Annotated in this window: 110 protein-coding genes, 2 pseudogenes and 2 riboswitches (2 of these 114 cut by a window edge); of the genes and pseudogenes, 27 read left to right on the top strand and 85 right to left on the bottom strand. The window is 48.9% G+C overall.

Features of this window, described 5'->3' with window-relative positions; translation table 11 throughout:
- Together B5E53_RS05720 and B5E53_RS05725 are read right to left on the bottom strand one after the other, a co-directional pair.
- On the bottom strand, window positions 1-597 hold the 5' end (the start) of the coding sequence (locus tag B5E53_RS05720; protein WP_087313261.1) for an RsmB/NOP family class I SAM-dependent RNA methyltransferase. 1,161 nt of this gene lie to the left of the window's left edge; the window shows 597 of its 1,758 coding nt (coding positions 1-597); its start codon is at window positions 595-597; its stop codon lies off the left edge, out of view.
- On the bottom strand, window positions 594-1,013 hold the full coding sequence (locus tag B5E53_RS05725; protein WP_162611802.1) for a CBS domain-containing protein: 420 nt from the start codon (window positions 1,011-1,013) through the stop codon (window positions 594-596). The genes B5E53_RS05720 and B5E53_RS05725 overlap by 4 nt, the downstream gene beginning before the upstream one ends.
- A gap of 902 nt (window positions 1,014-1,915) precedes the next feature.
- On the opposite strand from B5E53_RS05725, the gene B5E53_RS05730 reads away from it, so the two are divergent.
- From B5E53_RS05730 to B5E53_RS05740, 3 genes are all read left to right on the top strand, one after another.
- A complete protein-coding gene (locus B5E53_RS05730; protein WP_087313092.1) occupies window positions 1,916-2,350 on the top strand; it encodes a DUF3783 domain-containing protein in 435 nt (144 codons plus the stop codon).
- A 98-nt stretch (window positions 2,351-2,448) separates the two neighbouring features.
- Window positions 2,449-3,372 carry a LysR family transcriptional regulator gene (locus B5E53_RS05735; protein WP_162611803.1) on the top strand — a complete coding sequence of 308 codons (924 nt, stop codon included), beginning with the start codon at window positions 2,449-2,451 and terminating at the stop codon, window positions 3,370-3,372.
- A gap of 123 nt (window positions 3,373-3,495) precedes the next feature.
- The gene (locus tag B5E53_RS05740) at window positions 3,496-4,560 is read left to right on the top strand and encodes a formamidase (protein ID WP_087313094.1); all 1,065 of its coding nucleotides are present in this window, start codon (window positions 3,496-3,498) and stop codon (window positions 4,558-4,560) included.
- Window positions 4,561-4,771: 211 nt separating this feature from the next.
- Here B5E53_RS05740 and B5E53_RS05745 read toward each other — a convergent pair whose 3' ends face one another.
- The 19 genes and pseudogenes from B5E53_RS05745 to B5E53_RS05825 form a co-directional block, all read right to left on the bottom strand.
- Window positions 4,772-6,049 (bottom strand): peptidyl-prolyl cis-trans isomerase, encoded by a 1,278-nt coding sequence (locus tag B5E53_RS05745; protein WP_087313095.1) that lies wholly within the window; start codon window positions 6,047-6,049, stop codon window positions 4,772-4,774.
- Between the two features lie 166 nt (window positions 6,050-6,215).
- Complete coding sequence (gene mfd / locus B5E53_RS05750; protein WP_204245495.1) at window positions 6,216-9,734, bottom strand: transcription-repair coupling factor; 3,519 nt, start codon at window positions 9,732-9,734, stop codon at window positions 6,216-6,218.
- Window positions 9,735-9,737: 3 nt separating this feature from the next.
- Window positions 9,738-10,337: an aminoacyl-tRNA hydrolase gene (gene pth, locus B5E53_RS19685; RefSeq protein ID WP_242963546.1), complete on the bottom strand. Its 600-nt coding sequence runs from the start codon at window positions 10,335-10,337 to the stop codon at window positions 9,738-9,740.
- 108 nt (window positions 10,338-10,445) lie between these two features.
- Window positions 10,446-11,531, bottom strand: a pseudogene (locus B5E53_RS19690) (CDP-glycerol glycerophosphotransferase family protein); the annotation flags it as partial.
- A gap of 113 nt (window positions 11,532-11,644) precedes the next feature.
- A complete protein-coding gene (locus tag B5E53_RS05760; RefSeq protein ID WP_242963536.1) occupies window positions 11,645-11,983 on the bottom strand; it encodes a DUF3784 domain-containing protein in 339 nt (112 codons plus the stop codon).
- 58 nt (window positions 11,984-12,041) lie between these two features.
- Complete coding sequence (locus tag B5E53_RS05765; RefSeq protein WP_087313097.1) at window positions 12,042-12,353, bottom strand: type II toxin-antitoxin system RelE/ParE family toxin; 312 nt, start codon at window positions 12,351-12,353, stop codon at window positions 12,042-12,044.
- Entirely contained in the window at window positions 12,337-12,603 is a 267-nt protein-coding gene (locus tag B5E53_RS05770; protein ID WP_087313098.1) for a type II toxin-antitoxin system prevent-host-death family antitoxin, read from the bottom strand. Before B5E53_RS05770 ends, B5E53_RS05765 begins: the two co-directional genes overlap by 17 nt.
- A gap of 77 nt (window positions 12,604-12,680) precedes the next feature.
- Complete coding sequence (locus B5E53_RS05775) at window positions 12,681-13,160, bottom strand: GNAT family N-acetyltransferase (RefSeq protein WP_087313099.1); 480 nt, start codon at window positions 13,158-13,160, stop codon at window positions 12,681-12,683.
- Between the two features lie 8 nt (window positions 13,161-13,168).
- Window positions 13,169-13,546, bottom strand: a complete 378-nt coding sequence (locus B5E53_RS05780; RefSeq protein WP_087313100.1) for a DUF3795 domain-containing protein — start codon at window positions 13,544-13,546, stop codon at window positions 13,169-13,171.
- Between the two features lie 51 nt (window positions 13,547-13,597).
- A complete protein-coding gene (locus B5E53_RS05785; RefSeq protein WP_087313101.1) occupies window positions 13,598-14,287 on the bottom strand; it encodes a M24 family metallopeptidase in 690 nt (229 codons plus the stop codon).
- 29 nt (window positions 14,288-14,316) lie between these two features.
- Window positions 14,317-14,754 carry a GNAT family N-acetyltransferase gene (locus B5E53_RS05790; protein WP_087313102.1) on the bottom strand — a complete coding sequence of 146 codons (438 nt, stop codon included), beginning with the start codon at window positions 14,752-14,754 and terminating at the stop codon, window positions 14,317-14,319.
- 48 nt (window positions 14,755-14,802) lie between these two features.
- A complete protein-coding gene (locus tag B5E53_RS05795) occupies window positions 14,803-14,964 on the bottom strand; it encodes a DUF6440 family protein (protein ID WP_087313103.1) in 162 nt (53 codons plus the stop codon).
- A 301-nt stretch (window positions 14,965-15,265) separates the two neighbouring features.
- Window positions 15,266-15,634: an ACT domain-containing protein gene (locus tag B5E53_RS05800; protein ID WP_087313104.1), complete on the bottom strand. Its 369-nt coding sequence runs from the start codon at window positions 15,632-15,634 to the stop codon at window positions 15,266-15,268.
- An 83-nt stretch (window positions 15,635-15,717) separates the two neighbouring features.
- On the bottom strand, window positions 15,718-19,113 hold the full coding sequence (locus B5E53_RS05805; protein WP_087313105.1) for an FtsX-like permease family protein: 3,396 nt from the start codon (window positions 19,111-19,113) through the stop codon (window positions 15,718-15,720).
- A gap of 86 nt (window positions 19,114-19,199) precedes the next feature.
- Window positions 19,200-19,904, bottom strand: a complete 705-nt coding sequence (locus tag B5E53_RS05810; RefSeq protein WP_087313106.1) for an ABC transporter ATP-binding protein — start codon at window positions 19,902-19,904, stop codon at window positions 19,200-19,202.
- Window positions 19,905-20,042: 138 nt separating this feature from the next.
- A complete protein-coding gene (locus B5E53_RS19105; protein WP_162611804.1) occupies window positions 20,043-20,219 on the bottom strand; it encodes a hypothetical protein in 177 nt (58 codons plus the stop codon).
- Window positions 20,220-20,362: 143 nt separating this feature from the next.
- Window positions 20,363-20,665, bottom strand: a complete 303-nt coding sequence (gene spoVG, locus B5E53_RS05815) for a septation regulator SpoVG (protein WP_087313107.1) — start codon at window positions 20,663-20,665, stop codon at window positions 20,363-20,365.
- A gap of 29 nt (window positions 20,666-20,694) precedes the next feature.
- On the bottom strand, window positions 20,695-21,819 hold the full coding sequence (glgD, locus tag B5E53_RS05820; protein WP_087313108.1) for a glucose-1-phosphate adenylyltransferase subunit GlgD: 1,125 nt from the start codon (window positions 21,817-21,819) through the stop codon (window positions 20,695-20,697).
- A gap of 16 nt (window positions 21,820-21,835) precedes the next feature.
- The gene (locus B5E53_RS05825) at window positions 21,836-23,098 is read right to left on the bottom strand and encodes a glucose-1-phosphate adenylyltransferase (protein WP_087313109.1); all 1,263 of its coding nucleotides are present in this window, start codon (window positions 23,096-23,098) and stop codon (window positions 21,836-21,838) included.
- A 524-nt stretch (window positions 23,099-23,622) separates the two neighbouring features.
- On the opposite strand from B5E53_RS05825, the gene murC reads away from it, so the two are divergent.
- The 6 genes from murC (at window position 23,623) to B5E53_RS05860 (ending at window position 31,412) form a co-directional block, all read left to right on the top strand.
- A complete protein-coding gene (gene murC / locus B5E53_RS05835) occupies window positions 23,623-25,014 on the top strand; it encodes a UDP-N-acetylmuramate--L-alanine ligase (protein ID WP_087313111.1) in 1,392 nt (463 codons plus the stop codon).
- 13 nt (window positions 25,015-25,027) lie between these two features.
- Window positions 25,028-25,660: a CPBP family intramembrane glutamic endopeptidase gene (locus tag B5E53_RS05840; protein WP_087313112.1), complete on the top strand. Its 633-nt coding sequence runs from the start codon at window positions 25,028-25,030 to the stop codon at window positions 25,658-25,660.
- Between the two features lie 139 nt (window positions 25,661-25,799).
- A complete protein-coding gene (locus B5E53_RS05845) occupies window positions 25,800-26,330 on the top strand; it encodes a hypothetical protein (protein ID WP_087313113.1) in 531 nt (176 codons plus the stop codon).
- Between the two features lie 1,687 nt (window positions 26,331-28,017).
- Window positions 28,018-29,145, top strand: a complete 1,128-nt coding sequence (locus B5E53_RS05850) for a DnaD domain protein (RefSeq protein ID WP_087313114.1) — start codon at window positions 28,018-28,020, stop codon at window positions 29,143-29,145.
- Between the two features lie 3 nt (window positions 29,146-29,148).
- The gene (locus B5E53_RS05855; RefSeq protein WP_087313115.1) at window positions 29,149-30,141 is read left to right on the top strand and encodes an ATP-binding protein; all 993 of its coding nucleotides are present in this window, start codon (window positions 29,149-29,151) and stop codon (window positions 30,139-30,141) included.
- A gap of 74 nt (window positions 30,142-30,215) precedes the next feature.
- On the top strand, window positions 30,216-31,412 hold the full coding sequence (locus tag B5E53_RS05860; protein WP_087313116.1) for a ribose-phosphate pyrophosphokinase: 1,197 nt from the start codon (window positions 30,216-30,218) through the stop codon (window positions 31,410-31,412).
- 169 nt (window positions 31,413-31,581) lie between these two features.
- Here B5E53_RS05860 and B5E53_RS05865 read toward each other — a convergent pair whose 3' ends face one another.
- The 19 genes from B5E53_RS05865 to B5E53_RS19110 form a co-directional block, all read right to left on the bottom strand.
- Entirely contained in the window at window positions 31,582-34,134 is a 2,553-nt protein-coding gene (locus tag B5E53_RS05865; RefSeq protein ID WP_242963537.1) for a PBP1A family penicillin-binding protein, read from the bottom strand.
- A 133-nt stretch (window positions 34,135-34,267) separates the two neighbouring features.
- On the bottom strand, window positions 34,268-36,820 hold the full coding sequence (locus B5E53_RS05870; RefSeq protein WP_087313117.1) for a hypothetical protein: 2,553 nt from the start codon (window positions 36,818-36,820) through the stop codon (window positions 34,268-34,270).
- Window positions 36,821-36,822: 2 nt separating this feature from the next.
- Entirely contained in the window at window positions 36,823-38,049 is a 1,227-nt protein-coding gene (locus B5E53_RS05875; RefSeq protein ID WP_087313118.1) for an SAM-dependent methyltransferase, read from the bottom strand.
- A gap of 118 nt (window positions 38,050-38,167) precedes the next feature.
- Window positions 38,168-38,863: a hypothetical protein gene (locus B5E53_RS05880; RefSeq protein WP_140401443.1), complete on the bottom strand. Its 696-nt coding sequence runs from the start codon at window positions 38,861-38,863 to the stop codon at window positions 38,168-38,170.
- A 102-nt stretch (window positions 38,864-38,965) separates the two neighbouring features.
- On the bottom strand, window positions 38,966-39,622 hold the full coding sequence (locus B5E53_RS05885; RefSeq protein ID WP_087313120.1) for an HAD family phosphatase: 657 nt from the start codon (window positions 39,620-39,622) through the stop codon (window positions 38,966-38,968).
- 121 nt (window positions 39,623-39,743) lie between these two features.
- Window positions 39,744-40,646: a DivIVA domain-containing protein gene (locus tag B5E53_RS05890; protein ID WP_162611805.1), complete on the bottom strand. Its 903-nt coding sequence runs from the start codon at window positions 40,644-40,646 to the stop codon at window positions 39,744-39,746.
- A 283-nt stretch (window positions 40,647-40,929) separates the two neighbouring features.
- On the bottom strand, window positions 40,930-41,340 hold the full coding sequence (gene atpC, locus B5E53_RS05895) for an ATP synthase F1 subunit epsilon (protein ID WP_087313122.1): 411 nt from the start codon (window positions 41,338-41,340) through the stop codon (window positions 40,930-40,932).
- An 8-nt stretch (window positions 41,341-41,348) separates the two neighbouring features.
- On the bottom strand, window positions 41,349-42,743 hold the full coding sequence (gene atpD / locus B5E53_RS05900) for a F0F1 ATP synthase subunit beta (RefSeq protein ID WP_087313123.1): 1,395 nt from the start codon (window positions 42,741-42,743) through the stop codon (window positions 41,349-41,351).
- A gap of 16 nt (window positions 42,744-42,759) precedes the next feature.
- Window positions 42,760-43,689 carry an ATP synthase F1 subunit gamma gene (gene atpG, locus B5E53_RS05905; RefSeq protein ID WP_343215602.1) on the bottom strand — a complete coding sequence of 310 codons (930 nt, stop codon included), beginning with the start codon at window positions 43,687-43,689 and terminating at the stop codon, window positions 42,760-42,762.
- A 121-nt stretch (window positions 43,690-43,810) separates the two neighbouring features.
- Window positions 43,811-45,316, bottom strand: coding sequence for a F0F1 ATP synthase subunit alpha (gene atpA, locus B5E53_RS05910; protein ID WP_087313125.1), 1,506 nt, complete (start codon window positions 45,314-45,316; stop codon window positions 43,811-43,813).
- A gap of 24 nt (window positions 45,317-45,340) precedes the next feature.
- Window positions 45,341-45,889: an ATP synthase F1 subunit delta gene (gene atpH / locus B5E53_RS05915; protein WP_087313126.1), complete on the bottom strand. Its 549-nt coding sequence runs from the start codon at window positions 45,887-45,889 to the stop codon at window positions 45,341-45,343.
- Complete coding sequence (atpF, locus tag B5E53_RS05920) at window positions 45,874-46,407, bottom strand: F0F1 ATP synthase subunit B (protein WP_242963538.1); 534 nt, start codon at window positions 46,405-46,407, stop codon at window positions 45,874-45,876. The genes atpH and atpF overlap by 16 nt, the downstream gene beginning before the upstream one ends.
- A 36-nt stretch (window positions 46,408-46,443) precedes the next feature.
- Window positions 46,444-46,710 carry an ATP synthase F0 subunit C gene (atpE, locus tag B5E53_RS05925; protein WP_087313272.1) on the bottom strand — a complete coding sequence of 89 codons (267 nt, stop codon included), beginning with the start codon at window positions 46,708-46,710 and terminating at the stop codon, window positions 46,444-46,446.
- A 120-nt stretch (window positions 46,711-46,830) separates the two neighbouring features.
- On the bottom strand, window positions 46,831-47,571 hold the full coding sequence (gene atpB, locus B5E53_RS05930; RefSeq protein ID WP_242963539.1) for a F0F1 ATP synthase subunit A: 741 nt from the start codon (window positions 47,569-47,571) through the stop codon (window positions 46,831-46,833).
- 4 nt (window positions 47,572-47,575) lie between these two features.
- Window positions 47,576-47,992, bottom strand: a complete 417-nt coding sequence (locus B5E53_RS05935) for an ATP synthase subunit I (RefSeq protein WP_087313127.1) — start codon at window positions 47,990-47,992, stop codon at window positions 47,576-47,578.
- Window positions 47,958-48,224: an AtpZ/AtpI family protein gene (locus tag B5E53_RS05940; RefSeq protein WP_087313128.1), complete on the bottom strand. Its 267-nt coding sequence runs from the start codon at window positions 48,222-48,224 to the stop codon at window positions 47,958-47,960. Before B5E53_RS05940 ends, B5E53_RS05935 begins: the two co-directional genes overlap by 35 nt.
- Window positions 48,221-48,685: a hypothetical protein gene (locus B5E53_RS05945; protein WP_087313129.1), complete on the bottom strand. Its 465-nt coding sequence runs from the start codon at window positions 48,683-48,685 to the stop codon at window positions 48,221-48,223. The genes B5E53_RS05940 and B5E53_RS05945 overlap by 4 nt, the downstream gene beginning before the upstream one ends.
- A gap of 11 nt (window positions 48,686-48,696) precedes the next feature.
- A complete protein-coding gene (locus B5E53_RS05950; RefSeq protein WP_087313276.1) occupies window positions 48,697-49,731 on the bottom strand; it encodes an L-threonylcarbamoyladenylate synthase in 1,035 nt (344 codons plus the stop codon).
- Window positions 49,732-50,169: 438 nt separating this feature from the next.
- Window positions 50,170-50,328 (bottom strand): hypothetical protein, encoded by a 159-nt coding sequence (locus B5E53_RS19110; RefSeq protein ID WP_162611806.1) that lies wholly within the window; start codon window positions 50,326-50,328, stop codon window positions 50,170-50,172.
- 85 nt (window positions 50,329-50,413) lie between these two features.
- On the opposite strand from B5E53_RS19110, the gene B5E53_RS05960 reads away from it, so the two are divergent.
- The 5 genes from B5E53_RS05960 (at window position 50,414) to B5E53_RS05980 (ending at window position 55,755) form a co-directional block, all read left to right on the top strand.
- A complete protein-coding gene (locus tag B5E53_RS05960; RefSeq protein WP_087313131.1) occupies window positions 50,414-52,018 on the top strand; it encodes a recombinase family protein in 1,605 nt (534 codons plus the stop codon).
- A gap of 259 nt (window positions 52,019-52,277) precedes the next feature.
- Window positions 52,278-53,519, top strand: a complete 1,242-nt coding sequence (locus B5E53_RS05965) for an ammonium transporter (protein ID WP_087313132.1) — start codon at window positions 52,278-52,280, stop codon at window positions 53,517-53,519.
- A 13-nt stretch (window positions 53,520-53,532) separates the two neighbouring features.
- On the top strand, window positions 53,533-53,889 hold the full coding sequence (locus tag B5E53_RS05970; RefSeq protein ID WP_087313133.1) for a P-II family nitrogen regulator: 357 nt from the start codon (window positions 53,533-53,535) through the stop codon (window positions 53,887-53,889).
- Between the two features lie 40 nt (window positions 53,890-53,929).
- Window positions 53,930-54,577, top strand: a complete 648-nt coding sequence (locus B5E53_RS05975) for an N-acetylmuramoyl-L-alanine amidase (RefSeq protein ID WP_087313134.1) — start codon at window positions 53,930-53,932, stop codon at window positions 54,575-54,577.
- A 332-nt stretch (window positions 54,578-54,909) separates the two neighbouring features.
- On the top strand, window positions 54,910-55,755 hold the full coding sequence (locus tag B5E53_RS05980; RefSeq protein WP_087313135.1) for an adaptor protein MecA: 846 nt from the start codon (window positions 54,910-54,912) through the stop codon (window positions 55,753-55,755).
- A gap of 240 nt (window positions 55,756-55,995) precedes the next feature.
- On the opposite strand, the gene B5E53_RS05985 is transcribed toward B5E53_RS05980, so the two are convergent.
- From B5E53_RS05985 to B5E53_RS06030, 10 genes are all read right to left on the bottom strand, one after another.
- On the bottom strand, window positions 55,996-56,211 hold the full coding sequence (locus tag B5E53_RS05985) for a DUF1858 domain-containing protein (protein ID WP_087313136.1): 216 nt from the start codon (window positions 56,209-56,211) through the stop codon (window positions 55,996-55,998).
- A 130-nt stretch (window positions 56,212-56,341) separates the two neighbouring features.
- Window positions 56,342-57,103 (bottom strand): phosphate ABC transporter ATP-binding protein PstB, encoded by a 762-nt coding sequence (gene pstB, locus B5E53_RS05990; RefSeq protein ID WP_087313137.1) that lies wholly within the window; start codon window positions 57,101-57,103, stop codon window positions 56,342-56,344.
- Between the two features lie 54 nt (window positions 57,104-57,157).
- Window positions 57,158-58,036 (bottom strand): phosphate ABC transporter permease PstA, encoded by an 879-nt coding sequence (gene pstA / locus B5E53_RS05995; protein WP_087313138.1) that lies wholly within the window; start codon window positions 58,034-58,036, stop codon window positions 57,158-57,160.
- A 1-nt stretch (window position 58,037) separates the two neighbouring features.
- Window positions 58,038-58,949 (bottom strand): phosphate ABC transporter permease subunit PstC, encoded by a 912-nt coding sequence (gene pstC, locus B5E53_RS06000; protein WP_087313278.1) that lies wholly within the window; start codon window positions 58,947-58,949, stop codon window positions 58,038-58,040.
- Between the two features lie 118 nt (window positions 58,950-59,067).
- Window positions 59,068-60,000: a phosphate ABC transporter substrate-binding protein gene (locus tag B5E53_RS06005; RefSeq protein ID WP_087313139.1), complete on the bottom strand. Its 933-nt coding sequence runs from the start codon at window positions 59,998-60,000 to the stop codon at window positions 59,068-59,070.
- A gap of 242 nt (window positions 60,001-60,242) precedes the next feature.
- On the bottom strand, window positions 60,243-60,716 hold the full coding sequence (gene ribE / locus B5E53_RS06010; protein WP_087313140.1) for a 6,7-dimethyl-8-ribityllumazine synthase: 474 nt from the start codon (window positions 60,714-60,716) through the stop codon (window positions 60,243-60,245).
- Between the two features lie 96 nt (window positions 60,717-60,812).
- Complete coding sequence (gene ribA, locus B5E53_RS06015; protein WP_087313141.1) at window positions 60,813-62,018, bottom strand: GTP cyclohydrolase II; 1,206 nt, start codon at window positions 62,016-62,018, stop codon at window positions 60,813-60,815.
- 93 nt (window positions 62,019-62,111) lie between these two features.
- Entirely contained in the window at window positions 62,112-62,762 is a 651-nt protein-coding gene (gene ribE / locus B5E53_RS06020; RefSeq protein WP_087313280.1) for a riboflavin synthase, read from the bottom strand.
- Window positions 62,763-62,840: 78 nt separating this feature from the next.
- Complete coding sequence (ribD, locus tag B5E53_RS06025; RefSeq protein WP_087313142.1) at window positions 62,841-63,998, bottom strand: bifunctional diaminohydroxyphosphoribosylaminopyrimidine deaminase/5-amino-6-(5-phosphoribosylamino)uracil reductase RibD; 1,158 nt, start codon at window positions 63,996-63,998, stop codon at window positions 62,841-62,843.
- 133 nt (window positions 63,999-64,131) lie between these two features.
- A riboswitch (FMN riboswitch) is annotated at window positions 64,132-64,280 on the bottom strand.
- 90 nt (window positions 64,281-64,370) lie between these two features.
- Entirely contained in the window at window positions 64,371-65,333 is a 963-nt protein-coding gene (locus tag B5E53_RS06030) for a sulfotransferase domain-containing protein (protein ID WP_087313143.1), read from the bottom strand.
- Window positions 65,334-65,602: 269 nt separating this feature from the next.
- On the opposite strand from B5E53_RS06030, the gene B5E53_RS06035 reads away from it, so the two are divergent.
- Entirely contained in the window at window positions 65,603-66,835 is a 1,233-nt protein-coding gene (locus B5E53_RS06035) for a 6-phosphofructokinase (protein ID WP_087313144.1), read from the top strand.
- Between the two features lie 175 nt (window positions 66,836-67,010).
- Here the strand turns inward: B5E53_RS06035 and B5E53_RS06040 are convergent, their stop codons facing one another.
- Window positions 67,011-67,571 carry a hypothetical protein gene (locus tag B5E53_RS06040; protein ID WP_087313145.1) on the bottom strand — a complete coding sequence of 187 codons (561 nt, stop codon included), beginning with the start codon at window positions 67,569-67,571 and terminating at the stop codon, window positions 67,011-67,013.
- A gap of 35 nt (window positions 67,572-67,606) precedes the next feature.
- Window positions 67,607-68,191 (bottom strand): YARHG domain-containing protein, encoded by a 585-nt coding sequence (locus B5E53_RS06045; RefSeq protein WP_087313146.1) that lies wholly within the window; start codon window positions 68,189-68,191, stop codon window positions 67,607-67,609.
- A gap of 343 nt (window positions 68,192-68,534) precedes the next feature.
- Here B5E53_RS06045 and B5E53_RS06050 point away from each other — a divergent pair, with 343 nt between their 5' ends.
- Window positions 68,535-68,705, top strand: coding sequence for a 4Fe-4S binding protein (locus B5E53_RS06050; protein ID WP_087277618.1), 171 nt, complete (start codon window positions 68,535-68,537; stop codon window positions 68,703-68,705).
- Window positions 68,706-68,794: 89 nt separating this feature from the next.
- Here B5E53_RS06050 and B5E53_RS06055 read toward each other — a convergent pair whose 3' ends face one another.
- From B5E53_RS06055 to B5E53_RS06115, 14 genes are all read right to left on the bottom strand, one after another.
- Window positions 68,795-69,667 carry a MerR family transcriptional regulator gene (locus B5E53_RS06055; protein ID WP_087313147.1) on the bottom strand — a complete coding sequence of 291 codons (873 nt, stop codon included), beginning with the start codon at window positions 69,665-69,667 and terminating at the stop codon, window positions 68,795-68,797.
- A gap of 20 nt (window positions 69,668-69,687) precedes the next feature.
- Complete coding sequence (locus tag B5E53_RS19935) at window positions 69,688-69,810, bottom strand: hypothetical protein (RefSeq protein WP_275532668.1); 123 nt, start codon at window positions 69,808-69,810, stop codon at window positions 69,688-69,690.
- Window positions 69,811-69,870: 60 nt separating this feature from the next.
- A complete protein-coding gene (gene dnaB, locus B5E53_RS06060; protein ID WP_087313148.1) occupies window positions 69,871-71,220 on the bottom strand; it encodes a replicative DNA helicase in 1,350 nt (449 codons plus the stop codon).
- Between the two features lie 40 nt (window positions 71,221-71,260).
- Window positions 71,261-71,707 carry a 50S ribosomal protein L9 gene (gene rplI / locus B5E53_RS06065; protein WP_087313282.1) on the bottom strand — a complete coding sequence of 149 codons (447 nt, stop codon included), beginning with the start codon at window positions 71,705-71,707 and terminating at the stop codon, window positions 71,261-71,263.
- Window positions 71,708-71,776: 69 nt separating this feature from the next.
- On the bottom strand, window positions 71,777-73,810 hold the full coding sequence (locus tag B5E53_RS06070) for a DHH family phosphoesterase (RefSeq protein WP_087313149.1): 2,034 nt from the start codon (window positions 73,808-73,810) through the stop codon (window positions 71,777-71,779).
- A 270-nt stretch (window positions 73,811-74,080) separates the two neighbouring features.
- Window positions 74,081-75,139 carry an ABC transporter permease gene (locus B5E53_RS06075; RefSeq protein WP_191531082.1) on the bottom strand — a complete coding sequence of 353 codons (1,059 nt, stop codon included), beginning with the start codon at window positions 75,137-75,139 and terminating at the stop codon, window positions 74,081-74,083.
- 25 nt (window positions 75,140-75,164) lie between these two features.
- The gene (locus B5E53_RS06080) at window positions 75,165-76,694 is read right to left on the bottom strand and encodes a sugar ABC transporter ATP-binding protein (protein ID WP_087313150.1); all 1,530 of its coding nucleotides are present in this window, start codon (window positions 76,692-76,694) and stop codon (window positions 75,165-75,167) included.
- A gap of 39 nt (window positions 76,695-76,733) precedes the next feature.
- A complete protein-coding gene (locus tag B5E53_RS06085; protein ID WP_087313151.1) occupies window positions 76,734-77,375 on the bottom strand; it encodes a DUF2291 domain-containing protein in 642 nt (213 codons plus the stop codon).
- Window positions 77,376-77,583: 208 nt separating this feature from the next.
- Window positions 77,584-78,621, bottom strand: a complete 1,038-nt coding sequence (locus tag B5E53_RS06090) for a D-ribose ABC transporter substrate-binding protein (RefSeq protein WP_087313152.1) — start codon at window positions 78,619-78,621, stop codon at window positions 77,584-77,586.
- A 266-nt stretch (window positions 78,622-78,887) separates the two neighbouring features.
- A complete protein-coding gene (locus B5E53_RS06095; protein WP_087313153.1) occupies window positions 78,888-80,369 on the bottom strand; it encodes a glycerol kinase in 1,482 nt (493 codons plus the stop codon).
- Window positions 80,370-80,454: 85 nt separating this feature from the next.
- Window positions 80,455-81,387, bottom strand: coding sequence for a transketolase C-terminal domain-containing protein (locus B5E53_RS06100; RefSeq protein WP_087313154.1), 933 nt, complete (start codon window positions 81,385-81,387; stop codon window positions 80,455-80,457).
- Window positions 81,380-82,207: a transketolase gene (locus B5E53_RS06105; protein ID WP_087313155.1), complete on the bottom strand. Its 828-nt coding sequence runs from the start codon at window positions 82,205-82,207 to the stop codon at window positions 81,380-81,382. The genes B5E53_RS06100 and B5E53_RS06105 overlap by 8 nt, the downstream gene beginning before the upstream one ends.
- A 116-nt stretch (window positions 82,208-82,323) precedes the next feature.
- Entirely contained in the window at window positions 82,324-83,739 is a 1,416-nt protein-coding gene (locus B5E53_RS06110) for an L-fucose/L-arabinose isomerase family protein (RefSeq protein WP_087313156.1), read from the bottom strand.
- A gap of 2 nt (window positions 83,740-83,741) precedes the next feature.
- Window positions 83,742-84,770, bottom strand: a complete 1,029-nt coding sequence (locus B5E53_RS06115) for a substrate-binding domain-containing protein (RefSeq protein WP_087313157.1) — start codon at window positions 84,768-84,770, stop codon at window positions 83,742-83,744.
- Between the two features lie 357 nt (window positions 84,771-85,127).
- On the opposite strand from B5E53_RS06115, the gene malQ reads away from it, so the two are divergent.
- The 3 genes from malQ to B5E53_RS06130 all read left to right on the top strand — a co-directional run bounded on the left by malQ (window position 85,128) and on the right by B5E53_RS06130 (window position 88,053).
- Window positions 85,128-86,636 (top strand): 4-alpha-glucanotransferase, encoded by a 1,509-nt coding sequence (gene malQ, locus B5E53_RS06120; protein ID WP_204245496.1) that lies wholly within the window; start codon window positions 85,128-85,130, stop codon window positions 86,634-86,636.
- A gap of 9 nt (window positions 86,637-86,645) precedes the next feature.
- Complete coding sequence (locus B5E53_RS06125) at window positions 86,646-87,392, top strand: lysophospholipid acyltransferase family protein (RefSeq protein ID WP_087313158.1); 747 nt, start codon at window positions 86,646-86,648, stop codon at window positions 87,390-87,392.
- Between the two features lie 142 nt (window positions 87,393-87,534).
- Window positions 87,535-88,053, top strand: coding sequence for a hypothetical protein (locus B5E53_RS06130; RefSeq protein ID WP_087313159.1), 519 nt, complete (start codon window positions 87,535-87,537; stop codon window positions 88,051-88,053).
- Between the two features lie 93 nt (window positions 88,054-88,146).
- Here B5E53_RS06130 and B5E53_RS06135 read toward each other — a convergent pair whose 3' ends face one another.
- The 14 genes and pseudogenes from B5E53_RS06135 to B5E53_RS06200 all read right to left on the bottom strand — a co-directional run bounded on the left by B5E53_RS06135 (window position 88,147) and on the right by B5E53_RS06200 (window position 100,940).
- Window positions 88,147-88,584, bottom strand: coding sequence for a DUF1934 domain-containing protein (locus B5E53_RS06135; RefSeq protein ID WP_087313160.1), 438 nt, complete (start codon window positions 88,582-88,584; stop codon window positions 88,147-88,149).
- Between the two features lie 11 nt (window positions 88,585-88,595).
- Entirely contained in the window at window positions 88,596-89,657 is a 1,062-nt protein-coding gene (locus tag B5E53_RS06140; RefSeq protein WP_087313289.1) for a D-alanine--D-alanine ligase family protein, read from the bottom strand.
- 323 nt (window positions 89,658-89,980) lie between these two features.
- Window positions 89,981-90,181, bottom strand: coding sequence for a hypothetical protein (locus tag B5E53_RS06145; RefSeq protein WP_140401444.1), 201 nt, complete (start codon window positions 90,179-90,181; stop codon window positions 89,981-89,983).
- Between the two features lie 277 nt (window positions 90,182-90,458).
- Window positions 90,459-91,517 carry a PilT/PilU family type 4a pilus ATPase gene (locus B5E53_RS06150; RefSeq protein ID WP_087313162.1) on the bottom strand — a complete coding sequence of 353 codons (1,059 nt, stop codon included), beginning with the start codon at window positions 91,515-91,517 and terminating at the stop codon, window positions 90,459-90,461.
- A gap of 24 nt (window positions 91,518-91,541) precedes the next feature.
- Complete coding sequence (locus tag B5E53_RS06155) at window positions 91,542-91,946, bottom strand: hypothetical protein (protein ID WP_087313163.1); 405 nt, start codon at window positions 91,944-91,946, stop codon at window positions 91,542-91,544.
- Complete coding sequence (locus B5E53_RS06160; protein ID WP_087313164.1) at window positions 91,943-92,566, bottom strand: hypothetical protein; 624 nt, start codon at window positions 92,564-92,566, stop codon at window positions 91,943-91,945. The genes B5E53_RS06155 and B5E53_RS06160 overlap by 4 nt, the downstream gene beginning before the upstream one ends.
- Window positions 92,563-93,117 carry a DUF4860 domain-containing protein gene (locus tag B5E53_RS06165; protein WP_087313166.1) on the bottom strand — a complete coding sequence of 185 codons (555 nt, stop codon included), beginning with the start codon at window positions 93,115-93,117 and terminating at the stop codon, window positions 92,563-92,565. Before B5E53_RS06165 ends, B5E53_RS06160 begins: the two co-directional genes overlap by 4 nt.
- Window positions 93,114-93,443 (bottom strand): hypothetical protein, encoded by a 330-nt coding sequence (locus B5E53_RS06170; protein WP_087313168.1) that lies wholly within the window; start codon window positions 93,441-93,443, stop codon window positions 93,114-93,116. Before B5E53_RS06170 ends, B5E53_RS06165 begins: the two co-directional genes overlap by 4 nt.
- A 79-nt stretch (window positions 93,444-93,522) precedes the next feature.
- Entirely contained in the window at window positions 93,523-94,572 is a 1,050-nt protein-coding gene (locus B5E53_RS06175; RefSeq protein ID WP_087313170.1) for a type II secretion system F family protein, read from the bottom strand.
- Between the two features lie 135 nt (window positions 94,573-94,707).
- Window positions 94,708-95,310 carry a stage II sporulation protein R gene (locus tag B5E53_RS19115; protein ID WP_162611798.1) on the bottom strand — a complete coding sequence of 201 codons (603 nt, stop codon included), beginning with the start codon at window positions 95,308-95,310 and terminating at the stop codon, window positions 94,708-94,710.
- Between the two features lie 204 nt (window positions 95,311-95,514).
- A pseudogene (locus tag B5E53_RS06180) lies at window positions 95,515-95,653 on the bottom strand (transposase); the annotation flags it as partial.
- A gap of 476 nt (window positions 95,654-96,129) precedes the next feature.
- On the bottom strand, window positions 96,130-96,363 hold the full coding sequence (locus tag B5E53_RS18855; RefSeq protein WP_140401445.1) for a hypothetical protein: 234 nt from the start codon (window positions 96,361-96,363) through the stop codon (window positions 96,130-96,132).
- 968 nt (window positions 96,364-97,331) lie between these two features.
- Entirely contained in the window at window positions 97,332-99,359 is a 2,028-nt protein-coding gene (locus tag B5E53_RS06195) for a GerAB/ArcD/ProY family transporter (RefSeq protein ID WP_087313174.1), read from the bottom strand.
- 57 nt (window positions 99,360-99,416) lie between these two features.
- Complete coding sequence (locus B5E53_RS06200; protein WP_087313177.1) at window positions 99,417-100,940, bottom strand: spore germination protein; 1,524 nt, start codon at window positions 100,938-100,940, stop codon at window positions 99,417-99,419.
- A gap of 253 nt (window positions 100,941-101,193) precedes the next feature.
- Between B5E53_RS06200 and ispE the strand changes: the two genes are divergently transcribed.
- Together ispE and B5E53_RS06210 are read left to right on the top strand one after the other, a co-directional pair.
- The gene (ispE, locus tag B5E53_RS06205) at window positions 101,194-102,099 is read left to right on the top strand and encodes a 4-(cytidine 5'-diphospho)-2-C-methyl-D-erythritol kinase (protein WP_087313180.1); all 906 of its coding nucleotides are present in this window, start codon (window positions 101,194-101,196) and stop codon (window positions 102,097-102,099) included.
- A gap of 25 nt (window positions 102,100-102,124) precedes the next feature.
- Entirely contained in the window at window positions 102,125-102,802 is a 678-nt protein-coding gene (locus tag B5E53_RS06210) for a GntR family transcriptional regulator (RefSeq protein WP_087313182.1), read from the top strand.
- Window positions 102,803-102,958: 156 nt separating this feature from the next.
- Here the strand turns inward: B5E53_RS06210 and B5E53_RS06215 are convergent, their stop codons facing one another.
- From B5E53_RS06215 to B5E53_RS06225, 3 genes are all read right to left on the bottom strand, one after another.
- Window positions 102,959-103,585, bottom strand: a complete 627-nt coding sequence (locus B5E53_RS06215) for an ECF transporter S component (protein WP_343215603.1) — start codon at window positions 103,583-103,585, stop codon at window positions 102,959-102,961.
- Between the two features lie 261 nt (window positions 103,586-103,846).
- Window positions 103,847-104,070: riboswitch (FMN riboswitch) on the bottom strand.
- Window positions 104,071-104,114: 44 nt separating this feature from the next.
- Window positions 104,115-105,689, bottom strand: coding sequence for an SPOCS domain-containing protein (locus B5E53_RS06220; RefSeq protein WP_087313184.1), 1,575 nt, complete (start codon window positions 105,687-105,689; stop codon window positions 104,115-104,117).
- Between the two features lie 147 nt (window positions 105,690-105,836).
- Complete coding sequence (locus B5E53_RS06225) at window positions 105,837-106,394, bottom strand: protease complex subunit PrcB family protein (protein ID WP_087313186.1); 558 nt, start codon at window positions 106,392-106,394, stop codon at window positions 105,837-105,839.
- Window positions 106,395-106,538: 144 nt separating this feature from the next.
- On the opposite strand from B5E53_RS06225, the gene B5E53_RS06230 reads away from it, so the two are divergent.
- From B5E53_RS06230 to B5E53_RS06255, 6 genes are all read left to right on the top strand, one after another.
- Window positions 106,539-107,891, top strand: a complete 1,353-nt coding sequence (locus tag B5E53_RS06230; RefSeq protein ID WP_087313188.1) for a CCA tRNA nucleotidyltransferase — start codon at window positions 106,539-106,541, stop codon at window positions 107,889-107,891.
- 104 nt (window positions 107,892-107,995) lie between these two features.
- A complete protein-coding gene (locus B5E53_RS06235; RefSeq protein ID WP_162611807.1) occupies window positions 107,996-108,982 on the top strand; it encodes a phosphotransferase in 987 nt (328 codons plus the stop codon).
- A 72-nt stretch (window positions 108,983-109,054) separates the two neighbouring features.
- Window positions 109,055-110,731 carry a DNA polymerase III subunit gamma/tau gene (gene dnaX, locus B5E53_RS06240; protein ID WP_087313192.1) on the top strand — a complete coding sequence of 559 codons (1,677 nt, stop codon included), beginning with the start codon at window positions 109,055-109,057 and terminating at the stop codon, window positions 110,729-110,731.
- A 77-nt stretch (window positions 110,732-110,808) separates the two neighbouring features.
- The gene (locus B5E53_RS06245; RefSeq protein ID WP_087313194.1) at window positions 110,809-111,162 is read left to right on the top strand and encodes a YbaB/EbfC family nucleoid-associated protein; all 354 of its coding nucleotides are present in this window, start codon (window positions 110,809-110,811) and stop codon (window positions 111,160-111,162) included.
- Window positions 111,162-111,761, top strand: a complete 600-nt coding sequence (recR, locus tag B5E53_RS06250) for a recombination mediator RecR (protein WP_087313196.1) — start codon at window positions 111,162-111,164, stop codon at window positions 111,759-111,761. The genes B5E53_RS06245 and recR overlap by 1 nt, the downstream gene beginning before the upstream one ends.
- A gap of 96 nt (window positions 111,762-111,857) precedes the next feature.
- Window positions 111,858-112,931, top strand: coding sequence for an ATP-dependent 6-phosphofructokinase (locus B5E53_RS06255; protein ID WP_087313197.1), 1,074 nt, complete (start codon window positions 111,858-111,860; stop codon window positions 112,929-112,931).
- Window positions 112,932-113,249: 318 nt separating this feature from the next.
- Here B5E53_RS06255 and B5E53_RS19695 read toward each other — a convergent pair whose 3' ends face one another.
- Together B5E53_RS19695 and B5E53_RS06270 are read right to left on the bottom strand one after the other, a co-directional pair.
- A complete protein-coding gene (locus B5E53_RS19695) occupies window positions 113,250-114,281 on the bottom strand; it encodes a rhomboid family intramembrane serine protease (protein WP_242963540.1) in 1,032 nt (343 codons plus the stop codon).
- A gap of 129 nt (window positions 114,282-114,410) precedes the next feature.
- Window positions 114,411-115,343, bottom strand: partial view of a DUF6382 domain-containing protein gene (locus tag B5E53_RS06270; RefSeq protein ID WP_087313201.1) — the 3' portion only. The gene runs 462 nt beyond the window's last position; 933 of the gene's 1,395 nt are visible here — the last part of the coding sequence; the start codon falls outside the window, past its right edge — the gene reads right to left on this strand; the stop codon is at window positions 114,411-114,413.

Consider the following 115,343-nt stretch of genomic DNA (forward strand, 5'->3'; position numbering starts at 1 on the left):
GGCGTCGATGACCGCCGGATTCTTCCGGAACATGCCCTCTCCGGAGCAGGGTGCGTCCACCATGATTTTGTCAAAGTACTCCGGATATTTCTCCGCCAGAACATAGGGCGGCTCATTGGTGACAAAGGCGTTGGATATCCCGAACAGCTCCAGATTGCGCAGAAGGGCCTTCGCCCGGGCGTTGTTGATATCATTGGCCACTAAAAGCCCTTTCCCCCGGAGTTTTGCTCCCAGGGCGGTCGCCTTGCCGCCGGGCGCCGCGCACAGATCCAGTACCCGTTCGCCGGGCTGCACCGGCAACCGGGAGGCCGGAGTCATGGCGCTTGGTTCCTGCAGATAGTAAAGCCCCGCCGCATAAAATGGATGTCTGGCCGGAGCGTCTTCTTCCTCGTAAAAATATCCCTCTGGTATCCACGGGATTTTTCTCAAATGAAAAGGAGCAATTCTTTCGAATTCCTCCAATTCTATCTTTGAAGTATTTACCCGCAGACCAAATTGTCTTTTTCCGTCAAAGCCTCTTAAAAATGCTTCGTATTCTTCCCCGAGAAGCTGCTGCATCATGTTCTGGAAGCTTTCCGGTAACTGCAATTTCGTCATTGATTTTCTCCACATTGATTCTTTTTGCGTATCATCTCACTGATGATCTGTTTTCTTGTGACAATTCCAATGAATACATTTCTCCCATCCACCACGGGAACGAAGTTCTGATTCATAATATACTGGTCCAGCTCCGCCATATTGGCATCAATGCTCACCGCTTTGTAGTCCCATTTTTTCCTTAAAGATGAAACCCGTACCTTCCGCATGGCTTCCATGTCCATGTGGTAATCCTCGATGAGATTCCAGAGGAAATCCCCCTCTGTGACTGTTCCCACATAGTGTCCTTCCTCGTCAATGACCGGCACCGCCTGAAATCCATTCTTATGTATGACCCGCAGCGCCCGGCCGACGGTATCCTCATGCTCAATATAGGTCACTTCACTTTTTGGAAGCAGAAAAAATGAAATATTCATATAACCCTCCCTGTTTCGTCTCACACTACCCGCACCGCACATGAAGCGCGCCCTTCGCGGAGTAAGATTTTATATTTCATGTGCCGTATCCTCTGTATGTGATAATCCCAATAAATTTACGGTACATATGCTCTTGCCTTATCATACCACACCTGCGGTGTTTTAGATATAAAAATACAGAAGCTTCATGAAATCTTCATATTTTTGTAAAATTGGGATTTGTAAAGGTGGTAACATCTATCTGCTCAGACAGACAATGTCGCAAGGGCACATACGGATTCGCCCGTCTCGGCCCTCAGTCGGACGGTCCAGGGATATCTTTATGAAGCTGTCTTCCCCAGTCCTCCTTCACAGCTCGCGGCCGAAAGCCGTATGTGTCCAAAACGCCATCTGCCTGTTGAGAAACCTTTGTTCCACCTTTACAAACATCCTGTGCTACGCTGACAAAACAGCCAGTTATGGCTACAGATGAATCAGCGGATACCAAAATTTACGGCCGCTTCTGTCGGTTTGAATCAGGTATTTTTGTTATCATCGATGGACCGTTTAACAGTCAAAAACTGCCACAATCTGTTGTTTCGCCAGGGTAGCCAGGATTCTTTGTAAATCTCTATGCACGCAGACTACATTTGGAGAAGACGAGGTATTGATATGGTTTGACGACGACTGTGAGCGCAGGCGTCTGATTTATATTGATGAAATACAGCCAGGTACCAGTCTGCCGAAGTGGAGGAGGAGAACTTTTATCAATACCTTGTCTTCGGTAAAGCAGCCTTCTGTGGGCTGCAAAAAGATTTACAAATCCCAATTTGTATCCTCCCCCATCCCATGTTATAATTTTTCAATACGGGGTCTTGTGGCTGGATCCCATCACATTTTCATTGAAAGAAAGGGTACGTTTTATGAGAGAGACATTACTTTTGTATAATATCAATGACAGGAAAACCCGCAGTGTCATTCAGTTGACTGCTGTTCAGATGAAGATACGGGTGCGGATCGTTTCGCCTTCCCAATATCATATGCCGCTGGGACTGCTGGCGTTCGGTAAAGAGGAAGATCAGAAGGAGTATCTGACGGAGGCTCCTGCGGAGTTTGAAGACGCCATGCTGGTATTTGCCGGTCTTTCTGTCGGCAGGCTGAATGCTTTTTTATCGCAGATGGCGAAAAAACGAGTGCCGCAGATCGACCTGAAAGCTTCGCTGACGGAGCACAACGCGGTTTGGGATTCGGTCACCCTGCATGATGAACTGGTAAAGGAGCATGCTTCCATGCACGGCGACGGGCCGGCAGCGTCCGAAGAGGATACGGCCCGGGAAACAGGAACGAATCCCCGGTAAAGAGAAAAGGACGGCGGTTTTGCCGGTTCTTCGTTTCCGGAGCGTTTTGCCGCCATTTTACAATCGCTGACAGGGGCTGACAGACAGGAGGGATGGCTGTGAATATTAATGACATCGAGGGATTTATCAAGACATATGAAGAACAGAGTTTTTCAAAGGCTTCTGAGGAAATGTATACCTCCCCGCAGGGTATCAGCTATATGATACACAAGATGGAAAAGGAACTGAATGTACCTTTGTTTGAGAGAACCGGCGGAGGTGTCTCCCCCACTGTGTACGGAGATATATTTTTTAAATATGCCGTGGCGATCACATCGGCTTTTGACAAAGCCAGACGGGAGATCAATCTGACACAGGCACGGGAAAACGGCATCGTCCGCCTGGCCTGTGCGTATGGCATTGTCCGGTTTTTTTCGCCAGAGTATATTCTGGATTATAACCGGCGGCACAGCGGCAAACATCATCCCCGGATCAATTATATGGAATTTCCGGATAAAGATGTGATCAGTCAGGTTCGTGCGGGCCAGTATGACATCGGCATCTCTCCATATACCGACGGCACAGAGGGCGTGCGCATTGACCCCTTATTTTCCATGGATCTTTATCTTATCGTGTCACCCCAGAGTCGTTTTTACCACAGCCGCGAGGTTTCCCTGAAAGACATTTCCACGGAGCCCATGATTCTGGAAAATGAGCGTTTTGTGATCCATGATCTCTTTCTCACAGCCTGCGGCCGGTATGGCATTGAGCCAAATATATTTTTTACTACCAGCGGTTTCAGCCTGAGCTACAAATTATGCAGGGAGGGACACGGAAATACCCTTTCTATGCATTACATTTTTAAGGATATGAAAAACAGTTCTTTGCGGGCGATTCCCATTAAAGAACGTCTGCGCTGGAACGTGGGATTTATCCGGCCGAAAGACTGCCTGACGACGGAGGCTGTGTCGGATTTCATGGATTATACCAGAGGGTATTGTAAGAATCTTTTGAAATCTCACAAAAATATTTTGTTTGCCTGATTTCATTTCCCATGCTATATTGTGCTCAGTCCCAGACAAAGGCGTTCGGATTTCATTTCCGGACGCCTTTTCTTATTCCGGAATAATTGGGCCAAACATTGTTATAGACAGGAGGAATATATTATGGGAAGTATTGGAAGTATGAACAAACCGAGTAAGGGTTTTTTAGTCGCAGCAGTTCAGATGCCTGTTCCAATTGTTAATTCCAGAAAGGATATCGATAATCAGGTCAAAGAGATCGTCCGTACTCTGCACGCCACCAAGGCCGGATATCCCGGCGCCGAACTGATTGTCTTTCCTGAGTACAGTACCCAGGGATTAAATACGTCAAAATGGCTGACGGAAGAATTCCTTTGCGATATCCCGGGAAAGGAAACCGATGCTTTTGCCAAGGCATGTAAAGAAGAAGGCGTGTACGGCGTATTCTCCATTATGGAAAGGAATCCGGACCCTTCAAAGAATCCTTATAATACTGCAATCATCATTAATCCTGACGGAGAAATTTGTCTGAAATACAGAAAATTGTTTCCATGGAATCCTATCGAACCATGGTATCCCGGAGATCTGGGCATGCCTGTGTGCGACGGACCTGGAGGATCCAAGCTGGCTGTCTGTATCTGTCATGACGGCATGATTCCTGAACTGGCCAGAGAAGCTGCATACAAAGGCTGCAACGTTTATATCCGTATCTCCGGCTACAGCACTCAGGTCAATGATCAGTGGATTCTCACCAATCGTTCCAATGCATGGCATAACCTGATGTACACAGTGTCTGTCAACCTCGCTGGCTATGACGGTGTATTTTATTACTTTGGTGAAGGTCAGATTACCAACTATGATGGTACTGTTCTGGTACAGGGACAGAGAAATCCTTATGAGATCGTCACCGGAGAAATTTTCCCGGAAAATGCGGATGCCGCCCGAAGAGAATGGGGCCTGGAAAATAATATCTACAATCTGGGACACAGAGGATATGTGGCAAAACCAGGCGGCGAATCCGATGCCGGTTTAACATATATTAAAGATCTGGCAGCCGGAAAGTATCACCTTCCGTGGGAAGACGAGATGGAAATCAAAGACGGATCTATCTACGGATATCCTACTACCGGCGGAAGATTTGGTACCGAGCCGGGAGCCGATCCTTATGGCATTCATTCCTATAAAGGTTTAAAATATACAGAAGACTGATAGATTTATAAGAAAATGTACATATGAACTTTCTCACAGGGATACCATTGGTTCTCAGGAATCGATGGTATTCCTGTTTTAATGTTATTTCTGTTTTTTGAAAAAAAGCGGCCGAATGTGACAGCTGTCTCGTGCAGAATGAATCTGCAGCAAGGAAAACCTGTCAAAATCGACCGCTTTTTTCTTTTTTATAATATCTGGCTGTCAGCCCTTACTGTGCTTCCCCGGCTGCCGATGTGGCCGCTGCCGCTTCTGTAGATGCCGCTGTATCCGCTGCACCGGCTGCTGTCGTGGTCTCCGTGGACGCTGCCGTGGTATCGGCTGCTCCGGCCGCTGTCGTAGTTTCCGTGGACGCTGCTGTGGTATCGGCTGCTCCGGCCGCTGTGGCTGTCTGTGCCGGAGCTGTCTCTGTGGCAGCTTCTGTGGCTGTGCTTTCTTCTGTGTGAAGCACCAGCTCTGCCCACAGTTCCTGGTTCACGTCTTCATCGTAATTCCATTCTGCCTCCAGGTCTTTGGTCCATCCGTCATAAACTTCGGAGAACTTCGTCTGCTGACGCTCAGAGATGATGGACTGCCGGTTGCTTTCGGTGGCATCGGCGTCGGTGTACGCATCCAGTCTTGCGATGACATAGCCGTTATCACATTCCTGCACTTCCTGGGTGATGTCGCCGTCTTTCATGGTGGCCAGCAGCTTCTCAAAGGCTTCGCCTTCCTCGGATTCTCCGGCTGCGAAAGTTTCTGAAGTATTGGTGTAGTTCTGCTCTTTGGCAATATCTGCTATATCAGTTCCGGACTGCAGTTTTGCCAGAGCCGCCTGGGCTGTGGATAATACCTGCGCCTTCTCTTCATCGCTCATGTCCACAGTATTTCCCTCATCGTCTGTGGTGGTCGTGGCAAATACCACACGGGAGATGGTAGTCTCTCTTGCCTCATCGTCACTGACGTTCGTGTCGGTATCCTTGACCATATATTCCTGCACCTTGGCCGCCAGCGCATTTTCCTCGTAGATCTCTGTCATATCATCTTTATCGGCGCCGCACTCTGCCAGAATCTCCGCTCCGGATTCATCTTTGGCGAAGGCTTCCGCATATTCTTCACACTGTTTTTCTTCATCCTCACTCAAAGAAGCTCCCGCTTCCTCAGCGTGATTATTCAGAACGATAATCTGTTTGATGCGGGCGATGATCTGTTCTTTGGCGTAGTCTTCAAAAGTCTGCGCATTTCCTTCATCGTCGGTCCCCATATCCATGGTCCAGAAATTATCCCCGAAATAAGAAGAATAAGAAGCCTCGTACTGAGCCGCTGTCATTTTTCCGTAAATCCACGCTTTTTTCAGGGGAACATCCACCCCGTCATAGGTGAACAGCGTCTCATTTCCATTCTGTGTAACTTCCCCTTTTCCGCCGGAATTGCCGCAGCCGGTCATGGTGCCTATGGCAAGAACAAGACCCATGGCCGCAGCCGCCAGGCGTTTTGTACCGTGTTTCATTGCTTACCTCCTGTATTTCCTTTTATTTTGACACGAAATCAAAAATCTGTATTTATAAAACGAATATCTCTGTTCGTTTTATTTCTCCTGTATTGTACAATATTTCTATAATATGGTCAAAAGATATTTGTCCTATGGGACTTTCTGTCCGGCCGCACCGCATCGCTCACCGTTCCAGCAATCCGTCAATGCGGGCGATGATCTCTTTGACTCTCGTCAGAAGATCTTTTTTCGGAATCTCCCCCGGATCATAGACGAAAACCGGATTGGTTTCCGGACGGATCCGCATCCGGCCGCGGAAGGATTTTAAGAAATCGTCGATTTCATCCACCTTGACTTTCGCCCGGGCGTTCATGACAAAGGAAAGCGCCGTGCCTTTCTGCTCGATGGCGAGAATCCACGCCTGATGGGCCTGCTGTTTGACCAGAGCCACATCCATGAGACGCAGCGTCGGCGCCGGCACATCGCCGTAGCGGTCGGTGAGTTCTTCGGTGAGATCCTCGTATTCTTCCTGATTTTCGATGACCGCGATCCGCTTGTACAGCTCCAGTTTCTGACTTTCATTTCCCACATAGGAAGCGGGAATGTAGGCATCGATGGATAAATCCACGGTGGTCTCGAAGGTATCTTCCTCCTGTTTCTCACCTTTCATCTGCATGACGGCATCGTTGAGCATCTTACAATAAAGATCATATCCCACCGCCTCCATGTGTCCGGACTGCTCGGCGCCCAGCAGATTACCCGCGCCCCGGATTTCCAGATCGCGCATGGCGATTTTAAAGCCGCTGCCCAGATCTGTAAACTCCCGGATGGCCTTGAGACGCTTCTCGGCTTCCTCTTTTAAGATGGAGTTTCGCCGGTACATGAGAAACGCATAGGCGGTCCGGTTGGAGCGGCCCACCCGCCCCCGAAGCTGATAGAGCTGGGACAGTCCAAAGTTTTGAGCGTCATGGATGATGATGGTGTTGGCATTGGAAATGTCCAGTCCCGTCTCGATAATGGTGGTGGACACCAGCACATCAATCTCTTTGTTGACAAAGGCAAACATAATCTGTTCCAGCTGACGCTCGCCCATCTGTCCGTGGGCGAATTCCACCACGGCTCCGGGCACCAGTTTCTGGACGTCCGCCGCCACACTGTCAATATTATTGACACGGTTGTAGACATAAAATACCTGTCCGCCCCGGGCAAGCTCTCTCTCGATGGCCTCCCGCACCAGTTCTTCATTGTATTCCAGCACGTAGGTCTGGATGGAGCGCCGGTCCACCGGAGGCATTTCCAGCACGCTCATATCCCGGATGCCCGCCAGACTCATGTGCAATGTTCGCGGAATCGGTGTCGCCGACAGGGCCAGAACATCTACGTTTTTCTTCATCTGTTTGATTTTTTCTTTCTGTTTCACGCCGAAACGCTGCTCCTCATCGATGATAAGCAGGCCCAGATCTTTGTACTGGATACTCTTAGAAAGCACCTTGTGGGTTCCGATGACAATGTCCATGGTACCTTTTTTCAGTGCTTCCTGAATCTGTTTCGTCTCCTTGGGTGTGCAGAAGCGGGAAAGCATGCAGATTTTTACCGGATAATGTTTCATCCGCTCCACGAAGGAATTATAAATCTGCTGAGCCAGAATGGTGGTCGGCACCAGATACACCACCTGTTTACTCTCCATCACCGCCTTAAAGGCCGCCCGGATGGCAATCTCCGTCTTGCCGTAACCCACATCGCCGCAGATTAAGCGATCCATGATCTTGTGACTTTCCATATCCCGTTTGGTATCTTCAATGGCAGAAAGCTGATCTTCCGTCTCCTCATACGGGAAGAGTTCCTCAAATTCCGTCTGCCAGACAGTATCCGGACCGTAAGCGTATCCTTCCCGGGCCTGCCGCTGGGCATAAAGTTCCACCAGATCTTTGGCTGCGATCTGCACCTGGGAGCGGACCCGGGACTTGGTCTTCTCCCACTCATTTCCTCCCAGTTTATTTAACTTCGGTTTCCTGGCCCCGGCTCCGGCGTATTTCTGTATGATATCCAGCTGTGACGCCGGGATAAATAAATTGCTGGAATCCTTATATTCGATGTTAATATAATCTTTCGCCACCCCGTCGGTCTCAATCTGTTCCATTCCCCGGTAAATACCCAGTCCGTATTTCTCGTGAACCACATAATCGCCGATGGAGATATCCGCCAGGGAGCGGATTTTCTGGCCGCTGTACTGACTTTTTTTCTTGCGGCTTTTGTGTCTGCGCTCCTTGAAAATGTCTTTTTCCGACAAAACCACAAACTTGATGGTCGGATATTCAAATCCGCTGTTTAACCGTCCGCAGGTGACCATCACCTCACCCGGATGGATTTCCCGTCCGTAGTCCTCGGCAAAGTAGGCCAGCAGCCCCTCGTCCCGGATATCTTCCGCCAGTCGTCTGGCTCTGGTGGCCGAAGAAGACATGAGCATAATCTGATATTTTTCTCTGGACCAATGCTGCAGATCCTTGATGAGCTGGTCAAAACTGTTATTGTAGGAATAAATAGACCTGGCTTCGATATGCACGGAAACTGCCGGTTTAAAAAGCTCATACTGCTGTATCATGCCGGACAGCAGAAGCGTCGGCCGCTTCAGGATATGAAACACCGTCTCCTCGCAGCCGTACAGCAAATCTGCCTGGGACGGCAGCACATACCCTCCTTCCAGACGACTCTGCATGGACAGAGAGAATTCCTGCTCACTGGTTCTTCCTTTTTCCTCCACCCGGTGGGGCTCGTCGATAAAAATCATCGTATCCTCCGGCAGGTAATCAAGGAGAGAAGCCGTTTTCTCATAAAAATACGACAGCAGAGTTTCACTTCCGGCCGCGGTGCCCAGGGAAGAGAGTTCATCTTCTGTCGCTTCAACCATTTTCCGAAGTCGTTCCTTTTCCTGTCGCTTCTTTTCTTTTTTGAATATTTCCGCCTGATGGACATATTCTTCCTTCATCCGGCGGATGGCCTCCGGCATTTTCTCCTGTTTGAGAATAATCTCCGACGCCGGGTAGATACGTATTTCTTCCAGATTTTCAATGCTTCTCTGGCTCTCCACATCAAAAGAGCGCATGGAGTCGATCTCATCGCCCCAGAGTTCAATACGGACCGGGCTCTCCTCGGTCAGCGGGAACACATCCACAATGTCTCCCCTCACAGAGAATTCTCCCGGTCCCTCCACCAGACCATTACTCTGATATCCCATTTCCACCAGAGTTTTCCGAAGTTCATCGGTTTTCACTATGGAGTCCAGCCCGATGGTCAGAATATTTTCCCGAAAACTTTCCGGCGGAATCATCTTTTCCATGAGAACATCCAGACAGAGCACAATGGTCAGCGGCCGGCCCGATGCCAGCTGCTTTAATACCTTCATACGCTTTGTAGTCGTATGATTGCTGTGCACGTCCGCACTGTAAAACAAAATGTCCTTTGACGGATAGTGCATGGTGTTTCTGTCAAAAAAGCTTAAATCCTCGTAAATCTCCCTGGCCTTTTCCTCTTTCCAGGTGATGACCAGCCGGCAGCCGGCCTTCTCTCCCAGATTGGCAACCAGATGTCCCTTCTGTGAATCCACACAACCGGTGACGCCGATGGGATACCGGCCCTCTTTTATATATGTTTCTATTTCCAGATATTCACTAAGCCGCCGGAGCGGTTCTGCTAATACCCCCACGAATTACACCTCTTCATTTACTTTTGCACGTTTTTTCTTACCCACACTGTAGCGGTTCATGGCTTCGTCAATCTCATCGGCAGCGATGAGCTGTGCCGCTTTCACCGCTTTGTCCAGAGCCTCATCCAGCAGCTCTTTTTCTTCGCCGGAAAAATGTCCCAGCACATAATCTGCCAGATCCTGCCCCGGATGTTTCTCTCCGCCGATACCCACACGGATGCGTGGAAATGTATCACATCCCAGATGTTTGATAATGCTCTTGATACCGTTATGACCGCCGGCACTTCCCTTCTTCCGGATGCGGAGCATTCCCGGCTCCAGGCTGATATCGTCATAAATAATAAGAATATCCTCCGGCTCCACCTTATAAAAATCCGCCGCCGCGCGGATACTCTCTCCGCTTAGATTCATATAAGTCAGCGGTTTCATCAGCAATACCCGCTGCCCCCCGATAAAACCGCTGCCGGTCATGGCCTTGTGCTTATGCTGATTTACGGCGATTCCCTCCGCCTCGCTTAAGCGATCAATGGCCATAAATCCTACGTTGTGTCTTGTTCCTTTATACTGATCGGTTGGGTTCCCCAGACCTGCAATAATCTTCATATTTTGAATCGTTTCCTTTCGTTGATATTTTTCATTGGCAAATGTGCCGGCGTTCTCCGGAGCTGTTTCCGTTCCCAGGCATCCCGGCGGGAAGTAAAACTCCGCCACCCGGCGGGCAGACTGGCTGTCAAAAAAGTCATTGTGCAGCCGGGCAAAAGCTTTCACCTTGTCAATCTCCCAGCCCTGCCTCCGGATACAGCCGCACAGGTCGTCCATGGTTGTAAGGATCGGACCCGGCGCCGTATCTTCATAATCATAATAAAATCCCCGGTCTTTATCAAGATACCATTCTTTATCAAAGGCGTAAAGGAGGATCGGGCGTTCCAGCAGGGAATACTCCACAGCGATGGAGGAGTAATCGGCGATCAGCAGATCTGTCATCAGGAGAAGTTCCCGCACATCGGGATATCCGGTGAGATCCGGCACCTGTTCCGGCACCTTCGAGGACTGTATCTGCGGATGGAGCCGGACTGCCAGGCAGTACTCTTCCCCACACTGCCGGTTGAACTTCTCAAAATCAAAATGCGACAGCAGTTCTCTGTCTTTTTCCGCATCATCCCGGAAGGTCGGCGCATAGAGTGCAAGCTTCTTTCCTTTCATCTGCGGGAACTGCTCCTCCAGCCGTTTCCTGACCTCCCGCACATCATGGTTTCTGAAATAATAATCCGCCTGCGGACAGCCGATAGCAAGAACTTTCCCTTCCGGCACGCAGAACGCTTCCGCATAGTTCTTCCGGATGTGTTCGGAACTGGCAAGGATATGGGTTACATTTTCATTGACCTGTTTTAATTCAGAAAGAAGCTCCGGCTCCAGATCCGTGGAACCGCCAAACTTTTTAAAGGAACCCATGCCGTGCCAGAGCTGCACCACGGTCGTCTCCGGTGCGATGTCCATATAGGCCATGGGCATGAAATTATCATTTAAAAATATATGAGCGGAAGTGGCCATGTAGTATGCCTTTTTGGTAAAAAGCGCAAAAAGGCCCGGCAGATTCCGAAGGCTCACCTCGTAATCTCCATGGCGTATCACATGAAAAGACAGGGGCAGTCCCCGTCTCTCACATTCTTTCTGTATATCAAACAGGCTCCCGACTCCGCCGGTATCCAGTTTCTCAATGAGGGTCACCCGGTTTTCTCTCACCTTCCAGTGGCGGAAGAAATTAAACGCCAGGGCGAATATTTTATTTGTATTCATGATGATTTTCTCTTTTCTTTCTACTTATACGTTGGTATCTGCATTATTATACACTTCCCGGAAGATTCTCACAATGAAAAATTAGGATTTGTGAAGTAAGAACAATAAACCACTCACTTATCTTTGTACCCTTCAGAGCTCTGCTTCTTCTCCATGGATGTTCTTTTTATACACAGCATTACAAAAAGGACGGTCCACACGATCCACGCGGCCGTGCATCCGATGCCTGGTTTAAAAAAGTCAATAGCTGCTCCACATACAAAAGGAACCGCCATCCCCATTATTCTCTTTCCATAAATGCGGCACATGCCATCTTCATCGGACTGTTTCCGTTCATTTCCAGGACGCATATTATATCCTGTCAAAAGATTACTTGCCTTTCCTTCGGAATGATAGAAGTACCTTCCCATAAAAAACATCAATACTGCCATGAATAAATCGAATATAATCACGAGTACCTGAAACACCTTTTTCCTCCCGCTGCCTTCCGTCCTGTGTCATATTATTTTCTTAACTAAATAATTTCGTATACTCCGTCTGTGTATCTGCGATATGATATACATATACCGTATCCTTAATCTGACGATAGATAGATACAAAACGCTGCCATATTACCATTCGGTAGCCCTGTTCATTCAGCCATTTATCCGGGGTCAAAGATCCCGAATCCGGAAATTTCTCCAGTCTTTCAATACTGTTTAAAATCTGGTCTGTCACTTTCATCGCTGATTCTACATCAAATTGAAGCAAATAATAATCCTCAATCCTTTTTAAATCTTCCCATGCTGTCGGAAGAATCTCAACTCTATACAGATGCTGCACGTTCTCTTAATTCCTTTCTCGCCTCTTCAATACTTCTTGTTTTTGCTCCGCTCAGGCGTTCTTCTTCCGCCCGTATAATTTTCGCACGAAGATTTAGCGCCTGTTCCCGCTTTTCGTAAGCCTCCATGCTCATGAAGACGCCATCACCCTCTCCGTTTTTTGTAATATAAATAGGTTCGTTTGTCTCTTTTGCAAGATTAGAAATTGCACTGTAATCATTTCTCAAAGCTGCGGAAGCCTTAATAATCATAGTTGTCACCCTTTCATATCATTTATTTGATATAATTATATCTGTATTTTGATATATCATCAAGTGTTATTTAACAATCATCCGAAAGATTCTGTTTTTTCTCCTTGCTTTTCCATGACATCATAACACAAAAAGTCGTGGTTGCCGGTGGGTATGATATGGAAGGAAACATCTTTGTATCCTCTCCTGAGATATATCTTTTTGGCCGGAAGGGAGGCGTCCAGTATGATGGTTGAGTATCTGGCGGAGATTTCCTGTTCTGCAAACCGGAGCATTTCCGTGCCATATCCCTTTCCCTGACAAGATGGCAGGACAAACAGACGGCAGATTTCATTTCCTTTTATAGTAACAGTTCCGATAGCCTGCTGTGCATCATTCAGGCAGAGAAATACGCGGTTATTTTTGATATCATTTATAATATGCGCTTCGCTGTGGTGCTCCAGGAAAAATTTTACCGCCCCTTCCGGATAATAGTGTGGATAAATCTCAGAGATTGTTCTTTCCGAAATATATCTAATTGCGTCTATATCTACCAAAACAGCTTGTCTTATTTTCATTTTTATCTTTATCCCCTTATCCCTGTTCTTATAAATTCGATCAGTGCCTTTACATCATCAAAGTCATCATAGTCACCGTTTATACCTTCCCGGTGATAGACTACTCCGTTCTTCTCATTTCTTTCCAGGCAATCAAGAAGCTCCTCTTCGCCATATCTTCTGGCAAATTCCGTAAAAGCATAGGGTTTTATCTTACTCAATAAGCCTTTTCTGCATGCTTCATCACATTCATAGCAATGTGCGATATTTTTTGCAATGGAACATTTTCTGTTCTCACACCAGTCTTTGTCCGGACATTGCCCCGAATCGCAGCCCGAGCAGGTCACATTTTCTGAGCACAGGCAGCAGGCCAGGCCGCACCGGGCGATTCCAAGTTCTCTCTTCATGTTCGCACCTCCCAAATCACATTTTCAACTTAATTGCTTATACTATCTTTTTCACAGCATTCTCAATTTGCCGTTCTTGAAATAATAAATATTCTCCCATTTATACCCAAATACAGAACCCGGTCTGGAAATATGAGGTTCAAAAGTAAAATACGAAACATCTTTTAATTTTCTCTGATTCCCCTTTTCAATATAAATGCGGTCTTCACTTTTCTTCTCAATGGAATGTCCTAAATTTCCCAGGAAATCCAAATTGATAAAACCTTTCGAAACAATTCTGTCATTCATATGATAAAACAGCTCTTCAAAAGTTGTTCTTGCATCCACAAAATCCAATAATTCCTGATGAAGTCTTTGTTCCATCAGCAGACCGGCTTTCCATTCCGCATTTTGAATATCATCTATATCATCAACCACATGACCCTCTTCAATGATTATGGTTCTGGCAAAATCGCCCCATATGTGATTACACTGAGGGCTGAGATCAATGGTTACGATATCGTTTTCTTCTATGTATCTATCAGAAGTCTTATACTCTTTTCCTGACACAGACTTTGTTGTCTCATCTCCTGAAAAAATAAATGCGCCGATATCCCAGTACCAGAACGAATCTGCACCCAGTTCCAGCATTTTATCTTCACATAACTTCCTTGCCTGAGTTAATTTCATTCCAGGCATAATCATCTTCCTGATAAAATCCATAGTCTGTTTTGCAATGAGTTGTACCTCTTGATTATCCATATAATTTCTCCAATAGTTTGAGACATCTGTTACTCCAGCCATTGAATAAACGCTGTTTTGTCTGTGCTGTTATATCCGGCCTTCACATAAAAGTTTAGCGTACTTTGTTTTTTGGAACCTGTCAGCAGCATCATTTTATAACAATTGTTTTTTATGGCAATTTCTTTCGCACGGTTGAGACATTCCGTAGCATACCCCCGCCCTCTGTACTTCTCATGTGTGACTACATTTTCTATAAAAGCATATGGCCGGACATTTCTGGTGAGATTGGGGATAATCACGCACACACAGGAGGATACAAGAATTCCATCCACCTCATTTAAAATAATATGATGATTCCTGTCCCCCTGAATCGTCTCCCATGTTTCTCTCAGATTCTGCGAGTCCTGCGGAATCTTATCTTCATGTAGATGCAAATATAACTGAAGTAGATTGTTCAAATCATTTTTCGTTGCTTCCCTTACCATTATGTTTCACCTCTCTAGGTAACGGCTTAATTATTTTGCCGTTCTTCGTTACGGCGTCACTACCGGCTTACCATCTTTATCAAGCAGCGGAGTAAAACCTGCTGCATTTCCGTTCCTATGGAATACATACTGCACTCCGGTTTCGGTGTCCACCCAGATTTCAATCACATCGACGGTTCCCTGCTGATAAATCTTTTTAAAACGTTCCATACTCTTCTTTCTCCTTAATGTATAAATGTAAATATTTTGCATTTTTTCAACATTTCGGTCATCTTTATTTAGAATAGAATACCATAAAAACGTTTGCCTTGGCAATTTCTGCTTTCAGAAGTTTCAGAAACCGCAGGGCCGACTTTTTGCCGTTACATTTTTGCGAAATTTGACTACAACAAAAACCCCAGTGCTGCAACACTGGAGTTTTCTATTCCTATTTTAAACCGGCAGGGCTTAAAGCCGCAGCCTGCTCCGGCCATTAAACAAGGGCTGTCTGCTCTGTGCCGCCGTTATGGAGCTATTCTATGATTTTATAACCTGCCCGACTGAGAGCATCCAGCGCCTTCTGATAATTTTCTTCTTTTGTCAGTATATAATCGGTGCAAAAGGTCGATATGGCAAAAATTCCAATCTTGTTTTCTGCCAGTATGCGGGAAATGTCCGCCAGTATTCCGATAAGTGAAAAATCCAGCATGCCCTGAATCCGAAACATCCTCCATCCGTCTTCCCGGCTCGTCGTGTTGTCCGGCACCTTGTCTGTCGGGCACACCAGCGAATTCTCCTCATCGGTTTTGCCCGTAAAACAAAACTCTGTATGTTGGTCCACAAGTGAGTAATCCTCAACTTTACACACAGAAAAATTACCAGGCAGTTTCCTGATTTCCATGGTCAAACCTCCTCTGTAAATGTACAATATTTTTCTTCGCAGTGCGCGTCTGCGCAAATTCTGTCTTTGCTTTGGCGTCGGTATCACTCCACGCTCTTTAGTGATTCCACCATATCGATCTTCCTGAGCTTGAAGTACATCATTCCGTTGATGATGAGGGAGAACAATATGGTAAACAGCAGGCTGTAAAGGTAACTGGTGCCGTGGATGATTCTTCCGAACATGACAGAATCCACTTCCACCGTCTGGATGATGAACAGGTGAAGGACTTTGCCAAGAATGCAGCCCAGAGCGGCTCCAATGAAGGTCAGGAGGATATTCTCCCTGTATACATACTCGGCCACTTCTATATCATAGAACCCCAGCACCTTCAGGGTAGCCAGCTCCCGTTTCCGCTCAGCGATATTGACGGTGTTCAAGTTATAAAGAACCACGAAGGCCAGCATGCCTGCGGAGATGATGAGAACGATGATGACCAGGTTCAGGCTTCGAAGCATATCGTCCAGCTGCTGTTCCATGTCGCTCATATAGCTTACGTTCAGGACACCGTCTTCTTTCAGGAGGCTTTCGCCCACTGCCTGCAGCTGGTCTTCCGAAGAAGAGTCCGCTCCATCATCCATGATGAAAAGAATGGTATTATTTTCCGGCATCGCACCGTATACGGTCTCATAATAAGCCGGCGTCATGTACATGTAGTGGCCCAGATAATTCTCACAGATATGTTCGATATAGACCGGCTTGTTGCCGTCTTCCTGGTCTTTGATATAAATGGTGTCACCCACCTCAACATCCAGCAGCTTTGCCGTCTTTTCATTGATGATCACCCCGTTATCTGACAGAGTGTATTCCTCTCCCGTTTTCCGGTCATGGAAATCCACGAACCGGGCCACTTCCTCTTTATCATCCGGGAAAACGCACTGGTACACTTCCCGTTCTGTACCTTTCTCATTGACCAGCGTCAGGCTCTGCATATCCACATCCATGTACCGTTCGACACCATTTTCTTCGCTGAGAATCTGATGGAGATTATTTCTCTCATCTTCTGTGATATCCTCGTCCAGATAGACGCTGGCATCGTAAAACTGAATCTCGTCGTACTGCAGGGCAGCGATCTCATAACAGGAGTCTTTCAGGCCGAAGCCCACCAGCATGAGAGCCATACAGCCGCCAATTCCAAAAATAGTCATGAAAAAACGTTTCTTATAGCGCATGAGATTCCGGATGGTGGACTTCCAGGTAAAATTCAGATGTCTCCAGATAACCGGAATCCATTCCAGAAGTACCCGGCGGCCATTTTTCGGCGCCGGCGGCCGCATCAGCACCGACGGCTGCGCATTCAGCTCCCGCCAGCAGGAGAAGAAGGTGGCAAACATGGTGCAGAAAATGGCGATACCTGACGCCATAAAACCGTAGCTCCAGTCATATGGCACCAAAATCTGCGGAAGATGCGGATATAAAATGCTGTAGGCGTAGATGATGATATACGGAAATACTTTTTCCCCAAACAGAACGCCGATCACACTTCCTCCCACAGTGGCGAGGAAAGCGTACCCCAGGTATTTGGAAGCGATGGCCAGCTGGCCGTATCCCAGAGCTTTCATGGTCCCGATGGCCGTTCTCTGCTCTTCCACCATCCGGGTCATGCTGGTCAGACTGATCAGCGCCGCCACCAGGAAAAACAATACCGGGAAGACCTTGCCGATGGCGCCCAGCCTCTCTGCATTTTCTCCGAAACTGCTGTTTTCAATCAGGGTGCTCCGGTCATACACGTACCACTCCGGGTCTTTTAAATCCGCAAGCTCCTGTCTGGCATCCTCGATTTCCTTTTCGCCATCAGCAATCTCCTTTTTGGCATCCTTTTTCCCCTGCTTATATTCTTTTCTGGCATCCTCCAGCTTTTTTTCGTTCTTTTTGATTTCTTCTTCGCCGTCGGCTATCTCTTTTTCTTTATCCTCAAGCTCTGCCCAGGCGTCATCGATCTGTTTCTGACCGGATTCTATCTGCGTCCTGGCCGACGCCAGTTTTTTCTCGGTGGCATTCAGCGTTTTTTCCGTGGAGGCAAGCTCTTTCTCACCGTCAGAAAGTTCTTTTTCGGCATCCGTCAGCTGTTTCTCCGCCTTGGAATACGCGCTTTTCTCCGCCGCAATTTTCTGATTGAGGCCGCCGGCCTGCGTCTTCAGCTGCTCCAGCTGTTTTTGCAAACTGCTTCCATTCTGGCTGCCGGCATCTGCGGAATCTTTTTCCTGACCGGATTCAGCGGTGTGTGTCTCCGAACCTCCTGTTCCGGCACCGGCCTTCGCTGCCTGCTCCAGCGCGTCAATCTGCGACTGCAGCTTCTGATAAAGGGCCTCATCTTCCCTGATCTGATCTTCCAGTGTATCCAGCTGGGCTTTTCCGCTCTCTATCTGCTCCTCAGCATCCGGCTTTTTCTTCTCAAACTTCTTTTTCGCCTTCTCATACTGCTTCCAGCCTTTTTCTAAAGCCTTCTTGCCCTCCTCATACTCTTTTTGGGACTGATCCAGCTTTTTCTGCTGAGCATTGAGAGTATCCTTTGCGTTGGCGATCTGTTCCTTGCCGTCCGCAATCTCCTTTTTGGCATCCGCCAGCTCTTTCCTGCCGTCCTCAATCTCCTTTTTGGCTTTTTTCAGTTCCTTCCTGGCTTTCTTTTTGCCATCCGCCAGTTCCTTTTCCGCGTCGGCAATCTCATCCTCGGCATCCTTCACGATCTCATCTTTGCGGATGACGCCTCTCTCTTCAGCTGCGTCTTCCACCAGATTCTGCACACGGTCGATCTTCTCATCGTAAGCGTCAGTAAAAGCCGTAAGCGTTTTTGCGCCCTCGACCTTGAGGTATACCTCCGTAAATGTATCCAGGGTAAAGGTGTCTTCTGGCACCACCACAAAGGCATAAATATTACCTGTCCCGATGGTGGCGCTGCCCCGGCCAAAGGAGACATAGGCCGCCGTATTGCCCCGGCCCACCACTGTCAGGGTGTCTGTGCTTAGAGTGTCAGATACCGGGTCTTCCGTTCCCGACGTCAGCACGATCTCATCGCCGATCTGATAATCGGAGGCGTCATCCACCAGACACTCGCCCACGGTTTCCGGCATCCTGCCCTCCGAGACGGTGATCTGGTTCATCTCCTTCTGGGCACCCATCACATGGAGCACCCGCTGATCGTCTTCCGTGTTATGGAGAAAATCCGCGCTGTAGGCGCCCTCCGCCAGCTCCACGCCGTCGATATTCTGAAAGGCTTCCACGTCATCCTCCGTCACGCCGTAGGTGCTGAGCGCCTTGATGTCCATAAGATTTTCCGAATCAAAATAAGCGTCGCCGGTGATGCGCATATCCGGCTCCGAAGCCCGGATTCCGGAAAAAAACGCCACCCCCAGCGCCACGATAAATAAAATGGACAGAAAACGCCCCGGGCTCTTGCGAATCTCCATATAAAAATCTTTCCACATTGCTTTCTTTTTCATTGGCCGATTCTGCCCCCTCTGTCGCTGCTATCCACCCGCCTGTCGTGCATCCGTCTTTCCACCTCTGCGATCGGTTTCCCTGTCGTCTACCACTCGATTGTCTCCACTGAAACAGGATGTTCATTTACTGACATATCCGACACCCTTCCGTTCTTAATCTTTATGACCCTGTCCGCCATGGGCGCAATGGCTGAATTATGAGTGATGAGCACCACTGTCATTCCCTTTTCCCGGCAGGTATCCTGAAGAAGTTTCAAAATCGCTTTGCCGGTGTTGTAATCCAGAGCACCTGTAGGCTCGTCGCAGAGCAGAAGCTTCGGATTCTTGGCAAGAGCCCTGGCGATGGATACCCGCTGCTGCTCACCGCCGGAGAGCTGTGCCGGGAAATTATCCATCCGGTCACCAAGTCCCACCTCCCGAAGTACCTCTGCGGCATCCATAGGGTCCTTGCAGATCTGCAGCGCCAGCTCCACATTTTCCAGGGCGGTCAGATTCGGGATCAAGTTATAAAACTGGAACACAAATCCGATATCATCCCGGCGGTAAGCGGTCAGCTTTTTCCGGGAATACCCGGCGATATCCTGCCCATCCACCAGCACCTCGCCCTCCGAGGCCGTGTCCATACCGCCCAGAATATTGAGCACCGTGGTCTTGCCCGCACCGCTGGGACCGACAATGACGGCAAACTCTCCCTTTCCGATCTGAAAATCAATGCCTGCGGCGGCTTCGATGTCCACCTCGCCCATGTGGTATATTTTCTTTACATTTCTTAACTCCACAAATCCGCTCATAGCTCCTCCTGCCTGCGCCAGCGTTCTGGTCATATCTATGCCTGTCTTAGTCATTTTAGATAATTTTCAAGAAAAATTTTCCTTCAACTAAGAAGATTATACCACAGACTGCACAAAATGACTGTGAAAATATGATTATTATTCTGCCATCACACTGGCGGCAAATCCACCTTTTGGATGATCTGTTTTGCTGACAGAAGGCAGTCCTTTGGTATTCCATCGCACAGCGCTTTCATTCCTCTGGCAAAGCCGGAACACTGCGCTTCCCCGTATACGAGGGCACCCCAGGCCGTATTGGCGTTGTTGTACTGCCATCCTATCCGCCGCAGCGCGATCCTTGCGGAGCGTTTTTTATTTCATAGGAATGCAATTTCCCATGAAATAAAAAAAATGACCTTCCATAATTCCTGCAAATATGTCTTACGGAAGGTCATCATCCTTGATTATCTGATATATACTTAAATCACCGCTTCCACAGCCGGCTCTTCGCTCTCTTCCTCCACTTCTTCCATGAGTTCCTCATATTTTTTGAGAACCATGGTCTGGACAATATCACGGGTCTCGGAGTTGATCGGGTGCGCAATGTCGCGATATTCACCATCAGCGGCCTTACGGCTCGGCATAGCGATGAACAGCCCCTTCTCTCCTTCAATGATCTTGATATCGTGCACCACAAATGCGTTGTCAAATGTGATGGATACGACCGCCTTCATTTTGCCCTCTTTTGATATTCTGCGAATGCGTATGTCTGTAATCTGCATGTGTAATCCTCCTGAAGAATGTTCTGAAATTATAAAATATACCGCACATTCTTTTCTACTACTATTTTAATCTCCCCATCGGTTCCAATATAATTCGTACCAGGACGAAGGGTATCGCGGCTCTCCACGATACAATTCTCAATGTAAGAATCATCACCGATGTAAACATCATTTAAAATAATAGAATTCTTGATGGTGCAGTTATTTCCAATATAAACGTCCTTGAACAGCACGGAATTCTCCACCTTGCCGTTGATGATACAGCCGGAAGAAATGATGCTGTTTCTGATATCTGAACCTGCATTATATTTTGCCGGTGGCAGGTCGTCCACCTTGGAATATACATCCGGATATTCTTTAAAGAAGTAATCCCGGACGTCCTTTTTCAGGAAATCCATATTTGTCTTATAGTAAGACTCCACGGTGGCAATGTTGCGCCAGTAAGTGTCCAGCTTGTAGCCGTAGATCTTACGAACATTTTTATAGCGGACAAGGACATCTTTTACAAAGTCATGCCGGTCTTCTTTCGCACAGCGCTCCAGAATCTCGATCAGATGCCGTCTCCGGATAATGTACACGCCGATGGATACGTTGTTGGATTCAGCAACCAGCGGCTTCTCCTCGAAATCTACGATACGCTCGTTCTCATCCAGTTTGAGGATACCAAACCGGGTCAGATCGTCGTCCTTATCGGACATCTTAGTGTACACCACCGTGATATCCGCGTTCTTTTCGATATGTCTGTCCAGTACCTTTCCGTAATCCAGCTTATAAATGCCGTCGCCGGCAGCAATGATCACGTACGGTTCATGACTTTTCTTTAAATAGTCGATGTTCTGATACAGCGCATCTGCCGTGCCCTGATACCAGAAGTTATTGTCTTTGGTCACAGTCGGTGTGAAAACGTAAAGCCCGCCCTGCTTTCTTCCAAAATCCCACCACTTGCTTGAGCTTAAATGCTCGTTGAGGGAACGGGCATTGAACTGTGGAAATACCGCCACTTTATTTACCTTGGAGTTGGTCATATTACTCAGGGCAAAATCGATGGCCCGGTAGCTGCCTGCGATCGGCAGCGCCGCAATGGCCCGCTTGTCGGACAATTTACCAATTCTCTTATTATTACCGCCTGCTAAAATAATACCTATCGCCTTCATCTATGTCACCTGCCCCCTACTGTCTGATAATGGATTCACCGCTTGCCAGAATACCGTCCGGATAATCTTCCGCGGTGGTTGTTCCCACGATGGCAACATTCTTGCCAATCCTTACATTTGCCGGGATAACGGAACCCTCCCCGATGGTTACCAGTCCGCCGTTATAAATGTTCGGCTTGAACTTATTCGGCACTTCCTCGAACGCTCCCAGTTCCGTGTTCTCGCCGATCACTGAATTCTCGGCAATGATAGCCTTCTCGATTCTCGCGCCGGCCTTTATCACAGTGCCGTTCATGATGATGGAATTGGTGATAAACGCTCCCTCTTCCACCGTAACGCCGGAACCGATGACAGAGTTATAAATCTCTCCATAAACCTCTGTGCCTTCACCGACAATACATCCGCTTACCTTTGCATTTTCTGAGAAATACTGCGGAGGGAGTACGGTGTTCTTCGTGTAGATCCTCCAGAATTCTTCATACAGATTAAACTCCGGTATGATATCGATCAGCTCCATGTTGGCTTCCCAGTATGCGGAAAGAGTTCCCACATCCTTCCAGTATCCCTGGTAATTATAAGCCATGATCTTATCGCCTCTCTCATGACAATACGGGATGACATGCATACCAAAATCGCAGCCGGACTGATTCTTCAGGCGCTCCAGTGCATCTTTCAAAACATCCCAGTTAAAAATGTAAATACCCATGGACGCCTTATTGCTTCTCGGTTTCTCCGGTTTCTCTTCAAACTCAATGACCTGATTATTCTCATCAGTGATGACCAGACCGAAACGGCTGGCATCTTCCCACGGAACTTCATAAGTTGCCAGAGTAATCTTGGCATCATTCTTTTTATGAAATTCCAGCATAAGTTCATAATCCATCTTATAAATATGGTCACCGCCAAGGATAATCACGTAGTCCGGATGATAATACTCCATGAACTCCATGTTCTGATAAATCGCATTGGCTGTTCCTGTGTACCAGTCTGTATTCTCGCTTCTCTCATATGGAGGAAGAATGGTCACGCCGCCGATGTTGCGGTCCAGGTCCCACGGAATACCGATTCCTATGTGCTGATTCAATCTGAGTGGCTGATACTGGGTCAGGACTCCGACTGTATCAATACCGGAATTGATACAGTTGCTCAGCGGGAAATCGATAATCTTGTATTTGCCGCCGAAAGCAACCGCCGGTTTTGCCAATTTAGATGTTAAAACACCGAGACGGCTGCCTTGTCCGCCAGCCAGTAACATAGCTATCATTTCTTTTTTTATCATAAAGAATCACCCCTTTGTCACATATATGCTTATTATAGCACTCAACCTTCTAAATTAAAAGTATTTTAGCACAAAAAATTCATCATTTCCTAATTTTTTTTATCTATTTTGTACCATAATTCTCTTTGGATTTTATTTTTTATAGACAAAATGTCATTTTTGTATGCAAATTGCTGGTTTTTTTCATCTACACTTTTCCTCTTTTGTCGAAATGTGGCTGGCAAACGCATTTGCCGCGCCCTTCCATCCCGTCATGACACCGCTTCCGGGCCGAACTTTCTTCCGGATAAAGATCCTCACCGGCCCCAGGCGCCTCCCCGGCGGCATTTTCCCCTCCCAGGGAAAATCCAGGTCCGAAGAAGGACTTGAATCTGCCTTTTTGCTGCGGTATACTAACGTAGAAAAATGAAGAGATATCCGCTGTATCCGCGGCTTTTCCGGACCGTCCGGCAGAGCCTGCGCCCGGGCGGAATCCATGTAAATGATTCTATAAATTTCAAGCAAGAGAAACAGAGGTAAAAAAAATGTACAAAATAGACTTTCAGACACCTATCCACATCCACTTTATCGGCATCGGAGGCATCAGCATGAGCGGTCTCGCAGAGATCCTCATCGACCGGCATTTCCCGGTTTCCGGTTCCGATATGAAATCTTCTGAGATCACAGATCACTTAAAACATATCGGCGCGCGCATCGCCATCGGTCAGCGGGCGGAAAACATCACCGACGACATTGACCTGGTAGTATACACCGCCGCCATTCATGAAAACAACGAAGAATTTGCCGCAGCAAAAGCAAAGGGGATCCCGATGATGACCCGTGCCGCTCTTCTGGGACAGATCATGGATAACTATGCCCGCTCCATCGCCGTGGCCGGCACCCACGGTAAGACAACTACCACTTCCATGCTGGCAGATATTCTGCTTCAGGGAAGTATGGACCCTACCGTCAGTGTCGGCGGAATGCTCGACCAGATTGGCGGCAACATCCGGGTGGGCCAGTCCGACGTATTTCTTACAGAGGCCTGTGAGTATACCAACAGTTTCCTGGAATTCCACCCTCTGTACTCCATCATTTTAAATGTGGAAGAAGATCACATGGATTTCTTCAAAGATATCGATGACATCAAACATTCCTTCCACATTTTCGCTTCCCAGACAGCGCCGGACGGACAGATCATCATCAACGGCGACATGGAACACACCGGCGATATCGTGAAAGGCCTTTCCCAGAAGGTCATTACCTTCGGTATGGGCGCAGAAAACGACTACACCGCGAAGGACATTTCCTATGACCGAGAAGGAAATGGTTCCTATACCCTCGTTGTCCGCGGAGAGGAACTGGGACATATCAGCCTCAAAGTAAAAGGAGCCCACAATGTTATGAATTCCCTGGCAGCCATCGCCTGCTCCCGGGCCATCGGACTGTCCATGGAACAGATCACCAGCGGACTGCTGGCATTTTCCGGCACACACCGCCGCTTTGAGATAAAAGGAAACATCGGAGACGTTATCGTCATCGACGATTACGCACATCATCCAACAGAAATCCAGGCGACCCTGAACGCAGCCCGGGAATATCCGCATGATGAACTGTGGGTGGTCTTCCAGCCGCACACTTACAGCAGAACCAAGGCTTTCCTTCCAAAATTCGCTGAGGTTCTCTCCCAGGCGGACCATGTAATCCTGGCAGATATTTTCGCGGCCAGAGAACCGGACACCGGAATAGTATCTTCCATGGACATCGTCAATCTCATGAAAGACACCAGCTGCGATGTACATTATTTTCCGACCTTCGGAGAAATCGAGGACTACCTGCTCTCCCATGTGAAAGGCCATGACCTTTTGATCACCATGGGCGCCGGAGACGTAGTAAAAATCGGGGAAGAACTGCTGAAGAAAACAGCAGATAAATAGGAGCGCTCTCACCATGGAACTGATTCTATCCAGTATATCGACATCTATTGCCAATCTCATCATATTCTCCCTGATTCCCTTCCTCTGGTGGTTTTTCCGCCACCGGAAGGAAACCGGTTTCTTCCGGTGGACAGGCTTCATCCGTCCGCACTTACGGAGCAAATGGTGGGTTCTGATCGTCTTTGCCGTGGTATACTACTTCTTTTATAATTTTGATTTCACCCGGCTGGTGGACCCGGACACCCTCGCTTACATTGAGAACAGCTCGGCAGTATCCGCCAACGCCTTCGCGGGCATCGGCGCCGCCGCCATCATCCCTGCTCTCATTGAGAACTTCATCGCCAACGGCGTGGCGGAAGAAATCTTGTACCGGGGATTCCTGTGCAAACGTCTCTGCGGAAAGCTGGGAACTATCGGAGGCATCCTGCTGCAGGCAGTCCTCTTCGGGCTGATGCACAATATTTTATACATGATCGCCGGACTGAACGTGGGACTGTGGTATCACACCCTGACTTTCGTATTCACAGGCATGGGCGCCCTGCTTTTAGGCTGGCTCAACGAAAAAATCTTCAACGGTTCCATCATCCCAGGGATTCTGCTCCACGGCGCGGGGAACTTCATCGCCACCATGCTGGTGGCATTCTAAGACCGCGGCCGACCGCAAAGACAAAGTGCCAACGAAATATATAAATTTATCATGACAACAATACATTCCGAAATATGTATTTCCTCCTGTTTTGACAATCAATATATGATATACTGTCAAAAACAGGAGGTATTTTTTTATGAAGCAAAAACATTTCTTACTGACAGCTCTGTTCGCATCCGCCCTCTCCCTGGCCGGCTGCAGCGGTCTCGGCGCCAATGCTTACAATAACGAAAGGAGCATCGCCAGCGACATGAATTCCTATAATCTGAACAATATTACACAGACCAGCGACGACGGTACCTTTTCCGCACAGGTGGGGAATATGGAAGGGATGGACACCATCTGGATTTATGACGCAGAAAATGAAACATCCACAGAACTCTCCTACGACATCACTTTATACAGCGGAAAACTGAAACTAACACTGATCTCACCGGATAAAAAGGTGACCACCCTGGTGGAACTGGATTCCGAAAAAGATGCAGAATACCTCTCCGCTTCTGCACAGGATTCCTCCGCCGGCACTTCCGCATATTCAGCATCCGATACGGTATCCTTCTCCCTGGAACCAGGCGAAAACCGCATCAAGGTCGTCGCCGGCGAAGACACCCGGTTTGATATGAACCTGTCCATGCCGGAAGGGGAATTTGGGGAGCTGGGGTTTTAAATTTGGATTTGTCGCTTTGAATCTACAGGCTTTAAAATTATCCGGGTATAAATAAACAGACGAGATTTGCGGCTTTATATTTATTATAGAAAAGCGAATCAGGGAAGTCTTCTCCTCCACTTCGGCAGGCTGATAACTGGACACCTTTTTATAACAACGAACGACGCCTGCACTCACAGTCGTCGTCGATCTTCCCTGATTCGTTTTTCTATCATTATCACATATGCCGCAAATCCCTGTCTCCTGCATCACCCGGATTATAAACAAAGGCATCTGATTCAAACCGACAGGAAATCTACCTGTATGGCTTGCTCTGCAGGTGCATGCCAGACAGACACGACCGTAAATTTTGATATCCGCTGATTCGTCTGCAGCCATAACCTGCTGTTTTGTCAACGTAGCACAGGATTTTTGCAAAGGTGGAACAGAGGCCTTTCAACAGGTAAATGACGTTTTGGACACATACGGCTTTCGACCGCGAGCTGTGAAGGAGGACTGGGAAAGATATTTCACAAGGATATCCCTGGTCAGTCCGACTGAGGGCCGAGACGGACGAATCCGTATGTGCCCTTACGTCATTGTCTGTCTGAGCAGATAGCTGTTACCACCTTTACAAATCTCAATTTCTGACCTCCCGTTTTATCCACAATATTTCTCATAATTCCAAAATATCTGACACTTTATCCACGGTTTTATTGTGTACAGTCTCTTTCTGTATATAAAATTATCCACTGTTTTTTGGCTTTCAAAAAGTTATCCACATTATCCACAGGAAGGATTTTACAATTTTCGTGTTTTTTCAACATATCCCCACACTGTATACATTTTGTCCACATTCATTTCCTTAAGTTTTACCCCTATATCTTGCAATTTTTACCCGTTTTTTCCCGGTAAACACCCCTAAATGCTGGTCAACCCCCAATTTATCCACAAAGTTATCCACATTATCCACAATTTCCTACTTCTTCACTTACTCACAGGATATCCCCGGGTTATCCACAATTTTATCCACAAAACACGTGTTTTTTCCACCAAAATGGGGAATTTGTAAATCTCTTCGCAGAACACAGACTGTTGCTTTACAGAAGATAAACCATTGATATAAGTTTTCCTCCTCCACTTCGGCAGGCTGGTATGTTGTAATCTTTCAATAAAACAATCAGATGCCTGCGCTCACAGTCGTCGTCAAACTATAGCAATGGCTTATCTTCTCCAAATGTAGTCTATGTGCATAGAGATTTGCAGGAATCCCGGCTACTCTGAAAAAGCCATAGGGTTTTGCGGCAGTTTTTATCTTCTGGCCTGGCAAAGCGCACAGGGTTTTACAAAGATGGAACAGGGTGGCTTTCTAATAGACAAATGGCATTTTAGACACATACGGACTTCGGCCGCGAGCTGTGAGGGAGGACTGACGGAAGAATCTGATACTACTACTCCCCCTGGTCAGTCCGACTGAAGGCCGAGACGGACGAACCCGTATGTGTTCTTACGTCATTGTCTGTTCAATCAGAAAACTGTTTCCATCTTTACAATTCCCCTATTCCTGTGTCTGACCAGACAGCCGCTCACACAAAACTCCTGTATTTTTTCGCCCGAATATGCTATGATTATAATCCATAACAAGTCTGTAAACCACGACGCATAGGAAGTAAATGAATGTGCAACCATATAAAAGAGGGTGAAGACCATGGATAAAATTATACTGAAAAATACACTGCATCACACGACTACCATACTTCCCAACGAATTTATAGACCACTATATGATAAAAGCCGACGGTGAATATGTAAAAATATATCTGCTGATTCTCCGGCTGATGAATCAGAACCTGCCTGTTCAGATCGATCAGCTGGCGGATACGCTGGAACTTACACAGAAGGATATTATCCGGGCGTTAAAGTACTGGGAGAAAGAAGGGCTTCTGGAGCTGGAGGATTCTTCCGCGGCGAAAGCGCAGAATGAACAGCCAGCAGGACAAGAGATGCTGGCCGGGCAGCAGGCAGGGCAGACGGCCGGAGAGGCAGGTCAGGGCAGACAGGCCGGACAGACGGATTCGATGGCGGGCGGCGGTGTTTCCTATCCCACACTGCCGCAGGTGCCGGAAAAGAAGAGCCGCAATATGTCGGAGATGGAGAAGTCCATCAAGGGCACGGATCTGGAGCAGACTCTGTATATGGCAGAGACGTATCTGGGGCGGCCGCTGTCTGCGTCTGAGCTCAACAGTTTCTGCTATATCAATGATTCCCTTCACTTTTCCTCGGATCTGCTGGAGTATCTCATCGAGTACTGTATCAGCCGCGGAAAAAAGAGTGTGCGCTATATGGAAAGCGTAGCCATCAATTGGTTTCAGCAGGGCATTGACACCATCAAAAAGGCTAAGGAAGAGTCCAGTCAGTATACCCAGAACGTTTTCCCGGTCATGAAGGCTTTCGGTATCAACCGGAATCCCGGACCGGCGGAGCTTGATTATATAAAGAAGTGGAACGCGCTGGGATTTGAGACTGATATTATCATTGAGGCCTGCAACCGGACTCTTCTTGCCACCCATCAGGCGAGTTTTCCATATGCCAACCGTATATTAGATGACTGGAAGAAGGCGGGCGTCCGCAACGTGGCCGACATCCGCTCCCTGGATCAGAAGTTCCATGCGGCTGCGCAGACGGACGGCGCTCCGGAGAAGTCTTCCGGCCGCCAGAACCGCCAGGCGCAGCAGAACTACAACCGGAATTCTTCCAACGCTTTTCACAATTTCGAGCAGCGCACCTACGATTACGATGACCTGGAATCCCGCCTGCTGGAGAAAAACAGGAGGTAAACCATGGCACTTTCACAGACACAGTATCAGGAAATTATGGATTCCTACGCACGCATCCGTCACGCCAATCAGATGGAGCATCAGAGGCGCAAAGAAGAGATTTACGATGCTGTCCCGGAAATCCGCATGATTGATGAAAAGATTGCTCATATTTCCATCTCAGCGGCCAAATATCAGCTCTTTCATCCGGATACGGACGGACGTGCTTCTCTTCGGTCTGAAATTTATGAGCTGTCTATGGAAAAAGTGAATCTGCTGGCAGTGCACCATTATCCCACCGACTATCTGGATGATATCTATGACTGTCCTGACTGTCAGGACACCGGCTATGTGGGTTCTGAAAAATGTCACTGCTTTCAGCAGCATATTCTGGATATTCTTTATGACCAGTCCAATCTCCGGGAACTGATCCGCACAGAGAATTTTGACAATTTCCGGCTGGATTATTATTCCGATCGTCCGGGTACGGGCAGCAGCCTGTCACCCCGGGAGAATATGCGGGAAATCCTCGCCCGGTGCCGCCGGTTCACGGACACCTTTGACAGCGTGCCGGGAGATAACCTTCTGATCTCCGGCAATACCGGTGTCGGAAAGACATTTCTTGCCAACTGCATTGCGGCGGAGATCCTCAAAAAAGGCAGAAGCGTCATTTATATGACTGCCCACCAGTTCTTCTCTGAGCTGGCCGACTATACATTTCGCCGGAACCAGGGCAATTCCGACACACTGTCTTTTCTTTTACACTGTGACCTGCTGATTATCGATGATCTGGGAACGGAACTCAATAACGGGTTCATTAATTCACAGCTTTTTCTGTGTATCAATGAACGGATTCTCCATAAAAAATCTACCATAATCAGCACAAATTTATCCCTGAAACAGCTCAGTCAAACTTACACGGAGAGAATTTCTTCCCGATTTATTGAATCTTATGAATATTTTCACATTTACGGGGAGGATATTCGCATCAAAAAGGCTGTTTCTTCTCTTGACTAATCAGCCGGGATAATGTTATAAACGTTATGGCTGTTAATTGCATTTACCAAGATAAGATAAAAAGGAGACTATTTATGAAGCCAGATGATAGCAAGTTTTCAACTGTCCCTGTAGGAAGACTCGGAATTATCGTACATCCAAGCTGTAAAGAGCTTTGCGATAAGATTGACCAGTACATTGTGAATTGGCGCAGAGAGCGCAACCATAACCATAAAGGCAATGTTGTGTTCAAAGATTATGAGAAAGATTCGTTCATTATTCCTTCCACCTGCGCCCGCTTCGGAACAGGCGAGGCCAAAGCTCTGATTTCCGATTCTGTCAGAGGCACCGATTTATATATTATTGCCGATGTGCTGAATTACAGTCTGGAATACACGGTCTGCGGACATAAGAATCATATGTCCCCGGATGACATTTATGCCGATGTAAAGCGTCTCATCGCCGCTGCTTCCGGCAAGCCGAAGAGCATCACCGTTATCCTTCCTTTCCTGTATGAGAGCCGTCAGCATAAGAGAAGCTCCAGAGAGTCTCTGGACTGCGCTTTTGCACTGCAGGAGCTGGCAAGCATGGGCGTGGACAATGTCCTTACTTTCGACGCTCACGACCCTAGAGTGCAGAACGCGATCCCATTAAAAGGTTTTGATAATATCATGCCGACTTATCAGTTTATAAAAGCTCTTCTTCGCTCCACCAACGACCTGGAAATCGATCCGGATCACATGATGATCATCAGCCCGGACGAAGGCGCTATGCAGAGAGCTATGTACTTCGCCAACATGCTTGGAGTTAATATCGGTATGTTCTACAAACGTCGTGATTATTCCGTAGTGATCGACGGACGGAACCCGATCGTCGCCCACGAATATCTGGGAGACTCCGTGGAGGGCAAAGACGTGATGATCATTGACGATATGATTTCATCCGGAGAGAGTATGCTTGACGTGGCACGGGAGCTGAAACGAAGAAATGCAAGAAGAGTTTTCTGTATTTCTACTTTTGGTATGTTCACCAACGGTCTCGCATCCTTCGATAAAGCTTACGAAGAGGGACTGATTTATAAGGTCATCACCACCAACTGCACCTATCAGACACCAGAACTTCTGGAACGTCCATGGTACGTAAGCTGTGATGTAGCCAAATATATCGCTCTGCTCATTGATTCTCTGAATCATGAGGCTTCCATCAGCGCTCTGCTTGATCCGCATGACCGTATCAAGAATCGTCTTGCAGAGTACGAACTGACACACACGATCAAAGAAGATAACAACTGATCACTGTTTTCATTCATCACTGTTTCAGCAGGATAAAAGACGAAAACCGGCACATAAGACCATGTGCCGGTTTTTTGCTGTCTGAATTTTCGATATCTGATATTTAAAACGGTATCGTCAAAACATCCGTATTGATGATTGAACAATCGCGTGGTTGAATGGACTGCGCTTATTCCGCCCCGTCGGCTTCTCCCTGGGCGCTGTCTCCGCCGCCGGAACCGCCGTTATTACTGCTGCCGGAATCATTTCCGGAACCGCTGTCACTGCCGGAACCGCTGCTTCCCTGAGAACTTCCGCCGGAGCTGCTTCCGCTTCCTCCACTGCCGGAACTGCCGCTGCCGGAATTATTTCCGCTTCCCGAGGAGCTGCCACCCGAACTGCTTCCGCTGTTTCCGCTGTCACTGCCGGAACCGCTGCCGCCTCCGGAATTGCTGCTTCCCTGAGAACTTCCGCCGGAGCTGCTTCCGCTTCCTCCGCTTCCGGAACTGCCGCTGCCGGAATTATTTCCGCTTCCCGAAGAGCTGCCTCCTGAACTGTTTCCACTGTTACTGCTGCCGGAATTACTGCTGTTTCCCGGATTACCGCCGGAATCATTTCCGCTGTTCTGATTACCTTCATCGGCCGGGTTATTATTCCTGTCATCCCCTGGCTGCACTTCATCCAGATTCTGATTGCCCTCGTCCATTTTGATATCCTGCTCGGATTCCTCTTCCGTGGTGGCCCGGGTAGTCCGGGTGGCACCCGTGTCATCATCATCACTGAGAGTAGAATCAAAAGTCTTCTCCGGCAGATTCTGGTGTACCTTGTCCATAAAGTTCTTCCAGATATCCTCCGGATAGGAGCTTCCTGTCAATCCCTCCACAGGTTCGTAGACATCCATTCCTACCCATACGGCTGTTGTATAATATGGGGAATATCCGCAGAGCCATCCGTCCACATAGTTGGAGGTGGTTCCCGTCTTGCAGGCCACTGCGGTATCCACATCAAGGGCACAGCCGGAAGCTGTGGCAGAGCTGTCTGTCACGCAGCTTTCCAGAATGTCCGTCATGCTGCGGGCCGCATTGCTGGAGTAGATTTCTTTGCTGTCTTCCTCATTTGGCACAATGACATTGCCGTCCGCATCGGTAACCCGCACAATGCAGGTCGGCGTCCGGTATTTTCCATCGTTGGCAAGGGTCGCATAGCCCGCCGCCATCTCCACGGCGGTGGTTCCCCGGGTAAATCCGCCCAGACAGGTGGTATCATATTTGTAATCTTCCGGTTCCAGTCCCGCAAAGTTCATATTTTCCAGATATTTCAGGCAGTTTTCCGGTCCCAGTTCCTCATAGAGCCGGTATGTGGCCACGTTACTGGACTTCTGCACTGCCTTTCGAAGGGAAATCGGTCCCAGATAGGAATATCCGGAGTTGGACACGGCGTCCTCGCCTGTCATCCTGCTGTCATCCAGGGTACTGTAAGCAGTGTAGCCCTGCTCCAGAGCCGGTGCGTATACCAGAAGCGGTTTGATGGCGCTTCCCGGCTGACGATAGCTCTGGTAAGCACGATTTAATCCGTATCCTTCCTGATCTTCTTCCCGGCCTCCCACAATGGCTGACACCCGTCCGGTGCTGTTGTCTATGCAGACCGCCGCTCCCTGCACTTCATAAATTCCGTCATCTGTTTTATCCGTGAACATGGCCAGCTGAGAAGACACGGATTCCTGCAGCTGACTCTGCATATCCATGTCAATGGACGTGTAAATGCGATATCCGGCCGTATACAGGCTCTGTCTGCACGCATTGTACAGTTCATCGTATTCTTCGTCGTATGCCTCTTCCTCATCGTCATCATCAAAGGTATACTGGAATTCAAATCCCTGTTCCTTCATGAGACTCTCCACGGCGCATTTGATAATGTAAGTCTCCGCATAGTCATTGGACTGTGTCTCCTTTTTCGGGAGAACGGTGATCTTTTCCGCCATGGATTTCTCATACTGGGACTCACTGATATATCCTTCCTCGTACATGCTGCCCAGGATACGGTCCCTTCTTTCCATGGTGGCGTCCGGATCATCATACGGATCATACCGGCTCGGACTGTTCGGAATAGCGCAGAGGAAAGCGATCTGGGATATGGTGAGATCCTTTGCCTGCTTGCCAAAGTAAGCCTCCGACGCCGCTTCAATACCGTAATAACCGTTGGCAAAATATACATTATTGATATAGAATTCCAGGATCTGCTCCTTGGTATATTTCTGCTCCAGCGCAACGGCAATGAACATTTCCTGAATCTTCCGGCTGTAAGTCGTCTCATAACTCAGGAAAACGCCTCTTGCCAGCTGCTGCGTGATGGTACTTCCTCCCTGCGTGATCTCTCCACGGTTCCGGATCAGGGCCACCACTGCCCGGGCGATACCTTCCATATCGATTCCACGGTGTGAAGTAAAGTTCTTATCTTCTATGGAAATGAACGCCAGCTTTGCCGCATCCGGAATATCATCGTATTCCAGATAATTGACATCTTTCTCCCCTTTGAGTTTTTTAATTTCATTTCCATCCACGTCATAGACAAAGGAAGTCTGTTCTGCTTTAAATGTATTCTCATCACTTTCTGCCACGACTTCCACGGCATTCCTGTACATGGATACGACAGGGATTCCCACCCGCACGACGGCAAGCACCGCCAGCGCGGCAAAAGCCACAAGCAGACAAATGGCGAGAATCTTTAAAACTCTCCATGTCATACTGTTCTTCTTCCTTTTCCTGCTTCGGGGCTGCATGCCACCCCCCTGTTGATTCCTGCTCATATCTACCTCCATGATGCTTCTTGTACTTTATCTTTTCCAGTATCTGCCTGAAGCAGACATTTTATACATTTTACTGTTCCAGATAACTGTAGAACACATTTCCCGCTTTCTGGAAATTCTCCGTGATCTGTGTCCGGTCTCCCACGGTGGAAATACCAGTTACCGGATCAAGATACCGGATCTTCGTGGAGTTATAGCTCATAACCACCACATATCTTCCGCCTGTATACTGTGCAAGCACCGGACTTCCCTTACTGATGTAGTACAGCACTTCGTCCAGAGAACAGCCAATGAGATTCAGGGCCTCCTGTCCGCTGTATTCCGACAGCAGTTTCATCACCGAACCGGAATCTGTATCAATGCTGTTTGCCGCCACGCTTTTTCCGTTGACGCGGGCGATCATGGAAAGACATCCTGCCAGCGATTTTCCATCGCCGGACACTTTAGTCACCTCGTCCATGCCCGCCACCATGGCGTAATCCACAAAGGCACATTCCCATACTACATTTTCTGAGCTGTCAATGACACTTCCTCTGGCCTCCGACGCGGCTTTGACCGCTTCCGGCAGATTCGTATACGATGCCAGGGTCTGTCCGTCCGCGTAGACAAAATACTGCTCTGCCGCATCTCCGCTCCGGGTGAGGGTCAGAGAGGCGTCATCCTCGCTGGACAGAATCTTTGCCGGGATCAGATCCGGTTCCACCTGTATATAAATATACTCTGGAAATTTGAAGTAAAGTTGTTCTCCAAAGGTTCCCGAATATTTACTTACCAGAGAGACTCCGTCCTCCTTCTCCGCTTCTTTATAGCGGATATAATCTTTATTGCCGGTGGAGCGGATCTTTCCATTATTTTTCTTTCCAAGAGTCATCTCCAGGACACTTCCGTTGATGCTGGTCTCCATGATATAACGATTTTTCTGCGTGTAATTTCTCACTTCATTTCCATCGATATTCATGATCCGTATCTCGTTCATAGGAAATGTGACGGCGCCGCTTTCCTCTCTGGATACATCCGAGGCGGCTGCAATACCGTAAATGAAATCGTTGGATAAAAATCCCACGGAACGGATTCTTTCATTCCCCTCGCAGGTAAAGGTCTGGGTCTGGCCGCTCTCCAGATCGATCATCTCGATTTCCGTGTTATCCCAGATATCTTTATTCTTCTCGATGGCAATGATACTCTTATCCGCTGAAGCCGTCAGACTCTCGTTGATCATGCCGGACACCAGAATATTGTCGCTTTTCTCATCGAGATCTACCTCGTGCAGGTCGCCGTCCAGCACACAGTAAAATACATTGTCAGAGTTCAGATAGGCAAGCTTTTCGATATCTTCCTGCATACTGCCGTAAGGAACGGAAGACGCCAGAAACGCCAGTTCCTCATTGCAGCTGGTTGCCGCGTCAAAACGCATGATCTGTATGCCGTTGTCCCCCTCATGGCGGCCCCGGCTGATATATCCGTACACCAGATACAAAATGTTTCCATCGTCATCAAAGTCCAGGATCTTGAGACCGTGTTCTTCCTGGTCATTGTGGAGATCCGCCAGATTTTCCGAGGCGAAACTGTAGACCTTCGTCACATCAGACTCGTCATAATTATAGTACCAGAGCTGTCCCATCACGCTGAAGGCCAGCTTATGTCCCTCATCAGAGGAGCGGTACTCCACATTATCCTCGTTCTGGATTCCAAGGCTCAGATAGCTGTTAGAGGCGTCGATGATCTCTTCATTGTAATAAGCGTCCATGGTCCTCTGATAATCCAGCAGATACATCCGCTCCGCGGTATAGCGCATGCGGTAGGTTTCGCTGACATTATAGTACTGGATCACCCCGTCGCTGATCTCACTGGACAGCACGGAGTCCAGCTCCAGGACTGCATAAGTATCATTGAGTTCCCGAACCTTTATGCGGGGATCCGACACCTGTTTTACCTCCATACTTCCAAAGGAAACTGCATCGGTGCTGGAATTTATATTTACGTATTCCAGAGATGAGCTGGAAGCATTGGCCGACGGTTCCAGATAGGTGATATTGTCTTCCATTTTAGTTTTATCAAATAAATTATTGTGGAAATTCAGAGCATATGTAAAATACTCATCAAGATTATACCCGGCTCCATTCTGAACCTTTGTATAAAAATATACTCTTGTACTGTTGTCCAGACGGACTGCCAGCTGTAGATAGTAATTTTTCCCCGGGGTCAGATCATTCTCAAAAGTCAAAGTGCCTGTCCGTACATTTTCTTCTTCATTATCCGTAAGCTGGTTCACAGTTCCCTGTTCCAGAGGATCATCCGGGGTCTTCTCAAATAAAATGTATTGAATTGCGGTAATGTCGTAATCATAATTGTGCAGTTTCAGTTCCAGGGTTTTTGAGTAGTCCACCACTGTAATCTGATTGCGGACCAGCGACAGATCAATATCGCTCCGGTATGCGGACATGATATTATAGTTTGAGACGCTGTTGCCGATCTCCATCACCGGATAGGTGGAATTCTGCAGTTCTGTTACCGGGTTTCCCTTCTCTGCCGAAATTCTGTAATTAAAAAACAGCAGGGCGCCGATAAAGACCAGAACGCCGATCAGGGAATGAATAATCACCATTCTCATTGTTTCTTTCATTTTCACCGACCTCTTTCTTCTTCCAGAAGTGTTTTCAACGTAGGTTTAAATCCAAACGATTCACAAAATTCCAGAGTCTTTTCCCACTTCTCCGCCGAAGCACGTTTTCCCTTCACCGCACGGATGAGGAGATTCTTCGGCGTGTGTTCCATTTCTATAAATTCAAGAATCTGTGTCTCATAGCCCATCCCTTCCAGGAGTCCTCCCCGGATGGCATCGGTGGCCATGGCAGCAAATCTCTCCTTTAAAATCCCGTAATCAGTCACAGGCCGGAGGCTGTCCCCGGACAGCTGCTGATTCAGCTCATGCTGACAGCATGGAACGGACAAAATCACGTCAGCGCCCCAGTGCACCGCCTTATAGAGGGCGTAATCCGTGGCCGTATCACAGGCGTGGAGGGTGATGACCATATCCACATGGCTGACTCCTTCAAATTCTTCAATGGAGCCCTCATAAAACTTCAATTTCTCATATCCGTATTTTTCCGCCAGACGGCTGCATTTTCTGATGACATCCTTTTTCAGATCAAGTCCGATAATGCGCACATCACAGCCTTTGAGTTCTCTCAGATAATAGTAGACCGCAAAGGTCAGGTAGGATTTACCACAGCCAAAATCCAAAATAGTGATTTCTCTGTCTCTCTTAAGATGAGGCAGAACATCTTCAATAAATTCAAGGAAGCGATTGATCTGCCGGAACTTATCATAACGGGTCCTGACAATCTTTCCTTCCGACGTCATGACGCCGAGATCCTGAAGAAACGGAACCGGCTTTCCCTCCTCCAGAATGTAATGCTTCGGACGGTTGTGAAGCAGCCGGATCAAATCCGGCGCGGAACGCTCTCCCGCGAAAGCCGCCGGAGTGATCCGGTCAGACCTTTTGCCGCCGGGAACAATTTTTGCCGCCGGTTTCTTCGCAGCGGTCCGAATGGAGGCCCTGCCTTTTTTGTTGATAAGCGCAGTCACTTCCTCGTCGACGGTCTGTATCTGCACCTGCTTATACAAAGGCAGGATCTCTCTCAGTTTCTCCAGCGTTCCGTTCTTTTCCAGATTCTCATGGAAAACCTGCGTTTTAGTATGGCTTTCCACCTGAAAAGCCAGGCGGTTCCGGAGAAGCACCGGGCGGATATTGTATTTTTTTATCTCCTCTGCCCTGCGGGGATTACTCACAGTGATCTTGAGGAGCTTCTCATTTAAACATTCTTCCAGTTTCTTTATCAAATGATCCATCAGGGTAGTCCTTCTTCTAAAATAAAAATTTCTGTGACCGATTTTAGCATGTTTCCACACTCCACGCAACACAGGCGCATCAAACCGGCCACAACTGTCGTCAAATCTTTATATTTTTTTAAGAAAGCGGAAATATCTTTTTTCTCCGGCGATAGCGCTGCCGGCGGTATGCCATATTCCAGCAGACAATGACCAGTATCAGATGCCGGAACGGCGTCTGAACGCCTCTCTCTTCCGGCGGCAGATAATAGCTGTTCTTCCCGCGGGTGCCGTCCACCTTATTTTCCGTCTGCTCTGACTCATAATATTTCAGTTTCTCATAAATCGCGTCGACGATCTTTAACACCGCATTTTTGTCGGGATACTCCGCATACATGGAGCTGCCCTCAAATTCAAATCTGTCCAGAAGCGCGTCTGCCACGGCCCAGACTTCCCTGGCCGCCGCCGGCAGCATCCGGATCATGTACTCAAAATCATTCCAGTTGATTTGTTCTTCCTGCTGCAGCTCTTCCGGCGGAAGCATCTGCGGCTGTGCAGCTCCTTCAGAAACAGTGCGGCCATCCGGAGGCACGGCTCTGCCGGCAAAAGCACCGGTATCCGGCTGTGCCATCTCCCCGGTGAGAACGCCGGCGTCCGGCTGTGCCATTTCCCTGGCAGGAGCGCCAATGTCCGGCTGCGGCTCTGCGGCGCCGTCCATGGTATCACCTTCCATCCGTTTTCTTTCTGTCATCTCTGATTCCTTTTCCTGGCATGCCATCATTTCCCTGAATCCCGGCAGCCAGTCAAAATCATATCTGTCATCCAATCGACTCACAGCAATTCCTGCTTTCCCATGACTTCTCTTTACTTTATGCCGGGTGCGAAGTATGTGTGTTTGTCCCGTTTCAGTTTTCTTTTGAGACGGGAACAGAAAATCTTACGCTTCCTTTTCGATGTATGGAATCACATCGCAGAGTGACTCTTCCACAGAGACGCACTGTCCGGCCAGTTCCTCCGGCAGCGGCAGCATATCCGGCACATTGATCACCCGGATGCCGGCCGCCAGAGCGGCGCGGACACCATTCTCAGCGTCTTCCAGCACCAGTGCGTCGGACGGTTCTATGTTCAGTTTATCACAGATGGCAAGGAATACATCCGGAAATGGCTTGCCTCTTTTTACCCATTCCGTGGTCATCAGCAGATCAAATCTGCCGGTCAGCCCGGCGGCCGCGATATTCTGCTTGATAGATTCAAAGGAACTGCCGCTGGCTACTGCCTTTTTGATCCCTTTTTGATCCAGCACGTCCAGCAGTCCCACAAGACCTTTTTTGACCGGCATGCCTTCCGTGCTGAGGATCTGCGCTTTGCGCTCTCCCACCTGTCTGTATAATTCCGGAGCGTCGAGCTCTTCATCATGAAAGAACTCATGATATTTTGCCAGGATCGCCTGCGCGTTGAGTCCCAGCAGCTGCAGATACTGTGCTTCGGTCGGCTCGTAACCCCACTGCGCTGCCTTCTCCATGAAGGCACGGCAAGTTGCTCTCTCCGTGTCAAACATCAGACCGTCCATATCAAAAATTACCAGTTTAATCATTATTTTTCCTCTGTCTTTTCTATTTTTATTTATGTCCTTTTTTCTGTTCCCTTATGTTGAAGAAAGCGCACCGTTCCTTCCGGAACGATACGCTCCCTGCCTTTTTGCCGTAACTGTTTCGTTATGCCTGTACCTTTTCCAGAAGACCGCTGACATCTTCTGCCATCTCTTTCAAGGAAGAAAGCATCTTCTGTTTCTGAGCCAGGAGCTCATCGTATTTCTTCTGCTCTTCTGCGCGCCGGCTCTGTATGCCTGCCAGAATCTCGTTGGCCTGCACCTGAGCTTCCTCCACGATCTTTGCCGCTTTTGCTTCTGCCTCTTTCAGACTCTCCGCGGCTTTCTCCTCGGCTTCTTTTATGCTTTTCGCTGCTTTTTCTTCTGCTTCTTTTATGATGGAATCCTGCTTGCTCTGAATATCGGAAAGCTGTCTGCAGAGCAGATCGGCATTTCTTATGTACTGCTCATAAGCTTCATCGCGGTTCTTCGGCGCGTTCTGTGCCTCTGTACTCTCCTCAGCCTGCGGTTGTCTGGTCTCTTCCGGCGCTGACTGTCCGGCTGATGGTGCTGTCTCTGCCTTTGCGGCCGCTTCGGCCATGGCTTTGGTTCTTGCTACAGCGGCACGTCCCTCGGCTGCGGCTGCTTTCTTTTCCGCTGTGGCGGCACGCTCTTCCGCTTCTTCCGCCTGTTTCTCCGCCGCCTCCGCCTGGGCCTGCGCTTCCTGCAGTCTCTTCCGCAGAGTCTCTATCTGTTTCTTTAATTCGCCAACCTCTGTTTCCTCATCCATCTCCGGCTGCGCTTCTGCGGACGGTTCCTCATCTTTTTTTAATCTGACGGAATCATCAGAAATGATGATCGTCTGTCCTTTTTTCAGCGCTTCAATTTCCTTATCCTTTTCCTTTACGATGGCCTCAATCTCATCACAGATCTTATCCAGCTGGACATCCACCTCATCTTTGTCATAGCCAAACATGGATGTTTTAAAAACCAGTTCTTCCACGTATGTCAGTAATTCCTGTGCTTTCATTCTGGCTCCCCCTTTTTTTACATTTACAGCGGCTGTTTGTTTCATGCATGATTATCCCTCCGCACAGCGTGCGGATGCTCTGCCGCCGTCTTCTGCCCCGGGAGCGGATGCTCCTATGGCAGGCGTATATATTTAATTATAAGGATTCTGACGACTTTGTCCAGAAATATTATGGAAATTCAGGTGAGTTTCCGGCAGCCTTACCAAAGCAGCCGGAATTCTCCTGTATTGTACATAAAAAGAGAAAACGGCTCAACCCGGAAGGTTTCTGCCGTTTTCCCCATTACTCATTCATTTCCACGGTGTCCAGCCGCACCAGAGCTCTCGCAAGGGCTGCCTCCGCCAGTGCGGTCTCCCGCTCATCCGTTTCTTGTTCCAGAATCTGCTGTGCCCGCTGGCGGGCTCTCCGGGCCCGGGCCACATCGATATTCTGCGGCCATTCCACCGCTTCCGCCAGGATGGTCACCTTCTCCGGGGTGATCTCCACGAAACCCGAGAGCAGCGCGGCCGTCTTCTGTCCGTTTTCCTCGGTGATGGTGAGACGACCTGGCGCGATGATCTGGGTCATGGGAATATGTTCCGCATAGACTCCCACCTCGCCGTCCACCGTATTATACTCGACCATCGTGACATTATTGGTATAGAAAATCCGGTCCGGTGAGATAATTTCCAGTCTGAAGCTTTTCTCTGCCATTTCATCACCTACCTGCGCGTCCTGGCCAGGACATCATCCATACTGCCCGCATTTAAGAACAGACCCTCCGGAATATCATCGTATTTACCTGCCAGCAGTTCCTGAAATCCCTGAATAGTATCAGAAAGCGGCACATAACGGCCTTTGGTTCCGGTAAACTGTTCGGCCACAAAGAATGGCTGCGACAGGAATCTCTGGATCTTCCGGGCACGGGATACCAGAAGTTTATCTTCTTCTGATAATTCGTCCATGCCGAGGATGGCGATAATATCCTGCAGCTCCTTATATCTTTGCAGGATCTCCTGTACGCCCCTGGCCACCTGATAATGCTCCTCTCCCACGATACGCGGATCAAGGATTCTTGAAGTGGATTCCAGAGGATCCACCGCAGGGTAAATTCCCTGCTCCACAATGGCACGGGAAAGTACCGTGGTAGCGTCCAGATGGGCAAATGTGGTGGCCGGCGCCGGGTCTGTCAGGTCATCGGCCGGCACATAAACCGCCTGCACTGAGGTGATAGAACCGTTCCTGGTGGAAGTGATCCTTTCCTGCAGCGCTCCCATCTCCGTCTGCAGCGTCGGCTGATAACCTACGGCACTCGGCACCCGGCCCAGAAGGGCGGACACCTCAGAACCTGCCTGAGTGAAACGGAAAATGTTATCAATGAATAATAAAACATCCTTTCCGCCCCGGTCCCGGAAATCCTCCGCGATGGTAAGACCGCTCAGCCCCACCCGCATGCGGGCTCCCGGCGGTTCGTTCATCTGTCCAAACACCATGGCCGTCTTGTCAATAACGCCGGACTCGCTCATCTCCCGGTAGAGATCATTGCCTTCCCGGGTCCGCTCTCCCACGCCGGTAAAAACGGAATAACCGCCGTGCTCTGTGGCAATATTGCGGATCAGCTCCTGAATGAGCACCGTTTTTCCCACGCCGGCACCGCCGAACAGACCGATCTTACCGCCTTTCTGGTACGGGCAGAGCAAATCCACCACCTTGATGCCGGTCTCCAGCACTTCCGTCTTTGTCGACTGCTCTGAAAAGGCCGGCGCTTTCCGGTGAATGGGACTCCGTCTCACATCCTCCGGCAGAGGTTTGTTATCAATGGGTTCCCCCAGGACATTGAAGATCCGTCCCAGAGTAATCTCGCCCACCGGCACGGTAATCGGCCCTCCGGATGCGACGGCTTCCATCCCCCGGACCAGTCCGTCCGTGGGTCCCATGGCAATGCACCTGACCACATCATCTCCAAGATGCTGCGCCACCTCCGCTGTCAGCCGGCCGCCGTCTTTCTTTTCGATGGTAACTGCATCGTTGATTTCCGGCAGAACGCCTTTGCTGAATCTGATATCCAGGACAGCGCCGATCACCTGGGTAATGGTACCTGTGTTTTGTGCTGTCATCTTTTTACTCCTTCTCCTATCCATCGAGCGCTTCCGCGCCTGAAATAATTTCTGTCAGTTCCTGTGTGATGGCCCCCTGCCTTGCCCGGTTATAAACCAGGGACAGAGTGGCGATCATATCGTCGGCGTTACTGGTCGCCGCATCCATGGCCTGCATTCTCGCGCCGTTCTCACTGGCGGCGGCTTCGATGAAGGCCCCGAAAATCGTGCTGTTTATATACTTCGGAATGAGCAGGTTCAAAGCTTCTTCCGGCCCCGGCTCATAATTCATCAGCAGTCGTTTTCTCTGCTGACCGGCCGGAGCTGCCGGATGGCTGCCGGATAACGTCTGCCCGTCCTCGCCCGCAAAATTACCGTCTTTCACCTGGCCGTCCGCAGCCCCCGGCTCCACATCCACCGGGAGAAGCTTCATGAGCACCGGCACATGAACCACCGTATTTTTAAATCTGGTGTAGGCCAGATAAATTTCTCCGATTTCTCCCGCCGCGAAGGCGTCCAGCACACGCTCTCCCAGGGACGCCGCGTCGGCAAAAGAGGGAGCATTGATCATATCCGAGTCGTCCGCGACGATAGAATAGCCTCTTCTGGAAAGGATTTCCACTCCCTTCCGCCCGACTCCGTAGATATCCACATCTTCCTTTCGCCAGCCGCTGTCCGTAATGAGGCGGGTGACATTATTATTATAACCTCCGGCCAGTCCCCGGTTGGAAGTAACCACGATGACCGCCTTCCTCGCCGAATTTCCGGCAGACAGGTACGGATGGTCCAGCTTTTCCGATGTGGACAAAATGGATTGAATCGTCTCATACATTTTGTCAAAATATGGCCGGGCGTTATCTGCCCTGGCTCTCGCCCGCTGCAGCTTTACGGTGGATACCAGCTTCATGGCTTTTGTAATCTGCTGCGTACTCTGTATGCTGTCCTTGCGCCTCTTAATATCTCTCATGGACGCCATCTTATATCACCACCTTATTTCTGCCGCATCCTGCTATACCGTATAGATTTATCTCCACGGCATTTCCGTATTCATGCGGCAGTCTGACAGCGCATGCGCTCAGCGCTGTTTATTAAAATGTCTCCTTAAATTCCGCAATCGCCTTCTGCATAAGCAGTTCTGTCTCTTTGCTCATATCTTTTGTCTTCCGGATCGCCCTGTAAATTTCCGGGTATTTCGTGTCCACAAATTCCAGAAGTTCTTCTTCAAACTCCAATACCCGCTCCACCGGAATATCCAGCAGATATTTCTGAGTGACCGCATAGATGATCAGAACCTGCTGTTCCACCGGCAGCGTTTTATACTGCGGCTGTTTCAGGCTTTCTCTGATGCGCTCGCCCTGGGCCAGACGTTCTCTGGTATCCTCGTCAAGTTCAGACCCGAACTGGGCAAAAGCCGCCAGCTCCCGGTACTGGGCCAGCTCAGTACGAATCGGCCCGGCAATCTTTTTCATGGCTTTAATCTGCGCTGCTCCACCCACACGGGATACGGAGAGACCGGCGTTGATCGCCGGACGGAATCCCGCGTTAAACATCTCCGTCTCCAGATAAATCTGTCCGTCTGTAATAGAAATCACATTCGTCGGAATATAGGCGGATACATCCCCCGCCTGGGTCTCAATGATCGGAATGGCTGTGAGCGACCCGCCGCCCAGCTCTTCGGACAATCTTGACGCTCTCTCCAGAAGACGCGAATGCAGATAGAACACATCGCCCGGATAAGCCTCTCTTCCCGGCGGCCGCCGCAAAAGCAGAGACAGGGTACGATAGGCTGCTGCATGTTTACTTAAATCATCATAAATGACCAGCACATCTTCGCCCCGCTCCATCCATTCTTCTCCCATGGCGCAGCCGGCGTAAGGCGCGATATACTGAAGGGGCGCCAGCTCGCTGGCAGTGGAGGCCACCACCGTAGTGTAGTCCATGGCTCCATATTCTTCCAAAGTCTTTACGATGCCTGCCACTGTGGATGCTTTCTGTCCGACAGCCACATAGATGCAGTGCATATTCTGCCCCTTCTGGTTAATGATCGTATCCACAGCGATCGCTGTTTTTCCCGTCTGACGATCCCCGATGATCAGTTCCCGCTGGCCCCTTCCGATGGGCACCATGGAATCAATGGCCTTGATGCCGGTCTGCACCGGCGTATCCACCGGCTGACGGTCGATGACGCCGTGGGCCACTCTTTCCACCGGGCGGAACGTTTTCGTCTCCACCGGTCCCCGGCCGTCAATAGGCTGTCCCAGCGCATTGACCACGCGGCCGGTCAGGGCGTCTCCCACCGGCACCTCGATGACACGTCCGGTGGTTTTTACGGTATCTCCCTCGCTGACATTTCTGTTATCTCCCAGAAGAACCGCTCCCACATTATCTTCTTCCAGATTCATCACCATTCCGTATACTTCCCCGGGGAATTCCAGCAGCTCACCCTGCATGGCTTTTTCCAATCCGTAAATACGGGCCACCCCGTCGGCCACCTGGATGACGGTTCCCACATCGGCGGTCTCCAGTTTCGTCACATAATTTTTGATCTGCTCCCGGATGACGGAACTGATTTCCTCCGGTCTGATTTTTACCAAAACTTCCCACACCTTCTTTCTGTTTTATGACAGCTGAATCTTCGACAGCTGCCGGCTCAGAGTATCAATCTGTGTTTTCAGGCTGCTGTCCACCACCCGGTTATCCAGGCGGATGATAAGGCCGCCGATAATCTCCGGCTTTACAATGTACGCAATCTCCAGGGAACGGTAATCGGTCACCTCCAGAAGGCGTTTCTCCACTGCTTTCTTCTGCTCCTGCGTAAGTTCCACCGCGGAAGTCACACTGGCAGAACCAATCTTTCTGTATTGTCTGACTTTTTTAAGAAAATGCTCAAAAATCGGCAGCATCTCCTTCTGCCGGTCCTTTTCTATGATCACATGAAAAAATCCCAGCACCTCATCGGAAACTTTTCCACGAAACGAATCTTCCACCAGCGCCTGCTTGTCTTCCTTCACGATCTCCGGATGATTCAGCAGACTCATGAGTTCACCGTTCGCAAGGAAAACTTCTCTTGCCAGACCGATCTCTTCCTCCAGTCTGTCCACGGCGTTTTCCTCCAGAGCCAGGGAAAACAGCGCGTCACCGTAAATGCTGCTTATCTGTTTTGCCATGTGTCATCCCCTATCTCTTTCAGCGTCTGCTCAATGAGCGCGTTCTGTTTCTCCTCATCCAGCGACGATGCCACCAGCTTTTCCGACAAAAGAGCGGCCACGGAAATAATTTCCTGTTTGACCTGGTCATTGACCCTCTTCTGCTCAAGTTCCGCCTCCTGGCGGGCACCGGCCACAATTCTCCCGGCCTCCTCCTTGGCGTTCATGATGATCTCATTCTCTCTCTGCATCGCCTTTTTTCGTGAGTCGCTCAGAATCTGCTCCGCAACTTTATCAATCTCTTTTAATTTACCGTCGTATTCTTCCCGCATGCGCAAAGCGGCCTCCCGGTTTTCCAGGGCCTCTCTCTGCTCCCGCATCACTCTTTCCTTCCGGTCATTTAAAATCTTTCTCACCGGGTCCAGCAGCAGATAGCTGGCTGCCATGAATAAGAGAAAGATGGCTATGCCCATAAAGAGGAGCTGAAATACCAGCTGCGCGTCGAGGCCGAATATACGGTCATCCAATGATAATAGCACCTCATGCCTCCTTTCCGCTGTTTCCCCCAGGCATTTTTATAATTTGCCAATCAGCGGGTTTGCGTACAGCAGGATGAGACCGATGACCAGACCGTAAAGACCTGTCGTCTCGGCAACTGCCTGTCCCAGGAGCATGGTGGACATGATATCTCCCTTGGCGCCCGGATTGCGGCCTACAGCGGACGCTCCGTATCCGGCGGCAATTCCCTGTCCTATACCTGGTCCGATACCGGCGATCAGCGCAAGACCGGCTCCGATGGCAGAACATGCTAACACTAAACCTTCGTTTGTAATCTGTGACATCATAGTAAAATCCTCCTTTTGAAATTCTTTCACATACCGCAGTACCACCTGTACTGCTTCTTTCCTGCTATCCGGCCGTTTTTTCAAAGCCGGTTCGCTGCTTTAAAACTCCCGTCTCTCTCAGTCCGCATATTTGTCCGTGATAAATGTCATGGTCAGCATTCCGAATACATAAGTCTGAATCGCTCCGGAAAACAAATCAAAATACACATGCAGAAATGACGGAATCCCCAGTTTAACGAACCACGGCAGAAGGCTGTACCAGAGACTGATCATGATCGTTCCGGCCAGCACATTTCCAAAAAGACGCAGGGACATGGATACCGGAGTCGCAAACTCACTGATGACATTCACCGGGAAAAAGATCGGAAACGGTTCAAATAAATCCTTTACGAACCGAATGCCATTGCTCTTGATCCAGGCGTATTCAATCATCACAAAGGTAATAAGCGCCAGGGCAAAGGTTGTACCAAAGTCTGCTGTTGGCGCCCGCAGGCCAAAAACGCCTGATATGTTGGACAGGAAAATAAACGCCATGAGCGTGATGATATAATTCCTGTACTTTGGCGCATGGGAACCCATGCTGGTCTCCACCATGCCGTCCATGGTCTCCACAAGCATTTCCACCGCATTCTGTACGGCATTGGGCTCGTCATAATCTTTCATGATCTCATGCCTCGCAAAGAGGATCAGCCCGAACAATATCAGGCAGACAATGACCGTGGAGATCATCGTGGTGTTGATGGAGAGCGTCTGTCCAAAAAGCTCAAACTCGTAGTAACTGTGGATAAAAAAATCCACGTCGGCGCCGCCGCTTAAGAGCATCGCTCCCGCCGGCAGGCCGGCTGCTGCACCTCCCATTGATTCACCTTCCTTCTTTTCTTAACTTTTTTGTCACGTATGTGTTTGTGTACATATGCAGAAGCGCTGCGATCTTCAGTCCGATAATACCGAGAAGCACTCCCGGGAAACTGATGGCGTCAAAACGCAGCCCTGCCCAGACCACTGCCAGCATGATCAGCCAGCGGAAAATGCTCCTCACTGTCATGCCCCACTGTCCTTTGACCCTGCTCATGTGGAGACATTTTTCCAGTCCCTTCTCCATACTGATACTCATTCCCACAGCGACCACGGTCCCAAGCACAATGCCTATGGTATAGCTGAGGCGGTCGCTGACGATGAGCAGTCCTATGATCTCCGCCAGCGTACTCCAGATCAGACATCCAAAAATCAAATCCAGCAGCGTCTCATTGGTTTCCCTTATCCATTTTATCCGTTTCATGATAATCTGATTCCTTTTCTCCCATAAATACTTGTATCATTTTGTAACAGGAACGCATCCCCGCCAGAATACCGATCACCAGCATCAGGGGAAAGAGCAGCTCCTGGTGGAACTTCCGGACAAGAACGTCGCCCAGAAACACACAGATGAAAATACACGTGAGCATACAGATTCCCAGCTGACTTATGAGCGCCAGCATCCGCAGGGCGCTGCGGTTCTTTCGCCTTTTCATGGAAGCAGTTCTCCGATGATCCGGTCCGCCACCGCCTCCATCCAGGACTCAATGGACTGAAAACATTTCTCAAAGGCCTCCGGCGTATCTTCGGTCACTTCCGGCACTTCCTCCTCAATGTCGATGAAAGTCCCCACGGACATGCAGGTGGTCTGTGCCTTAAAATTGGTCCGCACCTGTTCCGCCTGCTCTTTCGTCATGGTCAGCGCCAGATCCGAAGATTCCAGATCCTCCTCCGTCAGCTGAGAAGAACGGAACTCGGCAATCTCGTAGCCATGCCGGTTCAGAATGGAAACCGCCATGGGTGAAACCGGTTCGGAAAACAGTACCACCAGTCCTCTGGATATCACTTCGATATCCGAAACATTTCTTCTCTTTATCAGTCCCCGCAGAATCACTTCCGCCATAAAGCTGCGGCAGAGATTATTTTCTCCTATAATTACAATCTTACGATATCCCAAACCAGCACCTCCTATACTGTAATCAGATGATAACCAGCTGCTTTGAGCATCCGATTCATGATCGCATTACCCAGCCCTTTCTCAAAAAAGCTTTCTGAATAAATGTAATCCAGCCCCAGTGCGTCACATTCCCGGAGTATACTGTATAAATTGGCTGCCACGGAGTCAGGATGTTCTCTGCTTCCGATACTTCTCCGGATTCCCGTATGGTACTCTCCGATGGTCTCATCCGTTCCGATGATCCCCACGCGGAATCCGTCTTTTTCTTTTTCCTGCGCCAGCTGATTGATCTTCTCTATCACCTTTCCGGCGTCGCCTTCCACCAGAGTCAGCTGTCCCTTCGGCGCATAATGCCGGTACTTCATGCCCGGAGCCTTCGCCACCACATTTTTCGGCATCTGCCGTCCGGCCACCGCCGGATCCACCTGCACAGTGCCGACCACCGACTCAAGCATCGCTTTGGTGATATAACCAGGGCGCAGAATCATGGGCACCTCGCCGGTCATATCGACAATCGTGGACTCAATGCCAATGCCCACCGGACCTCCGTCCAGGATCATCGGAATCTTCCCGTCCATGTCCTCCAGCACGTGAAGCGCTGTGGTCGGACTCGGTCGTCCGGAAGTATTGGCGCTGGGTGCCGCGATCATACGTCCGCTTTCCCGGATCAGCGCTCTGGCATCCGGATGAGATGGCATACGCACCGCCACAGTTTTCAGTCCCCCGGTGGTGCCGTCCGGCACCGTCTCCTTTTTATTGAGAATCACCGTCAGCGGCCCCGGCCAGAAGGCTTCCATGATCTTTCTTGCCTGTTCCGGTACATTTTCAGCCAGCTGGTCCACCTGTTCCATATCTGCAATATGAACGATCAGCGGATTATCTGACGGTCTTCCCTTTGCTGCGTAAATCTTTGCCGCCGCCTCGCTGTTCATGGCGTCCGCCCCGAGACCGTACACCGTCTCTGTGGGAAAAGCCACCAGCCCTCCGGCACGGATAATCTCACCTGCTTCCTTCAATGCGTCCATTTTTACCAGTTTCGTTTTCATTGCAGTCACCTCTGTCATTCAGCCTTCTATCAGCTTTTGCTAGTGTAACATGCTTTATGCATAAAGTCAAAAAAACATGTCCTATTTTTTGTTACAATTGTTAGATTATTTTTATCTTTTCATTTATGCTTCTTCTTTTCTTTGTAGAAGCATACTAATAAAAGTATCCCGTTTCAGGTTCTCTTTTATGAAAAAATCATATTTTCGCCGACCCACTCTCCGGGCCGTCTCTCTGGTCTCTCTTTTTCTGTTTCTGGCCGCACTGGTCCTTTCCGACATGACCAGAACATTTCCTATTTTTAATACTTCCGGAAACTTCACCGTCGTCCTGGACCCGGGGCACGCCGGATATCTGCTGCGCGTATCCGTTCATAAAAGACAGGCCGGAAGCGTATATTTAAGTACATACATGAAACGCAGCGTCTGATAGTTCTGCGTTCATCCCGCCACAAGGAGTTTTTCCATGAAAGAAACCTCTTCTTTATCTTCTGAGACATCCCGCCTTCCGAACAGCAGAAAAAAGGCGGAAAAAACCTTTGCTGTCCAGAGAGAGTTTCTCTCTTCCGTCACCGCGGAAGAGCTTCTCTGCCGTCTCATCCGGGCACATCTTCTGGACGTATCCTCCAGACCGCCATAACAGCGGCACCGTATCCCCGTTATATAAGGAAAAGAAGGTGAAAATATGCCGGATTATTTTTATACTGGCGCTTATATCCGCCTGTCCCGGGAGGACGGCGACCGGGAAGAGAGCGACAGTGTTGCCAATCAGAAAAAACTTCTGACAGATTACATAAAGAAACACAAAGAGCTTCTTCTATATAATATGTACGTTGACGACGGATATTCGGGTATCACTTTTCAGCGTCCGGGATTTCAGCAAATGATCGCTGATATTGAAAATAAAAAAATCTCCTGCGTCATCGTCAAAGACTTATCCCGCTTCGGCAGAGACTATATCGAGACCGGACGATTCCTGGAGCGGTATTTCCCCCAGCGGGGCATCCGCTTTATCTCTGTCTCCGATCACATCGACAGCACACGGCAGTCTTACGACATGCTTCTCCCCATCAAAAATATATTCAATGAACAATACGCCCGGGACATCTCTGGAAAAGTCCGCGCCGCCCTGCGGACCAAACAACACCGCGGGGAATTCATCGGCGCCTTTGCCAGCTATGGCTACCGGAAATCTCCGTCCGATAAAAACAGATTGATCATCGACCCTTACGCTGCCTCCATTATCCGCAGAATCTTCTCCCTGTATCTGCAGGGTTTTGGCAAACAACAGATTGCCCGGATGCTCAATGCGGAAGGAACTCTCTGTCCCTCGGAATACAAAAAAGTCTCCGGACTGCGCTATACCAATCCCGGATCGCGGAACCATTCTTCCCTTTGGTCTTATTCTACCATTAATCACATTTTACATAAAGAAATATATGCGGGAAATATGGTACAAGGTACCAGGGAGCAGCACATGCGCAGCCGCCAGCAGACACTCGGCCGGGAAAAATGGATCGTCGTGCCGGGCACCCATGAACCCATCATAGACGGGGATACCTGGCGCCGGACCCAGGAGCTTCTGAAGATACGCAGCCGCCCGTCAGAAAATCACCGGCCGCCCGCCCGCCCCGCACGGCATCCTCTCTCCGGTCTTCTGATCTGCGGCGGATGCGGCAAAACCATGGTCAAAACCTGCTGGCATCATGCCAACGGCCGCCCGGAGTACGCTTTCACCTGCGGCACCTGCAAAAGACACGGAAAATCATTCTGTTCTCCCCATACCATCGCCGCCAGAGATCTGGAATCGGTTCTGCTTCAGGATTTCAACCGCATCATAAACTGCATGCCAAATCTTTCTTCCCTTGTGCAGCAGCAGGTGCAGTCCTTTCTATCTGAACAGACCGGCAAAAGCCCGGAGCTGAAACTGGCGGAAACTGAGCGGGGCCGCGCCAGACGATTCTTCCTGTCCGCCTATTCCGATTATAAAGAGGGCATTCTCTCTGCGGACGAATTCTTTTCCTGCCGGGAAGAATACAGACAGAAAGAACAGCTTTACAAAGAAAAATGCCGGTTATTTTCTGAATCTTCCGCCGCTCTCTCCCGGAGGATCCGGCAGTCTCCCTTTCTGACTGCGCTCTCGGAGCAAAAAGAGCTGGCTTCTCTTGATTTTTTCCCCCTTTCGGAGATGATCGAGCACATCAGCGTATATGAAAACCGGAAAATCTGTATCTGTTACCGGCTGACTCCGAAACACTTTTTCAGTTTACCCGGTCAGTATACTGTATAAAATTAAGGGAATTATTATAAATACAATAATAAATTAAGTATGTTTTTTTAATATCCCGTTAACTTTGTTTAATTCAGCGAAATTTTTTCAAAAATCATTCAATTTTTTTACTTGTCGAAATAATTAAACTGTGTTAGACTGCATTACAAGACAAAGGCGTTTGTAGTATTGCTGATACTGCAGGCGCCTTTTTTCATGAAATCAGTCTGAAACAAGCATTTACAGCCGGCATGTTGAAAAGGAAAGGATGAGATAAGATATGAATTCAGGAGATACAGCTTTTGTAATTATCTGTGCAGCTTTTGTATTTTTAATGACTCCGGGGCTGGCGTTTTTCTACGGCGGTCTGGTACGGAGAAAAAATGTCGTCAATACAATGATGGCCTGTGTTGCCATCATGGGACTGTCCGTCGTCATGTGGATGCTCTTTGGCTACTCACTGGCGTTCGGCGGAAATCATGCCGGAATCATCGGAGACTTCCGCTGGTTCGGATTAAACGGCGTTGGAATGGATGTGGGCCCTTATTCCGATTCTATTCCACATCTGGTATTTTGTATGTTCCAGATGATGTTCGCCATGATCACCCCGGCCCTTATTACCGGTTCTCTGGTAGGCCGTATGAAATTTAAAGCATTGTTTATTTTTATCGCCCTTTGGTCCATCATCGTTTACTATCCGATGGCTCATATGGTATGGGGATCCGGCGGATTCCTGGCTTCCATCGGTTCCGTGGACTTTGCAGGCGGTAACGTAGTACATATCAGTTCCGGTGTCAGCGCCCTTGTTCTCGCCATTATCCTTGGCAGAAGAAGAGGCTATGAACATACCACATACCGGATTCATAATATACCTTTTGTTGTACTGGGTGCTTCCCTCCTCTGGTTCGGATGGTTTGGTTTCAACGCAGGAAGCGCATTAAAAGCCGACGGACTGGCAGCTCACGCATTTATGACTTCCGCCATTTCCGCCGCAGCCGCTCTTCTTTCCTGGATGGCCATCGATGTCATCAAGACAGGAAAACCTACGCTGGTCGGTTCTTCCACCGGTCTGGTTGTCGGTCTGGTCGCCATCACTCCTGGCGCCGGTTTCGTTCCGATCTGGGCTTCCCTCATCATTGGTATCCTGGTAAGCCCGATCTGCTACTTTGGCGTAGCTCTTGTTAAGAAGAAACTGAAAATCGATGACGCTCTGGATGCCTTCGGATGCCACGGTATCGGCGGTATCTGGGGAGGTATCGCGACAGGTCTGTTTGGCCAGTCCTCCATCAACAGTGTCGCTCAGTGGAACGGCCTGGTGTTTGGTGACTTCCATCTTTTTGCCGCTCAGATCATCGGTATCATTGTCACCATCGCTGTTGCCGTTGTGGGCACACTGATCTGCGTGGCAATCGTGAAAGTATTTACTCCTCTTCGTGTCACTGTCAAAGAAGAGCAGATTGGACTTGATATTACGCAGCATGGAGAAAGCGCATATCCAAGCTTCAACGGATTAGATCAGTAAGGTGGGAAAGAATATGATGTATAAAATCGAAGCATATGTAAGAGAAGAAAAATTTGAAGATGTAAAAAAAGCTCTGGACGACCTCAACGTCAACGGTCTGACCGTATACCAGGTCATGGGCTGTGGTATCCAGAGAGGATATAAAGAAATCGTGCGAGGCATGGAAGTGGACATGCAGATGCAGCCGAAGGTTAAGTTCGAGATTGCCGTGTCATCGGAAGACTGGGCGGAAAAGACTGTGGACGCCATCCAGAAGGCCGCCTACACCGGTGAAGTCGGAGACGGAAAGATCTTCACTTATGAGATCCGCTCCGCATTAAAAATCCGTACAAAAGAAACCGGCTACGACGCCATTCAGGAATCAGAATAATAAATGTGAGGACGGGAGGCCGCAAAGCCTCCCGTTTTTTATGTATGGAGATGACAGACAGACGCACATTCAGGACAGCGGTCCACCTTCCGGCAGTGATACACATTCCGGCGGTGACCGGCGCTTTCCACACCCGCCCCACGGCGGGGATGACCCCGGAAAGGTCAGCGCCTCCGGAATCAAAGAAAAAGAAATCAATCTGGCGATCGCTCTCAAGTGCCGCACGGTTCTGGAACAAAACGGCATCCGGGTGCTGATGACCCGGGAAACCGACTGCAGTCTGGAAGATTCCGGCGTCTCCAATAAAAAAGCCAGCGATTTAAGGAACCGGAAAGCTTCCATCACAGGGGCAGCGCCAAACTGTGCGGTGAGCATCCATCAAAACAGCTTTCCGGACAGCTCCCAGCACGGTGCGCAGGTCTTTTATCAGGCAGGCAACGAAAACAGCCAGCGGCTGGCCTCTCTCATCCAGGCACAAACCGTATATCTGACCGGTGAGGAAAATAAGAGAGAAATCAAACCCAACTCTGATTACTACCTTCTCAGGGACAACGCAGTCCCCACGGTCATCGCCGAGGTCTGCTTTCTCTCTAATCCTTCCGAAGCCGAGATGATTACGGATGAAAATATGCAGGAAAAGGCTGCCTTCGCGATTGCAATGGGGATCATGCAGTACCTTTATTCCTGATAATCTCCCTTCCCGCGGCGCTCTCCTGTCCGCCGGCGAAATCTTTCTACGGAGGACGGCGCTCCACGGGACGGCCTGATATCTGCTTCTGGTTCATGATTTCCGGCTTCACATATTATATTACTATATATATTATTGATTTACAATATATTTTGTGAATTCCTTGTGAAAACGTACTTATTTACAGATATGTGGGTGATTTTAACACTTTACAGTTTTCAGAATAATGTTTATACTATACACACCACATATTCTTGTCCTGTCATCCGGACGGGACAACAATCTCCATATACGATATCCTGATATGACTTTATCAAAAAGGAAGTGAATTCATGAAATTAGAGAAATTAAATGACAATCAGATACGATGTACATTAAATAAATCTGACTTAGATAAACGGGAACTGCGGCTCTCTGAGCTGGCTTACGGTTCCGCCAAGGCACGGGCTCTCTTCCGTGACATGATTCAGCAGGCCTCCATCGAACTGGGATTTGAGGCGGATAACATTCCGCTGATGATCGAAGCCATTCCGATTTCCAATGAGTGTCTGGTACTCGTTGTCACCAAAGTGGAAGACCCGGACGAACTGGATACCCGATTCTCCCGCTTCTCCACTCCTTTTGACGATGAGGATGCGGATGATGACTATTCTTCGGATGTGATCGACGCGGAGATTTCCGATGCCGATGCTTTCGATGAAGAACCTCTCTCCTTTGGCGACAGCCTGGAAGAGGATCTCACTTTCGACAGCTCTTCCGATAAGGACACCGGCAGGCAGGCAGCAGACGACGCCCTCGATCTGATCGCGCCGTTCACCCAGGCTATTGCCCAGGCTAAAAAAGAAGTTCTCAGGAAGAAGCAGGAAGCCTCCAAAAAGAAACACAATCTGCAGATTTATACGTTTTCCAGTCTGGACACCATCACACAGCTGAGCGCCTTCCTCACTCCGTTTTATACCGGAGGAAGCCGCCTGTACAAAGATGTTTCCGGCAAAACCTATTATCTGCTTTTAATGAAAGAGCAGTGTGAGCGCGAGATTTTCAAGAGAGCCTGCATTATCGCTTCCGATTACGGAACCTCCATGAATGCCTCCTACTCCACACTCTCATATTTCGATGAACATTTTCAGCCGGTGTTCCGGGAAAATGCACTGGAGACATTGAATCAGCTCAATTAAATACCGTTTTGAACGGATTTTTCTCAAAGAAATGTATTCTTTTCAGAAAGATTTTTCAGATACGTGGATGCACAGTCTTGTTTCAGACAGGGCTGTGCATGTTTTTTATGGGAATTCCATAGGAATACAATCTCCTATGAAATAAAAAAGCTGCCGTCCGGCGGGTACCGGCTATACCGATTCCGCCTTCCTGCAGCGTCTCTCAGCTATTTCGCTGTTCTTTCCATGAAAGAAATCATATTATTTATTTTTATTCGCCAGATAGTCATTAATGCGGACAAGCACCTGGTCTGCGTCCATGCCGTGAACCATGCATGCTTCTTCCAGACTCTCCATGGCGGAGGATGGGCATCCTACGCAGTGCATTCCTGCTGCCATTAAGATGGCGGCGATTCCCATATCCATCTGAAGCATTTCTCCGATCAATGTATCCTTTGTAACAACCTGAGCTGCCATATCTATTCCTCCTGTTATTGTTTGCAAATTCTGCTTGTTTATGGGGTACTTTACACAGTATAATACACCCGCCAGAAAAATTCAATAGGGCAGAAAAAATTCATAGATTTTTACTATGATAATTCCGACATCATCCGAATCTTCCGGTAATATAACTCTCGGTCCTCGGATCTTTCGGTCTGGCAAACAGCTCCTGCGTCTCCCCGTACTCAATCATCTCGCCCAGCAGGAAAAATGCCGTGCGGTCTGAGATTCTTGAGGCCTGCTGCATGTTGTGGGTGACGATCACAATGGTATAATCCTTTTTCAGATTCATGGCCAGCTCTTCGATCTTCGATGTGGAAATGGGATCCAGCGCCGAGGTGGGCTCATCCATCAGGATGACTTCCGGATTCACCGCCAGCGTTCTCGCAATACAGAGACGCTGCTGCTGCCCGCCGGACAGATCCAGCGCGCTTTTCTTCAGTCTGTCTTTCAGTTCATCCCAGATCGCCGCCTGGCGGAGGCTCCTCTCCACAATATCGTCCAGCTGCGCTTTTTTCCGGATTCCAAATATCCTCGGCCCGTACGCCACATTATCATAGACGCTCTTTGGGAACGGATTGGGCTGCTGAAATACCATTCCCACCTTATAGCGGAGTTCGATACCGTCCATGTCCCGGTAAATATCTTTTCCATCCATGTGAATGGCTCCGTCGATCTTTACATTATTTACAAAATCATTCATCCGGTTCAACGTCTTCAAAAATGTGGATTTGCCGCAGCCGGACGGCCCGATCAGCGCCGTAATCTCATGTTCATATATTTTCATATTGACATCTTTCAGGGCATGAAACGCTCCATAATGAAGATTAATGTCCCGGACGTCAAACTTTACATTTCCTTCGCTCATTCTTCTGTCTCCTTTTCTCCCGGTATTTGTTCTTCCATTTTCCAGCAGCCGCCATCACACTTTTTCTCCGGCGTTGCGGACTTCAATCCGTCTGCTCCAGGCGTTGGCCGCCACGTTGAAGACGAGTACGAGAAGCAGCAGAATCGCCGCAGCCAGATCAGCCAGAGCCGGATCCTGCCCGTTAATCTGCAGGTTCCAGATCTGTGTGGACAGTGTTTCCGCCGGCCGCAGAAGATTCAGCGGACTGGTTGGTGAAGTGATATCCCAGTTTCCCCACCGGAGGGTGCTCCCCGATCCGGTCGTGTAAAGGAGCGCCGCTGCCTCTCCAAAGCCTCTTCCTGCCGCCAGGATCACTCCCGTCATGATCCTCGGAATACAGGCCGGAAGGACCACATGGAACACCGACTGCCATTTGGTCGCTCCCAGTCCCAGACTGCCCTGGAAATATCCCTCCGGCAGACCGCGGATGGCATCCTCTGTGGTGGTGGTCAACAGAGGGATGGTAAGGATTGACACTGACAGCGCTCCTGCCAGCAGGCTTTTTCCCATACCGATGAATACCAGGAAGACCAGATATCCGAACAGGCCCACCACGATGGACGGAAGCGAGGATAAAGTTTCAATACAGATTCTTAAAAATTTAGTCAGAGGACCATCCTTGGCATAGACGGCCAGATAGATACCGGCGAAGACTCCCACCGGCACCGAACACAGCAGAGAAATGAATACCAGGTAGATGGTGTTAAACAGCTGATTTCCGATGGTCCCCTGCCGCTCAAAACCGAACATCTCCGGCTTTGCCTCCAGAAATCCGCCGATGATGACTTTTCCCGCAAAGGCTGCCAGCAATACAAGAAAGAATACGGCAACCGCATAAAATACAACCGTCATAATCCGGTCTGTTCTTTTCGCCCATCTCATTCGTTCCTTCATCTTACTTCTCTCCTTTCCTGCCGCTTCCGGATAAACGATGGATCAATGTGATGCAGATCAGAGAGATCAAAAACAGCAGAAGCGCCATGGTCCACAGGGCCGCTTTCAGTTCTCCTCCCTCCATGGCATTTCCCATCTGAGCCGCGATCTCAGTCGTTAATGTCTTTGTGGTGGAAAAAATACTGGTTGGAAGCGCCGTGGTCTGTCCGATGACCATGGCCACCGCCAGCGCCTCACCGAAAGCCCTGGCCAGTCCCAGGATCACTCCCGTTATAATGCCTGAGGATGCCGCCGGCACCATCACCCGCCAGATGGCCTGCCACCGGGTGGAGCCGAGTCCATAGGCGGCATTTCTGCATTCGTCCGGCACCGCAGCCATGGCATCGGCGGATACACTGGTGATCGTAGGGAAGATCATGACCGCCAGCACCAGCCCGGCAGCAAGAACAGAATGTCCCACCTGCCGGTGAAATACCGTCTTGATGGCCGGGACTAAAACAGTCAGTCCCACCCATCCGTATACCACGGACGGAATCCCGGCAAATATTTCCACAATAGGACGGTAAAATTTCTCACCGATCCCCGGCGCGATTTCTGTCATAAAGATTGCGGAACCCAGAGCAAAAGGGGTCGCAATGAGCAGAGCCAGACCGCAGGTTACCACGGAACCCACAATAAAAATCAGCGCTCCGGTCTGTCCGCCGCCTTCCGCGCTGTCCGCCGGATTCCACTGGGCAGAACCCAGGAACCCCCAGATGGTGTGTCCGAATTTGAGAAATGTATCGGAACCTTTATAGATCAGAAATGCACCGATGATCATTGTCAGCGCGATGACAAAAAGTCCAAAGAAAATTGTAACGCCCCGCCATACATATTCTTTGTAAAACATCCCCTGCTTCTTCTTTTCAATCATATGTATCCCCTTTCCTCCTGATTTTGCCACCCGGATGTCCTGTCCCGTCCAAAAGAGAAACGGGCTCATCGCTCGATAAGCCCGCTCCCTTTGATATCCTTTTCCGGGATAATCATTTTTAATGTTCGGTTACTGTCATTTTAGAAGATACGCCATATCCCAGCTGTTCCATATTTGTGCCGTATTCATCAGACATGATGTATTTGATAAATGCATCGCAGACCTCATTAGGCTCGCCTTTTGTATACATATGCTCAAACGTCCATACCGGATAAGCACCTGAATATGTATTTTCCAGTGTCGGCTCTACACCATCGATGGAGACAGTGGATACACCCGGGTCACCAGTCAGATAAGACAGTGCCACATAACCGATAGCACCTTTTGTATCTTTAACATTCTGAAGAAGTACTCCGGAATCATCCGTTTCCATAGATGCATTGGATGCCTCTTCATTTCCATCAAGGGCATATTTTTCAAAAGTTGCACGGGTTCCGGAAGAAGTCGGTCTTGTTACTAATACGATATCCTCATCTGGACCGCCCACATCTTTCCAGTTGGTGGTCTTTCCTGTAAAGATGGAAATTAACTGATCTTTGCTCAGGTTTGTCACGCCGCCTTCTTTTACATCGTTGTTAACGATTGGCGCCATGGTGATAACACATACCTGATGATCCACCAGTTCGCCTGCCTGTGTGGCATCCAGTTTCTCATCCGCTGCTACGTCAGAGTTTCCGATATCAACTGTTCCCTCAGCTACCTGTTTTAAACCTTCACCTGAACCGCCGGCATCCACTGTGATCGCCACATCCGGGTACTGTTCACTGAAAGAGTTTGCTGCGTCATCTACAAGAGGTTTTAAAGCGGAAGAACCGGCTGCTGTGATAGTGCCGCTTAAATCCTGGTCTGCTGCGTTTCCTCCGGTTTCTGAGCTGGCTTCTGTGGTAGCGGCAGCCTGTGTCGATGTATCAGAGTTTCCGCTTCCACATCCTGCAAGAAGTCCTGAAGCCATAAATACTGCCATACAAATTGCCAACATCTGTTTCTTCATTTGAATGATCCTCCTTTTGTCTTTCTTTGCTCAATAAAGTATTTAAATCTTTATTTGTTCTGAATTATAGAGCTCTCATGTAAAAAACGACATCTCGGACCTGTAAAAATCAAGTAAAAAGTCAGATAACTTTCTATTTTTATTATTACATATCTGTAAATAATGTAATAAAGTCAGAAAATATTGGCAATATATTCTTTATATAACACAATACACTTAAAGATGAAAAGTCAACCAGCCGCTTATTTTTCAATTTCTTTGATGAGGTTGATCATCTCAATGGCACTCAGCGCACAGTCATATCCTTTGTTTCCCGCTTTGGTTCCGGCCCGCTCGATGGCCTGCTCAATGTTCTCCGTGGTCACAATACCGAACAATACCGGAATGCCGGATTTCAGACCAACCTGAGCCACTCCCTTGGAAACTTCATTGCATACATAATCATAATGGCTGGTTGCTCCGCGGATCACCGTTCCCAGCGCGATGACTGCGTCATATTTTCCGGACTGCGCCATCTTCTCACAGATCAGCGGGATTTCAAAGGCTCCCGGAACCCATGCCACGTCAATGTTCTCCTCTTTCATTCCGTGACGAACGAGGCCGTCAATGGCTCCGCTCAGAAGTTTGGAAACAATGAACTCGTTAAATCTCGCACACACGATACCTACTCTCTCTTCTCCGCCTACTACTTTTCCTTCAAATATTTTTACTCCCATGATTCATTCCTCCTGATATTTTTATGGTTATTCTTATGGTAATTTTCAAATGATTTCTCTTTTCACAAAAAGATCCTGAAGTTCTTTTCTGTTCTCTTAATATTTCGTGTAATGCCCCATCTTTTCCTGTTTGGTTTTCAGGTAGAAAAAGTCATCCTCGTTGGCCTCGATGATGATCGGCACCCGCTCCACAATTTCGATGCCATATCCGGACAATCCTACCACTTTGGCCGGATTGTTGGTCATCAGGCGCAATTTTTTGATTCCAAGATCCGCCAGAATCTGCGCGCCGATACCGTAATCCCGCAGATCTTCCGGAAATCCCAGAGCCAGGTTGGCTTCCACCGTATCCATGCCCTGATCCTGCAGCTCATAGGCTTTCAGCTTGTTAATGAGACCGATTCCCCGGCCTTCCTGGCGCATATAAAGCAGTACGCCCCGGCCTTCTTTTTCTATCATCCGCATGGCCGCCGCATACTGCTGACCGCAGTCACAGCGCCTTGATCCCAGGGCATCGCCGGTGAGGCATTCCGAATGTACCCGGCACAATACCGGCTCACCGTCTGCCACATCTCCTTTTACAATGGCGACATGATGCTCGCCATTTAACTTATTCACATAGCCGTAAATACGAAAATGTCCGTAATGGGTCGGAAAGTCTGCCTGTGCCTCGCAGCTTACAAAACTTTCCGTGCGGCGGCGGTACTGGATCAGATCCGCAATGGTAATGATTTTCAGATGATGCTCAGCCGCAAACTTCATGAGCGCAGGCACCCGCGCCACCGATCCTTCCTCATCGAGAATGCCGCAGCGCAGTCCCACCGGCCGCAGTCCCGCCATCACCGCCAGATCCACCGATGCTTCCGTAAATCCGGTCCGCTTCAAAACGCCTCCCTGCAGTGCCACCTTAGGCACCATAGTTCCCGGCCTCTTAAAATTATCCGGGGCGGCGTTTTCCGCCGCAGCCGCCATCACTGTCCGGGAGCGGTCTGCCGCCGACACGCCATCGGTCACATCGACGCTGTCAATGGTCACCGTGGATGTGGAACGGGACAGTTCCCGGTTCTCCCAGATCAATTCCTCCACGCCGATCTTTCTGGCCACATCCTCGGAAACCGGCATGGTCATCATACCTTTTCCGTAGGTGAGCATAAAGTTCACAGCTTCCGGCGCAGCAAACTGTCCGGCTATGATCAGGGCTCCGTCATTTTCCACGTCGCCGTCGTCCACCACAATGATCATCTTCCCCTGTTTGAAATCTTCCAGGGCCTCCTCTATGGTATTGAATTGAAATGTATCCATTTTGTCTGTCCTCCTTGTTGCTTATGTTTTTATTGTTTCTCTTATTGTCGTCTGTTTTTGTCTGTTCTGCGGTTTGCCCTTTCCCGCAGTTGATCAGAATCCATGGCTTTTCAGGAAATCCATGGTAATACCTGACTGTGGTTTCTCCTTACTTTCCTCATACCGAAGGAGCTTTTCCACATATTTGCCAACCATATCTGTCTCCAGATTGACCGTATCCCCCGGTTTTTTCTCCAGCAGCGTAGTGTTCGCTCCCGTGTGAGGGATCACTGAGACCGCAAAACTCTTATCGTCCACCCGCGCCACTGTAAGGCTGATGCCGTCGATGGCGATGGAACCTTTCTCCACAATATATTTCAGTACCGCCGGTGTCGTCCGGATCGTGATCCAGATGGCGTTATCGTCTTTTTCCATGGATGTGATCGTTCCCGGATCATCCACATGTCCCGCCACGATATGACCGCCGAAACGGCCGTCGGCCGCCATGGCTCTTTCCAGATTCACCCGGCTGCCGCTTTTGAGCGTTCCCAGATTAGTCCGGCGCAGGGTCTCATGCATGACATCCACGCTGTAACTGTTTTTGTCAAAGGAAGTCACCGTGAGACACACACCGTTGGTGGCAATACTGTCTCCCACATGAATATCTTCCATCACTTTTTCTGCCTGAATAGTGATGACGGCCGACTGCGCACCCATTCTGATGCTTTTCACCACGCCGACTTCCTCTATGATGCCTGTAAACACCGCTGTCCTCTCTCCTTTCTCCATGTGCTGCTTCAGCCATGTCACATTTCTCTGACTGCGTCATTTTTTCTGATGTACTCATGCTTCTCCGGTTATGTCGTATTCCAGAAGAATATCCTTGCCGAACCGGCGCATATGGATCTCCTGCAGCTGCCAGGCTTCCGACGCCAGACTGACGCCCCGGCCTTCCACCGGCGTCCTGGCCTCTGCCCCGCCGAATATCTTCGGCGCCAGATAACAATATACCCTGGAGACAATTCCTGCCTGCAGCGCACTCTCGTTGAGGGTTCCGCCACCCTCCAGCAAAATGCCATCAATCTTATTCTCGCCCAGCTTCTCCATCAGACAGCTCAAATCGATCCGGCCGTTCTTCTCCGGTATCTCCCAGATTATCACTCCCTTTTCTTCCAGAAGCTTCATCGTTTCCCGGTCCGCCCCCGGCAGACAGGCCGTGATGAGCGGCTGATCTTTGGCCGTCTGCACCAGTCTCGATGCGGCCGGGATCCGCAGATAGTCGTCGCAGACAATCCTCACCGGATTCCTCCCTCCTTCCATGCGGCAGTTGAGCATGGGATCATCCGCCAGCACCGTTCCGATACCGACCATGATACCTTTATAATGATTGCGCAGAATCTGCACATGTCCCCGGGCCTCTTCCCCGGTCACCCACCGGGAATCTCCCGTATGGCAGGCAATCTTTCCATCCAGAGTCATGGCATATTTCATAGCCACAAAAGGGCGCCCGGTGCGTATGTAATGAAAAAACACTTGATTGATGGCGTCACACTCTTCCTTGAGGACATGAGTGACCACCGAAATGCCATGCTCTCTTAAGATCTGAAAACCTTTGCCCGAGACCAGCGGATTCGGATCGTCGGAACCGACCACCACTCTGGTGATGCCCTCTCCGATGATGGCCTCCGTACACGGCGGCGTCTTTCCATAATGACAGCAGGGCTCCAGGGTCACATAAATGGTGCTCCCCTCCAGGCTGTATCCGGCTTCTTTGGCGTGGGCAATGGCATTTCTCTCTGCATGAAGCTTCCCATATTCCTCATGCCAGCCTTCCCCGAGAACTTTTCCATCCCGGACGATCACCGCCCCCACCAGGGGATTGGGATTCACATGACCGCTGCCCCGCATGGCCAGTTCTATCGCTCTTCTCATATACTGCTCATCGGTCCGGCCGGCCGCATGCAGTTCTTCTTTATGACTCGTATCGTTCTTATGCTCCATATTGTCACATGCTCCTTCCCTGTCGCACAAATAAAAAAGGCCCTGAAACCAATCGCTTCACGCGACTAATTTCAGGGCCTGTCACTGCCATCTGCACACACAGATCATTACATCTGCATGCATAAATAAATAGAAACATCTTCTACCATCCGGACTATACCGTCGGCTCCGGAATCTCACCGGAATCCTGCCTTTCGGCTCGCGGGCTCGCACAGACACCGCACATGGTGCTGCTCTGTGATTACCGCCGGTGGGGACTTGCACCCCGCCCTGAAGACCGTTTTCATTTCTTTGGTTATTATAACTCTTTATTCATGTGTTTTCAAGAGTTTTTCTGTGAATTTATACAAACGCTGTCTGCAGCCCATCTTCTCACGCCGTCCGCCCCCAGCTCTCCGGAACCTTTCGCCCGATCAGCTCTTCCAGCCGTGCAGTCTCCTCCTTATAGTATCTGTTCAGAAACTGGCGGGTGCGGGGAAACATTTTTGATCTATCCGTTTCCGGCGCAATGCAGAAGGTGAGAATATGCCGGAATCCTCTGCGGAACGCCCGCGTAGCTGCAGGGCAGCGCCCCAGATGAAGGAAATCCATAAACAAGTGATAGATTCCCTGAGCACCATACATGATCTTGCTGCGCAGAGGAGATACCGCGCAGAAAATGCTCTCATTGCTTTTGACGTTATAATTGACTTCCGGGTCTTTTTCCACCCGGATAAACTCCAGAATATCTTCCACGGATTCCTGCTGGTTCTGAACCATCTCCTCAAAAAATACAAACTTCATGTTTTCTTTCGGAAAATACCGCAGGTATTCTTCTATACAGCGGGCATAATTGCCCTGGGAAAAGCACAGATATTTCAGCCGCCGGCGCATGATCTGTCTGCGTTTCACCGGACTTTCCAGAACACGGTGCACATATCTGTCAAAGGCCGCCGCATGCCCCCTCTTCTGATCATCCTTCACCGTCCGGCAGGGAAGGAATCCCAGCGGCAGGAAATACTTATATGCCGAATAGCACCGGTCCGCCGGATCGCGCATGAGAAAAATGAGACGGGTCTCTTTCGGAAAATCCCGGCCGATCTTGTCTGCGCATCCCCGAAAGGACAGACCGGCATTGATCTCTCCCGGCGTCTGTCCGCTTTCCGGGCGGAAACGTCCAAAATATCGCTTTTCATACCATTTTTTGCCAAGGCAGGGCCGAAGCAGCGGAACTCTGTAAAACATAGGTTCCTTAACCCCTTCTGTCAGGTAAATTTTTTTATGCTGCCGTAAAATATCATACAAAGAAGTGGTTCCACATTTCTGGAATCCGATACACATAAAAGCAGGTTTCATTTTGTCATCATCAGGGGCTCTCTCCCCGCCTTTCTTTCGTATTTTTACCTTGATTTATCATTCCTGAAACCAATATTGATTTTCAGCTAAAATATTTTACAAAAAAACTGTGTCGGCTCTGTGGATAAATTGAAAAAAATTTGAAAAAATTTTGCAAATAAATGCTTTTATTTATAAAAAAAATATTTTAAAACCAGAAAATGGACAGTTTTCTATTCGTATTGTATAATAAACTCAGCTTAATAGTTCATAATTACAGGAGGTATACTATGTCAGGAAAAATTCTTATTGTCGGACAGTCCGGCGGTCCCACGGCGGTTATCAACAGCAGTCTCTACGGAGTTGTGTCGGAAGCCCGCCGTCATCCCGAAGAAATCAGCCATGTTTACGGTATGGTCAATGGTATCGAAGGCTTTTTAAATGATACCATCCTTGATTTCGACGAGGCTCTTCCGGGAGACAAGCTGGACGCTCTTTTATACACACCGGGCGCTTATCTTGGTTCCTGCCGTTACAAGCTTCCGGAATCTCTGGACGATCCGGTTTATCCGAAGCTTTTTGAGAAGTTTAAAGAAATGAATATCGGTTATTTTCAGTACATCGGCGGAAACGATTCCATGGATACAGTGAGCAAGCTCTCCCGCTACGCCGCTTCCACAGGCAGTGACATCCGCATCATCGGACAGCCAAAGACCATTGACAACGATCTGGTGCAGACCGACCACACCCCAGGATACGGCAGCGCCGCCAAATATGTGGCGTCCACTGTCCGGGAAATCGTTCTGGATGCCAATGTCTACGAGAAAGAATCTGTCACCATCATCGAGATCATGGGCCGTCATGCCGGCTGGCTCACAGCCGCCTCTGCTCTGGCCCGGAAATATACCGGAGATAACCCGATGCTCATCTACCTGCCAGAGACCTCCTTTGACACTGAAGATTTCCTGGCAAAGATCAGCCAGTGTCTGAAAAAGAACTGCAATGTCATCGTCTGCGTATCTGAGGGCATTCACGATAAAGAAGGCACTTTTATCTGCGAATATGATAATTCCGTCGGAACAGATACCTTCGGTCACAAGATGCTTGCGGGCTGCGGCAAATATCTGGAAAATCTTGTCCGCTCCCGTCTGGGCGTGAAGGCCCGCTCTGTGGAGTTCAACGTCAGCCAGCGCTGCTCTGCTTCCATGCTTTCCGCCACAGACCAGCAGGAGGCTGCTGCTGCCGGATCTTTCGGCGTAAAAGCCGCTCTGCAGGGAGAAACCGGAAAGATGGTTTCCTTCCAGCGCCAGACTACGTCCGACGGCTCCTACCGGATGGACTGCGGCCTCACCGATGTCAACGAGGTATGCAACAAGGAAAAGACGGTGCCGCTGTCCTGGATTTCCGCTGACGGCACCGACGTGACGGAAGAATTCATCGCCTACGCCCGCCCACTGATCCAGGGCAGGGTGGACGTACCTCTCGGAGAGGACGGCCTTCCGGCTTTCGTTTCCCGGAAATAATTCCGTCTGAACGGTCATCATCTCCCGGAAATATTTTCGCCCGATGGGCATAAAAATCCCCTCCCGGTACAGGACATCTTCTCGTTCTGTTCCCGGGAGGGTTCTTTTTCTGCGCTGACTGCGCAGTGTTTCTTCGGTTTGTTTTGCAGCCTTCATGCGGCATTCTTCTGCCTGCTTATAATATCCCCGCGATATATCTTTCCGTCTGCCTCATGATCTCTGCCAGATTCTTAAGGTCTTTTTGTACATTTCCTGTCTCCAGGGAATGGTTGGCTCCGGCCGTCTCATAAAGAGGCAGATGCCTCTTCCGGCATTCTTCCTCAATGATCTCCGTCCTCGCCCACGGGTCACTGGTTCCGTGAAACACGATTCCTTCTTCTCCGATGGCCATAAAAGATTCTTCCACCGGCGTATAATATACCTGACGCGCAGAGATGTGATTGTGCAGGGCAAAGGCTGCCGCCACAGCGGTTCCGATGCTCTTGGAAATAAACAGCACATCTTCACAGCCGGCAAAGTCCACCTGGCAAAGCTGGCCGGCGACACAATCGCTGGCCGCCTCAAAGGCTTCCAGCATTTTCTCTCTGCTGCCCTTGATGCCGGATGGCAGTTCTCCGTAGCTTACCTCAAGAATCTCATAGCCCCGGGCTGCCGCCAGCTTCTTCCCGTAGTAGAGAAGAGGCTTGTCCGTGTGATAGCCGACTCCCGGAAATATCACCGCTAGTTTTTTGTCCATGTTCTCTTCCTCCTGCTTTAAGCCAGACCCTCTGGTCAGTATCCCTGTTGCAGCTCATAAGAATGAATCAATTCCACATTATACTGTTCCACATCATTTAAAACAGAATCGTCAAAGGCCGCGGCCGCCGTCTGCGCCACATACCAGTCCTGTTTGTTAAAATAATTCTGGATATCCTGATCTGTGAACATTCTGCCATGGCGGGCGTAAATTTCATTTCTTGTGATACACAGACCGTAGGAATCCAGACAGGACAGTTCATCCCAGGTATAGCGCACACTGTTTGTGTAGGCCAGATGATCCGCCTTCTCATAAGGATTGGAACCGGTATCGTTTCCCTTGACCAGATACACGTTTTCGCTTTCCCCTTCGCTGTCTTCACTTCCTTCTCCGTATCCGTCCTCTGTGTCTTCACCGGCATCTTCATCTTTCCTGGCCTGTCCGATCGCAATGGTAATCTCTGTATTTCCTTCTGTGTCCGTGGCCGCAGAGATGATCTCCTCATGCTTTTTCTGCAGTACAGAAAATCCGAGAATCACCGCTGTCAGCGTCAGCGCGACAATGATCACGGCACTGATCATCATTCTTCCTGTTTTTCCGTCGCCTTCAGGGTTCCACATCAAACTCCCCCTTTACAAAAATAAAAAATGTGTTTTATTGTCTAATAACACATTTTTTCTCCTGTTTTTATTATAATGGATAATACTGGTTCTATCAACCCTTTATGATAATTGTTCATTATAATTTAATACAAATGTAATTAATAATTATTCTCAACAAGAAACAGATACTTAGACAGATATCGATATGAAACGAAAAACATGGTTTTTGGTTTGAAAATAATACAATTTTACCAGTATTTTTCTTGGAATTCCGCTTGATATTGGCGGAAATCTAGTATAAAATAAGGAATACAGAACAAGAGAGTTTTGTAATAATCTAAACCTAAAGGAGGATATACTAATGGCATACGTAATTTCTGATGAATGTATCAACTGTGGAACTTGTGAAGGTGAATGTCCAGTAGGCGCTATCAGCGCAGGCGACGGCAAATACGAAATCGACGCTGATTCCTGCATCGATTGCGGAACATGCGCAGGTGCATGCCCATCCGGCGCTATCAGCCAGGAATAATCCGGATTTTCAGAAGAATTTCCGTTACGCAAAAAAGAGTGTCTGTCTCGGCAGACACTCTTTTTTTGTGCGATAAGCTTTTCTAGTCACTATATTTTCCTCTTGTTTTTCCGGAAAAAGCGGCTTTTCTTCCGGCCGCCTTCCTCTTTGGATACGGCGATTTCCTGTCTTGCCTTTTGATGGCTGCGGATGGCCTCATCCAGTTTCTTATACCGGGCTTCCTCCCGCTCTTCTCTTTCTTCCATGACGTCATCGATTTCCCTGATCACTCTGTTGCTGATCCGGTCTCCCATGACATCTCCCATATTTTCTGCCTGTTCTCTCAGAGCTTTTCCTATGATACGGCCCATGATAGATTCAAATTCCCGCATTTTTTCCTCATTGCTGCGAAGAGACGGGGCTGTGTTTTCTCTCGGAGCCGGATGACGCTCGGCATGTCCTCCTCCTTTCCTCAGGGTGACTACTTTTCCGCCCTGCCCGTTTTCCCTGAAATCGCTCTCTTCCCCGTCTTCTTCCTCTGCCGGTCTCAGTTCGGTATCTCTGCCGGTTTCAGCATGATTCTCATGACCTGCGTATATATCTTCGCTGTCGTCTTCCCGGAATCTTCCATCCTCTCCGGATTTACCACTTTCCCGGGTCCTGTCCTCCTCCCGGGAACTCTCCTCCTCTTCGATCCCCATATTTTCCAGCTCCACCTGCGTAGCCAGCAATTTATGTACATCAATGAGTTTCTTCTGTTCCAGATCCGGCAGCACCTCTTTTACCGCCTTTAACTGAAATCCTTTATTCTTTAATTCTTTGATACAGTTTAACAGCTGTATTTCCTCTTCTCTGTAATAACGGTGTCCCAGTTCATTTCTCGGAATGGTGAGCCCCAGCTCTTCTTCCCAGTACCGCAGCACATGATTCTCCACCTCCAGCAGCCGGGCAGCTTCTGAGATGGAATATCTTTTTTCCTTCATATTTTCTCGCTCCTGTCATACTATATTTTACTGCGAAAGCCCCGGACAGCAGCTAAAATCCAGCGCATCCGGCTTTCATAACTGATAATGGCGGCATAAGCAGTCATGCCTGTCTGCATATCGGCATATTCATAGTATAACAAGATTCCGGTTCCATTCTCAATGATATTCGTCTTCTAAAAACAGACAAAAGGAGCGGAATTCTACTGAATCCGCTCCTTGTTGGCAAATTTCGTGTACTGTCCCAGCCAGACAAGCTCAATGCTTCCGGTGGCACCGTTTCTCTGCTTGGCCACGATGACCTCTGCTATATTCTTTTTCTCTGTATCCGGATTATAATATTCATCCCTGTACAGGAACATAACCACGTCGGCGTCCTGCTCGATGGCTCCGGATTCACGAAGATCCGAGAGCATCGGCCGGTGGTCCTGTCTTGCCTCCACGGCACGGGAGAGCTGTGACAGGGCAATGATCGGGATATTTAACTCTCTGGCAAGAACCTTCAGGGCACGGGATATCTCTGAAATCTCCTGCTGTCTTGATTCATTTCTGCGGGTATTGCTGCCGCTCATCAGCTGCAGATAATCGATCACAACCATCTCGATGTCATACGTCTGTTTATATTTTCTGCACTTGGAACGGATCTCCGCCAGAGAAGATGCGGTATCGTCAATGATCAATTTGGAATTGCCGATGAGGGCCGCCCCTTCCAGAAGCTTCTCCCAGTCGGAATCCCTCAGATCACCGGTACGGATCTGCTGAGAATCCACCATGGACTCTGACGCCATCAATCTGGTAACCAGCTGTTCCTTCGACATCTCCAGACTGAACATGGCCACCGCATGGTTATCTTTGAACGCCGCATACTGGGCAATATTCAGGACAAAGGCCGTCTTACCCATGGCAGGTCTTGCCGCCACTAAAATAAGCTCCGCCGGGTGAAGCCCCGTAAGCTTATAATCAAGCTCGGTAAAACCGGTGGCAATGCCGGTGACTCTTCCTCTTGTCTTTGCCGCCTCCTCGATGGCGTTCAGCGAATTCAGAACAATCTCCTGAATCGGCACAAAGTCGGACATCCGGTTCCGGTTCTGCAGCAGGCCGAAGATCTCTTTCTCGGTTTTCTCCAGAATAGCCGGCGTCTCCTCCTTGCCCAGATAACAGGCATTACCGATGTCCTCGGTCACCTTGATGAGCGCCCGGAGCGTTGCCTTGTCATGAACGATCTGAGCATACTGCCGGACATTGGTGGAAGTGGGAACGATATCCACCAGTTCCCGGAAAAAATCCAGACTGGAAAGTGCTTCCGGCACATCCTTCTCCTTCAGCTTATCCTGAAGAGTGATAAGATCCACCGGCTTTCCTTCCTGGTAAAGCTCCACCATGGCTTCAAACAGGATTCCATACTGACGCTGATAGAAATCCTCCTTGACAAGGATATCCTCCGCCTCCACAATGGCGTCTCTGTCCATGAGCATGGAACCCAGCACCGACTTTTCCGCCTCCTCGCTGTGCGGCTGTATTCGTTTGATAAAATTCTCGTCTACTGTCGGCATATCATCACATCTCTATATATCTCATTACAACTCTGTATGTTTACATTTCTGATACTTTTACCTTGAGAGTCGCTGTTACCTTCGGATGAAGCTTGATCTTCACATTGTGTACACCCAGACTCCTGATCGGTTCGTCCACGGAAATCTTCTTCTTATCCAGTTCCATATCCAGCTGTTCTTTGGCCGCTGCCGCGATCTCCTTGGTGGAGATGGCGCCGAAGGTCTTGCCGCCCTCGCCCACTTTCATCTTTACTTCCACAGACTTCTCGGAAAGGTCTGCCGCCAGGGCCTGCGCCGCTGCCAGCTGCTCTGCAGCCACCTTATCCTGATGCGCTTTCTGCAGTTTCAGGTCATTGATATTCTTGCCGGTGGCCTCCACACCCAGCTTCTTTGGCAGGATAAAGTTCCTTGCATAGCCGTTGTTGACTTCCACCATATCTCCTTTTTTACCTAAAGCCTTTACATCTTCTAATAAAATTACTTTCATAATCTGTCCTCCTGTTTTATCTGTTTTCTTTTCCTGTTCGCTGTCTTCCATGGCATTGAAAAGAATCCGTCAGATATCTCCTTCCTTCTTCATCGAAGCCAGCAGATTCTTCAAATCATTGACCACTTCTCCCATGGTTCTATCCTTAAGCTGTGCTGCTGCCACCGTGAGATGGCCGCCGCCGCCAAATTTCTCCATTATAATCTGTACATTTAAGTCATCGATAGAACGGGCGCTCACATAAATGCAGCTGGAAAGCTGTGTGATCACAAAACTTCCCCGGATTCCCTGAACATCCAGCAGGGCATTGGCCGCCTTCGCTCCGATGACCGTCGCTCCGTCAATATTTCTTCCGTCAAAAGTTGAAATCGCAAATTCATCGTAAAACAGTTCTGCACGGTTGATGATCTCCGCGCGGATCTTGCAGTTCTCCATATCTTCCCGGAACATTTTCCGGACTCTCGTCACATCCGCTCCGGCACGGCGGAGATAAGCCGCCGCCTCAAATGTCCGGACTCCCGCTTTCACAACAAAATTATCCGTGTCCACCAGAATACCCGAGTACAGGGCATCGGCCTCGATGGCCCGCAGCTTCGGCTTATCCGGAATATACTGTAAAATCTCCGCCACCATCTCACAGGATGAGGAGGCGTAAGGTTCCACATAGGAAACCACCGCATTTTTGATCGTCTCGTTATTCTGCCGGTGATGATCCAGCACCACGATGGTCTCAATCTGTTTGATCAGTTCCGGACACTCTGTCATGGCCGGAAGATTGACGTCCACGATCACCAGCATGGAGGAGGCGTCCTTCAATGACAGCGCCTGCTCATTGCTGATAAACGGAAAATCTTCCGCCCCGGTGTCATTGATCATTCCTTCTATGATCGGCCGTATGGCCGCGCAGTCCTTATCCATGACAATATAGGTCTTCTTGTCAAAGGTTCTCGCCAGTCGGTAAATACCGAGAGCCGCTCCCACGGCATCCGCATCCGGAAGCTTATGTCCCATAATGAAAATCTTGTCATGGGTCATGATGATCTCTCTCAGGGCGTGGGCCTTCACCCTCGCCTTGACCCTGGTGCTCTTTTCCACCTTCTGGGTCTTGCCGCCGTAATAGGAAATGGAATCTCCATCCTTGACCACCGCCTGATCACCGCCCCGGCCCAGAGCCAGATCCATGGCGATACGGGCGCTGTCATAGGTCTCCACGTAACTCGGCGCATTGACGCCCACACTGATACTCAATGTCATGGATAATTCATTACCGATATTGATCATCCGGACTTCATCCAGCAGGGAGAACTTGGACTCCATGAGCTTCTGCAGGTTCTTTTCCTCGAACACAAAAAGGAACTTATCCTTCTCGAACTTCTTCACAATGGCATCCAGCCCCTGCATGTAACGGATGACCTTCCGCTCCACCAATGCCAGCAGAAGGGACTGCCGCACCTCTTCCATGTTCTCAAGGACTTCCTCATAATTATCAATGTAGATGAGACCGGCGACCATTCGCTTGCTCTGCGACTCTTCCCGGTACTCCATGAGCTGAGTCTCATCAAAAAAATAGAAGGCAAGCAGTATGCTGTCAGGACTGGCCTCTTCGCCGCTCTTTTCTTCTTCTGTCAGACAGACACTCTTGCACTCCACCCGGTACTTTTTCTCATCCAGGGTAATACAGAACTCTTTCGTGTTCCCGGGCTTCGGAAATACCTTTTTGTAAAGAGAAGCAAACATCTGCGTGATGTTCTTCTTCCCCGTCTTTTCTCCGGCCATCTCAGCGAAACTGCTGTTAAACCAGATGACCATTCCATCGTCGTCCGTTAAAATATAGGGGATGGGCAGTTCTTTTAACAGATCCTTCTGTATCTGTCCCTGCTCAAATCCCGCAGAGAGAAGCTCCGCCGCCGCCAGTTTTTCAAAATATTCATAATGAACAACTGCGACCACCAAAAAAATAAAAGCCCCCGTTATGATCAGGTACCCGTAAACCGGACGAATGGACATGATAGAAAATCCGACCATAAGAAAGGCTGCTACCATAATAATAGACAGCCATAAATTGAACTTAATCTGTTTTGAGACTTTTTTATTTTGTTTCATTTCCTTCACCAGATAAATTATTAAACATATGGCTTCTCAGCCAAACTTCATAAAACCTGCGAATATATTGTGTTATTATAGCACTATTTCCTGGTTTTTAAAAGGAAATCTTTTTTGAAAAAGGGGATAATGAAAAAAATAACCCGGATACTGTTCCCAATCTCCCGGGAACCGGCCCTTCCTTCAGAATCGAAGAAGCCTCCCGCAGCAGCTGTAACTGTCCACTGCGGAAGGCTCCTTATTATAAATTTTAAGAGGAAGAATATTTCATTATTTGCTTTCGTTTCTGGCCTGCAGCGCCATCTTAGCCTGCAGATTTCTCTGGAACTGGTCGATCAGCACCGCCAGGATAATAACAAGTCCACGGATTACCTTTTGCCAGAACTCGGATACACCACACATGGTCATACCGTCATTGATGATACCGATGACAAAGGCACCGATGACTGTTCCGCCGATGGTTCCGACACCGCCGGCCATGGAAGTTCCGCCGAGAACTACCGCCGCGATGGCGTTCATTTCCCAGGAATCACCGGTGTTTGGATGAGAAGCCGCGATCTGCGCCATGGTGACAAGACCGATCAATGCGGAGCAGGCACCGGAAATAGCGTAAACCATAATGGTATTTTTCTCAACTTTGATACCGGAAAGACGGGCTGCCTTCTCGTTACCGCCGATGGCCAGGATATGCCATCCAAACGGAGTCTTCTTTAATACAAATGCCGCGATGGCCGCCAGGATCAGGAACAGAACTGCCGCGATCGGAATGCCCGGGAAATCTCCCACTGCAAAGATACGGCTGTCAAAGTTCATGATACCCACATTTCCGAGGGCTTCATTTCCTCTGATATTGGAAAATGTATTTCCGCCGGAACGGATATTTGCAAGGCCACGGCCGATATACATGGTACCCAGTGTTACGATGAACGGCGCCAGCTTACATTTGGCAACCAGCCATCCATTGATAACACCCACCAGAATACCCAGAAGGATACAGATCACAGTGATCACCGGCACACTGAAATACAGCGTCACTCCGGCGAACTTCAGGGTAAGACCTTCCTGAATCAGGCCGCCGGCGACCATACCTACCAGACCGACGACAGAACCAACGGAAAGGTCGATACCGCCGGTGATGATAACGTAGGTCATACCAATACCAAGAATACCATACTGCGCCACGTGCTTGCACACCAGCAGCAGTGAATTTACTGTACAGAATGAATCTGCCACCACAGAGAAGAATATAAACAATATAATAAGTACGAAAAGTGTTCTTCCCTTTAAGAGCGTCATGGCAAGATTTGAATTACCTTTTTTCTTATTCATCTTGATTTCTCCTTTTCTCCCATATCTAATTCTTATGATGACCCTTATAGGATGCCAGAACCAGGTTGTCTTCCGTGATATCATCGCCGGTAAACTCTGCGGTCTTGATTCCGTTGGAAAGAACGATCACTCTCGTGGCAATGGACAGCATCTCTTTTAACTCGGAACTTACGCACATGATGGAAAGTCCTCTGTCCGCATACTGATTGATGATATCGAACACCTCCGTCTTGGCTCCGATATCAATACCACGGCTTGGTTCATCCATCAGCAGAATCTTCGGGTCTGTCAGAACGCCCTTGCCGATTACACATTTCTGCTGATTACCGCCGGACAGGGATAAAATCGGAAGGTGTTTATCTGCCACTTTAATATGAATATCTTTAATCTGTGCGTCCACACATTCATCTTCCGCTTTTTTGGAAAGAATAAAGCCTTTCGCATAGGTTCCCAGACTGGAAAGGGAAATATTTTTCTCTATATCCAATGTCTGGACAAGACCTTCCGCCTGCCGGTCTTCCGGCACCAGCGCAAACCCGTTCTCAATCTGTTTGGAAATGTTCTTGATCTTCATTTTTTTGCCTTCCAGGTAGACCTCTCCGGTGTGTTCCGGATGAAGTCCCATGAGACATTCAAAAATCTCCGTACGTCCGGCTCCCATCAGGCCGTAGATACCGAGGATTTCCCCTCTCTTCAGGTTAAAGCTCACATGATCAAGGAGCCATCCGCCGCCCTTCTTCGGAAGACATAAGTCTTTGACTTCGAGAACCGTTTCCTGTTTCTCCCAGTCGATATTTCTCTCTTTCTTCGGATAGGACTTGTCGCTTCCGGTCATTTTCTCCACGATCCATGGCACATCAATATCTTTGACATCGGCGTCATCCACATATTTTCCATCTCTTAAGATGGTTACGTGGTCGCCGATTTCCATGATTTCTTCCAGACGATGGGAAATGTATACGATGGAGATTCCCTGGGCGTTGAGCTCTCTCATGATCTTGAAAAGTACCTGTACCTCTGACTGGGACAGGGAAGAAGTCGGCTCGTCCATAATCAGTATCTTAAGATTCTCCTGGGTAAGATTCCGGGCGATCTCGATCATCTGCTGCTGACCTACACGCAGGTTGCCGACCAGCGCCTCCGGGTCAATGGGATATTCCAGACGATTCAGAATCTCCTCTGTTTTCTTTTTATGTTCTGCATTGTTGACAACGACGCCCTTTTTCTGCTCGTTGTTCATAAAAATATTCTGATATACATTGAGGTTCGGAAAGAGGCTTAATTCCTGATGGATAATGCCGATTCCCTTTGCTTTTGCTTCCGTTGTGTTCTTGAAGCTTACCTCTTCCCCTTCCAGATACATGGTTCCGGAAGAAGGCTGTTCAATACCGGCAATCTGTTTCATAAGGGTGGACTTTCCGGCTCCGTTCTCACCGATCAGGACATTGACCTTGCCGCGGTACACATCAAAATCAACGTCATCCAGAGCCTTTGTTCCGGGATACACCTTTTCCATATGCCGACATTTCATTACAATATCTTTGTTTTCTGCCATCCGTGAATCCTCCTTTATAAAATATGACAACCGTTCTTCCTACTGAACTGTAAGAACGACAGGAGTGATTACCATTTCCTTTGCAGAATCCGCTGTGAAGCATCCGACCAGATCGACGGTCGCTCCCTCGGTGAGCTGATCGTAGACCGGCTGAACAACGGTTTCATCCACCTTCTGTAACATACTTGTGTTAATCTGGTTCCATTCCGTCTGGTTGGTAAAGTCTGCGAAATTGATGAAGGACATATCATCACGAATGGAACTGTTCTTATACTGACCAATCTGGCAGGTGATCACCGTATCTCCCTCATATCCCGGAACAGACAATGTGATCGTTCCGTAGAAGGAATCCTTATCCACCGCGGTGATGGTTGCTCCCTCTGCCTTTACACTGTAATTATAATAGGTAGCGGATGCCGTCTTGACACCGTCAAATTCCTCGCCAAGGCTGGTCAGGTCTCCGCCTGCCTTATTCAGGACTTCAGTGATATCCGCTGCCTTTGACTCACATTCCGGAATAACCTGTGAATCCCAGATACTCTCTACGCTGTCACCAGGGTTGAACTCCACCTGTCCCGTCAGTGTGCCCTCTTCTCCGATCTTTACCACTTTCACACATCCGGTAAACAGCGTGGCCGCCATCGTTGCAGCTACAGCCGCGCATACAATACGTTTTACCATGGTTTACTTCCTTTCTTCCTAAAGAATCATTTACCTGTTTTTTACTTTCTTTTGTCCAGTATGTGCGAAGGGTGCCGGATGGCACCCTCCACACCCGGAAAAATCCGGACCTAACAGATTATAAAACAACATTTCAGAACACCCTTGTTCTCTACATAAACACACTTAGATTGTGATTATATTAGTGTATACAAAGTTATCCCCCTGATTATTCTGTGTATACAAAGTTATCCAGCTTATCTGCGTTGTCTGCATTGATCAGTACACAGTCAACCAGCTGTTTTTCTTCCATGCCGGTGGAACCTGTGGTCAGATAATCGTTAGCCTGATTTACAGCGTTTCTTGTGATAAGATCGATCTGCTGAAGACCTGTTGCCAGACATTTGCCTTCTTTGATGTTATCTCTCATATCGTTGGAACCGTCCACACCAATGATGTATACTTCATGGTCAAGGTTTGCGGATTCCACTGCTGCTGCTGCGCCGCAGGCCATGGTATCATTACCACAAACGATAGCTACGATGTCCGGATACTGCTGTAAGATGGTCTCTGCCTTCTGCTGACCTTCTGTCTGATCCCAGTTAGCGGACTGCTGTGCAACCATTTCCATGTTGGTCTGGTCGATAACTGCGTGGAACGCATCGGAACGTACCTGGCAGTTGGTATCAGATTCAAGACCAAGCAACTCTGCGTACTGGCCTTCACCGCCTGTTGCCTCAACGAGCGCCTGTGCTGCTGCGGTAGCACCCTGGCTGTTATTGGCTACGATCTGAGCGACTGCAATACCTTCCTGGTTAATTTCACGGTCTACCAGGAATGTAGGGATTCCGGCATCTCTTGCTTTCTGAACAGCTTCGATGGAGGCATCAGCTCCGGCGTTATCGCAGACGATTGCGGAAGCGCCTTCGGAAATCGCTGTATCAAACAGTTCGGACTGTTTGGTTGCGTCATCATCATGAGATACACATTTTACTGTGTAACCTAATTTTTCTCCTTCTTCCTGACATGCTGTCTGAACAACACCGAAATAAGGATTGGATGTAGATGGTGTGATACAGTAAATCAACTTGTTGTCCGCATTGGCATTGAGAACTTCATCGGAAGCTGCCGCTTCTGTGGAAGCCTCTGTTGCTGCAGGTTCTGCTGCGTCATCTGCTGCAGGTTCTGTGGAGTTGCCACATCCTGCCATTGCTGCCACCATCGCTGCTGTCATAAAGCCAGCCATCAATTTTTTGTAGAATTTCATTTTTCTTTCCTCCTCATCTTGAAAAATTTATGTTGTTTATGAGACATCACGAAAGCTGTTAGCCCTTTCGTGTGAATATCTGATCACATCGAAACATTCCTAATCTTTTCCGATATTCCGGTGCACTTTAATGAATAAAGTACTCCGCAGGATTTAATTAAGTGTACTGTAAATCCTTTGTAAAATCAATATATTTTTTTGATGATTTTGACATCTTTTTTGTCAATAACGACAGTTAAATTTTCTTTTTTTATCTGTAATCGAGCTTATTTAGATAAAACTTTTTGTACACTTTCTTTCCAGCCTGTGTATTTTGCACAACGTTCTTCTTCGCCCATAGCCGGCGTGAACTTCGTGCGTTTCAGTCCTGCGAACAGGCGCTCTTCCTCATAGAAGCCCATGGCGATCCCCGCCGCATAGGCAGGTCCCATGGCGGACAGTTCCTCCGCGTCCGGTACCTGCACCGGGATATTTAAAATATCACTCTGGAACTGCATGAGATAACTATTTTTGGTCGGTCCTCCGTCCACGCGAAGCTCCTCCACAGGAATACCAGAATCCTCAGCCATGACATTGACCACATCGCTGATCTGATACACAATGCAGTCAAGGGCCGCCCGCACCAGCTCTGCTTTTCCCGTTGTCCGGGTGATGCCGCAGACAATGGCCTTTGCTTCACTGTCCCAATACGGAGCGCCAAGTCCGGTAAAGGCCGGAACCAGGTAAGTGGTATCCCCCGGATTGGCGGACTGCGCCAGTTCCTGCGTCTCCCCGGCGCTTGCGATGAGTCCCAGATCTTTCTGCAGCCAGGTGATGACTGCACCGGTGTAATTGATGTTCCCTTCCAGAACATAATTGACCTTTCCCCTCAGGGACCACGCCAATGAAGAAACCACGCCTTTATCACTGTAGATCGGCTTTTCCCCCACGTTCATCATGATGGAAGAACCGGTTCCATAGGTTGCTTTGATCATGCCCGGCTTCACACAGCCCTGTCCGTACAGCGCTCCGTGGGAATCTCCCATGACTCCGTGAATCGGAATCGGTTCATCCAGCCATCCGTCAAAATCCGTATAGCCGTAGAGCGCATCGGAATCACAGATCTCAGCCAGCATCTCTCTCTTTATTCCGAAAAGAGCGTTGACCTCGTCATCCCAGTCCAGCGTTCTGATATTAAACATCTGCGTCCGGGATGCATTGGAATAATCGGTTTTAAAAACATGTTCTTTTGTCAGATGATACAACAGGTAGCTGTCCATGGTTCCCACCGCCAGCTCACCCTGCTCTGCCGCTCTGCCGGCTTCCTCCACATTCCGAAGGACCCAGGCGATCTTCGCGGCTGAATAATAAGGAGACAGAGGAATTCCCGTGTGCTCCTGTATCATGGCTGCATGGCCGCCCGCGGCAATCTCTTTACAGATGGATTCCCCTCTGGCGCACTGCCAGACGATGGCGTTATAAACAGGCTCCCCTGTTCTTTTATTCCAGCAGACGGCTGTCTCTCTCTGATTGCTGATGCCCAGACCCAGGATATCTTTTTTGTCGATCCCGGCCTTTTCCACAGCATTTTTCACAACCTGGATAACATTTTTCATAATCTGCGAAGGATTATGTTCCACCCAGCCTTTTTCATTTATAATCTGATCATGCGGCAGGTCCGTCCGGGCCACGATTTTTCCGTCCCCGTCAAATACGATGCCTTTGGTGCCCTGCGTGCTCTGATCAATTCCCAACATATATTTTTTCATTATCAAATACCTGTATAAACCCCATATTTTCGTTCCCGGCAGATATTTCCCTGGCTCCGCCTGAAAACGATATGATTTCCCGCTGTTATTTCAGCGCTTCTTTTGCCTTCCCGGCAATGCCTTCCGCAGTCATTCCGTAGTAGTCATAGACCTCTTTGGACGTTCCTGTGATAACAGGAGCATCCGGCAGAGCTACGTTGATGACTTTCTTCGGGCAGTTGGCGCTGACTGTCTGAGCGACCATGGAGCCCAGTCCTCCAAACGGCGCGTGCTCTTCTGCTGTCACGACTGCCTTTGCCTGCGCCGCATACTTCAAAACAGCTTCTGTATCCAGCGGTTTTACGCAGTACATATCAAGAACAGTTGCGCTGATGCCTTCTTTTTCCAGAAGTTTTGCGGCGTCATAACATGGTTTTACCATCTCGCCGCAGCCAATCAGCAGAACGTCGGAACCTTCGCAGAGAACTGTCGCCTTATCCATCTCAAACGGGCAGTTACCTTCTTCATAGATATCTTCCACGGCATTTCTTCCCACCCGGATGTAGGCCGGTTTCTCATCCTCAAGAAGCGCTTCAATGAGGCATTTGGTCTGGAAACGATCGCTCGGAAGATACACTCTCATATTCGGGATCGCACTCATAGCCGCGATATCCTGCGCAGAATGATGACTCATTCCCAGAGCTCCGTAGCTGATGCCGCCGCTGATACCGACGATGGTCACATTGGTGTTGGAGTAGGCCACATCCACCTTCGCCTGCTCGTAACTTCTTGTGGAAACGAAGCTGGCCGGCGAGAAACAGAACGGTTTCTTTCCGCACTTTGCCATACCGGCGGAAATACTTACCAGATCCTGCTCCGCAATTCCTGTCTCCACGCAATTTTCAGGAAATGCGTCAAAAAACGGAGTCATGGATGCAGAACCACGGGAATCACTGCACAGTGCGATAATACTTTTGTCTTCTTTTACTTTTTCCATCAGGGTCTCACAGATTGCCTGACGATTTGGAATCTTATTCATTGACTGCTTCCCTCCTCTTTTCAAGCTCTGCCTTGATGATCTGATACTCTTCATCGGTCGGCACTTTATGATGCCATCCGGCTTTGTTCTCTATCAGTTCGCCGCCGCCAAAACCTTTGGTGGTGTTGGCAATGATGACCGTCGGACGACCTTTGCATTTCTTCGCTTCCTCAAAAGCCTCATTGAGAGCGTCAATATCATTGCCCTCCGCCTGGATCACATTCCATCCGAAGGCTTCGAAACGGGTTTGCAGATCATCCTGTCCCATCACGTCTTCTGTATTGCCGGAAATCTGCAGGCGGTTGCGGTCCACAACAGCGCAGAGATTATCAAGCTTGTACTGGGATGCGGCCATAACGCCTTCCCATACGGAACCTTCTGCCAGTTCACCGTCTCCCATAACGGTGTAAACACGATTGCTCTTACCATCCATCCGGCAGGCCAGGGCCATACCCACACAGACCGGAAGTCCGTGACCCAGGGAACCGGAATTCATCTCAATACCCGGAAGCTTGTTATTCGGATGTCCGATGTAAGGAGAACCAAATCTGGAAAACTTCGCGATGACCTCTTTGATATCCAGAAATCCTTTGGCTGCCAGAACGGAGTAGTAGGCTTCCACAGAATGTCCCTTGCTCATGACAAACAGATCACGATTCGGATCATCCGCCGTTTCCGGAGTGATGTTCATCTGTTTAAAATAAAGAGTGATCAGAATGTCCATGACACTGAAGTCTCCGCCGATATGTCCGGTGCCCGCTCCCTTGATCATATCAAGGACATTTAACCTGCACTCGTAAGATAATGCTTTCAAGTTCACGTTATGCGCCTCCTAAAATCATTTAAAAAATGTTATCAGTATATTTTATGGTTTTACTTTCTGGCGGGGAATCCGCCGGGATCCCCCTGTGCCAATTATTTATCTTCTTTTTTTTATCAGTCTACTTTTTCTCCACGGATAATCGCCTTTACCCTCTCTTCCACCGGGTCATATAAATCCGGTTTGATTCCCAGGTATTTACATGCCTCATAGAGCACCGGCACGATATCCATATGAATACCCACGCAGTGGTGAATGTACGGTCCCTGGACGATCTTATCTTCCAGACGATCCAGATTATCCACTTCCACCCACATGTAGGTTCCCTTGGTATATGGTCCGTCCACGGTCTTTGCGTTGCCCATCAGCATGGAATATTCGCCGTTATCGCCGTCAAAACGGGCCAGAGTGAGATGTTCGCCGTCCTTTGCCCGTGCCATGAGAGACCCGGAGTGGTCAAAGGCAACCGGGGTGTCAATGGATGGCTTCTCGGCCGCGATGGATACCGGCCACGGTCCGCAGTGCTGCAGCAATTCGGCATTGTCGTTGAACGGATGACGCACAGTCCAGTCTGCGAAGAAAGAACGTGTCTGTCCTCTTCCGGCTGCTTCCACCATCACCGAAGTGATCGTTCCGTGGATGTCTGTCTCACAGGCAATCGGGAATCCTTCATCATTACAGAGCGCATTGGCTGCACAAGGCATAATGCCGATCTCATCCTGCAGGGCATCCCAGCACTGGATCGCGCCGCAGTTGCAGCCATATTTCTTTCCAAGCTTCGTCATGGCAACTTTGAGAGCCGCCACATTTTCCAGCTGTTCCGGAGTCACCTTCACGCACATATTGTCACAGCAGTATGTGGTCACTTCTTTGATCGCTTCCGGTTCATTTTCTTTGACTTCTTTCATGGTCTTCGTCAGTTCCGGCATCGGAATCGGAGAAAGCTGGATGCCAAATTTCTCTAAAAGTTCTCCTTCGTTGCACATGGTGGACCAGAAATCAAATGGTCTTGTGGAAATCTGCAGCACTCTCGTATTTCTGAATGCCTTTACCACGTTACAGACTCTTAAGAACCGGTCGATGCCTTCTGCGAAGCACTCATCCTCCAGGTTGCAGTTCTTCAAATATGTAAACGGAATCCGGAATCTTCGGAGTACTTTTCCTGTGGCAAACAATCCACACTGGCTGTCACGAAGACGCATACCGTTTTCATCCGGACATTCATCCCTCGGTCCCCAGAGCAGCACCGGCACATCGAGCTTTTTGGCCAGACGGCAGACTTCATATTCTGTACCGAAGTTGCAGTGCGGAACAAAGAGTCCGTCCACATGAGCATGTTTAAACTTCTTGTAAATCTTCTCCATGCCTTCATCATCATAGAGCAGACCTTCCTCATTGATATCATCGATATCCACGAAATCCACATTCAGTTCTTTCAGTCTCTTTGCGGTCAGTCCGCGGTATTCCACTGCGGCAGGCGCTGAAAAAATCGCTCTTCTTGTCGGCGCAAAACCAAGTACTACCTTATCCATAATCATTTACCTCCTTTTTTTACGACGAAGCGTAAATCGGCAACACTGTCCCGTTCCACAAACTCCGTGCACACCTGTGTTTTTGTATTTATTTTACTGTTTCCATCTTTCATCAATTCAATAAGCCTCCGGACTGCCAGCTGTCCCATTTCATATTTATATACCTTGATGGTGGTCAGCCGGGGCGTCGAAATCTCACAAAATGGCAGATCATCAAATCCGATGACAGAAATATCTTCCGGAACCCGGTAGCCGTACTCTTCAAATGCCTTGATACACCCCAGAGCAATCATATCATTGTCGGCAAAGAACGCTGTCGGCATCTTCGGTCTTTTCTCCAGATATTCCCGCATATCCTTATAGGCGCCATCCATGGTGGTGCTCACCGTAAAAATGTATTCGTTATTCAGCGGAATATTATTCTTGGCAAGCGCTCTGCTGTATCCCGCGGATCGGGATGTGAACGCCTTGATCCTAAACCTTCCTCTGAGATATCCGATCTCCCGGTGTCCCCGCTTTATCAGGTACTGGACCGCATTCACCGCCGAATCTGCATTGTTGATCAGAACCGCATTCATCGGAAAATTAGAACTCCAGCAGTCCAGCAGTACAATCGGGCAGTGCCCGTTCATGAAAAGTGGAAATTCGTCATCCAGAAGCTCCGTTCCCAGAAGGATCACCGCTGTGGATGTGTCATTTAAAATCGCATTTACCTGCTCCTCAAAATCAGGAGCCGTTCTGTCCAGATTACACATGACCATCTCATAGCCGGAAGCCCTGCACTCATTTTCCACACCTTTCAGCAGTACAGAAAAGAAGGGAGAATCATCAATAATCAGGCCATTTCTCTTATAGATCACAAGCTTGATTTTGGAAATCTTATTCTCGGAAATATAACCAATCTCTTTTGCGACCTGAAATATGGTGTTGGCAGTTTTACGGTTAACCCCCTTCTTATGATTCAGAGCGTTGGAAATTGTAGCCGGTGAATAACCTGTTATTTCACTGATCTGTTTGATACTGGCTTTCATTTCTTACCCTCCTTTTTGTACGTTAATTATAAAATTTTTACATAATCTTTTCAATTAATTTTTTTCAAAAACGCCATTTCAAAATCAAATCTGTTAAATATTTATATTTTTTCATCTATTTTTTGTGCATATTTACGTGAAATATCTTGTGATTCCCATGTTTTATTAAAAAACGTCGTTTTTGTCATATAAAATTTTATATAAATATTTTGCAGGCTTCTTTATGTGATTTTTTTATGTTACGCTTTTGATTGCGATTTTTCAGAAAATTCTGTATAATAAACGGAGCATGTGATATCCAGACCAGCGTTTTCAGAACAGATATCACGGAATATCAGAAAATAAAAGGAGGAAAGTATGCGTGAGCAATTAGACACGATAAAACATTTATACCGTCTCTCGGGCATATTGGTTCACCCCACTTCTCTTCCCGGGGAATATGGCATCGGAGATTTAGGTCCGGAGGCGTACCGTTTTGCAGATTTTCTCAGAGACGCCGGCCAGCATCTCTGGCAAACGCTGCCTCTCGGTCCCACTGGCGATACAAACTGTCCGTATCAGTGCTATTCATCTTTCGCCGGTCAGCCTCTGCTGATCAGCCCGGAACTTCTCAGGGATGACAGTCTTTTATCCGGGGAAGATCTGAGGGACAAACCGGAGTTTCCGGAAGAAAAGGTGGATTATGAGCTGGTAAAAGAATACAAAGACACTTTATTTCACAGAGCTTTCGAACGATTTCAGGCGGAAGACTTTCCTGAACTGAAAAAAGAATTTGAAGAGTTTTGCCTGAATACAGACTGGCTTCCTGATTATGCTATGTTTATGGCCATCAAAAAGAGTAAAAATGGCGCGCACTGGCTGAACTGGGAGAAAAAATACAGAAAACCGACCAAATCACAGAAAACAGTGATCGAAAGAGAACTGCATGAGGAGATCACTTACGAGAAGTTTCTCCAATGGCTGTTTTTCCGCCAGTGGGAAGCGCTGAAACAATATGCCAACGAACAGGGGATTCTTTTGATCGGCGACATCCCGATCTTTGTGGCTGGAGACAGCGCCGACGTTTGGGCTCAGCCTAAATTATTCCAGCTGGATAAAGACGGATTTCCGACAGTGGTCGCCGGCGTGCCGCCGGATTATTTCAGCGCCACCGGTCAGCTGTGGGGCAATCCTCTCTACGACTGGAAATATCACAAAAAGACCGATTTTGCATGGTGGATGAAACGAATTGAAACACAGCTGACCATGAGCGATATCGTCCGCATTGACCATTTCCGCGGACTGGAAAGCTACTGGGAAGTTCCCGCCGATGCGGAAAACGCACTGGCCGGTAAATGGGCGGAAGGTCCCCGGGATGCTTTCTTTGAACAGATTGAACAGATTTTCGGAACTGACTTACCAATTATTGCAGAGGATCTGGGCGTTATCACCGATGAAGTCCGGGCTCTTCGGGACCGCTATCATCTGCCGGGCATGAAGATTCTGCAGTTTGCTTTCGAGGATGACAACAGCAGCTATCTTCCGTATAACCAGCCGTATAACTGTATCTGTTATTCCGGTACCCATGATAACGACACCAGCACCGGCTGGTATGACCACGCGCCGGAACATATCCGGGATAAGGTCCGCCGTTACATGAACACAGACGGTTCCCAGATCAGCTGGGATTTCATCCGCACCTGTTTCGGTTCCCCTGCCAGAATCGCCATTGTTCCGGTTCAGGATCTGCTGTGCCAGGGCAGTGAATACCGCATGAACGTACCAGGTGTTGCCGACGGCAACTGGGCTTACCGGATCAAGGACGGCCTGCTGACCTCCGATATCGCCAAGCGTCTCCGTGACATCACCCGACTTTATGGCAGATAGGAGAATATTATGAATTTACGGGCATTTTGCATTTTAGTTTATGTAATCTATTATATTATCGTGACCACTCCGCAAAGACGACGTCTGCGGGAGATGGCAGAGACGGACCCGGCGGAAAGCTCCCGCCTCTCTCATCTGTCGGTAAAAAAGGCCTTCCGCATGATCCTTCGGATTGCCGGAGTGAAGATTGAAGTGAGTGGACTGGACAATATTCCTGACGAGGCCTGTCTGTATGTGGGAAACCACAACAGTTATTTTGATATCCTCGTCACGGAAACTGTCATTCCTTCAGGTACAGGCTTCGTCTCCAAGGACAGCCTGCAGAAGATTCCGGGACTGTCCTCCTGGATGAATCTTATTCATTGTCTGTTTTTAAACAGAACCGATGTCCGGGAAGGTCTGAAAATGATCCTGACCGGCGCCGATTATCTGAAAGAGGGATATTCCATGTTTATTTTCCCGGAAGGCACCCGAAGCCGGGACGGACATATCGGCGAATTCAAGGGCGGAAGCCTGAAAATGGCACAGAAAGCCGGCGCTCCCATTGTTCCGGTTGCCATTTCCGGTTCCAGTAAAATATTTGAAAAAAACGAGGGGCTCCGTGTGACCCCCGGCCATGTCAAGGTTTCCTTCGGAACTCCGTTCAAGTTCTCAGATCTGACAAAGGAGCAGAAGAAAACCATCAGTGATCATACAAGAGCAGCAATCCAGGTTATGCTGGATCATCACTCAGAAAATATCTGGGCAGATGACTAAGAAGATTCATGCTAATTTTTTCAGGATTGTTCTTTTCATAATGAAAAAAAAATGTTACAATATCTGTTTGTAATGATGAACTGCCCAGGCTGACGGATCCGCTTCCGCCGGTTTGGACGTATATAACTTAGGAGGATGAGACATGAATGTGAATCCATGGATTATTACGGCTGTCATTCTGGTCATCGCCATCGCCGTTCTCGCATTCCTTTATTACAAAGGCTCCAAAATGCAAAAACAGCAGGCAGAGCAGAAAACCAAACTTTTTGAGGCAGCACAGCAGGCTACCATTCTTGTAATTGACAAAAAAAGAATGCCTCTGATTGATTCCGGACTCCCGCAGGCCGTTCTCGACCAGACTCCGAAGAGAGCTCGCCGGGCGAAGGTTCCTGTGGTCAAGGCAAAGATCGGGCCCCGGGTTATGTCCCTCATTGCCGACGAGGACGTATATGATCTGATTCCTGTGAAAGCAGAAGTCAAAGCTATGATCAGCGGCATCTATATCACCAGCATCAATAACTTCCGCAAGGCTCCGGTGCCTGCTCCGGAAAAGAAAGGCTTCATCGCCAAGATCCGCAGGAACGCCGACAAGGCGCAGGAAAATATTGACGCTGCCAAGGCAAAACAGGAAAAGGCCAAAAAAGACCGAAAGAAAAAATAAAGACGGCGCTCTGACCGGAAAGATCCGCCGTTACACAAAAACCCCGTATTATCTCCGCTTTTCATAAAAAGCTTTGATAATACGGGGTATTTTTTATTCCTCGGGCAGGGGCCGTACTTCCACCGTCAGATGGTACTCAGACACCAGCATCCCGGACATATAAAACGCATACTCCAGAGTGAGCCTGAACAGATCGTCCTTTGCATGTATCTTCACTCTCTTGGTATCGGATACCATCTCCATCGGTCCCGCCGGCGACTGATACACACAGGCTTCCGAATGTCCTTCCCGAAACCGCAGCAGCGAATCTCCTCCACCACTCTTTTTCAATTCCACCACATCCGGCGAGATTGTCAGACGGTTCCTGAACGTCTGTCCTTCCTCCGTGGTCTCTGAATAAAAAATATAATGCTTTCCATTTTTTGTAAAATAATCAGCGAAAGTGACGATCTCCGACGTCTCTTCCTGACCAAATCCCCGCTGCACGCCTCTGACCGTCAGGTGCAGCTTCTTTTTCTTATCGTTTGCCATGCTCTATCCTTCTATCCCTCATAGCGGACCATTGCCAGATCAATTAATTTCTGCACCAGTGCTTTCTTGTCAAGTCCTCTTGCTTCCCAGAGCATCGGGTACATGCTGATGGCTGTAAAGCCCGGCAGGGTGTTGATCTCATTGAACACCACTTCGTTGGTGTCCTCTTTTAAGAAGAAATCCACTCTGGATAAGCCATAACAATCCAGAGCCTTAAAAATCGCCTCGGCATCTCTGCGGATCTCCTCCGCCTTACCTTCCGGCAATTCCGGATCCACAACGGTCTTTGACTCGGCATTATTATACTTGGCCTCGTAAGTATAGAAGGTGTCCGCCGCCAGAATCTCACCCACGCCGGAAGCCTTGGCGTCCGCGCCGCCCAGCACCGCGCACTCCAGTTCTCTTCCCACGATATTCTCTTCCACAAGGATCTTTGTATCATGCTTCGCCGCCAGCTCCAATGCGGCAATCAGCTCTTCCCGGCACTCTGCCTTTCCCACTCCCTGGGAAGATCCCGCCTTGGACGGCTTCACAAACACCGGATACGGAAGACTTTTTTCCACTCTGGAAACCACGGCATCCATCTCTTTTAATTCTGAACGGTGTACGCCCACAAACTTCGCCTGGCGAATACCGATCGAATCCACGATGATCTTCGTGTAGAACTTATCCATGGAGCAGGCTGACGCCAGCACGCCGCAGCCCACATATGGGATCTGCGCCAGTTCCAGCAGTCCCTGCAGGGTGCCGTCCTCCCCGTTCATTCCGTGAAGCACCGGAAATACCACATCCACATGAAGTCTTTCCACCTTGTCTCCCTGGATCAGACACAGTTCATTCCTGCCGGTCTCCGGTGAGATCATTGCCTGTGTATGCCCCTTCACCCAGGAGCCGTCTCTGATCTTATCCACAGACTCCACCAGCTTCCACTGGCCTTCTTTCGTGATGCCAACCATGATCACGTTATAAATATCTGTATTAATATTCTCAATCACTGTAGCGGCAGACATGAGGGACACCTCATGTTCCGAAGATCTGCCTCCCATAACCACAACGATGTTTTTCTCCGCCATTTCTTTCATTCCTTTCCTGTATTGCCCGGGCAGCCCCGGGATACAAACCTGCTGTTCTCCGCAGGCACTCACCGGCACAAAACCCCTTTTATTATATTATCTTTTTCTTGTTCTGCAATACTATATCATATTCTTATGCATTTGAACACTTTACATTATTCTTTCTCTTTTCGTATCTGAGAAATTTCAGAAAGGAACATCCCCACCGGGAAGGCTTTTCGCTTGATCATGGACATCCCGGCTGTCTGCGGTGAAAAAGAAAAAAGCCAAAGATTCCGGATTCATCCGGTCTCTTCAGCTTCCCGATTCACAGTGCGCGTATCCTACAGCGGCACTTCCTCGTCCATCACGATGTCGATATTTCCGTCTTCCGGTCCCTGCTCATCCCAGTAGGTCTCAAAAAACTTGTCAAAAATACTTGCTGTCGCTGTGGCCTTCACTCCTGTAGCTGCCACAGTACCCCCGATGATACCCAATGCCATTACCAGACAAATTGCAGGCGCCATTAATTTTTTACGTAACATTTTTCAACTCTCCCTTCCGGATCAGAATATCCGCTGTCCGGCATAAAACCATCCCTGGCTTCCTCCCGTACTCTGTTCTTCTGAATCACAGATATCCCTCTTCCTGAACCCTTATATGTGTCTTCTCAAAATCATTATCAACTGCAAATTGTAACAGATTCTGAGTTTGTTTGATAATAAAAATACTAGCACAGCCAACCTGCTCTGTCAATAAATCCCATTACATTTTCCGATTTTTATCAAATTTTTACACCCTTTTAACATGAAAATGTAATATCTAACCGAGCTTTTTCTTAAGCATTCCCGGATTCATCGCATTGGCCAGGGCCGTCTCCTTGTCTATCTTTCCCTCCGCACACAATTTTGCCAGATAATGATCCAGGGAAAACAGGCTGTCCGCAACGGAAGAATAGATCATTCCATCAATCTGGTGGACCTTACCGTCCCGAATCATATTTTTGATAGCTGTGTTCACCGTCATCAGCTCAAAAGCCGGAACCCGTCTGCCGCCGGCTCCGCCCACCAGCTGCTGGGACACCACCGCATTGAGTACAGAAGCCAGCTGCACAGTGATCTGTCTCTGCTGATTTGGAGGAAAAACATCAATAATACGATCTACCGCATTGGCTGCTCCCACTGTGTGAAGCGTGGAAAATACCAGATGTCCGGTCTCCGCCGCCGTCATGGCGATCTGAATGGTCTCATAATCCCGCATCTCCCCCAGAAGAATCACATCGGGACTCTGCCGCAGCGCCGCCCGCAGTGCAGTTTGATAACTTTCCGTGTCGGAACTGACCTCCCGCTGACTTACAATGCTTTTCTTGTGCCGGTGCAGAAATTCCAGCGGATCTTCCAGTGTGATAATATGGCTCTCTCTGGTACTGTTGATTCTGTCGATAAGACACGCCAGAGTGGTGGACTTGCCGCTTCCGGCCGGCCCTGTCACCAGCACCAGCCCCTTTCTGTACTCTGCCAGATTGAGAATGGAATCCGGAATCTCCAGTTCTCCCGGATCCGGAAGCTGAAAGGCGATGAGTCGGATCACCGCCGCCAGAGATCCTCTCTGCTTATAAATACTGGCACGGAACCGGGCCAGGTTGGCAATGGAAAAAGAAAAATCATCGTCTCCCTTTTCTTCCATTTTCTCTATACTATGATTGGGCACAAGGGCATAAATATCCCGGATCAGCCGTTCCGTTTCCTCCGGCATGACTCTTTCCTCACTCATATGTACCATCTTTCCATTGACTTTGCAGGTCAGCGGAAGTCCGGCAACGATAAATAAATCCGACGCCCCCTGCGCCACCGCCTTTTCCAGATACTCCCGTAATTCCACGATATCTTCTCCCTCTCTTTCCTGTCATTCTCCCTGATATACATCCAGAGACCGGTCTGCCTCCCATTCGTCGGAAGAACGGAGCTGCCACCGGGTCACATCAAAACCCTTCTCTCCGTCCACCTCCGTCAGCACCACAGAAACAGTGAGCATCTGGCCATCGGCCACTTCTTCCTCAAAAGAAAACTGCGTACCCGCCGCCAGATCCTGCTCCTCTGCCTCCTGCATACGGTCCGCGATCTGCTCCTGTATCCGGTCTGCCGCCGCATAGTAGGCCGTCGTGTGATCCGCCGCCTTCTGGGACAGCCGCTTGTCCGCCACCGCATTTTCCAGTGCCAGTACAGAAAATGTCAGAAGCGCCAGTGTCATAAAAACCAGAATCAGCAGTGATATACCCACATTCATCACCGGCATTCCCTTTTTTCTCATAAACTGCCTCCCTCCGCGTCCGGATCATATAGCTTCAGTGTGAGCTGATAAATGGGACTGTCGCCAGCCGCTGATCCGGCATCCGGCTGCCGGCTGCCGACCGCCGTCCAGCCGGAATTTTTCTCCTGGCCATCCACATCGTTCTCGCCAGCATTTTCTCCCTGACCGGCGTTTTTATCCGCCGCGATGGTCACATCCCACATCTGCCCGTCCCGCTGCCAGACAACGGACATCACATAAACCCCATCAGCACTCCCGCAGACTTCCCAGTCCTCATCGTAATACATACACGCGCCGTCCCCGGTACTTTCCATCTGAGGAAAATATTTCTGCAGCTTCTGAAAAAAATGCCTGCCTTCTGACGGACTGCCTGTCCCGGCATCCGTCCCGCTTTCTTCCTGGCCTGTCGTTAAAACAGACGCGCTCCCGGCACCTTCCAGAATCTCCGCCACGGAAGAGACCTGCTTCTGCGCCTGAAACAGATCTTCCGCCTGCCGGCTGATGGAATCTGCCCTGGCAAAGGCCTGCAGAAACACCGCCGCAGTCACAGCAAAAAACGCGATGGCTATCATCAATTCAATTAAAAATAATCCTGCTCTGGAATGTTTGCGTGTTCTCATCCTTCTGTCCTTCCGGCCAATGTGTCGTAGCTTTCATCAACATTTTCTGTATTTCCGTCTCCGGCAGCTGTTCCATCCACTGCCATTCTGATAAAAAACGTTTCCTCCTGCCCGTCCGCCGACACATCAAACTGCAGCAGATTTTCCTCCGGTCTTTCCACTGCAAATGTGTCCAGCTCCACCAGTTCCTGCCCTCCCGCAAGTCCGGTGAAGTCTTCTTTTCTGGTGAAAAGCTCTTTCAGCCTCCCCTCTTCCTGATAAATATAGGTGGCATAGAGTTCTCCTTCCACACGGCTGTCAATGACCAGCACCTGCCGGCCGCCAATCTCTTCTATGGCAATCTGTGAGGCGTCTCCGCACTCCCGGACTTTCTCCTGAAGATAAGATACCGCCGTCCGGACTGTATAATTCTCCTGCAGTCCTTCCGCCGTCCTCTCGTAAATTCTCGCCCCCTGCAGCACCACCAGCAGAGCGCAGAAACAGAACAGCAGGATAAAAAGTAAAGGAAATAAAATATCTATGGTATGTATGTTTCCGCCGCTCTTTCTCATTCTTCCTCCCGGGACAGCCGCAGCACCCGGACCTGAGGCCGGATATTTTTTGCGACAATTTCGTAATCCACAATATATTTTTCTTCATTGTAGCGCAGACCATAATGCTCTTTGAGATAATCAAGGCTCTCCGGATAGGCTCCCTCGGTGCCATAACAGAGCACCGCCGACTGCACCACCGCATTTTCAATATTTTCCATCTCCGTCTCTTGCGTCACAGAAGAGACCGACTGAATGCCCGACCAGAATACAGCCATAAAAATAAAAAAGATACACAGGGACAGCAAAATCTGCCCGTATCTGTTCTTCCGAATATGCTTTTCCATCTGCGCCTCCTCTATGTTCCGTCACCCTGCTGCGCGGCCTGACATAACCCACTTTAGATCATTAACGTCGATCATACTATTATCCTATGCTGGACAAAATTCCCATGAGCGGCACCATCACTGACAGCAGAATACTTCCCACCAGCACGGACAGCACCGCCACCAGGGTCGGTTCCAGCACCGATATAAAATTCTGGATCCGCGCCGTCACCTCGCTGTCCGCCTGCAGAGCAATCTTCTTCAACGCTCCGTCGGTATCTCCCGTCCTTTCCGCTATGTAGAGCATCCTGCCGTAAAGCCCCGTCAGAAGTCCCGCCTGCACTGCGGCAGCGGAGAAAGATTCCCCGTCTTCTACCTTTTCCCGGCAGGAGTCAAGCTTCCGCTTCACCGACTGATCCGCCGACAGAAGGGATTCCACCATCTGAAATGCCCCGTCATAATCCATACCGCTGCGAAGGGCCATGGACATCCCCGACGCGAACCTTGCCGTCTGCATTCTGGTCATAATCTGTCTGGTCCCAAAGAAACGGCCTGCCATGTTCCGGAAACAGTCCTTTCCTTTTGCCGTCCCAAACAGCCAGATCCCTCCTGCCGCCAAAAGGGCGATCACCAGCAGAATCCATCCATAATACTGACGTATTCCTGCTCCCGCCCGCAGAAGCACCGCCGCCATGCCGGTCATCTGTCCGCCCAGCTGTTCGTAAACCTGCGCAAACACCGGCAGCACCTTGACGATCATCACCAGAAAAATGACCACCATCATGCCCAGCATGAGCAGGGGATAGGTCACAGCGTTTTTGATATCCTGCACCATATTTTCCTCCCGCTCATAATAAGCCGCCAGCCCCTCCATGACTTCGTCCAGATTTCCCGTCTGTTCGCCGATACGGGTCATCTGAATCATATAATCCGGAAAGGCTCCAGTCTCTTCCAGCGCATCATAGAAAATGCCGGTCTCTTCCAGATTGCTCTGTATCTCCCCATAAAGCTCCCGGAGTGAACTCTCCTCCTCTCCGGCGTCTTCCTTCATGATCATAATGCCCTCCGCCGCGGAGATGCCCGATTTAAAAATCATTCCCATCTGCTCACAGAACAGAATCCTCTCATTATTTGATAATACTTTCCCCATCACTTATCCTCAAAGCGGCGAAACCGCATAATTGTGCTGACACATCCTCGCTCTGTCCGACAGGATATTCCGCGGCCTTGTGCCTCCCCGCGGAGCGTTTATCTGCCGCCAGTCGACGTCCCGTCCGGATCACCGTCAGAAATCCAGTTCTGAAAACCACTCCAGTATCTTTATCCGAAAACGTCCCCGCTCCCCGAAAAGCACCTGCTTCTCTTCGCCGGAAACGTCCCTTTCCACGTCCTTTTTCCCCTTCTCTGAAAGGGAAGATGATTCCTCTGCATTATAGCATAGTTCCGGGTAAATTGCACACCACCAGTTATGCCCTTCCGCCGGGCCGATGTCCACCCGCAGAGCCTCGTAAACTCCCGCCGGAAAGATCATATTTCCATACCGGCGCACCGGAAACCTCTCCCTGGAAACCGATACCCTCACACTGTCCTCACTGCCATTTTCCCGCAGGGTTGCCGCAGCTGTCCTGGCAAGATCCGGCAGCATCGCCTCCACCTCCGTCTTAAGCTCCCCGGCGCTCTCCGCCCGGTCAGCGGCCGGCTTCAGAGCCGCCAGCATCTCGTCCCTCACCTTAAGCTTCAGCTGCTGCTCCGCCGGCAGATCCGAGGCGGCCCGCACATGGAACCGCAGCGCCGCGTCATAAATCTGAAAATGCGTCTCCATATAAACCTGGTACAGCAGCCCTGCCGAGAGCAGCAAAAGAACCGCCACCGCTACACGGACCGCCATGCAGGACGCTGCCGCCCGCAGACAGACACTGTCTGCGCAGCTCGTTTTTCCTTTGATCCGTCTTATTTTTGTATTCCATTTTGTCTTTATATTTAATTTTGATTCTGTATTGAATTTTGTTTTTGTATCCATAGGAAAAGGATAGACAGAAAACGGGGGATTTAAACGCGGGGTGGAAAAGCGGAACAAAACGGCAAGGCAGGAAATCATCAGCGCCGATTTTCCTTTCAAATATCCCACAAATTGGGCCACGCTGTATTTTGGCAGTATACTTTACCAACATATGTACATGGTCCGGCTTCAGATACCCTTCTATGATTTCTACTCCTTTGTATTTGCATAGCAGGTGGTTTTTTGTTTCGCATGGCTCATTTCTCCTTTATGAGAAACTCGCTTCATGCTCAACAGGCTAAAGCCCATAAAACAAAAAATACCGTACAGGCTTCACCCCATACGGTATCATAAATACATTTTTTCATTTTATCTTGTGACATATATTTTAATATCACAATACGCCTTTCAATCGCAGATATTCCAAAATATACTGGTGAAATATCTCTTCTTCACTTGTTCTTCTGCGTCCTGGCGGGACGCTGCAAAAAAAATCCTCGTAATCCGCATGTTCTCGCATTTCAGACGTTGTGCGGATAATCTTAGAAGTTTCTTTGGAGAAATCACCGATTTTAACATGATATTGATTAAAATGCGCAATCACACCGCTATACTTACTGCTGAACAAACTCATCCAATACATTTACTGCGCGCATACCATGGAAAATAAAATCTATATTCTTTATCCGGGTATCACTCTCAAGGGATTCAGGTAAGCCATTCTTTCACCTGAGAGACATCCACTTTTAACACACCGGCAATCACGTCTTCTTCTATTCCAATTCTGGCCATCTCCACCGCAGTCTCTCTGGCCTTACGCATCTCACCCTCTGCTCTTCCAGCCTTTCTGCCTCTGGCCTCGCCTCTTGCTTCACCCGCCGCAAAGGCTTCCTCCTGCTGTTTTCTTCTGTGAATCGTATCGTCAAAAATCACATCCAGCATACTTGTCACCTCCTCCTGTCTGCTGAGAAGATACTCCTTTAAAATATTATGATCTATACAGTATCTGAATAATTCTTCTGCCGCCTTACTTGTTCTTCCATACTTTTGAAAAAAATATTTTACCTGTTTTGTAAAAGAAATATACTGGCTTAAAATATCCTTTTCTTTTTTCCCATTATATATCATGTGCACGGTCAGTTCAACATCTTTGCAAGCGCCGTGGAATATGTGTTCAGAGAGTTTTAGCACCGCCGGTCTGCTTTTGTGCTCCCCTGTATAAACTACATATAACTCCGGTATTGGCAAATTCAAATTCCTTGACGAAAACACATCCAGACCATTCTGAACAATGTAATTCTTCCAGATCTCCGCCAGGTATATGAATATCCGAATTACAATATTCTCGCTCCACGTCGTCTGTGCCTCTATCATAATAAGAAACTTACCGCCTATGTACATGCCCAGATCGTTTCTGATGCCATTCGTTATCTCTTTTGTGATAGTCAGATATGAAATATCCGCTTCTGTTGCCGTTGTATCCTCCGGATGCAATATTCGGTATAACTGCAGCGCATATTCGGGCTCAAGGAACAGGTGTCTGAATATACTGTCTTTTATTTTACGCTTTGGTATCTTGTCATTATCATCATTTATCGATGCGGTACTTTGTGGATTATTTTTCTTTTTGCTTAAAAATGAATCTGCATAATCCAAAACTTCACCCCGCATTTTCTATTTACAATTGCAATTGTATTTTTATTATATAATAAATATCATATTTATCAATACTTTTTTTATAAAAATATTTATTATTGTATATATTCGAGGCTCGCACATTTTTTTATAAAATGCACATCAGCATATCTATTTTTAAATCGGACAGGAGAAGCTCCTTCCCCTTCCGATTAACGCGATCCGCCCGGCTCATGCCGAAGCCGCTCGCTGTCCGTTGCCCGTCGGGTATCCTCTCACTCCGGCAGCCGATATCCCCGCTTCAGCACCAGCCGTTTCCACTGGATCTTGGTCTGGTACAGGTAAATGTCTTTTTCGCCTTCGGATTTTGCTTTGAGGACTTCGATGGGCGTGCGGCAGTAGATGCCTCCTTCGGCGGAGTCGTTCCAGCCAAAGATGTGGCGTCCTTCCTGCTCGGTCTGTTCCATGAGGCGGCTGACTTCCTGGCCGGCGGCGCCTTCAGGAATATTTTTGATGTCAAGGAGTTCTTCCGGGGTCTGGAGGCAGACGGAGAGCAGAACGTTTGGCGACTTCTGCCAGGAGGCTTCCCATTCTTTTAAAAATGTGTCGAGACGCTCCGGGTTCTCCGCCAGTTTCGGTCCCAGGAAAATGGTGTCGATATGGTTCCATTCCAGGATGCCGGCCTGGGTTTTGGCGAATTTTTCTTCCATCACTTCCATGTTTTCCGCGGTAAAATGAATGGTAATGCAGGGAATACTGTCCTCCTGGGCTTTCATGGAAGGCAGGTCCGCGGTGGACACCCAGTATTCATAGTTTTCTCCACCGTCCTCCACATAGAGGGAAAGAACATAACTTTTTTCTTCCACATCGGCCTGCCGGCCGCAGCCGGACAGGGCAAACATTACCACTAACACGGCGGTTGCCGCCACTGCTCGCCGGGGCAGACGCCGGCAAGGTTTTCGAAACAATGCCCGCAACGGCAGCAGCACAAGTAGCGGAAAATCCACCCATTTCTTATAAAGGACAAACCAGTGAAGAAGCAGCGTCTCTTCCTGGCCCGCCAGAAGGCAGGAAATGAGAAGCAGAAGTGCCGCCACTCCGGCGGTAATAACAGATACCCGAAAGCGCAGGGTCCTGCCATCAAAGATTTTGCCGCCGAAGATTTCTTCGCCGATTTTTCTGCCATAATACAGATAGCCGCTCAATACCCCCACCAGGCAGAGAATCCAGAAGACCGCCAGCAGGATATCAAAACGCTCCAGAAAACCGCCCGGCAGCCGGATCAGCTGCATCACTTTGATGACCGGCCACGGGGAGGAGGCCGTGATTTCTCCACCCAGATTTTCAATGGTCACAAACCAGAGAAGAACATTCCAGACGAGGACGCCTGCCACAGCCCGCCAGACAAGGGCTCTTCTTTTCTTCCACCATGCATCGGCTGCATCAGCGGAATCCGCCACATCTTTTGCCCCTGAAACTTTTTGTTCGGGATCTCCATCCTCTGGCACATCTGTCCCTACATGGACATCTGCCCCAGCGCTTCCACCTGCCGCTGGACTTCCCTGCTGTTTTTCCTGAAACTGTTTCTGTATTTTTTCCTGCGTCTTTTTCTGCAGCTTTTCCTGTATTTTTTCCTGCGTCTCTTCCTGCGTCGACCGCGGGCTTGAAGTTTTCCAGAGATTCCCGGTCACCGCAGGGACCAGGAACAGGAGAAATTCCAGCGGAGTGGAGCACAGCAGAAGAAGATATCCGTTGCCAAACACTGTGGCAACGTTATCTGTCAGTTCCGGCAGATGAAATTTTCCTTCCAGTCCCAGAATGGCAAAGAATACCAGAATCACAAAGAGCGCCATTATCCACGGAAAGAGAAGTTCCAGGAACCGGGCCCGCTTCTGCAGGGTAGTCTGTGTGCAGTACCAAAGCAGCAGGGCAAAGGGCAGGAGAATCATGAATAATCCCGTATCCGGCATGTAAATCTTCTGAATAGACAAACCAAAAAAATAAAACAGCGCCAGGGCGTTGACAAACAGGCGGAGCATGTACAAAACTCCCATCCACTTGCTCAGGACAAATCCGTAACCGGCGGACATTCCGGCGGGATTTCTTCTTTCCAGCCGCCGGATCAGAAACAGCAGCCACACTGCAAATAACAGCAGGAATCCTGCATAAGCCACAAGGGGCAAAAGGCCCTCCGAGCGGCTGCAGAGCGCCGCTGCCGCCGGAAAGGTGAGCCCTGACGCCCCGACGCCTTCGATATAAATCATTCTTGTCAGCTGCCGCTGTGAGATTTTACTTTCGTTCAATGGTTCTCTTCTCCTTTCTCCGGGTCCTTCACCCGCCGCTCTGCCATGGCGGCAGATTTACGATCTCTGATTCTCCTCGCTTCGTTTTCTCCGGATTCTCCGTCCCTCCCTCGTGAACAGAGGCCGTTTTCTCATACAGCGCAGAGGATAGCGCACGTACTCGTCCTTTCTTCCATCGTAACCAAGATGTCCGCCGCAGACGGACGGCAGCATATACGGAACGCCGAAGGATTCCAGCTGCGCCAGGTGGAACAAAAGCGCCGCAAACAAAAGCAGATACCCGTAAATCCCCCACAGCGCCGCCGCAAAGATAAAGAGGAACTTCAACAGACGGAATACGGCGCCGAAGGATTCATTAGGCACAATAAATGAGGCAATGGCCGTAAAAGACACCACGATGACCACGATGGTGCTGACAAGCCCGGCGTCCACCGCCGCCTGTCCCACGATGAGACCGCCAACGATCCCTATGGTTCCGCCCAGCTGGCCGGGGATATGGATACCGGCCTCCCGGAGCAGCTCAAACTGAAACTCCATCAACAGCACTTCCAAAACCACGGGGATAACGATACCTGTTCTTGCCTGTGCCACCGATAACAGAAAAGCTGTGGGAAGCATTTCTGTATGAAAGCCGGCAATAGCCACGTAGAGTCCCGGAAATCCGATGGCAAATATTGCCGCCGCAAACCGGAGAAGGCGGGCAAAGGACGCCACCTCAAAGCGGGTATAATAATCATCTCCGGACTGAAAAAACATGCCATAAGTGACCGGCAGCAGCAAAACTCCCGGCGAATTATCCACTACCAGGACAATCCGTCCTTCCAGCAGCCCGCTGGCCGCCTTGTCCGGACGTTCGGTGTGCTGAAACTGCGGAAACGGCGTCCACGGATTTTTTTCCATGAGCTGCTCTACCATTCCTCCGTCAAAAATACCGTCCAGACTGATTTCCTGCACTTTTTTCCTGACTTTATCAAGGAGCGCCGGCTCCACCAGATCTTCCATATAACAGATGGCGAGATCCGTCTTGGACCGCTCCCCCACTTTTGTATGTTCCATTTTCAATCTGGGGTCCCGGATACGGCGGCGGATCAGCGCCGTATTTGTCCGGAAATTCTCCGTGAAACTGTCCTTCGGCCCCCGCATGACCATTTCCTGCTGGGTTTCTCCCACACCCCGGCCGGGGAAATTTTTTGTAGACAGGGACACCGCTTTTTCGCATCCCTCCACCAGCAGCAGAGAGTTTCCCGACAAAATATCCGTCAGCGCATCTTCATAAGTCTCCACAGCTTTCCAGTCCACAGTCTCCAGCACATGGTTTTCCACGAAAGACAAGCGATTTTCCTTGTCCGCCAGCACATTTTCCTGCAGCGGCCGGATGACGAAATCCTGAAGGGTCTGAGAATCTGTCAGGCCATCCACGTAAATCACCACCGCCCGCGTCTTTCCGTCTCCTGCATAGAACATGTTTTTTACCATATCCCCGCAGTTTTTCAAGGCATTTTCAAAAAATGCATAGTCCAGATCAAAATTGTTTAAAAGTTTTCCTTTGATTTTCTGATCCCTTCCGTATATTGCGTCCATGTCCCCTCCTGTCCCCGGCAGCGCGGCGCCTGCCGGCCCGTTCTCTGATCCACACCTGTTTTATCTGTCCCCTCCGCCGTTTTTGACGGCGTCCGAAGCCAAAAATTATCACAAAAAATGGTTTTCCTGTAGTATCCGGCAATAATGAAAAATTATGCCTGTAATTTTTTGTACTTCTTATGCTTCTTTTCTTGATTTTTGTCTGAAATAAGATATAATTCATGTATACAAGATACACGGGAGGAACAATTTTATGGGACAACCCTTACATTTGAAAGCCTATGGAAAGGTGAATCTTGGGCTGGACGTTATCCGAAGACGGGAAGATGGATATCACGAAGTGCGGATGATCATGCAGACGGTCAAGCTTTATGACCGGATCATTCTGGAACGGAACCATTCCGGCAGAATTTCTCTGCGGACGAATCTGCCTTATCTTCCTGTCAATGAAAAGAATCTTGTTTATCGCGCCATTGATATCATACGGCGGGAGTATGGTATCAAAGACGGGGTCAGCGCAAATATTATAAAACGGATTCCCGTGGCTGCCGGCATGGCAGGAGGCAGCACCGATGCCGCCGCCGCCTTTGTGGGAATGAACCAGCTTTTTTCTCTGAATATCACTCAGGAAAAGCTTATGGAATACGGCGTCTCTCTGGGAGCCGACATTCCTTACTGTATCATGCGGGGTACCGCGCTCTCAGAAGGTATCGGAGAGATCCTCACTCCCCTGCCTCCGGTTCCCGGCTGTTGGTTTCTTATTGTGAAACCAGGTTTTTCCATGTCCACAAAGTTTGTGTACGAACATCTGACGCTCGATGAACACACCGTGCATCCGGACATTGACGGAATGGTGGACGCCCTGGGGCGCCGCGATCTGGACGGCGTGGCCGGCCGTCTGGGAAATGTACTGGAGCAGGTGACAAAGCAGCACTATCCCGCCATCGATGAGCTGAAAACTATCATGAATAAAAACGGAGCGTTAAATTCTCTGATGAGTGGCAGCGGCCCGACAGTCTTCGGCATTTTCACATCCCGGGAGAAGGCCGAAAATGCGGCGAGAGCATGCCGCCGGCACCCGGCAGTACGGCAGACCGCAGTCGTCCGGCCGTTTAATAAATCGCTGCACGCCAAACCGTCCGTGCACACGAACAGATAAATCACACAATGACAGGAGACTTCATATGAATCAGAATCAGGACCATTTAAAAGATACTATGAATGAATATCTTCCTCTCCGGGATGTGGTTTTCAATACCCTTCGCCGCGCCATTATCACCGGCGAATTTGCACCCGGAGAGCGTTTGATGGAGATTTCCCTGGCCAACCGTCTGGGCGTCAGTCGTACCCCCGTGCGGGAAGCCATCCGGAAACTGGAACTGGAGGGCCTTGTGATCATGATCCCAAGGAAGGGAGCGCAGGTGGCAAAGATCACCGAAAAAAGCCTCCGGGACGTTATTGAGATTCGCTGCGTGCTGGAAGAGTTCGCCGCTTCTCTGGCCTGCGAACGGATCACGGAAGAGGGAAAAGAGAAATTAAAAGAAGCGCATCAGCAGTTTGTGGACGCCGTGCAGAGCCGCGATATCCTCGATATCGTGGAAAAAGACGAAAAGTTTCACGACGCCATCTTCCAGGCCACCAGCAACGATAAGCTGATTACCATTATCAATAATCTGCGGGAACAGTTTTACCGCTACCGCATGGAATATGTCCGGGATATCGAACAGCATTCTGTACTGGTCACAGAACACGAAAATCTTCTCCACGCCATATTTAACCATGACAGTGAGACGGCCAAACAGATCATGCGGACCCATCTGAAGAATCAGCAGGAGGGCGTTATTCAGGCCATTAAAGAATAGCAATACGACAAAAGACAAGCAATACAAACTCTCAGGAGGCATTTCCATGAAATGTCCCTTAAGACAAAAAGGCATCCGTTTCCGGAAGGTTCAGAATACATTTTCTGAAATATCCGGATAACGGATGCCTTTTTATGGTTTAAATACATTTTTCTATTATCTGCTCAGAAAACTGTGCAGGAAATTGGAAATTCTCTTGTAAATATAAAAAGTTACGATACCGTTGATTCCCGCTTTGATAATGTTGAATGCGATGATAAACGGCATCAGGCTCCATACAGTTCCTGTCGGAACTCCCATGAACGCCGGGGTGATGATCATATTGGCCGGTATCATGACAAGCGCCATCACCGCCATTCCCGCGAGAAGTCCGATGAGTGCGGTACGTCTTGTCTTTCTGCTGTAATAAACGGTTCCTGCCACCAGAACCAGCGCGCTTGTGGCGATGATGTGCATCAGAATGCCGTAAAATCCACTTCCCGCACTGACTGTCACACCCTGTACAATGGCAGTCACAAATGTGAGCATCAAACCAGCCGCCGGGCCGAAGGCAAAGGTGCCGATAAGAATCGGGATATCTGCCGGGTCATATTCCAGAAACGGAACCATCGGCATAATCGGAAAATGAATCAGATAGACCAGTGCAACGGAAATTGCCACCATCATGGCCATGGTAACCATCTTCTTGGTCCTGCCGATCCCCTCCAGTGTACCGGCTCCTGTCTGCGGGTGTGCTTTTGCTTTCGCGCGTGCCTGATGGCGGCGCATTACTTCGTCTGACATGCAAATTCCTCCTCAAAAATAATATTTTCGAAGAATCTGCCAGGTATTGTGCTGAGCTGATATTCACGAAATTGTCTGTGGAACAGGAAAGAATCCTACAAGGCAGGATTCTCCGCCTGCGGCGGGTCGCAAAAGCGACATCTTCCTATCCGCCGCAGTGCGATCCTCGCGGAGCGTTTTTTATTTCACAGGAATGCCATTTCCTGCGAAATAAAAAAGTCCTGAAATATAAATTTCAGGACCACAAAAAACATTGATCAGCCATCGTTTCTTTCATCCGGACTATACCGTTGGTATGGGATTCCAACCCATTCAACCTCCGTGTACACTGCATCTTCATGAAATGCATTCAAAAGCATCGATATATTTCGAACTCTCTTTGATTCCATTTGCGTGAAAATGTATCTGTACCCTTCTGGCTCGTGGACTTAAGGTCTTGGCCTGTCACCACCAGTGAGGAATTACACCTCGCCCTGAAACAGATTTTTCTGATTTTTATCATAGCACTGTTCCAGGGTTTCGTCAAGATTCATTCTCCGATAACCGCGTCCATGGCTTTGATAAGAAACAGTTTCCGCCCGCTTTCCAACGGTTCCTCCACATTTTCATTATATTGTTTGATCTTATCGATGGTCGTTCCGTACCGCTTGGCGATGTTCCAGAGAGTATCACCTTTTTTGACAATATAACCGGTAATGGAAGGTATCCTGGCAATCTCTTCCTCGTCAAACGGCAGATCTTCTACTTCATCGATCATATCCATCTTTACCTGGGCAAATCCGGTCACGTAGATTCCTGCCACCGCACGGATTTCCAGCTGATTTCCGTCCACCACATAACCGCCGATCTGTTCCAGAACTCCCCGGATCTCACACCGGTCAGACGGACTTACCGACTGGGTCTCCACCAGATATTCAAAGGGAATGACCACTTCCTTTGACTGGATCGGCGCGCCATCGTCCCCGGCAATATAAAGTACCTTACAGAAAATCAGCCCTTCTGTGGCAATCCCTTCCTCTTCCAGTCTGAAATCTTCAATTTTTACCGTTCCTTCCACATTTAATACCTGCAGCAGCTGATGAGGATCTCCCTCAGAGTTCACCCGGTAATTTATTTTTGTTTTAGCATTATTCTGGAAAATCAGATTCTCAAACTTCACAGGCCGGGTTTTCAATTTCAGTTTCCGGTTATTGGCATACATATCTTTGAGCACCGGCATCTGAAATTCCCGGTAGGCCTTCAGATCCAGCTCCAAAACGGCATCCACTTCCACACTGCGCGGTTCCCCGTCTTCGTCGGGTTTAATAACAGACTGATGGCTGCCCAGAGCCACCGCTATATTGCCGATGAGATTCTCCTGACTGTCGGAACATTCCAGCTCGTTGGTAAAGGGAATCTCCCAGTCATAATACTGCACCGGCTCCTGTTCTTCCTCACTGCGGTATAAGATAAACAAAAACAGTTCTCCACGAATCGAAAGCTTTCCCTCCATCATCCGGACATCCACATCCCGGAGCTGCATGGAATTCCACAAAATCTCCCGGATGTTCGGCTTGCCGGCCGGCAGCGATACATCGGCGCGAATCCTCTGGATATCTTTTTTGTAGAGCATAATCTCTGTCATGGGAGCGGACTCATACAGACACTGTACATTGTCCTTTTTCTCCACACCGACGCTGCATTCCACAAACTTCGTTTCCGATATATGTATGTGGAAAAATAAAACGGAGCGGACGCCGCATTTTCTGGAATTGATGACCGAAACCGTCAGATCCTCCAGATCTACCGTTACTTTCGCTGTATCCGTAGTCTGAGCTCCTTCCACATTCATAAACTCTTCCAGAGAAAATTCATGCTCCATACAGGAAATTCTCTGTTCTTTTTCCGCACTCAGATACAGAATCTGTACCAGAAACATCCCGCGGATACGGATGCGGTCGGTCAGAATTTCAATTTCATCGATATGAACCTCGCCCCGGCTCTCCACGATTTTTTCCACGTCCGGCTTTGTATCCGGCACATTCATATCCTGATCTATGGTAATCTGTACATTTTTTTCCAGCTTTAAAATACCGGACTGCACCGTTTTCTTCTCAACCTTCATAAAATCCTCCCTCACACCATTGCCCTGCACACACTGCCAGACGGCAATTTCTCCTGATTTCTATGCATTATATGCTCCTCCTTTTCATTATATGCATGGCTATCTTTCGCCAGCGTACCACAGCCCATCTCATGTGTACAGAATACATCAGGAATCAATGACACAGAACACATCCATCTGCGGGCAGCGTACCACAATATATGGATATGTCTCCGTCTCTATACTGTCTTCCCCGGCGGCCGGTCCCATGAGCTGCGTTCGCAGAAAGAGGGTTTCCCCGCTGCGCCAGCACTCCTCGATCCTTACGCTGTACCCACTGAAATCCTTTTTCCCGTAACACACGACCAGATAAATGTACATAGAGTTCCTGTACGTGAAGGTGACGGGCTTTTTCTTTTTCTCTTTCAGAAGAGTTTGCAATTGTTCCGGAAGACTGGTATCTTTGCAGATCACATACTCCACCGGTTCTTTTTTCCCGCTGAAATTCAGATTCTTCACGCAGCCTGTCACAGACAGGCAGAAGACGGCCAACAGACATAAAAGCACCGCCCGACATACCGGCCCCCTCTGTGCAGCCCCGGATTCCGTCAACTTTCTGTGGATCATGGGAATCCTCCCGTTTTCTATTGATTTTGACAGATAAGATTCTTCCTTTATGTATATGCGCTGATCTTCCGTTTTCTTCATGAAATTTTTTGTTTTCATACATTTCTCCGGAAATATACCGCCAGAATCTATCGGAAACCATCTAAAATCCCCTCTTAGCAAATATGCGAAAATATGATATGATTGTTGTCAAAGTGCTGACATTTCTTTGATCATTTTATAATGTAAGGAGGGTTTTCCCATATGAAATTATATATTCCAAAACAGGCTGCCAGCATCATACAGACCCTCTCTTCCCACGGATATGAAGCGTATGTGGTGGGAGGCTGTGTCCGGGATTCCATCCTCGGCAAAACGCCTTCCGACTGGGACATCACCACCTCCGCCAGACCGGAGCAGGTGAAAGCGCTGTTTTCCAAGACCATCGATACGGGAATCAAACATGGTACGGTCACAGTGATGATGGATAAGACCGGTTATGAGGTGACCACCTACCGCATCGACGGTGAATACGAAGATCACCGCCGTCCCAATGATGTGACCTTCACCACCAGCCTCCGGGAAGATCTGATGCGCAGAGACTTTACCATCAATGCCATGGCTTACAATGACACCGATGGTCTCATTGATCTCTTCGGCGGTATGGAAGATCTGGAGCACAAGGTGATCCGTTGTGTGGGGCAGGCCAAAGACCGCTTTGAGGAGGACGCCCTGCGGATGCTGCGGGCCGTCCGCTTTGCCGGGCAGCTGAACTTCCGTATCGAACATTCCACCCGGGAGGCCATTGCTGAATGCCATGAAAATCTCCGGGACGTGAGCGCCGAACGAATTCAGATGGAACTGCTGAAGCTTCTCATCTCCGATCATCCGGAGATTCTGAAAGAAGCCTATGCCACTGGTCTCACCGGCATATTCTTTCCGGAGTTTGACCGGATGATGGAAACAGAACAGAAGAATCCCCACCATTGTTATTCGGTGGGCGAACACACTCTTCATGCCGTGCGCACCATCGAGCCGAACCCTGTGCTTCGTCTGACCATGCTTCTTCATGATGTGGGCAAGCCGGTCACAAAGACCACCGATGAATACGGTATCGATCATTTTTATAATCACTACAAAGTGGGGGCAGACATGAGCAAGGAGATTCTGAAACGTCTCAAGTTTGACAATAAGACCATTCAGATCGTCTACCAGCTCATCTCTCACCATGATATCCGTTTTAAAGATCCGAAAACCAACGGACGCCGCCATGTCCGCAAAGTGATGCATTCCATCGGGCCGACCTTGTTTCCTTATCTTCTTAAAGTTATGGAAGCAGATGTCCGCTCGCAGAGTGAGTATTATCAGGCCGAAAAGCTTTCCATTCTGAAAGAGACCTGGGAAGCCTATGAAGAGATTCTGGAAGAAAAGGACTGCCTCTCCTTAAAGGATTTAAAAATCAACGGCAACCAGCTGAAGGCGCTGGGTATCCGGGAGGGAAAGGTCATCGGCGCTATTCTTAATACCCTGCTTTCCATGGTTCTGGAACACCCGGAATTAAACGAATATTCGTATCTTAAGGAACTTGCCCTTAAGATTTATAAGCAGCTCCGCTAACGCGGGGCTGTTTTCCTTTCTTACTTTCTGTCATAACCTTCCGGTGCCGGTCATAGGATAGACCATGCTACCGGAAACCTGCTTTTTTGTTTGGAGGGATTGTTGTGAACGATAAGTACCGTGAATTATTGGAGCAGTATGATGTGAAGGTCCTTTCCACCTTTCGGAGCCGGGGGACTTTTCAGTGCGAGACAGACCAGGGGCTTGCCCTTTTGAAGGAATATCACAGTTCCCTCCGAAAGCTGGCCATCGAATACGAATGGAAAGAAAAGCTGGCCGAAGCCGGTTTTCTGCTGACAGACCGGTATTTTATTTCTAAAGAAGACAGTCTGGTGGTTTATGACCGCTACCATACTCCTTTTGTCTTAAAACATTATTTTTCCGGACGGGAATGCGATCTGCACAGCGAGTCGGATGTATACGCCGCCTGCCGGAACCTGGCCCGGCTGCACAAAATCTCTGCCGGCATCTCTGACATTCCCTTTGAAAACCCCCGCACCGAGTCCATCGCCGTTCTTTTTGCCCGACGGAATCAGGAACTGCGGACGATCCGGCGTTATGTTGGCCGGCTCAATAAGAAGAAGTCTTTTGAGCTCCTCTACATGAAATATTTCCATGCCTTTTATGAGGAAGCCGTTCACGCTCTTGATACATTGCAGCAGATGGATATACAGGATGACTCTCCTGCCTGCGGCGTCTGCCACGGCGCCTATCATCATCATAATATCCTGATCCTCCCGGACGGTTCTGTGGCAACAGTAGGTTTTGAATCCATCTGTTATCAGCCTTATCTTATGGATCTCTATCTGTTCCTGCGGAAAACCATGGAAAAAAATCACTATGACCGCAGGCTTTTTGAGCGGGGAATTGCCGGATATTCTGAATATCTTCCCCTGGACGGCAGCAGTCTGCGCTTTCTCTATCTTCTCTTTTTATATCCGGAGAAATTCTGGAAAATTTCCAATCAATACTACAACCGAAGGAAAAGCTGGATCTCCCCAAAAATGCTGGAAAAACTGGAGAAAATCCCTGAGCAGAATCAGGAACGGAAGAATTTTTTACAGTATTTTTCCCGGTATTTGTTGAAATGAAAATTGTCATTCTTATGTAAATATGCTAAAATGTTCGGGTATAGATACTATTTACAAGGGAGAGTGATTTTCATGGCTTACATGGCTTTATATCGAAAATGGCGCCCGAACGATTTTGATGAGGTACAGGGTCAGGATGCCATCGTGCAGACCCTGCGCAATGAGATCATTTACGACAGAATCGGTCACGCATACCTTTTCTGCGGCACAAGGGGAACCGGAAAGACATCCATTGCGAAGCTTTTTGCCAAGGCGGTGAACTGCCAGCATCCGGTGGACGGCAATCCGTGCAACCAGTGTCCGTCCTGCCAGGCCATTAACAATCAAAGTTCCCTGGACGTTCTGGAAATTGACGCCGCCTCCAACAACGGCGTGGATCACATCCGGGAAATACGGGAACAGGTACAGTACTCTCCAGTTGAGGGTAAATATAAAGTATATATCATCGACGAGGTACACATGCTTTCCTCCGGCGCTTTCAACGCACTTTTGAAGACACTGGAAGAACCGCCGTCCTACGTCATATTTATCCTCGCCACCACAGAGAAATACAAGATTCCGGTGACGATCCTGTCCCGGTGTCAGAAATATGATTTCAAGCGGATTTCCATCGATACCATCACCAATCATCTGGTGCATCTGATGGAAAAGGAAGGGATTCCGGCGGAGGAAAAGGCGCTTCGATACATTGCCCGGGCTGCTGACGGCTCCATGCGTGACGCATTAAGTCTGCTGGATCAGTGTATTGCCTTCTATTTGAATCAGACTCTTACCTATGATAATGTTCTTGAAGTGCTTGGCACGGTAGACACTGCAGTTTTCAGTCAGCTTCTCCGAAACATTCTGGCGCAGGATACCATTGCCGTTCTGCATACTGTGGATCAGATGATCACGGAAGGAAGGGAGTTATCCCAATTCCTGGCAGATTTTCTCTGGTATCTGCGTAATCTTCTGATCATCAAAGATCAAAACGGCATGGAAGACACTCTTGATCTGTCCACAGAATCCATCGCCGCCCTTCAGGAAGAAGCATCTCTGATCGAAACCAGCACTTTGCTCCGCTTTATCCGGGTTCTGTCTGATCTGTCCGGTCAGCTTCGGAATGCCACCCAGAAGCGGATTCTTCTGGAAGTGGGATTTATCCGCCTGTGCACTCCACAGATGGAAACAGATTCCGGAAGCCTTCTGGAACGGGTACACATGCTGGAAAAGAAAATGGCTGAGGGTATTCCGGTCCAGGCAGCCGGTCCGGGAGGATACGGTGCGGCAGGCATTCCGGGAACCGGCGGCATGGGCACAGCTTTTGGCCCGGGAGGTTCCGCTGGTTTAGGTGATGGCACCCCGGGAGGTCCGGGCGGCAGCTCTGCAGTCGCTTCTGAGAACGCCGCGGCAGCTCTGGAGGAGCGCTTTTCTCCGGCCGAGGCCGCTGATTTAAAGGCCATCGCTTCCAGCTGGAATACCATTGTGGGACAAACTGCTATGCCAATGCAGAAGTTTCTTCAGGCAGCGCGTATCGCTGTTTCAGAAGACAGCAGTATCATTCAGCTGATTTTTGAGCGTGACGATATCGAAAAGAATTATTTCGAGAGAAATCACCAGCATAACCTGGGCATTTTGTCCGATATTGTCGCTGAACAGACCGGAAAACGGGTGAAATTTGAATGTTCCGTCCGCAGTCATGATACCGGCGGACATCCATCTAATTTTATCGATTTGAGCAAAATCCATCAACAGGTAATTTTTGAATAATTACCTCAGATTTATTTTATAACCAGCTGTTACAACCAGCTGCTACTTTATTATATTATTTATGGAGGTTTTTTATTATGGCAAGACGAGGAGGTTTTCCAGGCGGAATGCCGGGAAACATGAATAATCTTATGAAACAGGCACAGAAGATGCAGAAACAGATGGCAGAGACCCAGCAGGCTCTGGAAGAGAAGACCTATGAGGCTTCTGCCGGCGGCGGCGTTGTTTCCGTCACCGTTTCCGGCAAAAGAGAAGTCACCGCTGTCAAAATCGCAGAAGAAGTCGTTGACCCTGACGATATCGAGATGCTGGAAGATCTGATCATGGCCGCCACCAATGAGGCTCTTCGTGCCATGGAAACAGATTCCCAGAATCAGATGGCCAAATTTACCGGCGGTCTTGGCGGCCTGGGCGGAGGTCTTGGCTTCTGATGAATTATTACGGAACTCAGGTTACCAATCTGATCGAAGAACTGCGTCGTCTGCCGGGTATCGGCAGCAAATCCGCGCAGCGTCTCGCATTTCATATTATCAACATGCCGGAAGAGCATGTGGAACATTTGGCTGAGGTTCTCGTCAGCGCAAGGAAAAATATCCGCTACTGTAAATGCTGCTGCACACTGACAGACCGGGAGATCTGTCCGATCTGCGCCAGTGACAAACGGGATCACAGCACCATCATGGTGGTAGAACACACTCAGGATCTGGCCGCCTATGAGAAAACCGGACAATATAACGGTGTCTATCATGTCCTGCAGGGCACCCTTGTTCCAAGTCTCGGAAAAGGCCCGGACGACATCCGATTTAAAGAACTTGAAGAGCGCCTGGACAAGACTCCGGTCAAGGAATTGATCCTGGCAACCAACTCCAGTCTGGACGGCGAGGCAACCGCCATGTATATCACAAAGAAGGTCAAGCCAAGGGGTATCCGGATTACGCGAATCGCCAGCGGCGTCCCAATCGGCGGCGAACTGGAATACATCGATGAAGTGACTCTCTCGCGGGCTCTGGATGGACGAATTGAGCTATAACTAACCTTTAATATTTCACTTATCAACCACGGGATCGTGGCCTGTCCACATCCCGGACTTTACTGATTACTCACGTAAAAGAAAGGAAATGGTACAATGAAGAGAATTGGTATGTTAACAAGCGGGGGAGACTGTCAGAGCTTAAATGCCACCATGCGTGGCGTTGTAAAAGGCCTGTCACATCTGGAAGGCAATGTGGAATTCTACGGTTTTGAAGACGGTTACAAAGGTCTGATCTATGGTAACTACAAACGTCTGACTCCTAAAGATTTTTCCGGTATTCTGACACGGGGCGGTACCATTCTCGGAACTTCCAGACAGCCATTTAAATTAATGCGCGTTCCTGATGAGAACGGCGTTGACAAAGTGGAAGCCATGAAATCCACTTATAGATATCTGGATCTTGACTGTCTGGTAGTTCTGGGCGGAAACGGAAGCCAGAAATCTGCCAACATGTTAAGCCAGGAGGGCTTAAATGTGGTATCCCTTCCAAAAACTATTGATAATGATCTCTGGGGAACAGATATGACCTTCGGTTTCCAGAGTGCCGTTGATATCGCAACCAACGCCATCGACTGCATCCACACAACCGCTGCTTCCCACGACCGTGTATTCATCGTGGAACTGATGGGCCATAAAGTCGGATGGGTAACTTTGCACGCCGGCATCGCAGGTGGTGCGGACGTTATCCTGATTCCTGAGATTCCTTACAACTTAAATCACGTCATCGAAGCCATCAAACGCCGTTCTGAACAGGGTAAAGGCTTCACAATCCTGGCTGTGGCAGAGGGCGCCATCTCCAAAGAAGATGCCAAATTATCAAAGAAACAGTACAAAGAGAGACTGGCACAGCGTCAGCATTCCACCGTGGGCTATGAACTGGCCGCACAGATTGAGGAAGCAACCGGCCAGGAAGTACGTGTCACCATCCCTGGTCACATGCAGAGAGGCGGAAGCCCGGTTCCTTTTGACCGTGTGATCTCCAGCCGTCTGGGTGCCGCTGCCGCTGAATTAATCCACAATGAAGATTACGGCAAGATGGTTATCATGAAAGGTTATGATATATCTTCCATCCCTCTGAAAGAGACTGCCGGCAAACTGAAATACGTTTCCCCGGACGACCAGATCGTAAAACAGGCCAAAATTCTTGGTATTTCTTTCGGAGACTGATATTTATGCAAAATAGCTGCCGCCGCATACCGTCGGCATGCATATTTCCGATTCGACACCGGCACAGACCAGTGTTTTGGATAGCAATATTAAAAAATCCTGGCGGAGATTTCTCTGTCAGGATTTTTTGTCGAAGAAAGAAAGTTCCTTTTCCTTTCTTCGGATTTATCGCACAAAAAGAACGACAGGCTGCCGAAGCAGCCTGCCAAAATCCATTATGAGGGGAGAGGATTTTTATAAGAATTAATCTTACGTGTTATAGTATAAAGAAAACTTGTGAACGTTGTGTGTTTGAAAACTTACTAAGTTCTGACAAAATCATTTCCGAATCGACAATATTCCTGTCAGAATAAATCCGAATACAAGGCCTCCCACATGGGCTGCGTTATCAACTCCTGTAGTCGTAAACCCATAGGACAGCGCCGATACGATGACGAAAATCATTCCGCTCAGGCCAATCTCTTCCATCCGCCGGCGTTTCTTCTGAAAAATATCCTTAAGCACCAAAAACAGCAAACCGCCCATGACTCCAAAAATTGCACCGGACGCTCCTGCGGATACCGTGTAAGGATCTCTTGCCAGTGTAAAAAACAGGGAAGCTGCCGAAGCGGCAATACCGGAGCCAAGATATACTGCCAGATATCGGACACTGCCAAGAATTCTCTCCAGTCTGGAGCCAATCAATAATAAAATAAGCATATTCTGTGCCAGATGATCCACGCCAAAATGCATAAAAGTGGATGTAAACAGTCGGTAAAACTCTCCCTTATCAACCACATCCGCCCACACCATAGCGCCATGCTCCGCCATGAAAGACGCATCTGTGACATTGCCCATCAGACTTAATATCAGAAATACTATAATATTCGCGGCAACCAGCGCTGTATTTACCGGGCGAAACATCCGGCGCAGCTCTTTCCTTCCTATGGATTGTTCCGTCGTCCGGTATGCATCCATGAACTGCTCCAGCCTGGCTTTCATTCCATAGAAATCACCTCTCTGATTCTCATAAATCAGCACCCTTGCGCCACTCTGATCCAGACACCATATATTGGGATACGGCGTAATCTCCTCCACCGTGCGTTCATCGGGCAGTCCCCGAAACAGCATCAATGTCAGCCGTTCCGTCTTCTTTCCAAACCGTATCATCAACTGATTCTCCAACTTCTGAATTCTCTCTTCCTGACGGCTTACTGGCATCCGGTTCTGTCCCGGCAGCATCTCAGGTATAATCTCAATCAATTCTATTCTCTTCTCTTTATCTTTTATCCACAGCAGGCCGCCGTCCACCTGCAGTCTCTTAAATCCCTGTCCGGCAAGAAACCGCTGCAGCTCATTTATAAAATCCATGTTACCTCCAATATAAGCATTACCACAGTATCATGAAAATGATTATAGCCGGATTTTATAAAAAAGCAAATTAAAAATCTGTAAACTGATCCGTTCTCTGATTCCATATTGTTTCCGGAGCCTGTTTTTCTAATGCTGCATCACTGACACAAAATCCTCTGATATCTCAAATCGGTACGCATGTACCGCGAATTGCACCACATCCCCCTCCCTAAGTTCCACCGCATCCCCTTCTACCCTGATATGATTGACCCAGGTTCCGTTGGTGGACTGCAGATCTTTTAACAGGTACATGCCGGGTATCGCTCCTCTGTCAATGACCGCATGTTTCCGACTCACCGTCTCATCATAGATTGTCAGCTGGTTAAGCCCCTTTTCATTGCCGATATAAAACGGAAAACTTTGCAAAGGAAACAATTCCCCTGACTCCTCACTTTTTAATACCGCCTGTCTTCTCAACCGTCCGGCATCCAGACGGACGGTTCCCTCTTCCGTTTCTGCCACATCCCGGGATAATGGCGGATTCGAAGAATTCCATGACGGCTCCATCGTATCATATATCCTTTTCCTCCCGTCAGGCTTCTCCCCATGCCGATCTTTCTTCCCATTTCTTCTCCGGTGTATCTGAAAGACTCCCTCTGCCAGCAGTACAACTATAATAATTGTTCCAATCCAATACCGATTCCTGAAAGGCAATTGCCCCTGCCCGAACAGGTAAACACCCATCATCACAGTTGTCACTCCCGCTAAAGCCATGGCAATTATCAGCACAATCTCCATTGCCAGAAACAGTTTACTTTTCTGCCGGCCATCCCATTGTTCTGCCGGCTTCTTTTCCCCCTTTCCGACTGCCTGTCCTTGTCCATCAGAGCTTCTGTCCGTCTTTCTCTCATCTGTGGAAACTTCCGCGGCAGAATTCTCCCGGGCAATCTCCTGAGCGAAGAAACTTTCATAAGAAGTAATCTCCGGGGCATCGTCCTCATAATCCAGACATTCCCGGATAAGTTTCTCCGAAAAACTCCGGTTTCTCATGAGCCAGTAGACATGGTAAATATACCGCAC

This window comes from Eubacterium sp. An11 (genome assembly GCF_002161065.1).
Classification (GTDB): Bacteria; Bacillota; Clostridia; order Lachnospirales; family Lachnospiraceae; genus Anaerobutyricum; species Anaerobutyricum faecale.

What these genes read in the sequence shown, in the direction of transcription:
- B5E53_RS05725 (WP_162611802.1), bottom strand. Translation starts at nt 1,013, where the DNA reads ATGAATATTTCATTTTTTCTGCTTCCAAAAAGTGAAGTGACCTATATT.
- B5E53_RS05730 (WP_087313092.1), top strand. Translation starts at nt 1,916, where the DNA reads ATGAGAGAGACATTACTTTTGTATAATATCAATGACAGGAAAACCCGC.
- B5E53_RS05740 (WP_087313094.1), top strand. Translation starts at nt 3,496, where the DNA reads ATGGGAAGTATTGGAAGTATGAACAAACCGAGTAAGGGTTTTTTAGTC.
- B5E53_RS05745 (WP_087313095.1), bottom strand. Translation starts at nt 6,049, where the DNA reads ATGAAACACGGTACAAAACGCCTGGCGGCTGCGGCCATGGGTCTTGTT.
- pth (WP_242963546.1), bottom strand. Translation starts at nt 10,337, where the DNA reads ATGAAGATTATTGCAGGTCTGGGGAACCCAACCGATCAGTATAAAGGA.
- B5E53_RS05770 (WP_087313098.1), bottom strand. Translation starts at nt 12,603, where the DNA reads ATGATTATTAAGGCTTCCGCAGCTTTGAGAAATGATTACAGTGCAATT.
- B5E53_RS05775 (WP_087313099.1), bottom strand. Translation starts at nt 13,160, where the DNA reads ATGAAAATAAGACAAGCTGTTTTGGTAGATATAGACGCAATTAGATAT.
- B5E53_RS05780 (WP_087313100.1), bottom strand. Translation starts at nt 13,546, where the DNA reads ATGAAGAGAGAACTTGGAATCGCCCGGTGCGGCCTGGCCTGCTGCCTG.
- B5E53_RS05785 (WP_087313101.1), bottom strand. Translation starts at nt 14,287, where the DNA reads ATGGATAATCAAGAGGTACAACTCATTGCAAAACAGACTATGGATTTT.
- B5E53_RS05790 (WP_087313102.1), bottom strand. Translation starts at nt 14,754, where the DNA reads ATGGTAAGGGAAGCAACGAAAAATGATTTGAACAATCTACTTCAGTTA.
- B5E53_RS05795 (WP_087313103.1), bottom strand. Translation starts at nt 14,964, where the DNA reads ATGGAACGTTTTAAAAAGATTTATCAGCAGGGAACCGTCGATGTGATT.
- B5E53_RS05800 (WP_087313104.1), bottom strand. Translation starts at nt 15,634, where the DNA reads ATGGAAATCAGGAAACTGCCTGGTAATTTTTCTGTGTGTAAAGTTGAG.
- B5E53_RS05805 (WP_087313105.1), bottom strand. Translation starts at nt 19,113, where the DNA reads ATGAAAAAGAAAGCAATGTGGAAAGATTTTTATATGGAGATTCGCAAG.
- B5E53_RS05810 (WP_087313106.1), bottom strand. Translation starts at nt 19,904, where the DNA reads ATGAGCGGATTTGTGGAGTTAAGAAATGTAAAGAAAATATACCACATG.
- B5E53_RS19105 (WP_162611804.1), bottom strand. Translation starts at nt 20,219, where the DNA reads ATGGCAGTACAACAACGCCAATACGGCCTGGGGTGCCCTCGTATACGG.
- spoVG (WP_087313107.1), bottom strand. Translation starts at nt 20,665, where the DNA reads ATGCAGATTACAGACATACGCATTCGCAGAATATCAAAAGAGGGCAAA.
- glgD (WP_087313108.1), bottom strand. Translation starts at nt 21,819, where the DNA reads ATGAAGGCGATAGGTATTATTTTAGCAGGCGGTAATAATAAGAGAATT.
- B5E53_RS05825 (WP_087313109.1), bottom strand. Translation starts at nt 23,098, where the DNA reads ATGATAAAAAAAGAAATGATAGCTATGTTACTGGCTGGCGGACAAGGC.
- murC (WP_087313111.1), top strand. Translation starts at nt 23,623, where the DNA reads ATGTACAAAATAGACTTTCAGACACCTATCCACATCCACTTTATCGGC.
- B5E53_RS05840 (WP_087313112.1), top strand. Translation starts at nt 25,028, where the DNA reads ATGGAACTGATTCTATCCAGTATATCGACATCTATTGCCAATCTCATC.
- B5E53_RS05845 (WP_087313113.1), top strand. Translation starts at nt 25,800, where the DNA reads ATGAAGCAAAAACATTTCTTACTGACAGCTCTGTTCGCATCCGCCCTC.
- B5E53_RS05850 (WP_087313114.1), top strand. Translation starts at nt 28,018, where the DNA reads ATGGATAAAATTATACTGAAAAATACACTGCATCACACGACTACCATA.
- B5E53_RS05855 (WP_087313115.1), top strand. Translation starts at nt 29,149, where the DNA reads ATGGCACTTTCACAGACACAGTATCAGGAAATTATGGATTCCTACGCA.
- B5E53_RS05860 (WP_087313116.1), top strand. Translation starts at nt 30,216, where the DNA reads ATGAAGCCAGATGATAGCAAGTTTTCAACTGTCCCTGTAGGAAGACTC.
- B5E53_RS05865 (WP_242963537.1), bottom strand. Translation starts at nt 34,134, where the DNA reads ATGACATGGAGAGTTTTAAAGATTCTCGCCATTTGTCTGCTTGTGGCT.
- B5E53_RS05870 (WP_087313117.1), bottom strand. Translation starts at nt 36,820, where the DNA reads ATGAAAGAAACAATGAGAATGGTGATTATTCATTCCCTGATCGGCGTT.
- B5E53_RS05875 (WP_087313118.1), bottom strand. Translation starts at nt 38,049, where the DNA reads ATGGATCATTTGATAAAGAAACTGGAAGAATGTTTAAATGAGAAGCTC.
- B5E53_RS05885 (WP_087313120.1), bottom strand. Translation starts at nt 39,622, where the DNA reads ATGATTAAACTGGTAATTTTTGATATGGACGGTCTGATGTTTGACACG.
- B5E53_RS05890 (WP_162611805.1), bottom strand. Translation starts at nt 40,646, where the DNA reads ATGAAAGCACAGGAATTACTGACATACGTGGAAGAACTGGTTTTTAAA.
- atpC (WP_087313122.1), bottom strand. Translation starts at nt 41,340, where the DNA reads ATGGCAGAGAAAAGCTTCAGACTGGAAATTATCTCACCGGACCGGATT.
- atpD (WP_087313123.1), bottom strand. Translation starts at nt 42,743, where the DNA reads ATGACAGCACAAAACACAGGTACCATTACCCAGGTGATCGGCGCTGTC.
- atpG (WP_343215602.1), bottom strand. Translation starts at nt 43,689, where the DNA reads ATGAGAGATATTAAGAGGCGCAAGGACAGCATACAGAGTACGCAGCAG.
- atpH (WP_087313126.1), bottom strand. Translation starts at nt 45,889, where the DNA reads ATGGCAAAACAGATAAGCAGCATTTACGGTGACGCGCTGTTTTCCCTG.
- atpE (WP_087313272.1), bottom strand. Translation starts at nt 46,710, where the DNA reads ATGTCACAGATTACAAACGAAGGTTTAGTGTTAGCATGTTCTGCCATC.
- atpB (WP_242963539.1), bottom strand. Translation starts at nt 47,571, where the DNA reads ATGGGAGGTGCAGCAGCCGGCCTGCCGGCGGGAGCGATGCTCTTAAGC.
- B5E53_RS05935 (WP_087313127.1), bottom strand. Translation starts at nt 47,992, where the DNA reads ATGAAACGGATAAAATGGATAAGGGAAACCAATGAGACGCTGCTGGAT.
- B5E53_RS05940 (WP_087313128.1), bottom strand. Translation starts at nt 48,224, where the DNA reads ATGAAAAGGCGAAAGAACCGCAGCGCCCTGCGGATGCTGGCGCTCATA.
- B5E53_RS05950 (WP_087313276.1), bottom strand. Translation starts at nt 49,731, where the DNA reads ATGAAAACGAAACTGGTAAAAATGGACGCATTGAAGGAAGCAGGTGAG.
- B5E53_RS19110 (WP_162611806.1), bottom strand. Translation starts at nt 50,328, where the DNA reads ATGAGACGGCAGAGAAGCTCTTCCGCGGTGACGGAAGAGAGAAACTCT.
- B5E53_RS05960 (WP_087313131.1), top strand. Translation starts at nt 50,414, where the DNA reads ATGCCGGATTATTTTTATACTGGCGCTTATATCCGCCTGTCCCGGGAG.
- B5E53_RS05965 (WP_087313132.1), top strand. Translation starts at nt 52,278, where the DNA reads ATGAATTCAGGAGATACAGCTTTTGTAATTATCTGTGCAGCTTTTGTA.
- B5E53_RS05970 (WP_087313133.1), top strand. Translation starts at nt 53,533, where the DNA reads ATGATGTATAAAATCGAAGCATATGTAAGAGAAGAAAAATTTGAAGAT.
- B5E53_RS05975 (WP_087313134.1), top strand. Translation starts at nt 53,930, where the DNA reads ATGTATGGAGATGACAGACAGACGCACATTCAGGACAGCGGTCCACCT.
- B5E53_RS05980 (WP_087313135.1), top strand. Translation starts at nt 54,910, where the DNA reads ATGAAATTAGAGAAATTAAATGACAATCAGATACGATGTACATTAAAT.
- B5E53_RS05985 (WP_087313136.1), bottom strand. Translation starts at nt 56,211, where the DNA reads ATGGCAGCTCAGGTTGTTACAAAGGATACATTGATCGGAGAAATGCTT.
- pstB (WP_087313137.1), bottom strand. Translation starts at nt 57,103, where the DNA reads ATGAGCGAAGGAAATGTAAAGTTTGACGTCCGGGACATTAATCTTCAT.
- pstA (WP_087313138.1), bottom strand. Translation starts at nt 58,036, where the DNA reads ATGAAGGAACGAATGAGATGGGCGAAAAGAACAGACCGGATTATGACG.
- pstC (WP_087313278.1), bottom strand. Translation starts at nt 58,949, where the DNA reads ATGATTGAAAAGAAGAAGCAGGGGATGTTTTACAAAGAATATGTATGG.
- B5E53_RS06005 (WP_087313139.1), bottom strand. Translation starts at nt 60,000, where the DNA reads ATGAAGAAACAGATGTTGGCAATTTGTATGGCAGTATTTATGGCTTCA.
- ribE (WP_087313140.1), bottom strand. Translation starts at nt 60,716, where the DNA reads ATGGGAGTAAAAATATTTGAAGGAAAAGTAGTAGGCGGAGAAGAGAGA.
- ribA (WP_087313141.1), bottom strand. Translation starts at nt 62,018, where the DNA reads ATGGATACATTTCAATTCAATACCATAGAGGAGGCCCTGGAAGATTTC.
- ribD (WP_087313142.1), bottom strand. Translation starts at nt 63,998, where the DNA reads ATGGAGCATAAGAACGATACGAGTCATAAAGAAGAACTGCATGCGGCC.
- B5E53_RS06030 (WP_087313143.1), bottom strand. Translation starts at nt 65,333, where the DNA reads ATGAAACCTGCTTTTATGTGTATCGGATTCCAGAAATGTGGAACCACT.
- B5E53_RS06035 (WP_087313144.1), top strand. Translation starts at nt 65,603, where the DNA reads ATGTCAGGAAAAATTCTTATTGTCGGACAGTCCGGCGGTCCCACGGCG.
- B5E53_RS06040 (WP_087313145.1), bottom strand. Translation starts at nt 67,571, where the DNA reads ATGGACAAAAAACTAGCGGTGATATTTCCGGGAGTCGGCTATCACACG.
- B5E53_RS06045 (WP_087313146.1), bottom strand. Translation starts at nt 68,191, where the DNA reads ATGTGGAACCCTGAAGGCGACGGAAAAACAGGAAGAATGATGATCAGT.
- B5E53_RS06050 (WP_087277618.1), top strand. Translation starts at nt 68,535, where the DNA reads ATGGCATACGTAATTTCTGATGAATGTATCAACTGTGGAACTTGTGAA.
- B5E53_RS06055 (WP_087313147.1), bottom strand. Translation starts at nt 69,667, where the DNA reads ATGAAGGAAAAAAGATATTCCATCTCAGAAGCTGCCCGGCTGCTGGAG.
- dnaB (WP_087313148.1), bottom strand. Translation starts at nt 71,220, where the DNA reads ATGCCGACAGTAGACGAGAATTTTATCAAACGAATACAGCCGCACAGC.
- rplI (WP_087313282.1), bottom strand. Translation starts at nt 71,707, where the DNA reads ATGAAAGTAATTTTATTAGAAGATGTAAAGGCTTTAGGTAAAAAAGGA.
- B5E53_RS06070 (WP_087313149.1), bottom strand. Translation starts at nt 73,810, where the DNA reads ATGAAACAAAATAAAAAAGTCTCAAAACAGATTAAGTTCAATTTATGG.
- B5E53_RS06075 (WP_191531082.1), bottom strand. Translation starts at nt 75,139, where the DNA reads ATGAATAAGAAAAAAGGTAATTCAAATCTTGCCATGACGCTCTTAAAG.
- B5E53_RS06080 (WP_087313150.1), bottom strand. Translation starts at nt 76,694, where the DNA reads ATGGCAGAAAACAAAGATATTGTAATGAAATGTCGGCATATGGAAAAG.
- B5E53_RS06085 (WP_087313151.1), bottom strand. Translation starts at nt 77,375, where the DNA reads ATGGTAAAACGTATTGTATGCGCGGCTGTAGCTGCAACGATGGCGGCC.
- B5E53_RS06090 (WP_087313152.1), bottom strand. Translation starts at nt 78,621, where the DNA reads ATGAAATTCTACAAAAAATTGATGGCTGGCTTTATGACAGCAGCGATG.
- B5E53_RS06095 (WP_087313153.1), bottom strand. Translation starts at nt 80,369, where the DNA reads ATGAAAAAATATATGTTGGGAATTGATCAGAGCACGCAGGGCACCAAA.
- B5E53_RS06100 (WP_087313154.1), bottom strand. Translation starts at nt 81,387, where the DNA reads ATGAATAAGATTCCAAATCGTCAGGCAATCTGTGAGACCCTGATGGAA.
- B5E53_RS06110 (WP_087313156.1), bottom strand. Translation starts at nt 83,739, where the DNA reads ATGGATAAGGTAGTACTTGGTTTTGCGCCGACAAGAAGAGCGATTTTT.
- B5E53_RS06115 (WP_087313157.1), bottom strand. Translation starts at nt 84,770, where the DNA reads ATGAAAGCCAGTATCAAACAGATCAGTGAAATAACAGGTTATTCACCG.
- malQ (WP_204245496.1), top strand. Translation starts at nt 85,128, where the DNA reads ATGCGTGAGCAATTAGACACGATAAAACATTTATACCGTCTCTCGGGC.
- B5E53_RS06125 (WP_087313158.1), top strand. Translation starts at nt 86,646, where the DNA reads ATGAATTTACGGGCATTTTGCATTTTAGTTTATGTAATCTATTATATT.
- B5E53_RS06130 (WP_087313159.1), top strand. Translation starts at nt 87,535, where the DNA reads ATGAATGTGAATCCATGGATTATTACGGCTGTCATTCTGGTCATCGCC.
- B5E53_RS06135 (WP_087313160.1), bottom strand. Translation starts at nt 88,584, where the DNA reads ATGGCAAACGATAAGAAAAAGAAGCTGCACCTGACGGTCAGAGGCGTG.
- B5E53_RS06140 (WP_087313289.1), bottom strand. Translation starts at nt 89,657, where the DNA reads ATGGCGGAGAAAAACATCGTTGTGGTTATGGGAGGCAGATCTTCGGAA.
- B5E53_RS06145 (WP_140401444.1), bottom strand. Translation starts at nt 90,181, where the DNA reads ATGTTACGTAAAAAATTAATGGCGCCTGCAATTTGTCTGGTAATGGCA.
- B5E53_RS06155 (WP_087313163.1), bottom strand. Translation starts at nt 91,946, where the DNA reads ATGAGAAAAAAGGGAATGCCGGTGATGAATGTGGGTATATCACTGCTG.
- B5E53_RS06160 (WP_087313164.1), bottom strand. Translation starts at nt 92,566, where the DNA reads ATGAGAACACGCAAACATTCCAGAGCAGGATTATTTTTAATTGAATTG.
- B5E53_RS06165 (WP_087313166.1), bottom strand. Translation starts at nt 93,117, where the DNA reads ATGAGAAAGAGCGGCGGAAACATACATACCATAGATATTTTATTTCCT.
- B5E53_RS06170 (WP_087313168.1), bottom strand. Translation starts at nt 93,443, where the DNA reads ATGGAAAAGCATATTCGGAAGAACAGATACGGGCAGATTTTGCTGTCC.
- B5E53_RS06175 (WP_087313170.1), bottom strand. Translation starts at nt 94,572, where the DNA reads ATGGGGAAAGTATTATCAAATAATGAGAGGATTCTGTTCTGTGAGCAG.
- B5E53_RS19115 (WP_162611798.1), bottom strand. Translation starts at nt 95,310, where the DNA reads ATGGCGGTCCGTGTAGCGGTGGCGGTTCTTTTGCTGCTCTCGGCAGGG.
- B5E53_RS18855 (WP_140401445.1), bottom strand. Translation starts at nt 96,363, where the DNA reads ATGCTGGATGTGATTTTTGACGATACGATTCACAGAAGAAAACAGCAG.
- B5E53_RS06200 (WP_087313177.1), bottom strand. Translation starts at nt 100,940, where the DNA reads ATGGACGCAATATACGGAAGGGATCAGAAAATCAAAGGAAAACTTTTA.
- ispE (WP_087313180.1), top strand. Translation starts at nt 101,194, where the DNA reads ATGGGACAACCCTTACATTTGAAAGCCTATGGAAAGGTGAATCTTGGG.
- B5E53_RS06210 (WP_087313182.1), top strand. Translation starts at nt 102,125, where the DNA reads ATGAATCAGAATCAGGACCATTTAAAAGATACTATGAATGAATATCTT.
- B5E53_RS06215 (WP_343215603.1), bottom strand. Translation starts at nt 103,585, where the DNA reads ATGTCAGACGAAGTAATGCGCCGCCATCAGGCACGCGCGAAAGCAAAA.
- B5E53_RS06220 (WP_087313184.1), bottom strand. Translation starts at nt 105,689, where the DNA reads ATGAAGGTTGAGAAGAAAACGGTGCAGTCCGGTATTTTAAAGCTGGAA.
- B5E53_RS06225 (WP_087313186.1), bottom strand. Translation starts at nt 106,394, where the DNA reads ATGAAAACAAAAAATTTCATGAAGAAAACGGAAGATCAGCGCATATAC.
- B5E53_RS06230 (WP_087313188.1), top strand. Translation starts at nt 106,539, where the DNA reads ATGAAATTATATATTCCAAAACAGGCTGCCAGCATCATACAGACCCTC.
- dnaX (WP_087313192.1), top strand. Translation starts at nt 109,055, where the DNA reads ATGGCTTACATGGCTTTATATCGAAAATGGCGCCCGAACGATTTTGAT.
- B5E53_RS06245 (WP_087313194.1), top strand. Translation starts at nt 110,809, where the DNA reads ATGGCAAGACGAGGAGGTTTTCCAGGCGGAATGCCGGGAAACATGAAT.
- recR (WP_087313196.1), top strand. Translation starts at nt 111,162, where the DNA reads ATGAATTATTACGGAACTCAGGTTACCAATCTGATCGAAGAACTGCGT.
- B5E53_RS06255 (WP_087313197.1), top strand. Translation starts at nt 111,858, where the DNA reads ATGAAGAGAATTGGTATGTTAACAAGCGGGGGAGACTGTCAGAGCTTA.
- B5E53_RS19695 (WP_242963540.1), bottom strand. Translation starts at nt 114,281, where the DNA reads ATGGATTTTATAAATGAGCTGCAGCGGTTTCTTGCCGGACAGGGATTT.